Annotated in this window: 108 protein-coding genes and 4 tRNA genes (2 of these 112 only partly in view); 48 read left to right on the forward strand and 64 right to left on the reverse strand. The window is 57.4% G+C overall.

Annotation, left to right across the window (positions count from 1 at the left end; genetic code table 11):
• Positions 1–354: the end of a hypothetical protein gene (locus tag ACR0B5_RS04085; protein WP_480538569.1), read on the forward strand. It extends 870 nt beyond the left edge of the window; only the last 354 of its 1224 coding nucleotides appear in the window; its start codon lies off the left edge, out of view; its stop codon occupies positions 352–354.
• A 1-nt stretch (position 355) separates the two neighbouring features.
• Here the strand turns inward: ACR0B5_RS04085 and ACR0B5_RS04090 are convergent, their stop codons facing one another.
• Positions 356–1036: a Crp/Fnr family transcriptional regulator gene (locus tag ACR0B5_RS04090; protein ID WP_170373655.1), complete on the reverse strand. Its 681-nt coding sequence runs from the start codon at positions 1034–1036 to the stop codon at positions 356–358.
• 198 nt (positions 1037–1234) lie between these two features.
• Here ACR0B5_RS04090 and ACR0B5_RS04095 point away from each other — a divergent pair, with 198 nt between their 5' ends.
• The 3 genes from ACR0B5_RS04095 (at position 1235) to cls (ending at position 5330) form a co-directional block, all read left to right on the forward strand.
• Positions 1235–2845, forward strand: a complete 1611-nt coding sequence (locus tag ACR0B5_RS04095; protein ID WP_247748279.1) for an arylsulfatase — start codon at positions 1235–1237, stop codon at positions 2843–2845.
• 73 nt (positions 2846–2918) lie between these two features.
• Positions 2919–3893, forward strand: a complete 975-nt coding sequence (locus ACR0B5_RS04100) for an HAD family hydrolase (protein ID WP_480538571.1) — start codon at positions 2919–2921, stop codon at positions 3891–3893.
• Positions 3894–3917: 24 nt separating this feature from the next.
• Positions 3918–5330 (forward strand): cardiolipin synthase, encoded by a 1413-nt coding sequence (cls, locus tag ACR0B5_RS04105; protein WP_480538573.1) that lies wholly within the window; start codon positions 3918–3920, stop codon positions 5328–5330.
• On the opposite strand, the gene ACR0B5_RS04110 is transcribed toward cls, so the two are convergent.
• Positions 5327–5761 (reverse strand): potassium channel family protein, encoded by a 435-nt coding sequence (locus ACR0B5_RS04110; RefSeq protein ID WP_170373652.1) that lies wholly within the window; start codon positions 5759–5761, stop codon positions 5327–5329. The two genes, cls and ACR0B5_RS04110, sit on opposite strands and share 4 nt — an antisense overlap.
• Positions 5762–5920: 159 nt before the next feature.
• Between ACR0B5_RS04110 and ACR0B5_RS04115 the strand changes: the two genes are divergently transcribed.
• From ACR0B5_RS04115 to ACR0B5_RS04125, 3 genes are read left to right on the forward strand one after another with little or no spacing between them, the layout of a single operon-like run.
• Positions 5921–6568 carry an ABC transporter ATP-binding protein gene (locus tag ACR0B5_RS04115; protein ID WP_480538574.1) on the forward strand — a complete coding sequence of 216 codons (648 nt, stop codon included), beginning with the start codon at positions 5921–5923 and terminating at the stop codon, positions 6566–6568.
• Positions 6565–8970 (forward strand): FtsX-like permease family protein, encoded by a 2406-nt coding sequence (locus tag ACR0B5_RS04120; RefSeq protein ID WP_480538576.1) that lies wholly within the window; start codon positions 6565–6567, stop codon positions 8968–8970. Before ACR0B5_RS04115 ends, ACR0B5_RS04120 begins: the two co-directional genes overlap by 4 nt.
• The gene (locus tag ACR0B5_RS04125; protein WP_480538578.1) at positions 8960–10000 is read left to right on the forward strand and encodes a lipocalin-like domain-containing protein; all 1041 of its coding nucleotides are present in this window, start codon (positions 8960–8962) and stop codon (positions 9998–10000) included. The genes ACR0B5_RS04120 and ACR0B5_RS04125 overlap by 11 nt, the downstream gene beginning before the upstream one ends.
• 1 nt (position 10001) lies before the next feature.
• Here ACR0B5_RS04125 and ACR0B5_RS04130 read toward each other — a convergent pair whose 3' ends face one another.
• The 3 genes from ACR0B5_RS04130 to ACR0B5_RS04140 form a co-directional block, all read right to left on the reverse strand.
• Entirely contained in the window at positions 10002–10433 is a 432-nt protein-coding gene (locus ACR0B5_RS04130; protein WP_480538580.1) for a universal stress protein, read from the reverse strand.
• Positions 10430–13042 (reverse strand): TRAP transporter permease, encoded by a 2613-nt coding sequence (locus ACR0B5_RS04135; RefSeq protein WP_170548871.1) that lies wholly within the window; start codon positions 13040–13042, stop codon positions 10430–10432. The genes ACR0B5_RS04130 and ACR0B5_RS04135 overlap by 4 nt, the downstream gene beginning before the upstream one ends.
• A 102-nt stretch (positions 13043–13144) precedes the next feature.
• Positions 13145–14113, reverse strand: coding sequence for a TAXI family TRAP transporter solute-binding subunit (locus ACR0B5_RS04140; RefSeq protein WP_170373646.1), 969 nt, complete (start codon positions 14111–14113; stop codon positions 13145–13147).
• A 1178-nt stretch (positions 14114–15291) separates the two neighbouring features.
• Between ACR0B5_RS04140 and ACR0B5_RS04145 the strand changes: the two genes are divergently transcribed.
• Positions 15292–16005: a tyrosine-type recombinase/integrase gene (locus ACR0B5_RS04145; protein ID WP_480538582.1), complete on the forward strand. Its 714-nt coding sequence runs from the start codon at positions 15292–15294 to the stop codon at positions 16003–16005.
• A 218-nt stretch (positions 16006–16223) separates the two neighbouring features.
• On the opposite strand, the gene ACR0B5_RS04150 is transcribed toward ACR0B5_RS04145, so the two are convergent.
• Both ACR0B5_RS04150 and ACR0B5_RS04155 read right to left on the reverse strand, forming a co-directional pair.
• Positions 16224–17342, reverse strand: a complete 1119-nt coding sequence (locus ACR0B5_RS04150) for a phosphatase PAP2 family protein (protein ID WP_480538584.1) — start codon at positions 17340–17342, stop codon at positions 16224–16226.
• Positions 17343–17383: 41 nt separating this feature from the next.
• Positions 17384–19153, reverse strand: coding sequence for an adenylate/guanylate cyclase domain-containing protein (locus ACR0B5_RS04155; RefSeq protein WP_480538586.1), 1770 nt, complete (start codon positions 19151–19153; stop codon positions 17384–17386).
• A 109-nt stretch (positions 19154–19262) separates the two neighbouring features.
• On the opposite strand from ACR0B5_RS04155, the gene ACR0B5_RS04160 reads away from it, so the two are divergent.
• Positions 19263–20741, forward strand: coding sequence for a S8/S53 family peptidase (locus ACR0B5_RS04160; protein WP_480538589.1), 1479 nt, complete (start codon positions 19263–19265; stop codon positions 20739–20741).
• Positions 20742–21157: 416 nt separating this feature from the next.
• Here ACR0B5_RS04160 and ACR0B5_RS04165 read toward each other — a convergent pair whose 3' ends face one another.
• From ACR0B5_RS04165 to ACR0B5_RS04180, 4 genes are all read right to left on the reverse strand, one after another.
• A complete protein-coding gene (locus tag ACR0B5_RS04165; RefSeq protein ID WP_480538740.1) occupies positions 21158–21379 on the reverse strand; it encodes a cupin domain-containing protein in 222 nt (73 codons plus the stop codon).
• Between the two features lie 315 nt (positions 21380–21694).
• On the reverse strand, positions 21695–22063 hold the full coding sequence (locus ACR0B5_RS04170) for a thermonuclease family protein (RefSeq protein WP_480538591.1): 369 nt from the start codon (positions 22061–22063) through the stop codon (positions 21695–21697).
• Between the two features lie 45 nt (positions 22064–22108).
• Positions 22109–22651 carry a COG3904 family protein gene (locus tag ACR0B5_RS04175; protein WP_480538593.1) on the reverse strand — a complete coding sequence of 181 codons (543 nt, stop codon included), beginning with the start codon at positions 22649–22651 and terminating at the stop codon, positions 22109–22111.
• 236 nt (positions 22652–22887) lie between these two features.
• The gene (locus ACR0B5_RS04180) at positions 22888–24168 is read right to left on the reverse strand and encodes a hypothetical protein (RefSeq protein WP_480538595.1); all 1281 of its coding nucleotides are present in this window, start codon (positions 24166–24168) and stop codon (positions 22888–22890) included.
• A gap of 392 nt (positions 24169–24560) precedes the next feature.
• On the opposite strand from ACR0B5_RS04180, the gene ACR0B5_RS04185 reads away from it, so the two are divergent.
• Both ACR0B5_RS04185 and ACR0B5_RS04190 read left to right on the forward strand, forming a co-directional pair.
• On the forward strand, positions 24561–25181 hold the full coding sequence (locus ACR0B5_RS04185; RefSeq protein WP_480538597.1) for a thermonuclease family protein: 621 nt from the start codon (positions 24561–24563) through the stop codon (positions 25179–25181).
• A gap of 230 nt (positions 25182–25411) precedes the next feature.
• Entirely contained in the window at positions 25412–25624 is a 213-nt protein-coding gene (locus ACR0B5_RS04190) for a hypothetical protein (RefSeq protein WP_480538599.1), read from the forward strand.
• Between the two features lie 85 nt (positions 25625–25709).
• Here ACR0B5_RS04190 and ACR0B5_RS04195 read toward each other — a convergent pair whose 3' ends face one another.
• The 3 genes from ACR0B5_RS04195 to ACR0B5_RS04205 form a co-directional block, all read right to left on the reverse strand.
• Entirely contained in the window at positions 25710–26246 is a 537-nt protein-coding gene (locus ACR0B5_RS04195; protein WP_480538742.1) for a tyrosine-type recombinase/integrase, read from the reverse strand.
• A complete protein-coding gene (locus ACR0B5_RS04200; protein ID WP_480538601.1) occupies positions 26198–26506 on the reverse strand; it encodes an Arm DNA-binding domain-containing protein in 309 nt (102 codons plus the stop codon). Before ACR0B5_RS04200 ends, ACR0B5_RS04195 begins: the two co-directional genes overlap by 49 nt.
• A 436-nt stretch (positions 26507–26942) precedes the next feature.
• Positions 26943–27028 (reverse strand) — tRNA-Leu (locus tag ACR0B5_RS04205).
• 145 nt (positions 27029–27173) lie between these two features.
• On the opposite strand from ACR0B5_RS04205, the gene ACR0B5_RS04210 reads away from it, so the two are divergent.
• The gene (locus tag ACR0B5_RS04210; protein ID WP_475216113.1) at positions 27174–27752 is read left to right on the forward strand and encodes a YqaA family protein; all 579 of its coding nucleotides are present in this window, start codon (positions 27174–27176) and stop codon (positions 27750–27752) included.
• A complete protein-coding gene (locus tag ACR0B5_RS04215) occupies positions 27749–28216 on the forward strand; it encodes a disulfide bond formation protein B (RefSeq protein ID WP_480538603.1) in 468 nt (155 codons plus the stop codon). Before ACR0B5_RS04210 ends, ACR0B5_RS04215 begins: the two co-directional genes overlap by 4 nt.
• Here the strand turns inward: ACR0B5_RS04215 and ACR0B5_RS04220 are convergent.
• Complete coding sequence (locus ACR0B5_RS04220) at positions 28213–28800, reverse strand: HNH endonuclease (RefSeq protein WP_170458136.1); 588 nt, start codon at positions 28798–28800, stop codon at positions 28213–28215. The two genes, ACR0B5_RS04215 and ACR0B5_RS04220, sit on opposite strands and share 4 nt — an antisense overlap.
• Before the next feature lie 213 nt (positions 28801–29013).
• On the opposite strand from ACR0B5_RS04220, the gene ACR0B5_RS04225 reads away from it, so the two are divergent.
• The gene (locus tag ACR0B5_RS04225; protein ID WP_480538606.1) at positions 29014–29619 is read left to right on the forward strand and encodes an rRNA large subunit pseudouridine synthase E; all 606 of its coding nucleotides are present in this window, start codon (positions 29014–29016) and stop codon (positions 29617–29619) included.
• A 32-nt stretch (positions 29620–29651) separates the two neighbouring features.
• On the forward strand, positions 29652–30077 hold the full coding sequence (locus ACR0B5_RS04230) for a VOC family protein (RefSeq protein WP_480538608.1): 426 nt from the start codon (positions 29652–29654) through the stop codon (positions 30075–30077).
• Between the two features lie 5 nt (positions 30078–30082).
• Here ACR0B5_RS04230 and ACR0B5_RS04235 read toward each other — a convergent pair whose 3' ends face one another.
• Genes ACR0B5_RS04235 through ACR0B5_RS04250 form a run of 4 tightly spaced genes read right to left on the reverse strand, consistent with a single transcriptional unit; the run spans position 30083 to position 32179 of the window.
• Positions 30083–30385, reverse strand: coding sequence for a putative quinol monooxygenase (locus ACR0B5_RS04235; protein WP_480538610.1), 303 nt, complete (start codon positions 30383–30385; stop codon positions 30083–30085).
• Positions 30379–30882, reverse strand: coding sequence for an N-acetyltransferase family protein (locus ACR0B5_RS04240; RefSeq protein ID WP_480538612.1), 504 nt, complete (start codon positions 30880–30882; stop codon positions 30379–30381). Before ACR0B5_RS04240 ends, ACR0B5_RS04235 begins: the two co-directional genes overlap by 7 nt.
• A 2-nt stretch (positions 30883–30884) precedes the next feature.
• Entirely contained in the window at positions 30885–31550 is a 666-nt protein-coding gene (locus ACR0B5_RS04245; protein WP_475216125.1) for an alpha/beta hydrolase, read from the reverse strand.
• A complete protein-coding gene (locus ACR0B5_RS04250; RefSeq protein ID WP_170641495.1) occupies positions 31547–32179 on the reverse strand; it encodes a DNA-3-methyladenine glycosylase 2 family protein in 633 nt (210 codons plus the stop codon). Before ACR0B5_RS04250 ends, ACR0B5_RS04245 begins: the two co-directional genes overlap by 4 nt.
• 97 nt (positions 32180–32276) lie before the next feature.
• On the opposite strand from ACR0B5_RS04250, the gene ACR0B5_RS04255 reads away from it, so the two are divergent.
• Positions 32277–33503, forward strand: a complete 1227-nt coding sequence (locus ACR0B5_RS04255) for an MFS transporter (protein WP_480538744.1) — start codon at positions 32277–32279, stop codon at positions 33501–33503.
• Here ACR0B5_RS04255 and ACR0B5_RS04260 read toward each other — a convergent pair whose 3' ends face one another.
• Genes ACR0B5_RS04260 through cysS form a run of 3 tightly spaced genes read right to left on the reverse strand, consistent with a single transcriptional unit; the run spans position 33504 to position 37366 of the window.
• The gene (locus ACR0B5_RS04260) at positions 33504–34286 is read right to left on the reverse strand and encodes a squalene/phytoene synthase family protein (RefSeq protein ID WP_480538615.1); all 783 of its coding nucleotides are present in this window, start codon (positions 34284–34286) and stop codon (positions 33504–33506) included.
• Positions 34283–35917 carry a citramalate synthase gene (cimA, locus tag ACR0B5_RS04265; protein WP_480538617.1) on the reverse strand — a complete coding sequence of 545 codons (1635 nt, stop codon included), beginning with the start codon at positions 35915–35917 and terminating at the stop codon, positions 34283–34285. Before cimA ends, ACR0B5_RS04260 begins: the two co-directional genes overlap by 4 nt.
• A gap of 57 nt (positions 35918–35974) precedes the next feature.
• Positions 35975–37366: a cysteine--tRNA ligase gene (cysS, locus tag ACR0B5_RS04270; protein WP_480538619.1), complete on the reverse strand. Its 1392-nt coding sequence runs from the start codon at positions 37364–37366 to the stop codon at positions 35975–35977.
• A 206-nt stretch (positions 37367–37572) separates the two neighbouring features.
• On the opposite strand from cysS, the gene ACR0B5_RS04275 reads away from it, so the two are divergent.
• Together ACR0B5_RS04275 and ACR0B5_RS04280 are read left to right on the forward strand one after the other, a co-directional pair.
• Positions 37573–37917 carry an MmcQ/YjbR family DNA-binding protein gene (locus ACR0B5_RS04275; RefSeq protein ID WP_170548904.1) on the forward strand — a complete coding sequence of 115 codons (345 nt, stop codon included), beginning with the start codon at positions 37573–37575 and terminating at the stop codon, positions 37915–37917.
• A gap of 57 nt (positions 37918–37974) precedes the next feature.
• Entirely contained in the window at positions 37975–39162 is a 1188-nt protein-coding gene (locus ACR0B5_RS04280) for a pyridoxal phosphate-dependent aminotransferase (RefSeq protein ID WP_480538621.1), read from the forward strand.
• Between the two features lie 6 nt (positions 39163–39168).
• Here the strand turns inward: ACR0B5_RS04280 and ACR0B5_RS04285 are convergent, their stop codons facing one another.
• The 7 genes from ACR0B5_RS04285 to purC form a co-directional block, all read right to left on the reverse strand.
• Positions 39169–39687 (reverse strand): outer membrane protein, encoded by a 519-nt coding sequence (locus tag ACR0B5_RS04285; protein ID WP_480538623.1) that lies wholly within the window; start codon positions 39685–39687, stop codon positions 39169–39171.
• A 256-nt stretch (positions 39688–39943) separates the two neighbouring features.
• Complete coding sequence (locus tag ACR0B5_RS04290; RefSeq protein ID WP_170373631.1) at positions 39944–41278, reverse strand: sigma-54-dependent transcriptional regulator; 1335 nt, start codon at positions 41276–41278, stop codon at positions 39944–39946.
• Positions 41279–41292: 14 nt separating this feature from the next.
• Complete coding sequence (locus tag ACR0B5_RS04295; protein ID WP_480538625.1) at positions 41293–43068, reverse strand: sensor histidine kinase; 1776 nt, start codon at positions 43066–43068, stop codon at positions 41293–41295.
• Positions 43069–43104: 36 nt separating this feature from the next.
• The gene (gene purQ / locus ACR0B5_RS04300; protein WP_480538627.1) at positions 43105–43773 is read right to left on the reverse strand and encodes a phosphoribosylformylglycinamidine synthase subunit PurQ; all 669 of its coding nucleotides are present in this window, start codon (positions 43771–43773) and stop codon (positions 43105–43107) included.
• Between the two features lie 11 nt (positions 43774–43784).
• Complete coding sequence (locus tag ACR0B5_RS04305) at positions 43785–44828, reverse strand: zinc-dependent alcohol dehydrogenase family protein (protein WP_480538629.1); 1044 nt, start codon at positions 44826–44828, stop codon at positions 43785–43787.
• A 4-nt stretch (positions 44829–44832) separates the two neighbouring features.
• The gene (gene purS / locus ACR0B5_RS04310; RefSeq protein WP_170374301.1) at positions 44833–45063 is read right to left on the reverse strand and encodes a phosphoribosylformylglycinamidine synthase subunit PurS; all 231 of its coding nucleotides are present in this window, start codon (positions 45061–45063) and stop codon (positions 44833–44835) included.
• A gap of 235 nt (positions 45064–45298) precedes the next feature.
• Positions 45299–46054 carry a phosphoribosylaminoimidazolesuccinocarboxamide synthase gene (gene purC, locus ACR0B5_RS04315; protein ID WP_170467720.1) on the reverse strand — a complete coding sequence of 252 codons (756 nt, stop codon included), beginning with the start codon at positions 46052–46054 and terminating at the stop codon, positions 45299–45301.
• 275 nt (positions 46055–46329) lie between these two features.
• Here purC and ACR0B5_RS04320 point away from each other — a divergent pair, with 275 nt between their 5' ends.
• Together ACR0B5_RS04320 and bmt are read left to right on the forward strand one after the other, a co-directional pair.
• Positions 46330–46647 (forward strand): DUF1476 domain-containing protein, encoded by a 318-nt coding sequence (locus tag ACR0B5_RS04320; RefSeq protein ID WP_170373627.1) that lies wholly within the window; start codon positions 46330–46332, stop codon positions 46645–46647.
• A gap of 121 nt (positions 46648–46768) precedes the next feature.
• Complete coding sequence (gene bmt, locus ACR0B5_RS04325) at positions 46769–47782, forward strand: betaine--homocysteine S-methyltransferase (protein ID WP_480538631.1); 1014 nt, start codon at positions 46769–46771, stop codon at positions 47780–47782.
• A gap of 1 nt (position 47783) precedes the next feature.
• On the opposite strand, the gene ACR0B5_RS04330 is transcribed toward bmt, so the two are convergent.
• The 10 genes from ACR0B5_RS04330 to ACR0B5_RS04375 form a co-directional block, all read right to left on the reverse strand.
• Positions 47784–48560: an enoyl-CoA hydratase-related protein gene (locus ACR0B5_RS04330; RefSeq protein WP_170373625.1), complete on the reverse strand. Its 777-nt coding sequence runs from the start codon at positions 48558–48560 to the stop codon at positions 47784–47786.
• A gap of 74 nt (positions 48561–48634) precedes the next feature.
• On the reverse strand, positions 48635–49090 hold the full coding sequence (locus tag ACR0B5_RS04335) for a cytochrome c-type biogenesis protein (protein ID WP_170548928.1): 456 nt from the start codon (positions 49088–49090) through the stop codon (positions 48635–48637).
• On the reverse strand, positions 49087–51051 hold the full coding sequence (locus tag ACR0B5_RS04340; RefSeq protein WP_480538633.1) for a heme lyase CcmF/NrfE family subunit: 1965 nt from the start codon (positions 51049–51051) through the stop codon (positions 49087–49089). Before ACR0B5_RS04340 ends, ACR0B5_RS04335 begins: the two co-directional genes overlap by 4 nt.
• A 75-nt stretch (positions 51052–51126) precedes the next feature.
• Positions 51127–51702 carry a holin family protein gene (locus ACR0B5_RS04345; protein WP_480538635.1) on the reverse strand — a complete coding sequence of 192 codons (576 nt, stop codon included), beginning with the start codon at positions 51700–51702 and terminating at the stop codon, positions 51127–51129.
• Complete coding sequence (locus ACR0B5_RS04350) at positions 51693–52304, reverse strand: holin-associated N-acetylmuramidase (RefSeq protein WP_480538637.1); 612 nt, start codon at positions 52302–52304, stop codon at positions 51693–51695. Before ACR0B5_RS04350 ends, ACR0B5_RS04345 begins: the two co-directional genes overlap by 10 nt.
• A 151-nt stretch (positions 52305–52455) precedes the next feature.
• Positions 52456–52902: a cytochrome c maturation protein CcmE gene (ccmE, locus tag ACR0B5_RS04355; RefSeq protein WP_170458116.1), complete on the reverse strand. Its 447-nt coding sequence runs from the start codon at positions 52900–52902 to the stop codon at positions 52456–52458.
• A gap of 7 nt (positions 52903–52909) precedes the next feature.
• Positions 52910–53938 carry an N-acetyl-gamma-glutamyl-phosphate reductase gene (gene argC / locus ACR0B5_RS04360; RefSeq protein ID WP_480538639.1) on the reverse strand — a complete coding sequence of 343 codons (1029 nt, stop codon included), beginning with the start codon at positions 53936–53938 and terminating at the stop codon, positions 52910–52912.
• Between the two features lie 94 nt (positions 53939–54032).
• Positions 54033–54842, reverse strand: a complete 810-nt coding sequence (locus ACR0B5_RS04365; RefSeq protein WP_480538641.1) for a glutamate racemase — start codon at positions 54840–54842, stop codon at positions 54033–54035.
• Between the two features lie 8 nt (positions 54843–54850).
• Entirely contained in the window at positions 54851–55729 is an 879-nt protein-coding gene (locus tag ACR0B5_RS04370) for a lysophospholipid acyltransferase family protein (protein WP_480538643.1), read from the reverse strand.
• Positions 55730–55809: 80 nt separating this feature from the next.
• On the reverse strand, positions 55810–59229 hold the full coding sequence (locus ACR0B5_RS04375; RefSeq protein WP_480538645.1) for an indolepyruvate ferredoxin oxidoreductase family protein: 3420 nt from the start codon (positions 59227–59229) through the stop codon (positions 55810–55812).
• 169 nt (positions 59230–59398) lie between these two features.
• Here ACR0B5_RS04375 and ACR0B5_RS04380 point away from each other — a divergent pair, with 169 nt between their 5' ends.
• The 6 genes from ACR0B5_RS04380 (at position 59399) to grxD (ending at position 67089) form a co-directional block, all read left to right on the forward strand.
• Positions 59399–60307 carry a LysR family transcriptional regulator gene (locus tag ACR0B5_RS04380; protein ID WP_170373615.1) on the forward strand — a complete coding sequence of 303 codons (909 nt, stop codon included), beginning with the start codon at positions 59399–59401 and terminating at the stop codon, positions 60305–60307.
• A 298-nt stretch (positions 60308–60605) separates the two neighbouring features.
• Positions 60606–62867 (forward strand): mechanosensitive ion channel family protein, encoded by a 2262-nt coding sequence (locus ACR0B5_RS04385; protein ID WP_480538647.1) that lies wholly within the window; start codon positions 60606–60608, stop codon positions 62865–62867.
• A 188-nt stretch (positions 62868–63055) separates the two neighbouring features.
• Complete coding sequence (gene purL / locus ACR0B5_RS04390; RefSeq protein WP_480538649.1) at positions 63056–65215, forward strand: phosphoribosylformylglycinamidine synthase subunit PurL; 2160 nt, start codon at positions 63056–63058, stop codon at positions 65213–65215.
• A gap of 41 nt (positions 65216–65256) precedes the next feature.
• Complete coding sequence (locus ACR0B5_RS04395; RefSeq protein ID WP_480538651.1) at positions 65257–66159, forward strand: hypothetical protein; 903 nt, start codon at positions 65257–65259, stop codon at positions 66157–66159.
• A gap of 82 nt (positions 66160–66241) precedes the next feature.
• A complete protein-coding gene (locus ACR0B5_RS04400; protein WP_170373612.1) occupies positions 66242–66478 on the forward strand; it encodes a BolA/IbaG family iron-sulfur metabolism protein in 237 nt (78 codons plus the stop codon).
• A 248-nt stretch (positions 66479–66726) separates the two neighbouring features.
• Positions 66727–67089 (forward strand): Grx4 family monothiol glutaredoxin, encoded by a 363-nt coding sequence (gene grxD, locus ACR0B5_RS04405; RefSeq protein WP_170536938.1) that lies wholly within the window; start codon positions 66727–66729, stop codon positions 67087–67089.
• 7 nt (positions 67090–67096) lie between these two features.
• On the opposite strand, the gene ACR0B5_RS04410 is transcribed toward grxD, so the two are convergent.
• The 3 genes from ACR0B5_RS04410 to ACR0B5_RS04420 are packed head-to-tail and all read right to left on the reverse strand — an operon-like array spanning position 67097 to position 68684.
• Positions 67097–67444, reverse strand: a complete 348-nt coding sequence (locus ACR0B5_RS04410; protein WP_170665195.1) for an MliC family protein — start codon at positions 67442–67444, stop codon at positions 67097–67099.
• On the reverse strand, positions 67441–67833 hold the full coding sequence (locus ACR0B5_RS04415; protein ID WP_170373609.1) for a cell division protein ZapA: 393 nt from the start codon (positions 67831–67833) through the stop codon (positions 67441–67443). The genes ACR0B5_RS04410 and ACR0B5_RS04415 overlap by 4 nt, the downstream gene beginning before the upstream one ends.
• Complete coding sequence (locus tag ACR0B5_RS04420; RefSeq protein ID WP_480538653.1) at positions 67833–68684, reverse strand: hypothetical protein; 852 nt, start codon at positions 68682–68684, stop codon at positions 67833–67835. The genes ACR0B5_RS04415 and ACR0B5_RS04420 overlap by 1 nt, the downstream gene beginning before the upstream one ends.
• 236 nt (positions 68685–68920) lie before the next feature.
• Here ACR0B5_RS04420 and tkt point away from each other — a divergent pair, with 236 nt between their 5' ends.
• The gene (tkt, locus tag ACR0B5_RS04425; protein ID WP_480538655.1) at positions 68921–70942 is read left to right on the forward strand and encodes a transketolase; all 2022 of its coding nucleotides are present in this window, start codon (positions 68921–68923) and stop codon (positions 70940–70942) included.
• 50 nt (positions 70943–70992) lie between these two features.
• Here the strand turns inward: tkt and ACR0B5_RS04430 are convergent, their stop codons facing one another.
• Positions 70993–71793 carry a thioesterase family protein gene (locus ACR0B5_RS04430; protein ID WP_480538657.1) on the reverse strand — a complete coding sequence of 267 codons (801 nt, stop codon included), beginning with the start codon at positions 71791–71793 and terminating at the stop codon, positions 70993–70995.
• 77 nt (positions 71794–71870) lie between these two features.
• Positions 71871–72842, reverse strand: a complete 972-nt coding sequence (locus tag ACR0B5_RS04435; protein ID WP_480538659.1) for a DUF808 domain-containing protein — start codon at positions 72840–72842, stop codon at positions 71871–71873.
• A gap of 181 nt (positions 72843–73023) precedes the next feature.
• On the opposite strand from ACR0B5_RS04435, the gene gap (ACR0B5_RS04440) reads away from it, so the two are divergent.
• The 3 genes from gap (ACR0B5_RS04440) (at position 73024) to gap (ACR0B5_RS04450) (ending at position 75327) form a co-directional block, all read left to right on the forward strand.
• Complete coding sequence (gap, locus tag ACR0B5_RS04440) at positions 73024–74025, forward strand: type I glyceraldehyde-3-phosphate dehydrogenase (RefSeq protein WP_480538661.1); 1002 nt, start codon at positions 73024–73026, stop codon at positions 74023–74025.
• Positions 74026–74096: 71 nt separating this feature from the next.
• The gene (locus ACR0B5_RS04445) at positions 74097–74240 is read left to right on the forward strand and encodes a hypothetical protein (protein ID WP_170458101.1); all 144 of its coding nucleotides are present in this window, start codon (positions 74097–74099) and stop codon (positions 74238–74240) included.
• Positions 74241–74322: 82 nt separating this feature from the next.
• On the forward strand, positions 74323–75327 hold the full coding sequence (gap, locus tag ACR0B5_RS04450; RefSeq protein WP_425082709.1) for a type I glyceraldehyde-3-phosphate dehydrogenase: 1005 nt from the start codon (positions 74323–74325) through the stop codon (positions 75325–75327).
• Here gap (ACR0B5_RS04450) and coaD read toward each other — a convergent pair.
• The 3 genes from coaD to ACR0B5_RS04465 all read right to left on the reverse strand — a co-directional run bounded on the left by coaD (position 75319) and on the right by ACR0B5_RS04465 (position 77292).
• Positions 75319–75810: a pantetheine-phosphate adenylyltransferase gene (gene coaD / locus ACR0B5_RS04455; protein ID WP_170548987.1), complete on the reverse strand. Its 492-nt coding sequence runs from the start codon at positions 75808–75810 to the stop codon at positions 75319–75321. The two genes, gap (ACR0B5_RS04450) and coaD, sit on opposite strands and share 9 nt — an antisense overlap.
• An 81-nt stretch (positions 75811–75891) precedes the next feature.
• A complete protein-coding gene (locus ACR0B5_RS04460) occupies positions 75892–76329 on the reverse strand; it encodes a CBS domain-containing protein (protein WP_480538664.1) in 438 nt (145 codons plus the stop codon).
• A 60-nt stretch (positions 76330–76389) separates the two neighbouring features.
• Positions 76390–77292: a LysR family transcriptional regulator gene (locus ACR0B5_RS04465; protein WP_480538667.1), complete on the reverse strand. Its 903-nt coding sequence runs from the start codon at positions 77290–77292 to the stop codon at positions 76390–76392.
• Between the two features lie 103 nt (positions 77293–77395).
• On the opposite strand from ACR0B5_RS04465, the gene ACR0B5_RS04470 reads away from it, so the two are divergent.
• The gene (locus tag ACR0B5_RS04470; protein ID WP_480538669.1) at positions 77396–78895 is read left to right on the forward strand and encodes a CoA-acylating methylmalonate-semialdehyde dehydrogenase; all 1500 of its coding nucleotides are present in this window, start codon (positions 77396–77398) and stop codon (positions 78893–78895) included.
• 202 nt (positions 78896–79097) lie between these two features.
• The gene (locus tag ACR0B5_RS04475; protein WP_480538671.1) at positions 79098–79682 is read left to right on the forward strand and encodes a L,D-transpeptidase; all 585 of its coding nucleotides are present in this window, start codon (positions 79098–79100) and stop codon (positions 79680–79682) included.
• Between the two features lie 71 nt (positions 79683–79753).
• Here the strand turns inward: ACR0B5_RS04475 and ACR0B5_RS04480 are convergent, their stop codons facing one another.
• A complete protein-coding gene (locus ACR0B5_RS04480) occupies positions 79754–80230 on the reverse strand; it encodes a fasciclin domain-containing protein (protein ID WP_170373597.1) in 477 nt (158 codons plus the stop codon).
• Between the two features lie 71 nt (positions 80231–80301).
• Positions 80302–81153 (reverse strand): class I SAM-dependent methyltransferase, encoded by an 852-nt coding sequence (locus ACR0B5_RS04485; protein WP_480538673.1) that lies wholly within the window; start codon positions 81151–81153, stop codon positions 80302–80304.
• 139 nt (positions 81154–81292) lie between these two features.
• On the opposite strand from ACR0B5_RS04485, the gene ACR0B5_RS04490 reads away from it, so the two are divergent.
• From ACR0B5_RS04490 to mmsB, 4 genes are all read left to right on the forward strand, one after another.
• The gene (locus ACR0B5_RS04490) at positions 81293–82408 is read left to right on the forward strand and encodes a carboxylate-amine ligase (RefSeq protein ID WP_480538675.1); all 1116 of its coding nucleotides are present in this window, start codon (positions 81293–81295) and stop codon (positions 82406–82408) included.
• Between the two features lie 106 nt (positions 82409–82514).
• Positions 82515–83657 carry an acyl-CoA dehydrogenase family protein gene (locus ACR0B5_RS04495; protein WP_480538677.1) on the forward strand — a complete coding sequence of 381 codons (1143 nt, stop codon included), beginning with the start codon at positions 82515–82517 and terminating at the stop codon, positions 83655–83657.
• 7 nt (positions 83658–83664) lie between these two features.
• Positions 83665–84705, forward strand: coding sequence for an enoyl-CoA hydratase/isomerase family protein (locus ACR0B5_RS04500; RefSeq protein WP_480538679.1), 1041 nt, complete (start codon positions 83665–83667; stop codon positions 84703–84705).
• A 3-nt stretch (positions 84706–84708) separates the two neighbouring features.
• Complete coding sequence (mmsB, locus tag ACR0B5_RS04505) at positions 84709–85581, forward strand: 3-hydroxyisobutyrate dehydrogenase (protein ID WP_480538681.1); 873 nt, start codon at positions 84709–84711, stop codon at positions 85579–85581.
• Positions 85582–85660: 79 nt separating this feature from the next.
• Here the strand turns inward: mmsB and uvrA are convergent, their stop codons facing one another.
• The 3 genes from uvrA to ACR0B5_RS04520 form a co-directional block, all read right to left on the reverse strand.
• Entirely contained in the window at positions 85661–88519 is a 2859-nt protein-coding gene (gene uvrA / locus ACR0B5_RS04510) for an excinuclease ABC subunit UvrA (RefSeq protein WP_480538683.1), read from the reverse strand.
• Positions 88520–88694: 175 nt separating this feature from the next.
• A tRNA-Asp gene (locus ACR0B5_RS04515) sits at positions 88695–88771 on the reverse strand.
• 45 nt (positions 88772–88816) lie between these two features.
• A tRNA-Asp gene (locus tag ACR0B5_RS04520) sits at positions 88817–88893 on the reverse strand.
• A gap of 288 nt (positions 88894–89181) precedes the next feature.
• Between ACR0B5_RS04520 and ACR0B5_RS04525 the strand changes: the two genes are divergently transcribed.
• From ACR0B5_RS04525 to ACR0B5_RS04535, 3 genes are all read left to right on the forward strand, one after another.
• On the forward strand, positions 89182–89901 hold the full coding sequence (locus ACR0B5_RS04525) for a porin (protein ID WP_480538685.1): 720 nt from the start codon (positions 89182–89184) through the stop codon (positions 89899–89901).
• Between the two features lie 89 nt (positions 89902–89990).
• Positions 89991–90065 (forward strand) — tRNA-Val (locus ACR0B5_RS04530).
• 89 nt (positions 90066–90154) lie between these two features.
• Complete coding sequence (locus ACR0B5_RS04535; RefSeq protein ID WP_480538687.1) at positions 90155–91741, forward strand: APC family permease; 1587 nt, start codon at positions 90155–90157, stop codon at positions 91739–91741.
• 41 nt (positions 91742–91782) lie between these two features.
• Here the strand turns inward: ACR0B5_RS04535 and lon are convergent, their stop codons facing one another.
• From lon to ACR0B5_RS04550, 3 genes are all read right to left on the reverse strand, one after another.
• Positions 91783–94191: an endopeptidase La gene (gene lon / locus ACR0B5_RS04540; RefSeq protein WP_480538689.1), complete on the reverse strand. Its 2409-nt coding sequence runs from the start codon at positions 94189–94191 to the stop codon at positions 91783–91785.
• Between the two features lie 203 nt (positions 94192–94394).
• Positions 94395–95525 carry a tRNA guanosine(34) transglycosylase Tgt gene (gene tgt, locus ACR0B5_RS04545; RefSeq protein WP_480538691.1) on the reverse strand — a complete coding sequence of 377 codons (1131 nt, stop codon included), beginning with the start codon at positions 95523–95525 and terminating at the stop codon, positions 94395–94397.
• Between the two features lie 63 nt (positions 95526–95588).
• On the reverse strand, positions 95589–96500 hold the full coding sequence (locus tag ACR0B5_RS04550) for a nucleoside hydrolase (protein WP_480538693.1): 912 nt from the start codon (positions 96498–96500) through the stop codon (positions 95589–95591).
• A 175-nt stretch (positions 96501–96675) separates the two neighbouring features.
• Between ACR0B5_RS04550 and ACR0B5_RS04555 the strand changes: the two genes are divergently transcribed.
• The 3 genes from ACR0B5_RS04555 to ACR0B5_RS04565 all read left to right on the forward strand — a co-directional run bounded on the left by ACR0B5_RS04555 (position 96676) and on the right by ACR0B5_RS04565 (position 98297).
• The gene (locus tag ACR0B5_RS04555) at positions 96676–97566 is read left to right on the forward strand and encodes an SPFH domain-containing protein (protein WP_170373587.1); all 891 of its coding nucleotides are present in this window, start codon (positions 96676–96678) and stop codon (positions 97564–97566) included.
• Positions 97566–97844: an NfeD family protein gene (locus ACR0B5_RS04560; RefSeq protein WP_419739682.1), complete on the forward strand. Its 279-nt coding sequence runs from the start codon at positions 97566–97568 to the stop codon at positions 97842–97844. Before ACR0B5_RS04555 ends, ACR0B5_RS04560 begins: the two co-directional genes overlap by 1 nt.
• Positions 97845–97934: 90 nt before the next feature.
• A complete protein-coding gene (locus ACR0B5_RS04565; protein WP_170458085.1) occupies positions 97935–98297 on the forward strand; it encodes an SUF system Fe-S cluster assembly protein in 363 nt (120 codons plus the stop codon).
• A gap of 211 nt (positions 98298–98508) precedes the next feature.
• On the opposite strand, the gene ACR0B5_RS04570 is transcribed toward ACR0B5_RS04565, so the two are convergent.
• Positions 98509–98847: a hypothetical protein gene (locus ACR0B5_RS04570; protein ID WP_480538696.1), complete on the reverse strand. Its 339-nt coding sequence runs from the start codon at positions 98845–98847 to the stop codon at positions 98509–98511.
• Between the two features lie 206 nt (positions 98848–99053).
• Here ACR0B5_RS04570 and ACR0B5_RS04575 point away from each other — a divergent pair, with 206 nt between their 5' ends.
• Positions 99054–99419: a HesB/IscA family protein gene (locus ACR0B5_RS04575; RefSeq protein WP_170467154.1), complete on the forward strand. Its 366-nt coding sequence runs from the start codon at positions 99054–99056 to the stop codon at positions 99417–99419.
• Here the strand turns inward: ACR0B5_RS04575 and ACR0B5_RS04580 are convergent.
• Positions 99416–100327 carry an isopenicillin N synthase family dioxygenase gene (locus ACR0B5_RS04580; protein WP_480538698.1) on the reverse strand — a complete coding sequence of 304 codons (912 nt, stop codon included), beginning with the start codon at positions 100325–100327 and terminating at the stop codon, positions 99416–99418. The two genes, ACR0B5_RS04575 and ACR0B5_RS04580, sit on opposite strands and share 4 nt — an antisense overlap.
• 127 nt (positions 100328–100454) lie before the next feature.
• Here ACR0B5_RS04580 and tpiA point away from each other — a divergent pair, with 127 nt between their 5' ends.
• The gene (gene tpiA / locus ACR0B5_RS04585) at positions 100455–101204 is read left to right on the forward strand and encodes a triose-phosphate isomerase (protein WP_170641976.1); all 750 of its coding nucleotides are present in this window, start codon (positions 100455–100457) and stop codon (positions 101202–101204) included.
• Positions 101205–101210: 6 nt separating this feature from the next.
• On the opposite strand, the gene ACR0B5_RS04590 is transcribed toward tpiA, so the two are convergent.
• The 7 genes from ACR0B5_RS04590 to ACR0B5_RS04620 all read right to left on the reverse strand — a co-directional run bounded on the left by ACR0B5_RS04590 (position 101211) and on the right by ACR0B5_RS04620 (position 108908).
• Positions 101211–101522: a DMT family transporter gene (locus ACR0B5_RS04590; protein WP_170373583.1), complete on the reverse strand. Its 312-nt coding sequence runs from the start codon at positions 101520–101522 to the stop codon at positions 101211–101213.
• A 154-nt stretch (positions 101523–101676) separates the two neighbouring features.
• Positions 101677–103053, reverse strand: coding sequence for a TRAP transporter large permease (locus tag ACR0B5_RS04595; RefSeq protein WP_170549035.1), 1377 nt, complete (start codon positions 103051–103053; stop codon positions 101677–101679).
• Positions 103053–103730, reverse strand: a complete 678-nt coding sequence (locus tag ACR0B5_RS04600) for a TRAP transporter small permease (RefSeq protein WP_170373581.1) — start codon at positions 103728–103730, stop codon at positions 103053–103055. Before ACR0B5_RS04600 ends, ACR0B5_RS04595 begins: the two co-directional genes overlap by 1 nt.
• A 115-nt stretch (positions 103731–103845) precedes the next feature.
• Positions 103846–104847 (reverse strand): DctP family TRAP transporter solute-binding subunit, encoded by a 1002-nt coding sequence (locus tag ACR0B5_RS04605; RefSeq protein ID WP_480538701.1) that lies wholly within the window; start codon positions 104845–104847, stop codon positions 103846–103848.
• A 355-nt stretch (positions 104848–105202) separates the two neighbouring features.
• Positions 105203–106432 (reverse strand): sigma-54-dependent transcriptional regulator, encoded by a 1230-nt coding sequence (locus ACR0B5_RS04610; protein ID WP_480538703.1) that lies wholly within the window; start codon positions 106430–106432, stop codon positions 105203–105205.
• A complete protein-coding gene (locus ACR0B5_RS04615) occupies positions 106429–108162 on the reverse strand; it encodes a sensor histidine kinase (protein ID WP_480538705.1) in 1734 nt (577 codons plus the stop codon). The genes ACR0B5_RS04610 and ACR0B5_RS04615 overlap by 4 nt, the downstream gene beginning before the upstream one ends.
• Before the next feature lie 266 nt (positions 108163–108428).
• Positions 108429–108908 carry an Lrp/AsnC family transcriptional regulator gene (locus ACR0B5_RS04620; protein WP_170638810.1) on the reverse strand — a complete coding sequence of 160 codons (480 nt, stop codon included), beginning with the start codon at positions 108906–108908 and terminating at the stop codon, positions 108429–108431.
• 141 nt (positions 108909–109049) lie between these two features.
• On the opposite strand from ACR0B5_RS04620, the gene cobA reads away from it, so the two are divergent.
• From cobA to ACR0B5_RS04640, 4 genes are all read left to right on the forward strand, one after another.
• A complete protein-coding gene (gene cobA, locus ACR0B5_RS04625) occupies positions 109050–109826 on the forward strand; it encodes a uroporphyrinogen-III C-methyltransferase (protein WP_480538707.1) in 777 nt (258 codons plus the stop codon).
• On the forward strand, positions 109826–110140 hold the full coding sequence (locus ACR0B5_RS04630; protein ID WP_480538709.1) for a DUF2849 domain-containing protein: 315 nt from the start codon (positions 109826–109828) through the stop codon (positions 110138–110140). Before cobA ends, ACR0B5_RS04630 begins: the two co-directional genes overlap by 1 nt.
• A 65-nt stretch (positions 110141–110205) precedes the next feature.
• Entirely contained in the window at positions 110206–111870 is a 1665-nt protein-coding gene (locus ACR0B5_RS04635) for a nitrite/sulfite reductase (RefSeq protein ID WP_480538711.1), read from the forward strand.
• Positions 111860–112005 carry the start of a phosphoadenylyl-sulfate reductase gene (locus tag ACR0B5_RS04640; RefSeq protein ID WP_480538713.1) on the forward strand. The gene runs 616 nt beyond the window's last position, so only the first 146 of its 762 coding nucleotides appear in the window; the start codon lies at positions 111860–111862; its stop codon lies off the right edge, out of view. The genes ACR0B5_RS04635 and ACR0B5_RS04640 overlap by 11 nt, the downstream gene beginning before the upstream one ends.

The following is a 112005-nucleotide window of genomic DNA, read 5'->3' on the forward strand; positions in this document are numbered from 1 at the left end:
GCCGTTCTCGCAATTGGTGCTTTGTGGCGTTTTCTTTCCCCACGCATCCGCGATTTGAGAGAGGCACGCCGTGGTCGGTATCTGGCGTCGCGGAGATATGCTGAAGACGCTTTGAAGGCCGCCGTACAAGCTCATGATTTAAATGCGACTTATACCGCGTTGGAGCTTTGGAGATCGCGTGGCGGGAACTCCAAAAATGCAAGAAAGCTGGAGGACTGCCTGACCCGTATCGGTGCTGCTCGTTACTCCGGTCGCGATCAATCGGAAGACTGGAGTTCCGCATTGCAAAGCCTAACGTCCCTGCGAGACGCGACAGCGCGCGACAAGGATGCTTTGCCTCCACTCAACCCCTAAATCAACTCTGGCAATTGGCAATCAGTTTGCTGCGGTCGATCAGGCGCAGGCGCCCGTAGCCAAGCTCGACCAAACCCAGATCCACCAGACGATGCAGGTTGCGATGCAAGGTGGGTTGAGAAACCGCAACCATCGCGGCCAGCTCCTCTTGCGATACGATGATCCATCCGTCGGCTTTCGCGGCTCCCTCGTCCAGATGCAACAGACGCAAAACGAGGCGTTTCTCAGTGCCCGTTACGGCCAGATTGGCCATGATGCGCAGAGAGGTCTTCATGTTCTCGCGCGTCAAGGCGTAGAAATCGCGTATGTATTCTGGGTTGTCTTGGACCAGCCTCTCGACCCGGGAGGTGGGAAAGAACAAGGCCCGCGTTTTTTGGGTCGCCATTACACTTATGAGGCGTCGCGCTTCGGCAAACAGCGCCAAATCTCCAACCCAAAATCCGCGCCCATCGCGATGCACGACAAATTCCTGCCCGTCATCGGCCGGGGCGGTGATCTGAACAGCGCCGCTGAGAACCGCGTGAATTCCATTTGCCTCATCGCCGTAGAGATAAAGCGTTTCCCCCGCATCAAAGGTTTTTCGCACGGCGCAGGTCATAAGATCGCTCTGAAATTTGTGGCCGCGCGCGCCAAACCAATCCGACTGGGTCAGCGTTCGGATATCCTCATCAACATCAAACATTAGTATCTTTCAAAGCGATCATATGATAAGTTTTCGATACGTTTCATAGCCTAATCTAGTTCTGTTCGATTCTCGGACCAATAGATAGTTTTTTGTCCGACAATCAACACCTTGCTCGCGGTCTTTTCCTTAAGTCGGCCGCTGCCATTAACGATAAAATTACCGGGCCATTAATTCCCGTTTACTGAGGAGTACTACATGTCACCTCCACGAATGATTGCTAACAATTGGCGCAGTGCGGTGCGCAGGGTCGCTGTTGCGACGGTTGCCGTTGCCCTTGCCCTGCCGGCTTGGGCGCAGGATCAAAAGCCCAATATTCTTGTGATATGGGGCGACGACATTGGTCAGTCGAATATCTCGGCCTACACGATGGGCCTGATGGGATATCAGACACCCAATATCGACCGCGTCGCCAAAGAAGGCATGATCTTCACCGACTATTACGGTGAGCAGTCCTGTACCGCGGGCCGGTCCTCCTACATCATGGGTCAGTCTGTGTTCCGGACCGGTCTGTCTAAGGTCGGGCTTCCCGGTGCTGATCTGGGAATGCAAGTCGAGGATCCGACCATTCCCGGCCTGCTCAAAGACCATGGCTATGTGACGGGTCAGTTCGGTAAGAACCATCTGGGTGACAAAGATGAACACCTGCCAACAAACCATGGTTTTGATGAGTTTTTTGGCAATCTTTACCACCTGAATGCCGAAGAAGAGCCTGAAAACGAAGACTATCCCGGCGATCGCGTGTTGGCCGATGGCCGTACCTTCCGCGAGGCGTATGGCCCGCGCGGTGTGATTAAATCCAAATCCGATGGCACGATCGAAGACACCGGCCCTCTGACCCGCAAGCGCATGGAAACCGTAGACGATGAGACCGTGGCGGCCGCCATCGATTTCATCACCCGAGCGCATGAGCAGGGTCAGCCCTTCTACGTCTGGTGGAACGGTACGCGTATGCACTTCCGGACCCACGTCAAAGACGAAATGCGCACTAAGGCCAACGAAATCTCGGGTCGTGTAGCCGATGAGTACACGGCAGGCATGATCGAACATGACATGCATGTCGGGCAACTGCTGGATTTGCTGGACGAGCTTGGCATCGCTGACAACACGATCGTTCACTACTCCACCGACAACGGTCCGCATATGAACACGTGGCCGGATGCCGCCGCAACGCCATTCTGGGGTGAGAAGAATACCAACTGGGAAGGCGGATGGCGTGTGCCCTCGATGGTGCGCTGGCCGGGCCAGATTGAGGCCGGTTCCGTCACCAACGAGATCGTTCACCATATGGACTGGCTGCCCACCTACCTTGCAGTTGCCGGCGATCCGGACATCAAGGAAAAGCTGAAAGCGGGCTATAGCTCGTCTGGTATGGGCCGTGACTACAAGGTGCATCTGGATGGCTACAACATCCTGCCCTTGCTGACCGGTGAGTCCACCGAAAGCCCCCGAAAAGAGATCTTCTACTTCTCGGATGATGGCGACCTGACGGCGCTTCGTTTTGAGGACTGGAAGCTGATCTTTCTGGAGCAGAAAGCATGGGCAACCTTGCGCGCCTGGATCGAACCCTGGACCGAGCTGCGCATCCCGTTGATCATCAACCTGCGCCGCGACCCGTATGAGCGCGCATACCGGACCTCGAACACCTACTATGACTGGCTGTTGGATCGGGCCTATTTCCTGGTTCCCGCCCAGCAATATGTCGGTACGTTCCTGAGCACGTTTGAGGAATTCCCACCGCGCCAGAAAGCGGCAAGCTTCAACCTAGATCAGGTTATGGAGAAGCTGACAACGCCGACCAACAACTAAAATTGGCGTTCAAATATACCGGGCCGCCCGTCATGGGGCGGCCCTTTTCCATTCCAAAACCACCGAGAATTTCATGAAACACGCTGTTCTAAGCGCTCTTTTGTCCGTCGCCCCTATTGCGCTGTTGGCGGACCCTCTGCCCAGTTGGACGCAAAGTGACTCGAAAGCCGCGATTGTAGAGTTTGTCGAGGCTGTGACTGACCCTGACGGCCCGGATTATGTCACCCCTGCAGAACGGATCGCAGTCTTTGACAATGACGGCACGCTTTGGGCGGAACAGCCTGTCTATTTCCAATTCATCTTTGCTATGGATCGGCTGGCCGAGTTGGCTGAGCAGGACCCAGGCATCCTGACCACTCCGACCTTGAAAGCCGCCGCTGAGGGTGATCTTGCGACCATCCTAAAAGGTGGTCACGACGCGTTGATCGAGGTCGTCAACGCCTCGCATTCCGGCGTCAGCGTCGAGGCGTTTCAGGCGGCGGTAGCCGACTGGCTTGCCACGACACAACACCCCGATACTGGTTTACCCTTTGATCAGATGACCTACCAACCAATGGTCGAGCTGCTGCGTTATCTGCGTGATGAGGGGTTCACGACGTACATTGTCTCAGGCGGCGGTCTTCATTTCATGCGCGTCTTTGCCGAACAGGCCTATGGCATCCCGCCTGAACAGATCCTCGGCACTTATGGCACCACCAGCTATGCGCAGATCGATGGTGTTCCAACCATCGTCAAGGAACCAGGCATCGCCTTTATCGACGACAAGGAGGGCAAGCCGATCAACATCGAACGCACGCTCGGCAAACGCCCCATTCTTGCAGGTGGTAACTCGGACGGCGATTTCGCCATGATGGAGTGGACAACGGCGGGTGATGGTCCGCGTCTTGGTGTTCTCGTCCACCACACGGATGCCGAACGGGAATGGGCTTATGACCGCGAAAGCGCAATTGGCCGTTTGGTTGACGGGCTGGATAAAGGCCCCGACATGGGCTGGGTCATTGTGGATATGGCGCAGGACTGGTCTCGCATCTACACTGGCGCCAACTAACCTGCGCCGGAGGCCCTCAACCCTATGTGGACATTGCTTGTTTCTGCCCTCGTTTTTTGTCTCTACGTGACAGCAGGCGTGTTCTCGCTACGCGCGGCACAAACTGCGCGTACCCCTCAGGGGGCGGTGGGCTGGGTGGTGTTTCTGATCTCGGCCCCCTTCTTTGCGGTGCCAATGTATCTGTTTCTGGGCCACCATCGCTTTCGCGGCTACCGCATCGCGAGGCAGGAAAGCGAGCGCGTCGTCGAAGGCATCAAGACCTTTGCCGACTATTCGAAACCCGATCCCTCGACCATGACACTCAACCCGCGCCCGTTCGAGGTTCTGGCTCACCTGCCCGTCTCACGCGGGAACGGGGCTGAGTTGCTGGTCGATGGGAAGGCCACGTTTGATTCGATTTTCAAGGCGATTGATGCCGCTAAAAACTACATCCTGATCCAGTTCTACATCGTCCGGGATGATACACTTGGGCAAGAGCTGCAGAAAAAGCTGATCGCCGCAGCCAAGCGCGGCGTACACGTTCGGTTCATGACAGATGCCGTCGGCAGCTACGGCCTTCCTCCCACATATCTCGAAACGATGCGCGAGGCTGGGATAGATGTAGCCGACCCCAAAGAACAACGTGGCCCGAACTTCCGGTTTCAGCTGAACTATCGCAATCACCGCAAAACGGTAATCATTGATGGCGAAACCGGATTCATCGGCGGCCACAATGTAGGGGTCGAGTATCTGGGCCAAAGCGAGCGTTTCGGCCATTGGCGAGATACCCACCTGAAAATGAACGGCCACATCGTGCGGCAGCTACAGCTGATTTTCTGCGAAGACTGGCACTGGGCGCGCGATGAGGATCTGATTGACCACCTTGATTGGGCAGGAAGCGAGGCCGAGCAGGACATGAATGCCCTTTTGGTGGCAACCGGGCCGGGAGATGACACTGAAACCGGCGCAATGCTGTTCTTTGCCGCCATCGCCGAGGCCAAGGAAAGGCTATGGATCGCCTCGCCTTATTTCGTGCCGGACATCGATATCATGACCGCCCTGCAGCACGCGGCCATGCGCGGGGTCGACGTTCGTATTCTGCTACCAGACGTGATCGACCACCGCCTGCCCTGGCTGGCCGCCTTCGCCTATTTCGATGAAATCCGAGACTGCGGCGTGCGGGTGTTCCGCTACACTGACGGGTTCATGCATCAAAAAGCGTTTGTGGTCGACGATGCCCTGGCTGCGGTTGGAACGACAAATCTGGACAACCGCTCATTCCGGCTGAATTTTGAGGCGATGGCGCTGTTCTTCGACCCACGCGCGGCGGAAGCCGTCAGTGAGATGCTCTCAGCCGATTTCGAGAACTGCTATGAGCTAACGCGATCCATGCCCCAGCAACCAGCCCATATCCGTTTTGGTGCCCCTCTGGCGCGGCTCTTTGCCCCTATTCTTTAAGAGAAAATTCGGTCCTGAAATACGCGCGTCATCATGGCAACCATGTAAGCGGTCGACAGGCCAAAGGCCAACAGCCCCGCCACAGAAGCGAAAGACCCGAAAATCCGAAGTGCCTCACCCAGAACAATGTCGCCGTAGCCCAGGGTCGTGAAGGTCACCAAGGAAAAGTAAATCGCGGTGTTCCAATCCGGCAGAACGTCGAGCAACACCCAGACGATCGCCCAAATCCAAACCTGAATGGTGTGGATCGCGACAATGAAAACGAGAGCCACCGCTATCGGCATCGCCGTGCCCATAAACACGCCTCTCTTTTCCAGATTGGTTTCCATCTTCATGATCACCACGGTACACCATGTCAAAAGCAGGATTTCGACCAGAAAACAAAGGCCCAGAAACGTGCTTCCCCAGACAATCTGATGTAGCAAGGTCATGTTTTTACGTCCTGAATCAAGCTGCGGTAAGGTCGTCTCAGCATGACCTTTGCGGCCCGCAAGCACAAGGGTACAGGCCGATGTCACGTATCAAGACCCAGTCGGCACTGGACAGCGGATCAAACAGTTGCACATCTAGGACAAAAAGCGAGGCGGATCATGCTGTTGTCGATTGAACATGTTCACAAGACCTATCCCGGTGGACGGCCTGTGCTGCAGGATGTCTCGCTGTCGCTGGACCACGGTCAAACCTTGGCGCTGACCGGTGAAAGCGGCAGCGGCAAATCCACCTTGCTGAATCTCTCGGCCGCGCTGGATCATTTCGACGCCGGAGAGATCACGTTGGACGGTATTGCTCTGTCGGGTCTGGATGATGCCGGGCGCGCCGGGCTACGACGGAAACACGTCTCGCTGGTGTTTCAGCAGTTCAACCTGATCCCATCGCTGACGGTCGCCCAGAACCTCTCCTTCCACGCGCGGCTGGCTGGGTGTCATGATCCAGACTGGGAGGCGCATCTGGCAGATCGCCTTGGCCTCAGCGATCTGCTGTCCCGCTTCCCTGAGCGACTGTCCGGCGGTCAGCAACAACGCGTCGCCATCGGGCGCGCGATGGCCGTGAGGCCGAAGCTGCTGCTCGCGGATGAGCCGACGGGCAATCTGGATGAAACCGCCAGTGCGGCCGTTCTGGATCTGATGCTGTCCCTCGTGACTGAGTCGGGTGCCGCGCTGCTGTTGGTAACCCATTCGCAAGATATCGCAGGCCAACTGGATCGCAGAGTTCATCTGGCAGGTGGGCGTATTCAATGACGGCTGCCATAATACAGGCGCTGACGTCTCATTGGCGGAGCCATTGGTTGCAGTTTGCTACACTGCTGATCGGGATCGCATTGGCAACCGGGCTTTGGTCGGCCGTTCAGGCGATCAACGCCGAGGCCCGCGCCAGCTACGCCCGTGCCAATGCGCAGCTTGCCCTCGGCCAGTTTGATGAGCTGCGCGACCCTTCCGGGGTGATACCGCTGAGCCGCTATGCCGACCTGCGCCGCGCTGGGTGGCAGGTCGCAGCGGTGCTCGAGGGGCCCTATCCCGTCCAAGGCCGAACGCTGCGCGTGTTAGGCGTCGACATGGTCGCCTATCCGGCCCTGCCTGCGATCACCGAAGCTGAAGCCGAAACGGATCCCGCAGATATCCTGACGGCACCGGGCCGCTTGCTGGCCTCAGCTGAGTTGGCCACCCTATTGCAGTCGCAAGACGATCTGCCGCCTGTCCTGATAACTACTGAGCTTCCACCCGATGTCATCCTGACCGACATTGGAGTCGCCGAAACCTTACTGGGCGCGCCCGGCCAGATCTCTCGCCTTGTGATTCTGCCGAACCAACCCCGATCGACCCCTCCACTGTCGGAAATCGCGCCCGAGTTGGAGCGGGTCAGCCACGCCTCACAAGTCGATACCGCGCAGCTGACCGACAGCTTCCACCTGAACCTGACCGCGTTTGGAATGCTGTCCTTTGCCGTGGGGCTGTTCATCGTGAACGGCACGGTTGGTCTGGCCTTTGCACAGCGTCGCGGCATGATCCGAACACTGCGCGCGCTTGGTGTCTCGATGCGTCGGCTGGTGTGGTTGATCCTGGCTGAACTTACCCTGCTGGCCCTGATCGGAGGCATCATCGGCCTGATCCTGGGATTCTTCCTCGCCGGAGCACTTTTACCAGATGTTGCCGCCACGTTGCGCGGCCTCTACGGCGCACCTGTTACCGGGCAATTGACCCTCCAACCCGCATGGGCGTTGGCCGGAATAGGAATGGCGCTCGGAGGCACTCTGATCGCTAGCGCACAAGCCCTTTGGCGCCTGTCACGAATGCCGTTATTGGCTGGCCCGGGCGTGCAGGCCTGGCGCGGCAGCGGGCAAGGCCAACGGCTGGCGGCCTACTGCGGCTTGGCGCTGCTTGTCTTCGGAGGCCTCGTCTACACCACGGTCGGAGGCCTCCTCGGCGGTTTCGCACTCTTGGCCGGTCTGTTGACCGGTGCAGCCTTGCTGTTACCGCTTTGCCTGTCCATTGCATTAAAACTTTGCGCCCGTCGCGCCCGCGGCCCGGTTGCGCAGTGGGTCTGGGTCGACATGCGTGCACAACTGCCCGGTCTGTCGCTCGCTCTGATGGCGCTGCTGCTGGCCTTGGCGGCGAATATCGGAGTGGCAACGATGGTCTCCAGCTTCCGCCTCACCTTTATCGGTTGGCTGGATCAACGACTTACGTCCGAGCTTTACCTGACCACAGAGAGCGACCAACAAGGGAGTGAGATTACCCAGTGGCTAGAGCCGCAAGTCACCGCAATCCTCCCCATCCGCAACGTGGAACTGGCGCATGAAACCGGGCCGTTGTTCCTGTATGGCGTGGTCGACGACCCGACCTACCGCCAGTATTGGCCATTGATTGCGCGCACCGATGATAGTTGGGATCGGGTCATGTCGGGTGATGCGGTGTTGATCAACGAACAGCTTGCGCGACGCGCCGACCTTTGGCCCGGTGACGTGCTGCGCTTTGGTCCGAACCACCAATTGCCGGTCGCGGGGGTTTACTCGGACTACGGGAACCCGACCGGACAGGCGATCGTTTCGATGGCGCAACTGGACCTGATCGCACCGGGACTAGAGGCGCGCCGGTTCGGCATTCGTCTCGACCCAAACCGCGCGACCGAGTTGGCGCAAACCCTGCGCGAGCGGTTCGATCTTGCGCCTCAGGCCGTCGTTCAACAGGCCGCGATGAAAGCCCAATCGCGCGCGATTTTTGAAAAGACCTTTGTTGTAACCTCGGCCCTCAATGTCCTAACGCTTGGGGTTGCCGGGTTTGCCATCCTCACCAGCCTCCTGACGCTCTGGACGCAGCGACTGCCCCAGATTGCTCCTGTTTGGGCGCTTGGGCTAGACCGCGCGCAATTGGCGCGGCTGGAGCTGTCGCGCAGTGCCATACTGGCCACGATGACGGCTTGCCTTGCGCTGCCGCTAGGACTGATCCTCGCCTGGGTGCTGCTGGCCGTAATCAATGTCGAGGCCTTCGGCTGGCGGCTGCCGATGTATGTCTTCCCATGGGACTGGCTGGTTCTCTTCCTGCTAACACTCGTTGCCGCGCTGGCCGCGGCCGCCCTGCCCGCCCTGCGTCTTCTGCGGCTGCCACCCGCTGAGTTGCTGAGAGTATTTGCCAATGAACGCTAAGGCCATTTTGATAGCCCTGCTGCTTCTACTCCCCTTTGGCGCGTTGGCCCAAGGCTACGCCGGGCTTGGCGGTTCTGCGGAAGGGTTCGAAGTCCCTCAGCGTGGTTACACGTTCGAATTCCCCGCAGATCACGGCCCTCATCCCGCGTATCGGATCGAATGGTGGTACCTGACGGCTAATCTGAAGGGCGACGATGGGCAGGACTATGGCATTCAATGGACCCTTTTCCGCTCGGCGTTGAAACCCTTTGAAACCGAAGGCTGGCAGAGCCCTCAGATCTGGATGGGTCATGCGGCCGTCACCACACCCGAACGCCACTTCTTTGCGGAACGCCTGTCGCGCGGTGGTGTTGGGCAGGCTGGTGTCGCGGCGCAACCGTTTGCGGCATGGATCGACGAATGGCGGATGAGTGGCCCGGACTTCGATACTCTATCCCTTACGGCCCATGGCGCGGATTTTGGCTATGACCTTGCGCTAAACGCCCAAGGGCCGTTGGTCTTTCATGGGGACGATGGCTATTCGGTAAAATCCGCCGACGGACAGGCAAGCTACTACTACTCGCAACCGTTCTACGCTGTGGAAGGCACATTGCACCTGCCGGACCGGGACGTCACGGTCACCGGTCAGGCGTGGTTGGATCGCGAGTGGTCCTCGCAACCGCTGGCCGAGGATCAGAGTGGATGGGATTGGTTCTCGCTCAGCTTTGACACTGGCGAGAAGCTGATGGGTTTTCGCCTGCGCGGCGATCGTCGGGACTATACGGCGGCCACTTGGATCAACTCAGATGGCACCACGCAGGCGTTGCCCGATGGCTCGGCCTCGTTCACGCCGCTTGAAACCGCACCGGTTGCCGGGCGAGACGTGCCGATACGCTGGAACGTCTCACTGCCGGATTATGACTTGGATGTTGAGGTCGCGGCCCTGATCCCCGATGCGTGGATGGGAGCGCGATTTGAGTACTGGGAAGGTCCGGTCACCGTCTCAGGCAGCCACGCCGGGCGCGGCTATCTGGAGATGACCGGATACTGATCTACCGCACAACGTAGACCGAGACGTTTGCGTGCCGCACCACACGGGCGGCATTCGGTCCCAGAAGATAGTCTTTCAGGTCCGGCTTGTGCGCACCGATAACGATCAGGTCCGACCCTGCACTTTCTGCTGTTTTCAGGATCTCTTGATAGGCTGTCCCGGTGGCGACGACATGTCGGACGGAGGCATTACGCTCAGCGCCCAACGTCGCCACGCACAATTCAGTCAATTCAACCTGCGCCTGGTCCAACGCCTTTTCGTGGTGGTCTGCCTCGAAGAACCCTGAGACCCAGCTTTCACCGTAGTCCGGGAGAACGGTCACCACATCCAGTTGCGCGCCGTCCATATTCGCCAGTGCGGCCGCTTTCTGTAATACAGGGCTGTCCAGATCACCATTGCTGATATCTACGGCGCAGAGAACCGATTGTGTCATGCCGCCACCTCTTCTTGTCTGGCGGCTCGGCCGCGTTGCAGGAAGGCGATCAAACCCAACAAGAGCATCGCCGGGATATAGATCAGCTGTTTCGGAGGCTGACCGGACGGCAGGCTGACCGAGCTCAGGCGCACCGCGTCATCGCCGTAATAGTCGAAAATGCCCAACTCATCCGCGACGGGCGAACCGAAAAGCGGCTCTTCGAGTTTGACCAATCCGTCCTCCTCCAACAGCAGCAGACCCATGGCATCAACGCGCGCTGCTCCGCCTTCTTCGTCGCCGACAGTCACGACAACGGTAGTGTCGGTCATCTCGAGCGTGTCGAAGTCAGGACCGCTGACAACAACGCGGACCTCGGTGCCCGGAGGGGTTTCTCCTATGGTCTCCACGAAGGCGGCTGGCTCGACCGAGCTAAAGGGTGGCGATATCCGGTCCATGAAGAAGTCTGGCCGGAACAGGGCAAAAGCCACCGCGATCAGGGCAACGCTTTCGTAGATGCGGTTGTGAGTCAGGAAATAACCCATGGTACCCGCCGTGAAGACCAAAATCGCAATCGTAGCGAATATGGCGACGGTGATCCCTTCGACCCATGTCACGTCGATCAGCAGCAGGTCTGTATTGAAGATGAACACAAACGGCAGCGCAACGGTCCGCAGGCTGTAGAAGAAGGCCGTGAAGCCAGTGCGGATCGCGTCACCACCGGACACAGCCGCAGCCGCAAAGCTTGCCAACCCGACCGGAGGCGTAACATCCGCCATGATCCCAAAGTAGAACACGAATAGATGCACGGCGATCAACGGCACGATCAGCCCGCTCTGCGCGCCCAATTCAACAACCACACCGGCCATCAAAGAGCTGACGACGATGTAGTTCGCTGTCGTCGGCAGGCCCATACCCAGGATCAGGCTAAGGATACCAACCATCACCAGCATCAGGATCAGGTTGCCGCCCGACAGGAACTCAACCAGATCGGCCATCACTTGGCCCACACCGGTCAGCGTCACGGTGCCCACGATCACACCCGCAGTGGCCGTGGCCAGTGCGATCCCGATCATGTTGCGCGCGCCGTCGATCAGGCCCTGCCAGAGGTCGGCAACACCGTCGATGAAACGGTTATAGACCTCGCTCTCGCCCCGGAAGATCGCCTTGAGCGGCTTCTGCGTCAGAAGGATCACGAACAGCAGCGCCGTTGCCCAGAAGGCGGACAGCCCCGGCGATTTCTGCTCGATCATCAAGAAGTAGACCAGCACGATGATCGGCAGCAGATAGTGCAGACCCGCCTTGTAGATGTCGGCGATGACCGGCAGCTCAACCTCTTTGGCGTTGGGATCATCCGGCTCAAGGTCGGGGACCTGCGCAGCCAGATACAGCAGCGCCACATAGACCGCACAGACGATCAGGCTCAGCACCATGCCAGCGGCGGTTGGCACCATGCTGGTGACCGCTTCGACCGGGTATTGCGAGCCGTAGCACAGACCAGCAAAGACGATGAAGAAGGACAGCATACCGACCACGGTCCGCGCGAGGTGAACCTCACGGTTGCCCAATGTCGGCATGTTCCGCTTAACGGCTTCCAGATGCACGATGTAGACCAGCGCGATATAAGAGATCGCCGCCGGCAGGAAGGCATGGGTAATGACCTCAACATAGGAAATGCCCACATATTCCACCATCAGGAAGGCTGCGGCCCCCATGACAGGTGGCATGATCTGGCCGTTCACGGATGAGGCGACCTCGACCGAGCCCGCTTGTTCACTAGAGAAGCCGACGCGTTTCATCAGCGGAATGGTGAAAGTACCGGTGGTCACAACGTTTGCAATCGACGAACCCGAGATCAGACCGGTCGCCGCCGAACCCACAACAGCCGCCTTGGCCGGGCCACCGCGCAGGTGGCCGAGGGCGCCGAAGGCCATCTTGATAAAGTAATTCCCTGCCCCGGCCTTATCGAGCAACGCTCCGAATAACACGAACAGGAAGACGAATTTCGTCGAGACTCCAAGCGCGATGCCGAACACGCCCTCGGACGTGATCCACATATGGCTCATAGCTTTTTTAAGACTCGCGCCTTTCCAGCGGATCACCTCAGGTACCCATTCGGACGAACCGAAGAAGACATAGGCTAAGAAGATCGTCGCAATAATCGCCATGGCCGGGCCTAGCGCACGACGCGCGGCCTCGAACAGTAGCAGCAACCCACCCAGCGCGACCCATTTATCGGTGTCGTCCGCCAGACCGCCCGCATTCACGATCTTGTCGTAGAAGAAATACCCATAGAGCGCCACAAACGCGCCCAGCAGGCCCATGATCCAGTCCTGCACGGGGATATAGTTCCGAGGGCTGGATTTCAGCGCTGGATAGGCCGCAAAAGCCAAGAACATCGCAAAGGCCAGGTGGATCTGGCGCGAGTTGTTGACTACGCTGCCGGGCAAAACAACGTTTGATACTGGCGAGGCCAAAACGACCTGAAACACCGACCAAAGCGCGGCGACAATTGCCAGAAAGATCCCGACACTACCGACCGGGTTACGACCGCCGGCATCGGAGGAGGCTACAAGCTCCTGAAGCTCTTCTTCGGATAGCGGTCGGTTGGATTGCGTGTCGGAACTCATATAAATGTCTCCCCGTCATGTGGCCTTTTTGGCCTTATTTTTGCCCGTTCAATCCGGGCTTGGGTTGCAGGGCGCCCTTGGGCACCCTGCTTCAGGTCTGGTTTACTGAACCCAGCCTTTTTCTTTGTAGTACTTTTCAGCACCCGGATGCAGCGGAGCCGAAAGACCGTCCGCGATCATCTCTTCAGGCTTCAGGTTTGCAAATGCAGGGTGCAGTTTTTTGAAGTCGTCGAAGTTCTCGAAGACCGAGCTGACAACTGCATATACAGCATCTTCCGACACATCTGCCGAAGTCACGAAGGTTGCGCCCACACCAAAGGTGGTGGTGTCACCGTCCGAGCCACGGTACATGCCACCCGGAATGGTCGCGGTACGGTAGTACGAGTTGCCGTCGATCAGGCCGTCAATCGCGTCGCCAGTGACGTTCACCAGAACGGAATCACATGCGGTGGTCGCTTCCTGGATCGAACCCGACGGGTGACCAACGGTGTAGATCATCGCGTCAATCTGGTTGTCGCACAGAGCTGCCGACTGCTCGGCCGCTTTCAGCTCGGATGCCAGTTCAAAGTCGTCCAGAGTCCAGCCCATGGCTTCCAGAACAACGTCCATAGTGCCGCGCTGACCGGAACCGGGGTTACCGATGTTAACGCGCTTGCCTTTGAGGTCTTCAAAGCTGGCGATGCCGGAGTCGGCACGGGCCACAACGGTGAAGGGCTCAGGGTGTACCGAGAATACAGCGCGCAGATTTTCGAAGGGGCCAGCCTCTTCGAATTTCGATGTGCCGTTATATGCGTGGTACTGCCAGTCGGACTGGGCCACACCAAACTCCAGCTCACCCTCGCGGATGGTGTTGATGTTGTAGACCGAGCCGCCGGTCGATTCGACCGAGCAACGTACGCCGTGCTCCTTGCGGCCTTTGTTGACCAGACGGCAGATCGCACCACCGGTGGGATAGTACACGCCGGTTACGCCACCTGTACCGATGGTGATGAACTCTTCCGCATAGGCGGCAGGTGCCATCATTGCAGCGGTCACAAACGCGCCGAGGCTAAGCTTGCTGCTGTTTTTCATTTAAGAACTCCCATTATTATGACTTGGGCGGGAAAAGGCTGACGCCTCCCTTTCGGGACCCGCATTGGGGATTGTGCCGATAGGTCAGATCAATCCGCATTGCAACAGGGCCAGCTGTATAGATTTTCCGATATCTCCCAACAGGTCCGAGGTTTCATTCAGATACGCTGAAAGTCAAGGCCAGCCCTTCAACAGAACGCTCCACGCATCAGATATGAGGTTGTTTTCAAATCTTTCCCCATCGCGCCGCAGTTTCTGAGCCATTGGACCCGCATCGCGGCAAAACGCATTTTTTTCAGAGGATCGCGGGTTAAATGCCCAATAAGTGTGCACATGCGTAGCAAGACATCACCTGAAAAAGAAAAAACAGAGAGCAGGTTCCCCTAACCCTCTGTTTTTACATTGGTACCCAAGGCCGGACTCGAACCGGCACGGTATCACTACCAGGGGATTTTGAATCCCAATCGTCGGGTAAACGACAAGTTTCTTGATTCTTAGAGGCTGTCTGTAACGCTATTGTTTTTTATAGGTTTTTCGCTCGGGAGCCCAGCGAGCCTTGATTCCACAGAAAGGATTATTTGCTACAATTGTAGTCATGATGTAGTCACGAAATGCCGAGAGAGACAAAATGAAGAAGGAATTTTGCAAGAAATAAACTGACCGGTCTGTTGCAGCACTTAAGCCCGCGACGCGGCCCTAACTGGTTTATGACACCGAAACAGGCCAGTTCGCGGTACGCGTGCTGCCGTCCGGCAAAAAGTCGTATGTTGTTTACATTCGTATGCCCGGCGCAAAGAATGCGTCCGTTAAAAAGATCGCTCAAGACGCCTCTCCCGAGGTGTGGAAACCACAAGCGGCACGGGAGCGTGCCCAGTAACTGCTAAACCAGATTGCCATGCGAGAAAATCCATTCAAAGATGGGAATACAGGCCTAACCTTTGAAGGGTCATATCTTGATTTTCTGAAGTGCAAGCTTGATAAAAAACGGGTCGAGCACTGCGACCTTGCAAAGCGGTCCCTGTGGCCTGAGTTGGCACGCCAACAGTTTAACGTCTAAAAAAGTTCGCAAAAGCCAACAAAGGTATTCTTCTCAATGAAGTCTCCGAGAAAGCGGTATTTGATTTCCTTGGCGCCTGGCATCGAAAGCTGAACATGGCGCAAGAAAGGCCCGTTCTGCCATGCGGCAACTGTTCAAGCACAATCGGGTTCAGCCGAACCCGGCTGATGCCTATCCTTCTTTTTCACCGCCCACTGAAGAAGTCGAGTTCATGGAAGAAGAAGCGCACTTCAACATGATTAACTACGCTGATCAACTAATTGAGAAGGAACCAATTAGAGGAACAGCACTGAAGTTTTTCGCCGCGACAGGCGTGAGGCCCTCAGAAGGCCTCAAGCTTGAGCGCCGAGATACAGGTGACAACAACTTCATCGACCGTCAACGCGACGAGATCGTCTTGCGGAACCACAAGACGCAGAGAGCGGTGAAAGCCCGCCGAGTCCCGCTATCAGAAAGTGTCTTGGCTTTTCTAGATGACATGGACGCCGCAGTAGCGGCTGCAACGTCCCACAAACTTCTGTTTCCAGATGTGAAGGTAGCTGGCAATGGCCCAAAGCACCTGTCGCTTAGGCAGACTAACGAAGCATTCAAGACTGGCTGGTACTCTGTGTGCGATGCGCTCAATCTACCGGAATACATGAAACGCGAAATTACCCAGAGACACTTCCGTCATACGTTTGGAACACGCGTCATCGACGAGGCGACTATGTCGCTCGAGATGCTCAAGAGCTACTTTGGTCATACCTCATTCTCTACAACTCAGAAGTACGTAGGTGCGGCGGAACAGATGAACAATCGTACAGCGGCAGCAATTGAAACATTTAGTTGGATCTAGCTAGGCGCGGGTTTTCGAAAAAAAACGGTATTCCATCAACGCTATGCCGGCGCAAACAAGATTTTGCCGACGGCCGCAAGTTAAACAAAATTGAAGCACAACTTCCTGTCAAACCTGCTGTGCTCCAATTGGCCAACAAACTTCGGGCAAGCTGGATAACGCTACTCGCTCTGAACCATTTCTTTAGAAAACACGTATGCTTGACCGATTTAGGATCGCTATTTAGGCCACTCATCCTGCGCTGCTTCAAGTAAAACTTTATACTCGGGCACTTTGTGAAGATGCCAAAAACCGAACGCAGCAAGGCGTCGCCCTGCTTCGCTGTCTGAAGGATAATGCACTCCCAGCACTTCCCTGTTCCGGGAAATTCGCCGTGCCATGTCCAACATTGGATCTCTAATAACCTTCTTTGCAGCGTCGTCTTTTTCGGAATACTCTGTCCTCATATTTTGCACGAACTTGAAACATGAAAGTACTAACGCAGCCATGTGCGCCTCAGTAGCATGAGCGCTCGGAAATGCAGCATGCCCAGGGTTTGGAATTGGCGGCATTAAGGCTGGTGCAAGCTGTGATGGCCTTGGTCTTTCTGCAACATTCTTGTAGTGCATAGCAAGAAACTGAGCCACACGCATCGCGCCGCCCAAGGCCAAAGTGGTATTTGGATGCGTTGTTCGGCTAAAAGGCAGTATTCCGCGAAAGAATACTCCAATCCCGTGACGCTGAGCTATCGCTTCATGTAAAGCACCCCCTCGATACTCAATTAGTGATACCAACTCAGTCAATTCATCTTTTAGTTTCCCAAAATTTCTTGCATCATAAGTGGTGTAGTCTTCATGATCCAAATCGGTCCATGGATCGAAATCATACTTCTCGTCAGGAAAGTTCACTTCCCAATCTAGGTTATCCCCTTTGGTTACCGATATCGGCCACTCTAGCCAACTGGATTCTGGTTTGCTCGGTGCCTTAGGAACATTCGTTCTTTTGGCTGTGAACCAAGCCAAAACTACTTCAGAATATTTTTCCGTCGACCAATGTGACTCAGTATATTCGCGACCGGTCACGAAATTGTATATTTCGTGCAATTGCGCGTAGTTCGTTGTTCCTCCATCATGTTTCCAAGCTTCAGGGTTGGTCGCAGGCCACAAGTCGCCCTGCCACCATTGCTTGTACTTGTCTAAATTCGGATCTACAGGTTCGCTGAAAGGAGAGATTCCAATCGGGCGAATTCCGTGACCCGGAGCAGCGCCTTTTCCAGAGCCCAATGCATCCAGCGCATCGAGTGCGTCCAGCGCGTCTAAGGCATCAAGGGCGTCAAGTCCGTCCGCTGTCCCAGTCATATTTATACCTCCTAAATTGAATTAATTTCTGTCATACCACCCTAAGCGGGAATACCTGCCATACCAAAGTGTTCAACGAGCTGATCTACTCGCCATTTTTCGCTAAAAATTGGTGGTCCATTTAAATAGCGAGAGAGCCGAAATTCTGGTTCTTTCATCATAAGCGTCTTTGCTGTTTTCTTTGCTGCTTCAATGTCACCTGATGCCGCTTTTGCAATCACTGCCACCTTTAACGTATTCGTATAAAATGGGTTTTCAGCCAAGCTACGGCGCGCCCAAACCGCAGATTTTTCGAACTGGCCATCGACGTACAGAGCCAAAGCTAAGAAAGAATAAAACTGAAACAACTGTTCGTCGAATGGAGACAAACGAAGAGCGGTATGAGCGGATTCAATAGCCTCGGTCGATTGGCCCAAAAAACAAAGGGTAACGGTTCTCAACGCGTGTACTATCGCACTATTCGGCCCAGCAGATATTGCTTGATCCAAATAGTGGATCGCGGTCTCATAATCCCTTTCGGTGTATGCAACGACATGGCCGTAGGTGGCGAGTGCCAATGCGTTCCGGCGGTTCAATCGCATGGCCTTTTGTGCCATCTCGAGAGCCAAGGCGTTGTCGTGTGCGGGATCATCCGACCAACCCTGACCAACCCTAATTGTATGCCAGCGCGCAATCCACGCATAGGGGTTTGCGAACTCCGGGTCTGAATGTATCGCCGCCTCTAAATTTGTTCGAGCAGTTTCAAAAACTGTCGGGTCGAAACTAGTAATTTTGCCTAAAGCGCGCAGCATGTTCTCGTATGCGGTGAAGTTGCTAGGCGGTTTTCTTAGTGCGCGTTCCAAGGTTACCCGCTTAACTTCCGGAGCGATAACTCCAACGAGTTTTTCTACAAACTTGTCTTGGACTTCGAACAAGTCTTCGATTTTGAAGACGGATTTGTCTGTTGAGAGCACTTCGCCGTTTGTTGCGTCGATTAACTTGGTTTCAGCTCTGAAAGCCACATGGGATTTTCTGATCGAACCTGAAACAATGTAGTCGACACCAAGTACCTCTCCAATCTCGCGTGGATCCAAATGCGAGTGCTGGCCTAACGCCTTGACGCTAGAGCTTGCGATCACCGTGAGTTCTTGGATCCCTCCTAGAGATACGATTATATCATCCGCCAGACCGCTTGAGAAAACAGCTTCTTCTTCGCTTGTATCAAACGGTAGAACCGCAATTGACGGAAATCGAGTTGCACGTTTGGACATAGCAAACAAGCGACCATCGATCTCCACATGATATGCATGAATATCCTGAGCAATGTTCTTAAGTCTTAGAGGGCCTGTGGGGTGGAGTAAGTGATCAAAGGCACCTGAAGTTTCCTTCTGGCATTGTTCGGAAAGGATGACACCACCCGCACGGGATTTGCTTTCAAGCCGGGCTGTGATGTTTACACAGTCCCCGGCTACATCATTGTCTGCATCCCGAATAACATCACCAAAGCCAAGTGCGATCCGAAGGGTTAAACTCTCACCATGACTTCGTGCACTTTTTTGCAAGTTAATTGCCCATTCTACTGCGCTACTTGCTTGCGGGAATGTCGCCAAAACACCGTCGCCAAGTGACTTTATACATTCGCCGCCATATTTTTGAATCAAAGGGATAATCAATTCTGTTCTGAGACGGTTCCACTTCTTGAACGTTGCTTCTTCATTGGTTCCCATTTGCTCTGAGAAGCCAACGACATCCAAGAACGCCACGGCACAGCGCTCGTATCGAAGTTCCGTCTGATTGGATGCAACAACTTCAAGTGGATTGCCGACCGCCATGACCCCTCACTGTTCAGCCGAGTTTTAATATCTCCAAAGGTACGAAGTTACATAGTTTTCGTGTACACTGAGGGCCTTATAGCACAATCGATTCCCGATTTCAGCCGACTTGAAAGGAATTAATGTGGAGAAACCTAAGTTTTATGTATTGAATTTTTCCGCAGAGAAGCTGGCAGCGGACCTCAAAGGAAGCTCGGGCGACAACATACGAGTTTTGTTCCCGAATGACGGAACCACGTTGCTGGACTACTTGACCGACGAGGCGAAAATCAATGTTTTGGCTGAATTCAAATCACTTGAAAATGTTGCTCGCGTTGCCGAAGAACCTGACGGTCTAGAAAGAATCCTTAGGTTTGCTGTGACTAAAAACCCCACTAGGTTCTATTCCTACGACCCAAATACTGGGTTCGAGGACTCCGGACGCCAAACTGGCGGAATTCTGCTTCAGCTCACAGAAAAACCAAAGCACATCGAAAAAAGTGTTTCACCAGCAGTCGATTTTCAGATCGACTTTGCAAGCGATGGCGCTCCGGCTCAGCAACACAGAGCTCCAGGTATCCATGGTGGAGCGACATTCCTTCGCAGAGCCGAAGCGCAAGGTTTAATGGGCTTTGACAACCAAAGTTTTAACAGAACGAACAAGGTTCATGTTTTTGTGCTTGATCAAGGTATGGACCCGAATTATGTGAACGCACTCGGTGGGCCCGGCACTTATGGTGGTTTAGTTTGGTTGAAGTATATACATATACCAGGACTTCCTACACCGACACCGCCGCCCCAGCTGGGAGAGTTGCCAAGAGAGCATAGGCATCGTTTTAAGAAGTGGCCAGCTTGGCACGCCCATATGATTGTTCGCAATATCCTTGCGATAGCTGGCGACAATCGAAATCTAAAACGAACTGAACAACCTATAAAGATTTATGATGTTCCAGTTATCCCAGATCGCGTGGGTAAAGTTTTGGATACGGCGCTTGGGATTGCTTGGCAAAATCTCGCGATTCATCTGGAGAAAGTGGCCATTGGACCAAATGACCGCGTCCTCGTGGTAAATGCTTGGGGTATTAAAAATCGGTTACGGGAAAGCCCACAGGGTGGTGTCAGTGAGAACGTGGGGCATGGACTAAATTGGACTATCCAGGAGTTCTTGAAATCAGAAAAAACAGCAGTGGTTTTTGCAGGCGGAAACAATGGCGCATTCACTCCGGACACTGAGGCCAGCCCGTATGATCGAGGCCCCGGTCGTAGTATTTGGTTCCCTAACTCCTTGGATGGGGTATTAAATGCAGGAGCTTGTGACTGTCTTGGAAAATGGATTGGATCTTCATCACAAGGGCCCGGTCAAGGACCAAAAGGAGCCGAACATCCGCTCTTTGTCACTCCTAGTTACTTCAGAGAAGACTTGGACGCACATATTGCGAATACAGGGAGTTCTGCAAGTTGTGGACTACTTGCGGGAGTCATTGCGCGAAGATGGCGCCAAAATAGTGCCCCGTTGCAAACAGGCAGTGCTATCAATGCAGCCAGAAAGTTCGGGCATGTAGGGCACAGTTCAAGACTGGGCAATGGCGTCACAACCGGCGGATTTTAAAAAAGCGAGGTTTGCCGGAGGAATACGTAAATGGACGATCCTGCTCGAACAAGGCAAGAGCCAAGAGCAGTAACTTCATCGCAGCCAGATCCATTCAACTATGTTGATCGGCATGTACCAACGGCCAAATGCTGCGCAAGCAATGATGCATCTGGCTCAAACCGATGGTTTCCTAACGCCAATGCTTCGCCTGCTTCGTGACCCTTATTTATCAACCTCAACTGATCTTTAAAGTACCGACCCAGTTTGAGCTCGATCAGAAAAAGAAGCAGAATCTTAGTAGGCAGAAGATACACTCGTTCAGAGCCTTGTTGCAGCGAAACAGCTTCTATTTTCTCATACCAGGTCGATCAAAATGTTCAGGTCAGGGTAATCATGCGGAACTGACGAAACACGAAATTATCGGATTTTGCCAGTCAGAACCCATTGGCTTTGTACCCCAATAAGACCTTCGTCACATCCTCGACAATGTGCCAGGTAAAACGGCTTCCATCCCTAACGAAAAGACTGTCTCCCTTTTCAAGCACACTGACCTGACCGCTCTGCATATCAATCAAACGACAGGTTCCGGATAAGATGGTCATCAATTCATCCCCTTGTTCCGTGCACTCAAACGAACCCTTTGTGCATTGCCAAATACCGGCACGGGTTGCATTCTAGGACCTCCAGCATCCACACGACCTGAAGCACGTGGGTGGCCTCGCTTGATTTGATAGTCACAAAGAGGGTTTTCGAAGGGCCAGTCATCTAGGTGCCCCACATCATCCTCGGGTTTGTATTCAAACATCTCTAAACCCAATCGTTCTCATGTCCTGCTCCGGATATCCAATGTAAGTTGTACTAGGTTGCGAACTTCGTCCTCGGTCAACAACGGTCGTGGTTGTCTGTGACAGTGGCGTTAAGGGCTTCGGCCATATGAGCGCTCCCCACGGCGCAATTGCACTTCACCGGCATTAGCCGGCCCGCTTTAGACGCGATTTTGCCGCCAAGGTCTTCAATTGCCTGTAGCGCCCACCCGAGTACCTCGCGCAATCCAGTGCATGTCCAGCCGCTATCACGGCCGCACCAATGTCTTCCCCGTCCGCATAACAAACACCGATCCGGCGATCATGCGTGCGCTCACTATTTAGTTTGCACTGTACGTCCTTGCCTCGAAAGAAATTCACCATCCAGCGTTTTGCGTCTTGACCAGAACGAATGCCAAGCTCGGGTGCATCCACGCCGTTCAAGCGCACGGGAGTACCATCGACAACAAACAATTGTGTCTGCTTCGCGTACTTGGAGACCGCCCCCAGTGGCAGTAGTAGCGAACAGCGCCGCATCAATGGTTAGCTTCTTGAACAAGGCAAAGTCCTCGGTGGCTGGTGTTAATCAACTATTTGGGTTGCTATGCGGGTATCCACGAGTTCTTCCTCGATAAGCGCATAGATTTCCTCGGGTGGAGTGTTCAGTGAGTACAACATGAGCGACGGGTCCACACCCATGTCGATCAGATGCTGCATCGTTTCTCCTTGCCCCTTCTGAATACCCTCTATTGCGAAGACGACAGGTACTAAGCGAGGCTGGTCGTAGTAGTGCTGATGCATACCCACAATGCCTCGAAGAGAGACGATGCGTTCCTCACCGCCTGCAAGAACGTAAGGACATGAGGATACGCACATCGAGCCAGCCAGAACGGCTGTAGAAAGTTCAGCACCCCTCACCTGCTTGCCAATGGACAGTGCCTCAGAAACCACTCCTCCCGGACTGTGTAGAGCCACAAGGTCGGGCTTCTCCTGCATGTCGGACAGGTACGAAGCGAAGCGGGCCGAGTCGTCCACCTCTATCTGGCCGCTAAGAAGAAGTATTCTCCCCATTCCTTCGACTTCCTGAACTGAAAAGTCCAATCGGTTTGGAAAAGCCTCTGGCACGGGTACGTCCAGAGGTCCGTCCTGCGGCACAAGTGACGGATCGCTACGATCAGTGCGATACTCTCGACGTTGATCGCCGGGGGATATCGGGCCAGTCGGAAGTTCAACACGCTCCTTGAACGGGCTGGGCATTACACCAAGTACGTCCGACGCTATCAGAACGCCCGCAATCGCGAGCTGAAGGATCAGTACGTAGCGCAGCCCAGAACGAGGATCGAGACGACTTAGTAAGTTCATCACGTTTCATCTTTTTGTGGAGTGGCGCGGTTGAGGATAGCTGCGTCGGCCACGCCCATTGTCGCCTCTACGTCCTTCATGGCATTCATTGCGGCTCTAAGGTCAGAAAGCGTCAGAGTATCCTCAATGCTCATGCCGTCCTTACCACTGCGGATTGCGGCTTGTGTGATAGCCAGCACAAACACCAACACGGCGGGCAACAAGTCGATGGCTATAGCTCCAGCCCAAGAAGGTACGAAGTTGTGGGCGTACTTGATCACCGCATCGGCGCTGGAAATCGGGTTATATGCCGTCTCGATGGGCGGCTCCATGTCCAACACCTCGTCAGCAGCGTTCTTGAGTGTCTTGCTGCGTTGGTCCAGCGCGTTCAAAACGGAGTTGATTGTGGACGATTGCGCGTCTCGTACGTCGGAACTGCGCCCATCAAGCTCTGGAAGTACGACCGAGGATGGCAGGTCCTCAGCAGCACGAGCAACAAGTGGTGCCACGCTGTACTGGTTGAGGCGCGAGATAACACCCGCCAGCTTCACGCTTTCCTCGGAAAACTGAACCGAACGGCGATCCACTGGACCGGGGGCTACAGTAAGCTCGCGCATCTTTGCGAGGATTTCGTTACCTTGTTGGAAGGCTTCCTCGATAGGTTCTTGCTGCGCCGCGATCTGCTCTTCAAGGTTTCGCAACTCCTCAGCTTTTTGTGTCAGCACACGAAACACTGCACCCCGACCGGCGGTTCCTGAGAGGTCTCCGGACTGCTCGAGTTCAGCCAGTTCTTCAAAACTCTGGCGGGCGCGTTCCACCTCGCGACCCAACGCTTGGCCACTGAGGGCTATGTCGTGGGCTTGCTCGAGAGCAGCTTGGTAGTCACGAACAGTGTTCTCCAAGTGTTGTTCGACTGCCGCCGAACCTGCGAGTGCGGCTGCGTTCAGCCAGCTAGACATGGCGATAATGGCGACAGAGCCAACAATCGTGGAGATTGTCAAACCAATGAAGCCACTAGCCGTACGCATTGAAGGCAGCAGACGGAGCATGTAGCTCCAAAAGACGAAGATGCCGACGGAGACCGCGATTGAGTACGCAACGGCTGCGAAGAAAGAAACCGCACCGTTATCCTCGAGCAATGAGGACACGCCGAGATAGGTGTAGATGCCAGACGCAATAGCTAGGACCCCCAAGGCTGCGGGGGTAAACGTGTCCAACCACGCGAGATGACCTTCTAGTTCCTTTGCGGTCCGAAATCCCTTTGCTTCCTCAGCCGTCAAGCGATCCTTGTTCTCAGTCATACTTCAACATGCTCCACACTCATCACGCGATAGTTCGTCACTTAATCATTTATTAAGACTTTTCACCCTGGGTGGCACATCTGGACGTTGCGAATGGATTGCTTGCGCAAAGCTGCCATTCCTATGTGAGTTTTCGCCAACTTGCACCACCAGCTCTAGAAGACGGGGAAAATATCAACCAACTGAAATTCCAGTTGCTATTCTGGGAGCGGCAATGAGTATAGATCAGAAGCCTCGTTGTCACACGCGTGAATTCGCTCAGCGGGGTAAATCCGTCACATCTCCCTGAGTGAATATGAGGTGCCCCTAGCATATCAACCCGAACGTGTGCTTGGTTCGATCTCGATCCAGTGCAAAAAATTTGATTGACCTAACTCTTGGAGACCTAGCGTATGGAAATCTTGATAGTTTTGGGTTTGGTTTTGGCTGTTGCTGTGTATTTGGCAATGCGCAGTAACAGGCCAGGCGATACAACTACTCCGCCGAGTCTGTCAGGTATGCATGAGAAACCTAGATTGACTACGAACCAACGGCAGCGCACATCGCAGTCAGAGCGTTTTGATCCAGACCATACGGTACCGAAACCCGACGTCACGATACTAGCGGGTTCAGCGTACGTTGTAGATGGCGATACACTAGTCATTAAAAAAACACAGGTTCGTCTGTTTGGCGTCGATGCTCCCGAGATGAACCATCCATATGGTAAGAAGGCGAAATGGGCGCTCGTTTCGCTTTGCAAGGGTCAAAAAATTAGGGCCGAAGTGACCGAGCAAGACACCCACGGACGGACTGTTGCAAAGTGCTACCTTGAGGATGGCCGTGATCTATCCGCTGAAATGGTCAAACTTGGTTTGGCGATAGACTGGCCAAAATTCTCCGGTGGACAGTACCGGTCTATGGAAATGCCCGACGCTCGAAAAAAGCTGTGGCTGGCAAATGCGCGGCAAAACGGACATATGGGGCTGTGGAAGCAATATGACGCGAAGCAGACCGCTCGGAAAATGAGCAACTGACTGATTTCAGAAACCACCGCCAATCCGGACTATCGTACATAATTTGAGCCGATAAAGATGTGCTTCGGCCCGGTGCAGAACATCATCAGGTTTTGCATTCGGGCAGATACGCTACCAGAACGAACGAGAGGAAGTCAGTGGCGTCAATGGAAAATCAGTTGGCGCTCTGTGATCCCGTGAAACATCAATCAACTGACCTAGTTTAGAAATAACTGGCCAGAGGTTGCGAAATGTTCAACGACGATGTCCTTGCAAAGTGCCCGGAATGCGGCTCTTCCGATAGCACAATTTCGAATGAAGATATCACTTGCAGTGCATGTGGTTTTAGCGAGTTGCTTGTGCTTGATGATCAGGCACTTGAAGGAATGCAAAACGACATGGCAAATGCATTGAATATGGCAAAAGCGCGAGACGTTTTGCAGCGATGGAGTTTCGCGGGTTAATCGTTTTCATCCAATAGCCGGTGCGGTGTCTGATGAACTCAACCGCATCCAGCCACCCATTTCCATTCGGTCGAGCACTTTTGACCTATACGGCACCCAATGATGGAGATATTGCAAAGCAACGCGAGTTCCTGGGACGGACGAACGTGTACGCCAAGACCAGAAGTGCAATTCTGAAGACGGGGTTGTTGGAATAGCCTTGAATAGAACGCATCAGGCCCCCAACGTCCTGCTTGTCGATCAGACCAGCGTGATGGCGTCGCCTAGGCGGCACTATTGCCCCCTTTAAGTCTCTAGCTTGATCCCTATCCGCTCGTCCGGTTGCGACTGCGTAACGGAATATCTGCCCAACTAGTGTGCGTAACCTAGAAGCGGTTTCGAAGTGTCCATTTGCTTCTTCTAGTCGGAGCATCGGGAGCAAATCTAAGGGCCGTAGGTCGCGGACTGGCGTTTCGCCAATTCCCGGCATCGTTTCTGAATCATAATTTCCATCTTTTTTGATAGTCTTAGGAGCCGCCCCTTGGAGGACTCTACGCTCTCGGTACTCAGAAGCGACCTCACGCCAGGTTTCCCCTAAAACAGGACGACCGGTCGACGCTGCCTTCTTTTTCGGACGGGGAATGGATCATTGCCTTGCTTTAATACAGCTTTTGCACGATCTCGTATCATGCGCGCCTGATTTAGACTTACCGTAGGATGAACACCAAGGACCTTAGAGTGCGGTCTTCCACTATGCCGGTATGCAAGCTTCCACGTCTTCACTCCATTGGGCGCCACTTCAATAAACAGGGCTCCAGAGTCCGACTTACGGTACCGCTTACCGGTGGGAAGCATTAAGCTAAAAGTCACGTCAGAAAGTGCCATTTGTTGCTCTTCCTCCATCCAGAACAAAAAGCTCTCGGTTTAAGCAACAAAAGAACAGCAATTACGCCGAATGTTTCTTCCCCGAGAAGAATCGAGGAATCAATAACTACACATCTATTTGATTTACCAAGAAATATTTTTCGTGAATTGGGAGTGGTGCCCGGGGGCGGAATCGAACCACCGACACGAGGATTTTCAATCCTATTTTGCAGTATGGTGCCTGGATGGGATGGGATACATCTTGTGCTTCCTGATATACCATCCAGCTACAAATAACAGAAAAAACTGTGTTGCTCCGACATTTCGAACAGATCCACAATCATTACATATGATAATAGAATCTGGGATAGACAGAGTACAATGTAGTCATACCGTAGTCACAAAGAGACAAAGACGACGAGAAAACAGTAGAATTTAAGGATGTTGAAACTGAATTTATCAATAATAATCAATGTGGTGCCCAAGGAGAGACTCGAACTCTCACGCCCGTGAAGGCGGGGGATTTTGAATCCCCTGCGTCTACCATTCCGCCACTTGGGCCACGGACATTGGATTAGCGCCCCTGACTGGGAAGGTCCAGAGGCAAAAACACACTGCCCCGTTGATTGTTGGCCGCGCGGCAGTTGACCCTTCCGCACGCCCGTGGTTTGCCTGTCACGACCTGAGACGCGACTGTGAGAGTGTGATGCTGCGATCCCTGTATGACTGGACCATTCGGCTGGCCGAGCACCCTCATGCCCTATGGGCGCTTGCCGTCGTGGCCTTTATCGAAAGCTCGTTCTTTCCGATTCCACCCGATGTCCTGATGATCCCGATGATTCTGGCGCGCCCTTCGAGGGCGTGGTTGATTGCAGGCGTGGCCTTGGTGGCCTCGGTCCTGGGCGGCATGCTGGGCTATGCGATTGGCGCCTTTGCCTATGAAAGCATCGGACAACCCATTCTCGAGTCAATGGGCAAGGCCGACGCGATGGAAGAGTTCAACACCCGCTTCAACGATTTCGGCTTCTGGGCCGTGCTGGCGGCCGGTGTGACCCCCTTCCCCTACAAGGTGATCACCATCATGTCCGGCTGGACCGGCATGCCGCTGGGTACCTTCATTGCGACCTCGATTCTGGCGCGTGCGTTGCGGTTCTTCCTTGTGGCAGGCCTGCTGTGGAAGTTCGGAGAGCCAATCCGGGATTTCATCGAAAAGCGCCTCGGGCTTATGTTCACCTTGTTCATCATCCTGCTGTTTGGTGGGTTTCTGGCGGTTAAATATCTATGACAAAACGATCAACTTACGTGATCCTGGCAGCCGGAGGGTCTGCGGCCCTGTTGTTGGGCGCATGGGGATTTCAGCATATTGGCGGTCTCGCCCCCTGCAAAATGTGCATCTGGCAACGCTATCCGCACGCCGTGGCTGTTGTGATCGGTGCTCTGGCCTTGGCATTGCCGAAACTCAACCCGCTGCCACTGATCGGAGCCTTGGCCGCGATGATCACGGCCGGAATTGGCTTCTTCCACGCGGGTGTCGAGCAAGGATGGTGGGAAGGCCCCTCAACCTGCACCTCGGGTGATATCGGAGGGTTGTCGGCAGAAGAACTTATGAACCAGATCATGGCCGCCCCGCTGGTGCGATGCGATGAGATTCCGTGGGAAATGTTTGGCCTGTCCATGGCCGGTTGGAACGCAGCCATTTCTGCGGTTCTGGTTCTGCTCTGGCTGGCCGCGTGGCGGGCGAAGGCTTAAGCCTCGTCCAGTTCCGCGTCCCAATAGAGGAAGTCGATCCAGCTGTCATGCAGGTGGTTCGGCGGGAATTTCCGTCCGATATTGCGCAAGGCTTCTGCATCGGGCTGACGCGGCGGTTTGCGCAGGTTCATTCCTGCCTGACGTAGCGATTTGGAGCCTTTGCGCAGATTGCATGGGCTGCATGCGGCAACCACGTTCTGCCAACTCGTTACCCCTCCGGCGGCGCGCGGGACCACGTGGTCAAAGGTCAGGTTGTCCCGGCTTCCGCAATACTGGCAGCGGAATTCATCCCTCAGAAATAAATTGAAGCGCGTGAAGGCCACGCGCTTTCTGGGTTTTACATAGTCTTTGAGGACAACCACCGACGGTATTCGGATCTCGGTACTCGGGCTGCGGACCACTTCATCATATTCAGCCACGATGTCGACCCTGTCCAACCAGGCCGCCTTGACCGCCTCCTGCCACGGCCACAGAGACAAGGGATAGTAGGACAAAGGGCGGTAATCGGCATTCAAAACCAAGGCCGGATGCTGTTTGAGCATACCCGGTTCTCTTACAAAATCGGTCCTGAAGTCTCCGTCCATCACAGAATCGCTCCTCGCTCTCAGCTGCCCGTTTGTCACACCAGAGCGGAGAGCACCCGCTCCGGCCTTAAGATAACTATATATCGTGTTAAAACTCTGACAAGCCCTGAGTTTCCACAATATGTCGCAGACTGGGTAAGCCGAATCCGTAACAGACAGATGACAGTTATCCACAGGTTGCACACAGCGTGTTTTGCAGGCTATGGCGGAGGTATGAGCTGGTTCATTCGATTCAACAAACCCTTTGACGTGCTGCCGCAGTTCACCGACCGCGCAAACGCCGAGTCGCCGCGTAGCACCCTGTCGGATTTCATCGACCTACCCGGCGTCTATCCCGCCGGTCGGCTGGACCGTGACAGCGAAGGGCTGATTCTGTTGACCGACAACGGCAAGCTGCAGGCGCAGATATCAGACCCGAAACACAAGATGGCCAAAACCTATTGGGTGCAAGTCGAGGGCGAGCCAGATATGGCGGCCCTCCAGGCCCTGCGCGATGGGGTCGAGTTGAAGGACGGCCTGACCCGCCCCGCCAAAGTACGCCAGATTGATGAGCCCGCAGACCTCTGGCCCCGTACGCCTCCGATCCGCGAACGCAAGACCGTGCCGGACAGTTGGATCGAGCTGACGATTCGCGAGGGCAAAAACCGACAGGTGCGCCGGATGACAGCGGCCGTTGGCCTGCCGACCCTGCGCCTGATCCGCTGTCGCATCGGAGACTGGACGCTTGAAGGGCTCAAGACGGGTCAGTGGGACAGCCTGCCGATGCCGCAGATACAGGCCACGGCTCAGCGCAAACGGGATCGACGCCCCCGACGGTGACAGACCACACGCGCCGGGCTAAACTGAACCGCATGAAGGTGACACCCGAGATACCGGCCCCCTCTGCCATCTTGGAAGCGGCGCTTTATGTCGATGATCTGGACGCCGCCGAGCGGTTCTACGGTGAGGTTCTGGGGCTGGAAAAGATACAGCGCATTGAGGACCGCCACGTGTTTTATCGGGTCGGAGCCTCTGTTCTGCTGATATTCAATCCTGAAAAGACCCAGCAGCCGCCGCTGAACCCGGAGCTGCCTGTCCCTACGCACGGCGCGCTTGGGCCGGGGCATGTGTGCTTGGTCCTGACGCGGGATGAGATGGCTGCAATGCGAAAGCATCTGCTGGATTGGAACATCCCCCTGGATGCTGAGTTCGATTGGCCAAACGGCGCGCGGTCCCTTTACGTGCGCGATCCTTCTGGCAACTCAGTCGAATTTGCCGAAGGGCACCTTTGGGTCTGAAACCGTCAGCGCAAGGGCTGCTTTTCTCCACCCACAACGCGATATATCTCGCTTGAGATCACACCGACTTCAGCCAATATGGCTTGGAACGCCGCCATATGCGGGGCCGCGAAATGCGCCTCCAACGACGCCTGATCCTGCCATTCTTCATAAACCCGGAAGAGGTTTGAATGGCCCAGTACCTGACTGAACTCATAGATCAGGCAGCCCGGCTCTTTCACTGTTTCTGCGACCATCACCTTTGCAGCCTCAGCTGCCTTGTCCACATGATCGGCCGAGACTTCGACGGTTCCAGTGACAATCAACATGCGCTGCCCTTTCCAAGATCAAAGCGTTTCGAAATTCGATTGACCGGCGTGCCATCCCGCAATGGGCGGCCATAGTCCACAGAATAGTCTACGAACCCCATTTTTTCGTAGTAGCCAAGGCCCGGCGAATTGTCCGCACGTATGGTAGCGTTGATCGCCTTGAACCCCACGGCCGCCGCAGTTTTCGAGGTTTCTTGAAACAACGCACGCCCTGCGCCGCGCAACGGAGGATCGCGCCGGGTAAAGGTGGCAATATCCGCGCAATCTTCGGGCAAGGCATCGTGAGTTCCCAACCACTGAAACCCGGCCACCGCGCCTTGGTCGTCCAATGCGACGTGGCAGCAAATCTTATCGGCCCCGGTTAGATAGCTCTGTGAAAACAACGCCTCTGAAAAGGGAATTTCATGCGCGGTCGTCCCGCCTGCGGCGATGATATCGTTGAGGATGCGGCAGGCGTCGGCCACATCCTCGGGCATCATGGGGCGAACCGCGATCATGCCTACAGGCTCAGCTTGTCGCGCATGAAGGCCAGCGCCACGCTCAGGCCGTCCGGCGCGATGCCGTGGCCGGTGCCTTTCATGACATGGGCGTAGATCTCTTTGAAATCCGCCGCTTGCAGGGCCTCGGCCGCCTCGGGCAGCGATTGCGGAGGCACCACGTCATCGGCATCCCCATGGACCAACAGGATGGGCATCCGGCTGACGGTTTCATCCGGCAACAAATCAGGTTCCAGCAAACGGCCCGAGAACGCGACGATCCCCGCTACCGGGTCCTCACGGCGCGGCGCGACATGCAGGCTCATCATCGTGCCCTGGCTGAATCCGAACAATACAACCTGCTCGGGAAGCACGTCTTCGTCCACCATCAGCGCGTCGAGGAAGGCGTTGAAGTCGTCGCTCGCCATCTCCATGCCGCGTCGGGATTCCTCTTCGGATGAGCCGTCGATCCACGGGATCGGGAACCACTGAAACCCATTTGGCATTCCGGGGATTTGTTCCGGCGCATCGGGGGCTACGAACAGCGTGTCGGGCAAATGCTCGCCCAATGGGTCGGCAAGGCCCAACAGATCGGCCCCGTTCGCCCCGTAGCCGTGTACGAACACCACGACCGAGCGTGTGTCGCCCGAAACCGGCTCTTTCCTGAGCGCGTTCAAAACCCGTGTCATCTGATCCCTTCTCTTTGCTTGGCCACCCGGTAATAGGCCCACAAAACCCGCGCCGCAACCGACCGCCAAGGCGACCATGCCTCGGCCATCTGCCGCAGCTCTTTGTCCGTTGGACGTTTGGGTAAGACGTAGAGAACCCGCGCCGCCTCTTGCAGGGCCAGATCACCCGGAGCAATCACATCGGCGCGGCCCAGCGAGAACATGGCGTAAATCTCGGCTGTCCAGACACCGATGCCGGACACCTCGGTCAGGGTCGAGATGACCTCTGCATCAGGCGCGTCGCGTAACGCCTTGTAATCAATACGGGCTTCGGCCAGAGCACGCGCATAGCGGATCTTCTGTCGGCTTAGCCCGACGGCCCGCAAATCCTCATCTGTCGCCCACATGATCTTGCGCGGGCCGGTCAATTTCGCGTCCTGCATCCGTTTCCAGATCGCATTGGCCGAGGCCACGCTGACCTGCTGACTGACGATTGCGCTCAACAACTGCGCAAAACCATCCGGTTTACGACGCAGAGGCAGCGGCCCCGTCTGTTCCATCGCATAGGCCATACGTGGACAAGATTGGGCCAGCCACTCGGCCCCTTCGGACACACAGGCGTTGGTTTCGATGATGCGTCCGACGGACATGTACGCTCCGGTGTTCTTTGTCACTTGCACGTTAGGGCGCTTTGCCGCGTATGCAACCCGCTTGTGCAAGCCGCAGATCGCCGATACGCATGGCGTCATGACTGTGATTTCAGAGACTCCGAACGACTATCAAGCCAAGCGCAACGTTGCAGTCCTTGTGGCAGCGCAAGCTGTTCTGGGCGCGCAGATGCCAATGATGTTCATTGTCGGAGGGCTGGCCGGGCAATCGCTGGCCACAAACGCCTGCCTTGCGACGCTGCCCATATCGCTGATCGTTCTTGGATCGATGCTGGCGGCCACGCCTATCTCTGCGATCATGCAACGCTGGGGCCGTCGCGCCGGGTTTCTGGTCGGAACAACCGCCGGTGCGCTTGGCGGTTTGATCGGAGCATATGGTCTGTATCTGGGCTCTTTCCCGGTTTTCCTGATCGGCAGCCTGTTGACCGGAATCTACATGAGCGCGCACGGGTTCTACCGTTTTGCGGCGGCTGACACAGCATCGGACGCGTTCCGGCCCAAAGCGATTTCCTATGTGATGGCGGGCGGGTTGGCGGCTGCCATTATTGGCCCGCAGATCGTCAAGCTGACCTCAACGGCCTATGTCATTCCGTTCCTGGGCACCTATCTGGCTGTGATCGGCATCAATGTCATCGGCTCGGCACTGTTCTTCTTTCTGGACATCCCCACACCTCCGCGCACGAGCGAAGACAGCCCCAAAGGCCGGTCGCGTATCGAGATGTTGAAGACACCTCGGATCGCCGTCGCCATCATTTGCGCCATGGTGTCCTACGCGCTGATGAACCTCGTGATGACCTCGACCCCTCTGGCTGTGGTCGGGTGCGGATACACGGCCAATGATGCCGCAGATGTAGTGACCGGCCACGTACTGGCCATGTACATCCCCAGCTTTTTCACCGGCCACCTGATCGCCCGTTTCGGCGTTGAAAAGATCGTAGCGCTCGGCCTTGCCATTCTCGGCGCCGCAGGCGTTGTCGCCCTTCAAGGGGTGGAGCTTGGCAACTTTTTCGTCGCTCTGATCCTGCTTGGGATCGGCTGGAACTTCGGCTTCATTGGCGCGACTTCGATGCTGGCCGATTCTCATGACGTTAGCGAGCGTGGCCGGATGCAGGGCATGAACGACCTTCTGGTGTTTGGCGGCGTGACCTTTGCCTCACTGGCCTCGGGCGGGTTGATGAACTGTTCGGGTGGATCCCCGGTCGAGGGATGGACGGCTGTGAACCTTGCCATGGTTCCCCTGCTCACATTGGCCGGAGGCGCACTTTTGTGGCTGGTCATGCGCCCGGCCGAGCCGGACACCGCCTGATCACCAGCGGCTCGTGCTAGCCGTCCACATCAGAGATAACCTGCGCCCGATTTCCCCCTGCGCAAGATCCTCGCGCGCGACTCGCGCGGGATTGGCCAGAACCTTCCGCAAAACCCACTCGGCCTGCCATCCGGCATATAGAGCCGGGCGAGCGGCGCTGGATACCTCAGATCGCCTGCTGCGCGCCGATTTCAACCGCCTCAGCGCAGTGTCCGCCAACGCGCGTACTCCGTCTTCAGTGCCGTCAAGCAAGGGAATCCGCCCTCGGGTCTCCAGTTCCGGAATGGCCCGAAACCAGTTTGCGACGCCGACTGCGTAGCCGAAATCGCGTAAAACGCCCTCATCCGCAGCCCCGAGGGATTGGGCCGCGACCAGCAATAGCGTGCCCGCGCTTTGGTCGATGTAATTCTCGAAATGCGCGGTATCTTCAAACGGATCTCGATAGATATCCCACCGCCTGACATCCACATATTCATCCAGCAAACCGGCCAGATGTGGCGACAACACCCTGGACAGAGGGGTCACCACCTCATGCCGCCGCACCTGTTGCCCTTCGGAAATCTCCTGCAGCGCATCGCGCCACCATTGCAGGCGCATTTCGGCAATCATCGTCTCTTGCGTAACCCACGGTGCGCGCGCGATTTCGGCATTCAGCGCATAGATCGGAAACAGAACGGCCCGCGCTTCGACGGGGGACGCCATGGTGGCAAGAAACCGGTCCGGATCGGCCTTTTGTACAAGGGCCGCGCAAGCCTTTACGTCGTCGTCAAAGACGGCAGTCACTCGGCCGCCGCTTTCCGATGCCCACTATCGCGGACTAGTTTCCACTGGATCGCCTCCAGCAGCGCCTCGAACGAGGCGTCAACTATGTTGGCACTTACACCTACGGTCGACCAATGCCGCCCCTGCCCGTCTTCGCTGTCGATGATGACGCGCGTGACTGCCTCGGTCCCGCCTTGGGTGATCCGCACCTTGAAATCGACCAGACGCATATCCGACAGCACCTGCGAATACTGCCCCAGGTCCTTTGCCAGCGCCTTGGAGAGCGCGTTCACCGGCCCTCGGTCGCTGCCTTGATCATCCACCGATTCACTGACCGAGAGCTTCTTTTCACCGTCCACTTTCACCACAACCACGGCCTCGGACAGGCTGACCATTTTGTTGTATTTGTTCTTGCGGCGTTCAACGGTGACCTTGTAGCGCTTGACCTCAAAGAACTCGGGCATCTGCCCCAGCTCATCACGCGCCAGCAGTTCGAAACTCGCCTGAGCGGTATCGTAGGAATACCCCTCAGCCTCGCGCTGTTTGATCCGATCGAGAATACGGCCAAGGGCGGGATCGCCCTTTTCAACCATCAGGCCAGCGTCGTTCAGCCGTTTGCGCAGGTTCGATTGCCCGGCCTGGTTCGACATCGGAATGATCCGCGTGTTCCCTACCGTCGCCGGGTCGATATGTTCGTAGGTCGATGGGTCCTTGAGAATCGCACTCGCATGAAGCCCCGCCTTGTGCGCAAAAGCCGAGGCCCCTACGTAAGCCGCTTGCTTGCTCGGCACCCGGTTCAGGATATCGTCCAACATCCTGCTCACCCGCGTCAAACCGGCCAGCGCGTTCGGGTTCACACCGATCTCGAACCCCGAGGCATAGGGTTCCTTCAACAGCAATGTCGGGATCAGAGCGGTCAGGTTGGCATTGCCACATCGCTCTCCCAAACCGTTCAGAGTGCCCTGAATCTGGCGCGCGCCCGCATCGACAGCCGCCAGTGAACACGCCACCGCGTTTTCTGTGTCGTTGTGAGTGTGAATACCCAGTCGATCCCCTGGCAGGCCTGCGGCGACCAACTCGGACACAATGCGCCCGACCTCGGATGGCAAAGCACCACCATTCGTATCACACAACACTACCCAACGCGCTCCCGCGTCCAAAGCGGCCCGGCAGACCTCGGTCGCATAGGCCGGGTTGTCCTTGTAGCCGTCAAAGAAATGCTCGGCATCGAACAGCGCCTCACGCCCCTGCGCCACAAGATGCGCGACAGAGGCGCGGACGTTCTCGAGATTCTCCTCCAGCGAAATGCCAAGCGCGTGGGTCACGTGGTAGTCATGAGACTTACCCACCAAACAGACAGCCTGCGTCCCGGCATTCATAACGGCGGCCAGCACATCGTCATTCTCGGCTGACCGCCCAGAGCGTTTGGTCATCCCAAAGGCCGTCAACCGGGCAGAGGTCTTCGGAGCGACCTCGAAAAACGCGCTGTCCGTGGGGTTCGCACCGGGCCAACCACCTTCGATATAGTCCACCCCCAGCGTGTCCAAAGCTTGCGCGATCTGAGCTTTCTCCGCCGTCGAGAACTGCACACCCTGCGTCTGCTGCCCGTCACGCAGGGTCGTGTCATAGAGATAGAGGCGTTCCTTGGTCATGGCTTGCTCCCGCTGGCCCAGAGTAGTCGATCTTTCCACGTGGCGCGCGGATTTCCTTCAAACATCTTCCAGTTTCGACGCATCAAATCCCGCAGCCGGAACCAGTTCAACGCCTTCTTTGCTCATGCGCACTTCCAGACCTGCGGCGACGAAAGCGGATTTCAAACGGTCCACTTCTGAGAAGTCCTTGCTTTGCATCGCTTCAGCCCGCGCCTCTGCCAATCTGGCAGCGAAAGTGCTCAGATCCACTGCTTCGGCCCAAGCGCCCATATCGTTGCCCAAAAGCCCGAGAACTTGTGCGCTGGCCAGCAGAGCCGCCGTATCTCCATCCGCAGCCAAACGGTGCAGTTCCGCGATGGCACCCGCAGTGTTCAGGTCGTCCGCCAGCGCCTCGATGACCGAGGGGGCCGCGGTGGCGGCGGGCTCGATGCCCGCTGTCAGCGCCCGCCACTTGCGCAACGTCGCCTCGGCTTCACGTGCCTTCTTCTCGGTCCAGTCCATCGGTTTGCGATAATGAGTCTGCAGGAAAACAAAGCGGATCACCTCACCCGGCACGCCCTGTTCCAGCAAGTCATGCACAGTGAAGAAATTGCCCAGCGATTTGGACATCTTCTTGCCTTCGACCTGCAGCATCTCGTTATGCAACCAGACGCGCGCAAACTCGCCCTCTGGATGGGCGCAGCAGCTTTGGGCGATCTCATTCTCATGATGCGGGAACATCAGATCATTGCCACCGCCGTGAATGTCAAAGCTCGCGCCCAGCAACTCATAACTCATGGCCGAGCATTCGATATGCCAACCCGGACGGCCCCGACCCCAAGGCGAGTTCCACCCCGGCAGCTCATCGGTCGAAGGCTTCCACAGCACAAAATCCATTGGGTTCTTTTTGTATGGCGCAACCTCAACCCGCGCGCCGGCAATCATGTCATCGACCGACCGACCGGAGAGCTTACCGTACCCCGATTTCCAGCTATCGACAGCAAACAGCACATGGCCTTCAGCGGCATAAGCATGACCCTTAGCGATCAGCCCTTCGATCATTTCGATCATCTGCGCGATATACTCGGTCGCGCGCGGCATCGCGTTCGGCTCCAACGCCCCAAGCGCGCCCATGTCATGCAGATACCAGCCGATGGTTTCGTCCGAGCGTTCCTGCACCAAATGCTCCAAGGACCCCTCGGCCCCAGCCTGTTTACGGGTCAGAGCTGTAGCGTTGATCTTGTCATCCACGTCGGTGAAATTACGAACATAAGTGACCTGATCCGCACCGTAGACATGGCGCAGCAACCGGTACAGGACATCGAAAACCACCACGGGCCGAGCATTTCCCAGATGGGCCCGGTCATAGACAGTGGGCCCGCAGACATACATCCGCACGTTGTCGGAATCGATCGGAACGAAGTCTTCCTTCATCCGCGTCCGTGTATTGTGCAGCTTGATTGTCGTCATCACTCGGGCTCCTAAAGCTTGCGCGTTGGCGCGGGCTTAGCAACTTGTCTCAGGGATGAAAACGAAAGAAACCGGCCCGCGTGAGAATTCAGCAGGTAATGCAGCAAATAATGGTGCAGATCATCCGGTTCATTTGCTCGGCATATCATGCGTCATGCGCCAAGCCAAGGCTTGAGTTCGCGCGTCTTCTCCAGCACTCTGCGCGCATGAGCAGGGATTTCGTCAACTCAATCTGCCGCGACCTGCCGGGGGCCGAATGGTCGGACCCCTGGGGCGGCGGGCATGATGCGTGGAAGGTCGGCGATAAGATGTTCGCCTGTATCGGGACCGCAAATGATGGCGTTTCGGTCAAAACACCCGATATCGAAACCGCGCAGATGCTGATCGATGCGGGTGTCGGTGTGAAAGCCCCATATTTCCACCGCAGCTGGGTTCGCCTGCCTTTTGACGCGGATGAGGACGAAATGCGGTATCGCCTTGCCGCCTCTTACGATCTGGTGCGCGCATCGCTCACGAAAAAGGTTCAGGCCACACTTCCTGCGCGAAGCTGATTGACAATCCCTTAGCGCTCTGTCCCTGTCGCCACAAAGACAAACCGAGACAAGACCATGAAACTGTCAGATCGCATCACGCAGATCACCGGAGGCGGCAGCGACGGGTGGGATGTGTTCTATCGCGCGCGTCGCATGGTCGCCGAAGGCCACGCCGTGACGCAGCTGACAATTGGCGAACATGACATCGGCACCGATACCTCGATCCTGGATGCGATGAACCGATCGGCCTGCGACGGCCACACCGGTTATGCCATGGTGCCGGGCACCGATCTGCTGCGCGACACGGTCGCCGCACGGGTTCAGACCCGGACCGGAGTATCAACCACCCGAAACAATGTCCTGATCACTCCGGGTGGACAGGCAGGGTTGTTTGCGGCTCATACGGCTGTGTGCAACCCCGGCGATGTCGGGCTGTTCCTTGACCCCTACTATGCCACCTATCCCGGCACCATTCGTGGAGCCGGAGCTGTGGCTCGGGCGGTTCAGACCACGGCTGAGGATGCGTTTCAACCTCGCGCAGAACAGATCGAGGCCAAGGCCGATGGCGCGGTGTCATTGCTGATCAACACACCGAACAACCCGACCGGAGTGGTTTACTCGCCCGAAACGCTGCAAGCCATTGCCGAGCTGTGCCTGAGGCGCGACCTGTGGCTGATCTCGGATGAGGTTTACGACACACAGATATGGAATGGCGCGCATCTGTCTCCGCGTGCCCTGCCCGGTATGGCCGATCGCACTCTGGTCGTCGGGTCCATGTCGAAATCCCATGCCATGACCGGATCACGTTGCGGCTGGATCATTGGCCCGGAAGAGGTCATCAGCCACCTCATCAATCTCGCCACCCACACCACTTATGGCGTTCCGGGCTTCATTCAGGATGCCGCGAGCTTTGCCCTAAGCGTGGGCATAACGCTCGAAGATGAAATTGCAGCCCCCTTCCGTCGTCGCCGGGCCCGCGCGCTAGAGGTGCTGGCCGAACAGAATACCATCGGCCTCGTCCCCGCGGATGGTGCGATGTACCTAATGTTGGATATCCGTGCGACCGGTCTGACCGGTGAGCGGTTTGCAAATGCCCTTCTCGATAAACACGCGATTGCCGTCATGCCCGGAGAGAGCTTCGGTACAGCCGCTGCAGGACACGTCCGCGTTGCCATGACTGTCGATGACGATCGCTTCGAAACGGCTCTGAGGACGATCTGTGAGTTCGCGTCCGAGATGGCAGGTCAACAAGCTGCCGAGTGAGGGTGCTTAGAACCGGAACGTCGTGCGCAGGTTGAAGATATTCGTGTCCAACCCACCGCCCGAGCGGGTGACATCGTCAAAATCCTGCCGCAACGCTTCGCCACTGATCACGAAGTTGTCGCCGATGGGATAGGCAATGCCGATTCCATAAACCGCCGCTGTGTCGTTTTCTTCCGAGGTTTCAACACGCGCAGCGCCGACCACGACATAACCCATTGCCGCGCCAAAATCATAGCCGCCGCGAAACTTCAGCCGGGTTATACTGTCGACGCTGCCCTGATCCTGACCAAGGTTGAGAGAAAGCCGGTTATACTCCAGTTCACCGCCCAGAACGAAGGCACCGAAATCGCGGTCATACCCGACATGAGGTCCGAAAACGGTATCGTTGCCACTAGCGCCACCAGGCCCGTCCGCATCCGCATAGCCAAAGCTGAACCCCGCATAGGCCCCCGTCCAGTCCTCGGCCGAGGCCGGACCAGTCATCGCCATAGTCGCAGCGACAATGAGGGCCGAGAGGGGCTTCATATACGTCTCCAAATCAGGCGCATCGCCGGTTTTTTGCGGACCAAACACCCGCGTATCTTGAGTGTTTAACCTAGGAACGCCACTACCAAATTCAAATCTGCATCAACGATAAGTGAATGCAGTATAACAGATTTCCCCTATAACGGGTTAAAATCTCTTTAAGATACGTTCAAAAACCAAGCGCGAGCCTTTTCACCATAAAAAACGCCCCGACCACCCGTGTGATCGGAGCGTTGAATAAGTGCCAGCGTGGTTCTCAAAGATAGTCAGACCGCTGCAGTCCGTATTTCGCCATCTTCTCGTTCAGCGTTCGGCGCGGCAGGCAAAGCTCATCCATCACCGACGCGATCGAGCCCTTGTGGCGGCGCATGGTGTTGTCGATCAGCATCCGCTCGAACGCTTCTACATATTCCTTCAGCGGCTTGCCCTCGGTGGTCATGACCGGCTGCATTTCCTCGTGATCGGACATCAGCAAGGACGCAATCGTCCCGGAACCACGCCGGGATTGCAGCACCGCGCGTTCGGCGATGTTGATCAACTGTCGCACATTGCCCGGCCACGGCGCCTGCAACAGCTGCGCCGCTTCCTGCGCGCTGACTTGCGGGGCGTCACAGCCATATTCCTCGGCGAACTGCTCGCTGAGGCGGGTGAACAGCGTCAGGATATCTTCACCGCGCTGTCGCAGCGGCGGCATGGTGATACGAAGCGCGGCCAGGCGGTAGAACAGGTCCGGGCGCAGCACGTCCTCGGAGGTTTTGCCGGCTTCTTGCAGGTTCGAGATCGCAACGATCCGCGTTTCCGCAGGGGTGCCCTGCTCGTTCATCACGCTTAGCAAGCGGGCCTGCAAGGTGTCGCTCAACGCCTCAACATCTTCCAGAACCAGAGTCCCGCCACGCGCCTCTTCAATCGCGGGAAGCTGCGCATCCTCGGGCATCATCGGGCCGAACAGGCGTTTGGACAGCACTTCTTCTTCAAGCGCCGCGCAGGACACCAGAACGAATTTCTTGCCCGCGCGGCTGCCCACCGCGTGCAGAGCATGTGCGACAAGCGTCTTTCCGGTACCCGTCTCTCCGTCGATCAGCACATGGCCGTCCGCCTGCCCCAGATCCAGGATATCTTCACGCAGACGCTCCATCACCGGGCTTGCGCCGATCAGTTTGTTCATGATCTGCGTACCACCCGATAGCTCGCGCCGCAGGGCGCGATTGTCCAGCGTCAGACGCCGCGCGTTGCTGGCGCGTTTGGCCAGTTCCGACATGCGGTCCGGGTTGAAGGGTTTTTCGAGGAAATCAAACGCGCCAACGCGCATCGCCTCAACCGCCATCGGCACATCGCCGTGGCCGGTGATCATGATAACGGGCAGCGTGCTATCCGCACCCATCAGTTTTTTCAGCAATTGAATGCCGTCCATACCCGGCATCTTGATATCCGAGATCACGATCCCCGGATAATCCGGACCCAGAACCTTGAGCGCGTCTTCGGCGCTGGCAAAGGTTTCGGTGTCATATCCCGACAGTGCCAGCCATTGGCTGATCGACTGGCGCATGTCCTGTTCGTCATCGACAATGGCGATTTTCATGGCCTGTGCCATAGTATTCCCTCGTGTTATTCAGCGGCCTGGAGGCCGTCGCTTCCCAGTGGCAGTTGCATCTCGAAGACCGCGCCACCCTTCTGGCCGTTGCGTGCGGTTAGCCGTCCGCCATGGTCGTTCACGATCCCTGACGAGATAGCAAGCCCCAGCCCGACCCCGTCACCTGGCTGCTTGGTGGTGTAGAAGGGCTCAAACAGGCTTTCGATATCCTTGATACCATACCCGTTGTCGCGCACGGTCAGCACCGCCATATCGCCTGCCGCCAGGATGATCTCAACATCCGGCTCTGCTACAGATTTGGTGGCGTCCAGCGCGTTGCGCAAGAGGTTGACCATCACCTGCTCGATCCGCATCCGGTCCCCCATAACAATGACAGGGTCTTCGGGCAGGATCTGAGTGATCTTCACATGGCGCTGCCGCAGCTGAGGCTCCATCATCGACAGCGACGAGGCCAGCGCTTCGCCAAGGTTTACTGGCGAAAACGCATCCGCCCCCTTACGCGCGTAAGACTTCAGCTGCCGGGTAATAGCGCCCATCCGTTCGATCAGACCATCAATGCGACCAAAGCTGGCAAGGGCCTCTTCCGGTCGGTTTCTGCGCAGCAGCAAACGCGCCCCGGCAAGGTAGGTTTTCATTGCAGCCAGAGGTTGATTAAGCTCGTGACTTACCGCCGCCGACATCTCACCCAAGGCCGCCAGTTTCGAGCTTTGCGCAAGCGTCTGTTCCGCCAAATCCAACGTCTTTTCAACCCGTTCGCGCTCAGCGATTTCCCGCTGTAGCCTTGCGTTCAATGCGCGAAGCTCTGCCGACTCGCGCTGGAACAGAACCACGCGCGAAGCGGCGCGGCGACTGAGCAGATAGAACGCCGCCGCCAGGAGAATCGCAAAGCCCATGATTTCCAGCGCCAGCACGCTGTTCACCTTTTCACGGATCGAGTCGTAAGTGGTGAATGAGGCCATCTGCCAACCGCGGAACGGAATGCGAGTCTCAAGCCGTATGACGGCCTCACCTTCCAGATAGCCATCCGGCGGCAACGCAGACCAATCGGCCGTCGCCCGCAGCGCGCGCTGGATCGCACTTTCCGGCGTCTGCCGCAGCATGGCCGAGCTTTCGTCCAGCCCACGCCATTGCGGCTCGGTCGACAGGATAATGTTGCCGGTGCTGTCTCGCACCAGCACGGCATCAGAAATCCCGGCCCAGGCGCGTTCGAATTTCTGTAGGTCGACCTCAACCACGATCACGCCGAGGATTTCGGAATTCGCCTCAATCCTGCGGGAGTAAATAAAGCTGTAGTCGCCGGTTTCGCGCGGGCTGACCGTGAAAATCGTCGCGTTCGAGCGGATTGCGTCCACAAAATAGGGCGCATTGCGATGCCCTTCGAGCAAGCGGTTTCGGTCAGTGGCTGCCACCGTCACCCCATCCCCGTCCATCAGCATCAATGACGCGGCCCCGATCTCTTCAACGAAAGAGATCAGACGCTGGCTGGACAAGAGGTAGTCACTGGATTGCAGTGCCGAGATTAGCGTCGGGTCCCGCGACAGAAGCTGCGGCACAATCGCGTTGCGTCGCAATTCGCTGAGGAGGTTGCCGGAATACAGGGCAAGGCGCAGTTCAGCACGGTTGCGCGTCGACTCGGTGAACCGGTCGGTCAGCAACCGGTTCGTCACCCAGATCGTCGCAACGGCGGTCAGAAGGACCAGAATAACAGCCACACGCAGCCGCCACCCCAACGGGGCGCCGCGAAATGGACGGATCATCTTGTCCTTGATTGAGTGAAGGCTTGAACTCATTCCCGAAAGTTACGCGGGCAGAGCGGCGACCTCAAGTCACGCCGGGGTCAGAACGCCGGACAATGCGCGGAACAATGCCGTCCCGTCGGTGCCGCCATGCCCCTCATCCGCTGCACGTTCGGGGTGTGGCATCATGCCAAGAACGCGGCGGTTTTCCGAGAGGATGCCCGCGATATCCCCAACCGAGCCGTTTGGATTCTCGGTATAGGTGAACGCGATCCGGTCCTGATCCTTCAGCGCGGACAAGGTTGCATCATCGGCAAAATAGTTGCCGTCATGGTGGGCAATCGGAATGCCGATCACGTCGCCTGCATTGTAGCCCTGCGTAAAGGCGCTGTCGCTGGTTTCAACCTTCAGGCCGACCGTTTTGCAGATGTATTTCAGACCGGCATTGCGCAGCAGCGCGCCGGGCAGAATTCCGGTTTCCGTCAGGATCTGGAACCCGTTACAGATGCCAACGGCATAGCCGCCCCGCTCGGTATGATCGACCACAGCCTTGCAGATCGGCGATTGCGCCGCGATGGCCCCACAGCGCAGGTAGTCGCCATAAGAGAAGCCACCGGGAACGCCGACGATGTCGACCCCCTCGGGCAGCGCGGCATCCTTGTGCCAGACCATGTCAACGGCGAAGCCGGCCTGTTCAAAGGCTACGGCAAGGTCCCGGTCGCAGTTTGATCCGGGGAATACGATGACGGCTGCGCGCATGGCGAACCCTCCTAGCAAGTAAAATCAGTGACAACCGCCACACCCGGAGGCGCAGGAGCGTCGAAAGCGGCAAGTTCTTCACTCACCTGGTTCAGAGATACGTGTCGTGTCACGAGCGGGCTGAGATCAAGATCCGACCCCGTGATCAACGACAGAAGCGATGGATAGCGCCAACTAGGCATCCCTCGTGTTCCATATACAGACAGCTGACCGGAATAGAGCACATCCATCGGCAGCGTCATAGCAGCATGATCGCCCGCAGGCATGCCGATTTGAACCATGCGGCCCAGTTTGCGCAGGGACCGCATCGACGCCACGGTCGTGGCTTCAATCCCCAGCGCCTCAATCGCCACATGGGCACCACCGCCAGTGATCTCTTTCACCGCATCGGGCGCATCGCATGTTGCCGCGTTTACAACCGCATCCGCGCCCAGAGATTTGGCATAGTTCAGCTTGTCGTCTGAAATATCGACGACAACCACCCGTGCGCCAAGCGCCTTGCCCAACAACAGGGTCGAGACGCCTACTCCGCCGCCGCCGAACACGACCAGCCATTCGCCGCCCTGCAGCTGAGCGCGACCAACCAGCGCCTGCCACGCGGTCGTAACCCGACATCCCAGCGCCGCCGCGATCTCGGGCGCGAGTGTCTCGGGCAGTTCCGTCAGATTGGCATCCGCATGCGCAACCGCAATATACTCGGCGAACGCACCGTCACAGGTAAACCCCGGCACGACCTGGTCGGCGCAGGTGGTTTGATTGCCTTGGGCACAGTCCTGGCAATGACCACAGGCTAGAATGAAAGGCGCAATCACCCGATCACCGACTTTCCAACGGCGGACGCGGCTGCCCACCGCAACAACCTCGCCGCAATATTCATGGCCGGGTGTCATCGGGAGGATCACATCCGGGTCCGACCCCGACCACGCATGCCAATCTGACCGGCAGACGCCGCAGGCCAACACTCGGACGACAACGCCATCCTCGGCCGGTTCAGGGTCGGGAATGGTGGTCAGCTCCAGCGGCTGGCGATAAGTGATCAGACGCGCTGCCCGCATCCAATCAGACCAGTTCGATCTCGTAGCGTTCGATGACGGTGTTGGCCAACAGCTTTTCGCACATCTCGGTCACGTCCGCCTCGGTCGCGCCTTCGGCGAGTTCCAGATCAATGACCTTGCCCTGGCGCACACCTTCTACCTGATCAAAGCCCATGGCGCCCAATGCGTGGCGGACTGCCTCACCCTGAGGGTCCAGCACCCCATTCTTGAGCATCACATGCACCCGTGCCTTCATCTTCGTAACTCCACCTGAGGGCCACGATCGCAGGCCCATTTCGTTGCGCGGGGGATAGCGCGGTTGTGCCTTTGGGACAACCCTGTTTGAAGCGAAGATTGAAAAGCTACCAGAGGGTGTGCCTCAAATCGGGCCGCGCGGGTGTTTCGGGTCGAAAGGAATACCCTGCCCTCAAAAGAAAAGCGCCGCCCAATCGGAGGCGGCGCTTTCCAATTTTGTCAGGCAGACGCCGAGATCAGTTGATCAGCGTCGGTTTGGTCACGTTGCTTTGCGGCAGAACACCCAAGCGGCGCGCGACCTCGGAATAGGCGTCGGTCAGGTTGCCCAGATCGCGGCGGAAAACATCCTTATCCAGCTTCTGGCCGGTTTCGATATCCCACAGGCGGCAGCTGTCGGGGCTGATCTCATCAGCCACGATCAGACGCTGGTAATCACCGTCGAATACGCGGCCGATCTCGATTTTGAAATCGACCAGTCGAATGCCCACGGCCAGCATAACACCGCTCATGAAGTCATTCACGCGCAGTGCGAGGCTGAGGATATCGTCCATGTCCTGCTGACTGGCCCAGCCAAAGGCCGCAATATGTTCCTCGGTGACCAGAGGATCACCCAGAGAGTCGTCCTTGTAGCAGTATTCGACAATCGGACGCGGCAGCTGCGTGCCCTCTGCAATGCCCAGACGTTTGGACATCGTACCCGCTGCATAGTTGCGCACGATCACTTCCAGAGGGACGATCTCGCAATTCCGCACCAGCTGCTCGCGCATGTTCAGGCGGCGGATGAAGTGGTTTGGAACACCGATCTGGGTCAGGCCGTTCATGAAGAACTCGGACAGGCGGTTGTTCAGAACGCCTTTGCCGTCGATCACGTCTTTCTTTTCCGCGTTGAACGCGGTTGCGTCATCCTTGAAGTACTGCACGATTGTGCCCGGCTCGGGGCCTTCATACAGAATCTTGGCTTTGCCTTCGTAGATTTTCTTGCGACGCGCCATCGGGGCCCCTTCCATATCGGCAATACGCGCAGATCGCGCGGCTGCGGCCCTCATAGAGCAGCCCGCCCCAACCCGCAAGTTGTCTGGTTGCTTTCCATCAGACCATGCGCTTTCGAAAGGTTCCTCATAGGTATTGCGCACCCTCAGAACCTGTCCACATGTCCCGCGTGCAGCAACACAGCGCATTTGGTCGCGCAAAGCCCATTTTCGCTATACATTCCGAAATTCGTTTCTTATCTAGATGAGGAATGTCCACGCTATGAGGTCCCAATACAATGACCACGTTCGACGAACGCGAAAACGCCTTTGAAGCCAAGTTTGCCCATGACGAAGAAATGCAGTTCAAGGCACAGGCCCGCTGCAACAAATTGCTGGGCCTTTGGGCGGCGGCAAAGTTGGGGAAAACCGGCTCTGACGCGGACGACTACGCCAAAACTGTCGTGATCGCCGATATGGAAGAGGCAGGCCACGAGGATGTCGTGCGCAAGGTCTCTGCCGATCTGGGCGGTCTATCCTCGGATGACGAAATCCGCGCAAAAATGGCCGAGCTTCTGCCCGAAGCCAAAGCTCAGGTCATGAGCGAGACCGACTAAGCCACCGGTCACCTCATGATCTTCATGAGTAATATGAATTTGATTTGACGCCCCGGTCATGAGACACGGGGCGTCTCATATTCATACTGGCGCTTTGCGCCAAACACGTCGGACCAAGCCCATGACAAACGCGTTGACTCAGCTTCTAGAGACCAAAGAGGCCATTCTGGCCGATGGTGCGACCGGAACCAATCTGTTCAACATGGGTCTACAATCCGGCGATGCGCCTGAGCTTTGGAATGTGGATGCGCCAGATAAGATCCGCGCGCTTTATCAAGGCTCGGTCGATGCGGGCAGCGATCTGTTTCTAACCAACACCTTCGGTGGCACCTCGGCCCGGCTCAAGTTGCATGATGCGCAGAACCGCGTTGGTGAGCTAAACCGCATTGGCGCTGAACTCGGGCGTGAGGTCGCAGACAAATCCGGACGCACCATCGTGGTTGCCGGCTCGGTTGGTCCAACCGGTGAGATCATGGAGCCAGTCGGAAGCCTTTCGCATTCCGAGGCGGTCGAGATGTTCCACGAACAGGCCGAGGCCCTCAAAGAGGGCGGCGTCGATGTTCTGTGGGTCGAGACGATCAGCGCCCCCGAGGAATTCCGCGCCGCGGCCGAGGCCTTCGCGCTGGCCGGTATGCCCTGGTGCGGCACCATGAGCTTTGACACTGCCGGGCGCACCATGATGGGCGTCACTTCGGCGGATCTGGCCCTTTTGGTGGAAACGCTGCCAAACCCTCCGATTGCGTTTGGCGCGAATTGCGGTACCGGAGCGTCGGACATCCTGCGCACCGTACTTGGGTTCACCGCCCAAGGGACCGAGCGGCCTTTAATCTCAAAAGGCAATGCCGGGATTCCGAAATATGTCGACGGCCACATCCACTATGACGGTACGCCCGAGCTGATGGCCGACTATGCCGTGATGGCCCGTGATGCAGGTGCAAAGATCATCGGTGGTTGCTGTGGCACCATGCCCGCACATCTTGAGAAAATGCGCGCCGCTCTGGACAGCACAGAACGTGGCGCGCGCCCGACGCTTGATCAGATCACGGATGCGCTTGGGCCGTTCTCGTCCGCCTCGGATGGTACCGGCGACGATGCCGCGCCCGAGCGGCGCACCCGACGCCGCCGCCGCGCCTGAGTTAGCGCCCCTCGAATTTCGGGGGGCGTTTTTCCATGAAGGCCACCACGCCTTCGGCGAAGTCGCGTGAGCGTCCACATTCACCTTGTAAATGCGCCTCGGTCGCCAATTGCTGTGGCAAGGTCTTTTCGTAGGTACCGCGGAGCGCCTGTTTGATCGCGCCATAGGCCGCCGTCGGACCTTGGGCCAAATGTGCGGCCCGGCTGCGCCAATGGGCATCAAACGCATCATCGGCGACCGCTTCCCAGATCAGGCCCCAATCATCGGCCTGACGCGCGGTGATCTTGTCAGCAAACAACGCGGCCCCCATGGCCTTGGCCAGCCCCATCTGACGCGGCATGAACCATGTGCCACCAGCATCTGGCAGTAAGCCGATGCGGGAAAAGGCCTGCAGGAAATAGGCGCTCTCGGTCGCGATCACCACATCTGCACAGAGCGCAAGGTTGGCCCCTGCCCCGGCTGCCGGTCCATTGACGGCGGCAATGGTAGGTACCGGGCTGTCATGGATGGTCTCGAGCATCGGCTCGTATTCATCGCGCAGCGAGCGTTCCAGGTCGATCTTTCCGGTTGAGGACGCATCACCAAGATCCTGACCGGAACAAAAGGCCGGTCCGGCCCCGGTCAACACGATGCACCGCGCATTTCGAGCCGCATGCTTCATCGCATGGGTGATCTCAGCCCGCATCTGCGTGGTCAGCGCGTTCATCTTGTCAGGGCGGTTCAGCGTCAGCACCGCCAGCCCGTCCGTGATGTCCAGCAGGATCGTTTCGTAGTCCATTAAAGCTCTCCCTCGCGCTTGTGCGTGAGCGGACACTGCCGCATTCACAGGCCGAGGAAAAGCGGAACCACGCGTCAGTCCTTCAGAATTTGGCGCAGGCGTTCTTTTTCGGCGTCGCTCAGCCCGTCGCTTTCACCCAACGCTTGCGCCTTGGCCCGGTTGCGCAGAAAGACCAAGCCAACACCGGCGGCAATAAGCAACATGATTGGCCCGGCCAGCCACAGCATTAAGTTCGAACCTGTAACCGTCGGCTTAAGCAGCACATATTCACCATAGCGGTCGACGATAAAGGCAATCGCCTCTTCATCCGTATCCCCGGCCACGAGCCTTTCACGCACCAGCAAGCGCAAGTCGCGCGCCAGATCGGCGTTGCTTTCGTCGATGCTCTCGTTTCGACAGACCAGACAGCGCAACCCGGTGCTAAGGTCGCGGGCACGTTGTTCCAGCACCGGATCGTCAAGCACCTCGTCCGGTTGCACAGCAAATCCCGGTGCCGCCAAAAGCATAAAGATCAGGATCAGGCGTTTCATTCTGCGGGTACTCCGGCAGAGGGGGCTTTGCGCGCGCCAGCGGCCACCCGGAATCGACGATCGCAGAGGCTGAGGACACCGCCCAACGCCATCATGAGGCATCCGGCCCAAATCCAGTTGGCGAAGGGCTTGATATAGGTCCGCAAGACCCAGCCCCCATTCGCCTGCTGATCCCCAATCACCACATAGAGATCGCGCATGACCCGGTAGTCAATAGCGGCCTCGGTGGTGGGCATACGAGCGACCGGATAGTCACGTTTTTCGGGATGCAGCGTCCCGATCATGCGCCCGTTGGTCTCCACCTTCACATCCGCCATGGTCGAAAAGTAATTCGGCCCTTGCACGCGATTGACATCCTCAAGCGTTAGAGTGAATTGACCAACCTCAAAAGGCTGACCCGGCTGGGCGACGCGGATATCCTCAACCTCCCACGCGGTCAGACCGGCGATGGCGAAGATAGTGACGCCCAGTCCCGTATGGGCAACCGCCTTGCCCCAATCGGCCCCTGGCAGGCGGAACAGGCGTTTCAGACTGCCGTTGCGTCCTGTCCGGCTCCATAAATCAAGAACGGTGCCGAAGGTGATCCATGCGCCCAGAAACAGACCAATTGGGCCCAAGGCACTGCGTCCCGTCTGCATCGCCCAGACCAGCACGCCAAGGGCGACGGCCAGCACAAACGCATAGCGCAGCGACCATGCTGTTTTGCCCAGTTTGCCGCGCTTCCACGGCAACATCGCGCCAACCGGTAGAACCAGCCCCAACAGCACCATGAATGGCGTGAAGGCCGCGTTAAAGAACGGAGGTCCGACCGAGAGCTTCCGGTCAAACATCATCTCGGCCACCATCGGCCACATGGTACCGACGAATACAACAAAACAACTAACAGCCAGCAGCACGTTGTTCACGACCAGCGCACTTTCGCGGCTGACCATACCAAAAACGCCCTTCGCCTCCATCGCCTGCGCCCGCGCCGCAAACAGCGTCAGCGCGCCGCCGATAAAGAACACAAGGATCAACAGAATGAACACGCCCCGCTCTGGATCTGTTGCGAAGGCATGAACCGAGGTCAGAAGCCCCGAGCGCACAATGAATGTCCCGATCAACGAGAACCCGAAGGCAATGATCGCCAGCAGGATTGTCCAGCTCTTCAGCGCCTCGCGCTTCTCTACGACAATGGCCGAGTGCAATAGCGCCGCCGCCAGCAGCCATGGCATGAACGAGGCATTCTCGACCGGATCCCAGAACCAGAAGCCACCCCAGCCAAGCTCATAATAGGCCCACCACGACCCCAAAGCGATCCCGATGGTCAGAAACACCCAAGCGGCAAGCGTCCACGGCCGTACCCACCGGCCCCAGGCCGCATCAATACGGCCCTCGATCAACGCGGCCACGGCAAAGCTGAACGCCATGCTCAGGCCGACATAGCCCAGATACAAAAACGGTGGGTGGAACGCCAAGCCCGGGTCTTGCAGCAGCGGGTTCAGGTCTCGCCCATCGAACGGAGCGATCGCCAGACGATCGAACGGGTTCGAGGTAAACAGGATAAAGGCAAAAAACGCCACGGCCACAGCCGACTGCACAGCCAACACCCGCGCTTTCAGCGTCGGCGGCAGGCCAGCGCCAAAAAACGCGGCCATTGCGCCGAACAGGGTCACAATCAGCACCCACAACAGCATCGAGCCTTCGTGGTTCCCCCATGTCCCACTGATCTTGTAGATCATCGGTTTCGCGGAATGGCTGTTCTCAACCACGATCCGTAGCGAAAAATCAGACGTGGTGAACGCCCAAACCAGCGCTCCGAAGGAGAACGCCGTCAGAAGGAATTGTGAGATTGCCGCCGGTTCCGCAAACGCCATCCATCCAGCCCAGCGTTTCGATGCCCCGATCAGGGGCATCACGCTTTGCACGATAGCGACGAAGAAGGCGAGGATTAGCGCGAAGTGACCTAACTCTGTAACCATAGGGCAGGATATATGCCGGAGGCACGGCAATCGCCAACCACTTTCGTTTGATTTCGGGGCACATAGTGTCGCAACTCAGCCCCGTTCGCTTCGCCAATCCTCTAACGCCGGGTTCGCATCGGCCAGCAGGCTCTCTTGCGCCAAGCGCGCATCCGACCCCGTATCTGCCACACCGGGTCGGTCGCTGCGCATATTTCCAAGCGCATCAAGGTTGGCCAAAACTGTCGGAGTCCGTGCCATCACGGCCGAGATCTCGCGCTGCAAGTCCTGCGATTTCGCCTGATGCCGCGCCCCGAAATAAAACGAGACAATCACACCCAGCAACCACCACAAAGGCTCGGGCACGAGCGCGATCCCCTGCATTCGTGCCGAAAACCAGATCGGATCGATCATGGCGGCAGCGAACAGACCCAGTGTTCCCAGCGCCAAGGCCGGACGCGGAAGCCGGTTCAACCCGTCCATAAACCGGTCGAACATGCCTTTGGGCGGCCTCTGAAACTCAGCCCCGAACTGTGTCATGGCCTGAGTTTGCGCCACCATCCGGCGCTGGGCGCCCGCATCGGCGTTCTCCCGAAAAACCTCTGCGGTTTCGCGTACCACGTTGCGCCCTCCGCCGAACAAGAACCCCAAAACGCCCGAGATCAATCCCATGCCGCAACCCTTCTTCGAAACGCTTCATCGCTCAGGTGGTAGCGATCAGACAGAAACTCCTCCGCCCGTCTGATCCAACCACCTTTCCCGCCTGCGCGGGTGCGCGCATACTTTCGCGACGCGGGACGCCGATCTGCCAGCCGAAAGTAATAGTTCCGCCGCGCCACCCCATAAGCGTCCCGCAACTGAATCGGGTTCGGGCGCGACGCGTCCTGACTTGCGCCTATGGTCTGAGAGCCGATAACCCCGTCTACTACAACGTTAAAACCCATCTTCACCAACAGCGATTGCAAAATGCGCACTGCCTGCGCGCCCGCATTTACATACATGTCGAACACGCTAGCCTGCAGCGCCTCGGGCAAAGACGCGATCCGCGGTTTCTCAAAATAATGCTGCACAAAGATATCAACCGCCTGCGCGCGGCTGAGCACCCGCACATCGGCGGCATCAACCACCCCATCCCGCGTCAAATCCAACCCCAAACGCTGCATCGTGTGAGTGGTCACACCGAAATTGGTGGCGCCACCCGGGTCATCCGGATCTTCCACAAACCCGCCTTCCCGCTGCACAATCTCTTCGGCAATCTGTCGAACCGTCTGCATCACGACCCCCACCTACATCAGTCGAGGGCACGATCCTGCAAACTCCTTAACAATCCCAAACGAAACAGAGCGCCGCCTGCCACCCGCACGCAACGCCCCTGCTTCTTCTGTTCAAAAATACCTCCGCCGGAGGCACGCAGCGCAGCTGCGTTCAGCTTTCGCCAGGATCTTTGTAAACGCCCTGTTCTTTCAAGGCGTCCATGACCTCTTTCGGCATATAGGTCTCATCATGTTTGGCAAGTATTTCAGTCGCTTCAAACACACCGTTGACGTAGCGACCCGTCCCGACCATTCCTTCGTTTTCCGAGAAGAGATCCGGCAGAACCCCTGTAAAAGCCACGGGAACACTTTCTCCGCCATCGGTCACGACAAAGCGCACCGTTTCACCCTGCCCCCGCACGATCGAGCCCTCTTCGACCAGACCACCAATGCGAAACACCTCGGTGGGCGATGGTGGTTCAGCGATCACCTGGCTGGGCGAGCGGAAGAAGTTGATGCCATCGCGCATCGCATACCCAATCAACGCCGTCGACACCGCCAGCGCCGCTACGGCCACCAGAATGATCTGAACTCGACGACGTTTCTTGAGCGTTTTCATACCGTCCTCACGGGAACAAGGGGGCCATCATCAGCCCTCGGGTTTCATCCTCACCTAACATCAGGTTGGCATTCTGCAAGGCCTGCCCGCTGCTACCTTTTGTCAGGTTATCCAAAGCGGCGATCACAATCGCGCGCCGTTCAATCCGGTCCGCAACAACACCGATATGGCAGAAATTCGATCCCCGCACATGGTGGGTCGACGGCGCCTCATCCATCGGCAGCATCTCAATAAAAGGCTCTTCAGCATAGGCTTTTGCCAGCGTTTCGTACACGCTCTGCGGGTCGCCCTTCACGTAGGAGGTTGCCAGAATACCCCGGTTCGCTGGGATCAGGTGCGGCGTGAATTGGATATGCACCGTGCGCCCGGCCAGTTTTGAAAACTCCTGATCGAACTCTCCCAAATGGCGATGCGTACCACCTATGGCATAGGCATTCGCGCCTTCGCTCAGCTCGGCATGCAGCAGGTTTTCTTTCAACGACCGGCCAGCGCCCGACACGGCGCATTTCAGATCGAGGATGATGTCGTCCAGATCAATAACCCCAGCCGAAATCAGCGGCCGCAGCACATATTGTCCGGTCGCCGCGTTGCAGCCCGTACCCGCCACCAGTCGTGCGGTCCGGATGTCGTCACGATAGAACTCGGTCAGGCCATAAACGGCCTCTTCCTGTTGCTCCAACGCGCTATGCGGATTGCCGTACCACTTTTCGTACTCATCGGCGTCCTGCAGCCGGAAATCGGCAGAAAGGTCGATGATTTTCAGGGTCTTCGGCAGGTCCCGGATCACTTCCTGACTGGTTTTATGCGGCAAGGCGCAGAAACACAGGTCGATCCGGGAAAAGTCGATCTCAGAAATCTTGCACAGATCGGGCAAGTCCATATGGCGTAAATGCGGGAAGACCTGAGCCATCGACAGACCCGCCTTACGTTCCGCCGCCAGCGCAACGATCTCCATGTTCGGGTGCTCGGCGATCAGCCGCACCAGTTCAGCGCCAGTATAGCCTGAGGCGCCCAGAATTGCGATTTTATGGGTCATGTCAGACCTCTTCTTTGCATGTGTCACATATCATGACCGCCACTGTGACGGTCTTGGATTTAGAAAATCGGAAGGGTGGCGTCCTTGACCTAAATCAGGCCGCCTCAAACGAGATTTGTCGTCGGAGGAATTGCGTGGCCCGATCACTGACAAAACCGGGCTTGCCGGTGGTCAGATAGCCACCTTCCCCTTCACCCAGCATGGTCGGGTGGCGTTGCAGATAGTCGGCCAGGCTTTCAGCCACCAGATCGCCCTGGCTGAACACCTGAACATCTGCGCCCAGAGCGGCCTGAAACGTCTCAGCCATCAAGGGGTAGTGCGTGCATCCCAAGATGGCCGCCTGAGGTTCGGGCATCTTGCGCTTCAACGCATCCACATGGCTGCGCACCAATGCTTCGGCCAGAATCAAATCACCGTCTTCAATGGCATCGACCACGCCGCCACAGGCCTGCGCCTCGACATCCACACCAATCGCGCGGAACGCCAGTTCCCGCTGGAAGGCGCGGCTGGAGACAGTGGCGGGCGTTGCAAACAAGGCCACATGCTTGACGGCCACTTCGCGCGGCGGAGAGTTATCGCCCCATTGCCGCTCGGTCAGCGCCTCGATCAGAGGGACAAAGACGCCCAGAACCCGTTTGTCCTCGGGCACGCCCTCCTCCTGCATCCGACGCAGGGCAGCCGCGCTGGCGGTATTGCAGGCCAGAATCACCAGATTGCAGCCGCGATCCCACAGGTCGAAAACCGCCTTGCGGGTTAGCTGATAGATATCCTCGGCATCGCGCACGCCATACGGCGCATGCGCACTGTCCGCGTAATACAGGAAATCCACGTCGGGCAGCCGTTGCTGCGCGGCGTTCAGGACGGTCAGACCGCCCAAACCGGAATCAAAGATACCTACTGCCATTAGCCCCTTCAGGCGCGATGCCGTTCCTCAAATTCATAGCCGTAGTCATATGACTTCAGCGGTGTCGGAGACAGCTCATACGTGGCTTTGCGCAGGAAATCCATCATCTTGCGCGTATCCTTGCTGAGTGGGTCCAGAACATCACGGGTAATCGGTTCGCCGATCACCACTCTCACAGGTGTATCGACGCGTTTCTTGAACTCCTTGATCAGCAATCCCATCCGCAGGGTGTTGTGCAAATGGCTGGCGATCTGGAACAAACGAGACGTGTGGCCGTCAAAGAAAACCGGCACCACTGTGGCATGGGATTTGGCGACCATCCGAGCGGTGAATCCGCGCCAGCCGGGATCCATCGGGTGGTCGAACGGCGTGAGAGCCGTGCTGACGGTTCCACCCGGAAAAATCCCGATCGCGCCACCATCGCCAAGATAGTTCAACGCGGTTTTGCGGGTTTCAAGGTTCAGCTTCATTGCCTCTTTCGTCTCATCAAAAGAGATCGGCAGGATGATGCGGTTCAGATCTTCTGCCTTACGGAACACGCGATGGGCCAGAATCCGAAAATCGCCGCGCGTTTCAGACAGGATATGCCCCATCATCAATCCGTCCAGAATGCCGTAAGGGTGATTGGCAATAAGGATCAGAGGGCCGTCCTTCGGGATATTCGACAGCGCCCCGCCCACAACATCTAGCGTCAAACCGTAGCGTTCGACCATGACATCCCAGAAATCGCGCCCCTTGGCGACATCTTGTTCGTACCCGTCCGCACGCTTGATCAGGCGCATGCGGCCTGTGGTGTTTTCCATCAGCTTGATGACCATCCGACCGCCCTTGGTTTCGGCGGAATGGGCATAAGAAATGTCTCGAACGACATGACGGCGCGAGGGCATCTGAGGACTCCGGAACTAACTGCCTGCATTATACGTTAAGCGGAGATTTTGCCTAGCGAAGGTGACAGGTTTGTGACGCCTCATTCCGCCGCAGCACGCATCTCGGGACCACCGCTGCGGATCGTCGCCAGCAGCTCCTCGCGACGCTTGGCAGCCTTGGCTTCGTTTTGCATCAAAACTGGGCCGAAACCGCGGATATCCAGTGGCAAACGGGCCAATGCAACAATCGCCTCCTGCGTGTCTTCCGTTGCCAGAGGCAGTACCTCTTTCATATCCTGTTCGTACTGTTTGATCAGCGCGCGTTCCATCCGCCGCTCGGCCGAGTAGCCGAAGATATCCAAAGGCGTGCCGCGCAAACTCTTCAACTTGACCAACAGTTTAAGAGGCCCAAGCATCCATTCCCCAAAGGCACGCTTGCGCGGTCTGCCATTGCTACCCTCCCCACCAAAAATCGGCGGGGCCAGATGGAAAGTCATGTTGAAATCGCCGTCGAACTCGGCAGCAGCCTTTTCCCGGCTGGTGAGCAACAGGCGCGCGACTTCGTATTCATCTTTGTACGACAACAGCTTGTGATAGCCTTTTGCCACTGCCTCGCGCAGCGTTTCATTTGCTATACCGTCCACCAGCTTGCGGTAGCGTTTCGCCAATCGGGCCGACTGGTAGTCGGTCAGGTGCTGCGCCCTGAAGTCGATCATTTGGTCCAGGGTCTTTGGCATTTCCGAGACCGAAGGAGCCAACATTGCCTGCGCCTCCTCCGGGTGCAGAACCGCCCAGCGACCCACGTCAAAGGCCCGCTTGTTGCGCTCGACTGCGGTTCCGTTCAGCTCAATCGCGGTCATTATCGCCTCGTGACTGACAGGCAGGGTACCGCACTGCCATGCCGCGCCAAAGACCATCATGTTGGAGTAGATCGAATCGCCCATCACGATCTTGGCCAGATCGGTCGCATCGAACAGGCTGACTCCGTCCTTGAGTCGCGCCTGCAGCGCCAGCTCCAACTGGTCGCCCGGAATACGGAATTCTGTATCGCGGGTAAAATCGCCGGTCACCGTGTTGTGGCTGTTGACCACCGCCCCGGTCTGTCCGGCCCGTGTCAGGCCCAGAGTTTTTGCCCCGGCTGAAACCACGAGGTCTCCGCCGATCAGCGCATTCGCCTCGCCGGTTGCGACGCGAATGGCGCTAATATCTTCCGGTCTGTTCGCCAGACGGCAATGGATGTGCACCGCGCCGCCTTTTTGGGCGAGGCCGGCCATCTCCATCATACCCGCGCCTTTGCCGTCAATCTGTGCCGCTTGCGCCAGAATCGCCCCGAGGGTCACGACGCCTGTGCCGCCAATCCCAGTGATGACCACGTTATGCGTACCGTTGATCTGTGGCAGATCGGGCATGGGCAGATCGGGCAGATCAAGTTGTTTGGTCGCCTCTTTCCGGATCTTTGCCCCTTCCAGAGTGATAAAAGACGGACAGAACCCGTTCAGGCACGAGAAATCCTTGTTGCAGCTGGATTGATCAATCGCGCGTTTGCGGCCCAGTTCGGTCTCCTTGGGCACGATCGAGACACAGTTAGACTGCACCCCGCAATCGCCGCAACCTTCGCAAATATCGGTATTGATGAAGACGCGCTTGTCAGGGTCCGGGAACTCGCCACGCTTGCGGCGACGGCGCTTCTCGGCCGCGCAGGTCTGGACATAGACGATGACCGAGACGCCTTCGATCTCGCGGAACCGATCCTGCACTTTGATCAACTCGGCACGTTCAAAGCTTTCCACACCCGAAGGCAGAGCTGCAAGGTTCACGTCTTCCTTCTCATCATAGACCAGCGCAACATGCTGCACGCCCATGGCTTTGACCTCGGCCACGATCCTTTCAGCCGTCAAATCGCCTTCGTTCCCCTGCCCGCCAGTCATGGCAACCGCATCGTTGAACAGGATTTTGAAGGTGATGTTTGTGCCCGCCGACAGCGCCGCGCGTATCGCCTGCACGCCCGAGTGGTTATACGTCCCGTCGCCTAGGTTCTGGAACACGTGTTTGGTGGTCGAGAACGGCGCCTCGCCAATCCAGTTCGCGCCTTCGCCGCCCATCTGGGTGAAACCGGTGGTCTCGCGGTCCATCCACTGCACCATGTAGTGGCACCCGATACCTGCATAGGCGCGGCTGCCCTCGGGCACTTTGGTTGAACTGTTATGCGGGCAGCCCGAGCAGAAATACGGCAAACGCGTCGCGATTTCTTGTGCGTTGTCCGCACGCCGCGCCTCTGACAGTTTGGCGAGGCCTGCGCGGACGCCATCCGTTTCGCGTTCTTCTTCGATCAGGATGCCACCCAGCTTTTCGGCAATCATGATCGGGTCCAATGCGCCGCGTGTAGGAAACAGCTCCTCACGATGCAGCGTACCCGCGCCACCTTTGTACCAACCATAAACCCGGCGACCCCGCCGGTCGTCAAAGATCGCCTCCTTGACCTGAACCTCGATCAGCTTGCGCTTTTCCTCAACGATTACAATCAGGTCCAGACCTTCTGCCCAATCATGGAATCCAGCCATATCCAGCGGGAACGTCTGCCCGATCTTGTAAGTCGTGATGCCCAGCCGTTCTGCTTCGGCCTCATCTATGTTCAACAACGACAGCGCATGGGTCAGGTCCAGCCAGTTCTTGCCTGCCGCAACGAAGCCGATCTTGGCCCCCGGCTTGCCCCAGACACGTTTGTCCAGCTTGTTGGCATGCGAGAACGTCTCGGCCGCGAAACGCTTGTAGTCGATCACGCGGGCCTCTTGCAGATGCGGCGTATCGCCAAGACGGATGTTCAACCCACCTTCGGGCATGTCGAATTCGGGGATCACGACGCCCATCCGGTCGGGCCTGCCATCGACGACCGAGGTCACCTCGATCGTGTCCTTCATCGTTTTCAGACCAACCCAGACACCCGCGAACCGGCTAAGCGCAAAGCCGTAGATGCCGTAGTCCAAAATCTCCTGCACGCCTGCGGGGCTGACCACCGGCATATACATATCGACCAGAGACCATTCCGATTGGTGCAACACGGTGGAGCTTTCACCCGTGTGGTCATCACCCATCGCCATCAATACACCGCCATGATGCGCGGTGCCCGCCATATTGGCGTGGCGCATCACATCGCCAGACCGGTCGACCCCAGGCCCTTTTCCGTACCAAAGACCAAACACGCCGTCATACCGGCCATCGCCGCGGAGGCCCGCCTGCTGGCTGCCCCAAAGCGCAGTGGCGGCCAGATCCTCGTTCAAGCCGTATTGAAAGGTCACATCGCTTTCGGCTAGGTAGCGCTGGGCGCGCATCATCTGCTGATCCACTGCACCCAGAGGTGAGCCGCGATAACCCGTCACTAGCCCAGCGGTGTTCAGCCCAGCTTGTTGATCGCGGGCTTTTTGCATCAGCATCAAGCGCACAAGCGCTTGCGTCCCGTTCAACAGAACGGGTGATTTCTCAAGATCGAAGCGGTCGTTCAGCGTTATGTGTGGCTGACTCATCAGACGTCTCCCCTCGTCAGATCAGTGTGCTTTATATTCACGCATTTTAGGTCATAAATATTGACCTGTATAGCCATTATCCCCTGAATCCCAAGGATTTCATGGTTTGATTGTGGAACTTGTTACCTATTTCATATAGGGCTTCACGAGGATAACGAAAGTTGCGGCGATGGATTGGGACAAGCTTAGAATATTTCACGCGGTGGCCGATGCTGGCAGCCTGACCCATGCAGGGGACAGGCTCAATTTATCTCAATCCGCCGTGAGCCGTCAGATCCGCGCGCTTGAAGAATCGCTCGACGCAACCCTTTTCCACCGCCACGCCCGCGGCCTAATTCTGACCGAACAGGGTGAGCTGCTGTTTGATGCGACCTCGGCCATGTCTAAACGTCTTGACGCCGCCGCGGCGCGCATCCGCGACAGTGAAGAGGAAGTGTTCGGCGTCCTGCGCGTGACCACCACGTTCGGCTTCGGTACCCTGTGGCTGGCCCCACGCTTACCTAAACTCTACGAACAGTACCCCGATCTGAACATCGATCTGATGCTGGAAGAGCGTGTTCTGGACCTACCCATGCGTGAGGCCGATGTTGCCATCCGGATGAAAGAGCCCAGCCAGGCCGATCTGATCCGCAAACGCCTGATGACCGTCCAGATGAAGCTCTATGCCACGCAGGAGTATCTGGAATCCCATGGCGGGATGCTGAAATCGCTCGAAGAGATCAAGGAACACCGTCTGATCAGCCAGACCCCTTCTGCCCCGCAGGTGGGTGCAAGCGCGGCGATGGTGCGCCATCTGATGACCTTCAATCCGGGGTCCCTGCTGACAGTGAACAATTATTTCGGCGTGCTTCAGGGCGTGCTGCACAATTTGGGAATAGGCGTCCTGCCCGACTACGTGACACAGGACTTCCCACACCTCGTTCCGATCCTGTCGGAAATCGAAAACGCGGACGTTCCCGTATACCTCGCTTATCCGGAAGAATTACGCCATTCCAAACGGGTCGGAGCATTCCGCGACTTCGTTCAGGACGAGATCATCGCGCAACGCAAGCAACTGAAAATGATGGGTAAACTCTAGCTATGCACTCGCAGCATAGCAGCAATGCTGAACGATCAGATTAAAACTTCTTGAACGTTCACAAACCGACCCCTAAATGAGCACTCGAAGGCGGTGATGCTGAAACGCTCATCATCTTCATACCTCCCTGTTGGACTATGGCCGAGCTTAGTGCTCGGCCTTTTTTTTGGCTTCTCCCGGATTCATTTTTTAGTTTTGCCCAAACTCACCGTCCAGAGCGATGAAATTTCTGGGAAAATCTCCGACACCTGCCTATGATCCGAAAAAACGTTTAAAATTCGTGTTCGAGGACAGAACCATGATAAGCCCCCTCCGCCTTCTGGCGGCGATTTGTTCACTATTTTTACTGGTCGGACCCCTTTATGCCCAAGTTGCGGGCACGTCGACCTCCAGTGCGCCTGCCCCTGTTAGCATTCCCGAAGACCTGACGCCTGAGCAGGTTGATGACTTGGTTGCACGGATGTCGGATGATCAGGTCCGCTCTATCCTGTTAGAGCGTCTGGACGCAGTGGCCGAGAAAAACGCAGCCGCTGCAGAGGATCGCGAGGATCCGATTACCGAGTTAAATGAAGTCTGGAGCGAAATGGTCGCCTCGTGGACGCATGTCATAACGACCGTCCCCAATCTCTTCAGCGCGCAAGCCACCGCCATCAAGAACTTTGCGACCACGTTCACTTCATATGGTGCGTTGGTTCTGATGGGGCTGATTGCAAGTGTTCTGGTTGTGGGCTTCATCGCCGAAAAACTGTTCGAGATTCTGACCCGCCGCTGGCATGTCCAGACCGAGGCCGAAGCCGAAGGCGATCTCTGGGGCGCTGCCCGCTATCTTTTCGGTCGTTTCTGTCGGGAAATCGCGGGGCTTGTAGTTTTTTACGTGGTTATCCGCGCGGTTGGGCGTGGCCTGCTGACGCCCGAGCAAATCACCTATGCCGGGCCGTTTGTGTTCTACCTGATCTGGATACCACGGCTGGGTGCCGCCGCCTCGCGCTTTGTACTGGCGCCGAACAAACCCCATTACCGTCTGGTAAATATCGACGATCACTGGGCCAAATACCTGCATCGAAACCTGATCGGGTTGCTGATCCTGATCGGTTTCACCCTGTTCCTGCTGCACTTCAATAGCCTAAACGGCATCACCGGGGATGATACGCGTATCGGATTCTGGCTGAACGCAGGCATTCACATCTATATCGGCTTGATCGCATGGAAAGCGCGCGAAGGTCTGTCGCAGATGATGCTGGGAACTGACCCGGACCACACCAAGTTTGACGAGGAAGTGGCACATTATTACCCCTACTTCGCCATTGCGGTCTCGGCTGCGACTTGGCTTCTGGTCGAGTTTCTGGTGGCGCAGCGTAACCCGGCATCGCTGGCTCTGCTGGTTCAGGGGGCGCATTTCACCACCATGTTCTGGCTGTTGATCGCCCCGGCGCTCGACACTCTTATCCGAGGACTTGTCCGTCATCTGCAACCTCCGATGCAGGGCGAAGGTTCGGTGGCCGAACGCGCCTACAAATCAACCAAACGCAGCTACATCCGTATCGGTCGGGTTCTGGCCGGTATTCTGGTCATCCTGATGATCGCCAATGCATGGGATCTTGATCTGCAGGAAATCGCTGGTGGAGACGCGGACTCAGGCAGCAAACTGGTGCAGTTCTTCATCATCATCGCCGTCGGCTACATCCTGAATGAGGTCGTCTCGCTCTGGATCAACCGCCGACTGGCAAAAGAGATGACGGCCGCGCAAAGCCCGGACGAAGAAGCTGGCGAAGGCGGCGGTGCTGGTGGCTCGCGTCTTGCAACGGTTTTGCCGCTGCTACGAGTAACGGCTCAGGTGGCGATTGCCGTGATCTTCGTTTTGCTGGCCTTGGGCGCCCTTGGGCTGGACATTACACCGCTTTTGGCTGGTGCCGGTATCCTGGGTCTGGCCATCGGTTTCGGTGCGCAAAAGCTGGTATCCGACATCGTGGGCGGGATTTTCTTCCTGATCGACGATGCCTTTCGCGTGGGCGAGTATGTCGATGTGGGCGGCACCACCGGGACAGTCGAGAAGATCTCAATCCGATCCATGCAACTGCGCCACCATCGCGGTCCGGTGCACACCATTCCTTATGGTGAGATTCAGAAACTGACCAATTACAGCCGCGACTGGGTCATCATGAAGCTGAAGTTTACCGTGCCGTTCGACACCGATCCCAACAAGGTGAAGAAGATCTTCAAGAAGATCGGCGCTGAGATGATGGAGGACGAGACCCACAAGGATGGCTTCCTGCAGCCCTTCAAGTCTCAGGGTGTGTTCGACTTTGACGATGTCGGCATGATCATCCGGGGCAAGTTCATGGCCAAACCCGGCAAGCAGTTCACCTTGCGCAAAGAGATCTTCAACCGCGTCAAAGCGGCCTTCAAAGAAAACGGCATCGACTTCGCCCGTCGCGAAGTGCGCGTTGCCATCCCCGGTCTGGATGACGCTGAACACCTGAGTGAAGACCAGAAAGCAGCGGTCGGCGCCGCCGCTGGAGCGGTCGCGCAGCAAGCGCAGCAACAAGACCAACAGAAGTAAACTCACCCGGCACGCGGCTGTCTCTGTCGCGTGCCGGTACCTCATTTGAGGACCTGCCCGATCTGCGCAAATTGCACATTTGTCCGGTTTGCAACAGGACAACGCTTAGAAAGCGCCTTTTCTCTTCCCCCCGGCGGCCCCTTCCCCTAAAAGGCGCCAAACATTGCCATCTCGGGGACCGAAACAGGATGCAAGAGCCAGCCATCACACCTGATCTGATTGCCGCCCACGGGTTGAAGCCCGAGGAATACGACATGATCCTCGAGATCATCGGGCGTGAGCCGACATTCACCGAGCTTGGCATTTTCTCGGCCATGTGGAACGAGCATTGCTCGTACAAATCCTCCAAGAAATGGCTGCGTACCCTGCCAACCTCGGGCCCTCAGGTTATTTGCGGACCGGGTGAGAACGCGGGTGTTGTCGATATCGGCGACGGGCAAGCTGTTGTCTTCAAAATGGAAAGCCACAACCACCCGTCTTACATCGAACCCTATCAGGGTGCGGCAACCGGCGTTGGCGGCATTCTGCGCGACGTCTTCACCATGGGCGCGCGCCCGATCGCCTCGATGAACGCCCTGTCCTTCGGCGAACCGGGCCATCACAAGACCCGCCAACTGGTCAACGGCGTGGTCGAAGGTATCGGCGGCTATGGTAACTGCTTCGGCGTACCCTGCGTCGGCGGCGAAGTCCGTTTCCATCCAGCCTACAATGGCAACTGCCTTGTGAACGCCTTTGCAGCAGGTTTGGCTGATAGCGACAAAATCTTCTACTCGGCGGCGTCTGGCGTCGGAATGCCCGTCGTGTACCTCGGTGCCAAAACTGGACGTGACGGTGTTGGCGGTGCGACCATGGCCTCGGCCGAGTTCGACGATACCATCGAAGAGAAACGTCCCACCGTTCAGGTCGGCGACCCCTTTACTGAAAAGCGCCTTATGGAGGCGACGCTGGAGCTGATGAAAACCGGCGCCGTGATCTCTATCCAGGATATGGGCGCGGCGGGCTTGACCTGCTCGGCCGTTGAGATGGGCGACAAAGGTGGTCTAGGTGTTCGTCTGGACCTCGAAAACGTGCCGCAGCGCGAAGAGAACATGACAGCTTATGAGATGATGCTGTCGGAATCTCAGGAACGGATGCTGATGGTTCTCAAACCCGAGCTTGAGGCCGAAGCCCGCGCCGTATTCGAAAAGTGGGACCTAGACTTTGCCATCGTCGGCGAAACCATCGCCGAAGACCGTTTCCTGATCATGCACAATGGCGAGGTGAAGGCTGATCTGGTCCTGTCGAAACTCTCCTCGACCGCGCCGGAATATGACCGCCCATGGGTCGCGACGCCTGAGGCTGAGGAACTAGCCGACGTTCCGCAAATCGACCCGATTGATGGTCTGCGCGCCCTGCTCTCTTCGCCCAACTACGCGGGCAAGCAGTGGGTGTATGAGCAGTATGACACCATGGTTATGGCCGACAGCGCCCGCACCCCGGGTCTGGGTGCCGGTATGGTGCGTGTTCACGGCACCGACAAGGTACTGGCTTTCACCTCGGACGTGACGCCGCGCTATGTCCGCGCCAACCCGGTCGAAGGCGGCAAACAAGCGGTGGCCGAAGCATATCGCAACCTGACCGCTGTCGGGGCCAAACCACTGGCCACAACCGACAACCTGAACTTCGGCAACCCCGAAAAGCCCGAGATCATGGGTCAGTTCGTGGGCGCCATCCAAGGCATCGGAGCTGCCGTTGGCGCGCTGGACGTACCCATCGTGTCCGGCAACGTCTCGCTCTACAATGAAACCGACGGTCAGGCGATCCTGCCGACCCCGACCATTGGTGCCGTTGGCCTGCTCAACCACACGGATGAGATTATCGGAAACGAGGTGCGCGAAGGTCACGTGGCCCTCGTGATCGGGGAAACCAAAGGCCATCTGGGCCAATCCGCCCTTCTGGCCGAGGTGTTCAACCGCGAAGAAGGCGATGCGCCCCACGTGGATCTTGAGGCCGAGAAGCGCAACGGCGACTTCATTCGCGCCAACCGCGAGATGATCAAGGCCTGCACCGACCTGAGCGACGGCGGCCTCGCACTTGCCGCGTTTGAACTGGCCGACGCAGCTGGCGTTGGCGTTCACCTCGACGATGCCTCGACCGAGGTACTGTTCGGCGAAGATCAGGCCCGATATCTGGTGGCCTGCAACTTTGATCAGGCCGAAGCACTTATGATTGCCGCAGGTCAGGCTGGCGTTCCCCTGACCTCGGTTGGTCGCTTTACGGGCGAGACTGTCAAGATCGGTTCAAGCGAAGCTCCGCTTGCGGATCTTGCGCATGCCTATCGAACCGGATTGGAAGCAGTTGTCGCTTAGTCAGCACTGAGGCAGGCACGAGATTTCGAGCAGAGCATAAAATGACGTCACCTCTTATTTTCTGCCACTATGGGAATGCTCCGTACCTGAAGTTCACCTTTCGTTGCGCGCGACGGACCAACCCCGACAGGGGTCTGGTTCTATTGGGGGATGATAGCAATCGGAAAACCGCCCTTGATGAGGGATGGGATCATTTTGACTATCGAGAGTTCAGATCGGAAAGTCAGGACGAATTTGACCAGGTATATTCTCCGATACAAGGCAAGGCGTTCCGGGAAAAGCACAATATACGAGGCGGCAAAGACTGGCTGAAGTTCGTTTTCGAACGCTGGTATCACGTCGAAGGTTTCGCGAAAACACACTCTTATGACAGGTTCTGGCATTTCGACAGTGACACGATGGTGCTGCGTAATCTGGACGAATACGAGGCCCCTTTGCAGCCTTATGACTACACGACTCATTGCAACGCAACTTGCCTCAACGGGTATGTGAAAACGGACCTTCTTACCCAATATAACGATCACACCATTTCCTTGTTCAAGGACGCAGAATTTCTTGAACAACAACAGCGCGAGTTTGACGAACATCACCCTGAATTTGCCTTCTCGGAAATGCGAGCGTTCCAAGAATTCATATCGAACTCCGAAGCCAAAGGCCTGCACTTGATGGAATTCTCCGAAGATGAGGTCTTCGATGATGTGTTGAGACAAGCTCAGGGCTTTGAGACAGCGTACTATAACAAAGACATGTTCGTTAAAGACATTCGCCTCAAAAACGGGCGCATTGTTGGAACACGCGACGGCCGAGACGTCGCCTTTGTGACGTTGAACATGAGCTGGTTGCCAATTCTGGCCTATCGCTGGGTTTTTCGCGCCTTGAACGGATCAGAAACGCCATTGGCGAAACCGCTCAGCTCCAAGATTCGACGAAAATACGGTTTCTGAAGAAGCCTATCTTGCCTTGTGTTCTTGCACGTCGCCCGACAGAGTTCTACATCTTGGGAAAGACCTTCAGGAGTAAGCCTACATGCCGATGAGCGCCCACGAGATTGAAACCCTGCTGCGCGAGAGCTTTCCCAACGCGGAAATTCAGGTTGGCGGCAGCGATGGCGTTCACATGTCCGCCATGGTCGTGGACGAGAGCTTTCGCGGCAAGAACCGCGTCCAACAACAACGCGCTGTCTATGCAGCCCTGAAAGGCAAGATGGACGGCCCGGACGGTGACCTGCACGCGCTGGCGCTGACCACCAAAGTGCCGGAGTAGAATGGAACATGCGATTGTAATCTCAATTGCGGTTTCCGTCTTTGTTTTGCTCATCGCGCTCTTGGCGCGAAACAACTCAAAGACTAGACGCAAGACAAGGCTAGGATCGCCACCCGGACAGAAAAAAACCTCCTACATTCCTCCTATCAAACACATGACGGTGCAATCAGCTCGGCAGAGACCCATATCTCCAAGGATACGCAAGATTACGCCAAAGCTATGATGCCGAAGAGCAAAGGAAACGCGAAATGACCGATGTGAAAACTCAGATCGACGAAACCGTCAAAGCCAATGACGTGGTGCTGTATATGAAAGGAACCAAGGAGATGCCTCAGTGCGGTTTCTCATCCCGTGTGGCAGGTGTGCTGAACTACATGGGCGTCGAGTATGCCGATGTGAATGTTTTGGCCGACGAAGCAGTCCGTCAGGGCATCAAGGACTATTCGGACTGGCCGACCGTACCGCAGCTCTATGTCAAAGGCGAGTTTGTCGGTGGTTGCGATATCATCACTGAAATGACCCTGTCGGGTGAATTAGACACGTTGTTTGACGAAAACGGTGTCGGCTACAACAAGGACGCAGCCGACAAAATCCGTGAGGCCAACGCCTGACCCGGCCTTAACGGCTGGAGCAATCTTGAAAAATGATCTGCTCACTGGCGGCGTTTGTCGCCAGGAAGCTCACCGTGGCATTCCACCCTTTTGAACGCAGGATATAGGTTCCGTTCGTATCCACAGATTCGTACCGAATGCCCGAACCGCTCTCGACCTGACGCATCGCGACCAGAGAATTGTCGACCATCGTTGCCGCGGCCCCCGAGCCGTCCGATGCGTTGAAATAGGTCACTGGCAGCGGAATACCGTTTTCGCAGTTGAACGTCACCGTCAGTATGTCGATCTCGGCCATTGCCTTGGACGCACATACAAGGGCCACGGCCCCGCAGATCAAGCCGCATGCTCGTTTCATTTTGCTTTTTCCTCGATATCTGATGCCAGGGCTTCGGCCCGTGCAGCCAATTCGGCCAGTGTATCCGTAACCGAAGGCGGCACGACAGCGACTTCGATCCGTTCGGGTTCAGGTGCAGGCGCGCTGCGTAGCGTTTGAAGCTCAGCCTCGGTTTCCGCCAGTTTCGCCTCAAGCGCTTTGACCTTGTCGTCAGTCGCAGCGGTCTTATCCGCCAGCATCAGACCGGCCATCAACAACATGCGGGATTCAGGCATACGCCCGATCTGATCCGACAGCACCTGCGCTTCGTCATCCAGCATTTTCGCGGCGGCCTGCAGAAAGCTTTCTTCGCCGTCCTGACAGGACACATCAAACCCGCGCCCGCCAATATGAATGGTCACTTCGGGCATTACTCAACCTCACCTTCTGCCAGTTTCGCCTGCGATAGCAGAGGCTCAAGGCGAGCCAGAACGGCCCGAGCCTCAGCCGCATCGGTCGCCTGCGCTGCGCGTGTTGCTTCCAACTCCGCCACTGTGGCCTGATTCAACAGCTCTGCATCCTGAACCCCCTCTTGCGCCGCAGCGCGTAGGGCATCGACCGAGTTGCGGAGTTGTTCATTCGCCTGCCGCATTCTCTGCAGGTCGTCATCCAGACGTGACATGGCAGCCCCGTGGCTGGCACGTTCGGCCCTCAACATCTCCAGCTCCGCGTTCAGCTCGGCCACCCGTTCGCTATCGGCCAATTCGGCCCGCAAACGGCTGTTTTCGGCCTCGATGGCACCGGCTTGCAAAATAGCAGCCCTCATCTCTTCGATCTCGGCCCTCAGAGCAGCAGGGTCTTCCGCACCTTCCAGATCGGCCCGCAATTGCGCGTTCTCGGCTTTCAGAGCGTCCAGTTCCTCGGTGTTTTCCAGTGCCGCCTTGGCCTCGGCCAGTTCGGCCCGCGCAGCCTCGACCGCTGAAAGCTTGGTCGCAGCTTCGGCCAACTCAGCCCGCAGCGCGTCGACATCGGCCGTAGGCTCTGGAGCAGCACGCAGCGCCTCCATATCGGCGCGCATACCGTCAACTTCCTGCTCGTGGCGTTCCTTCAACGAAGTCAGGCGCTCTTGCAGCTGTGCGTTGGCAACACGTTCATCGTCCAGCGCCGCTTGCAACCCTTCATCTGCATCGCCCGCCGGCGCGCTTTGCAGGGCTGTCACGCCCGTGCCAATACGCTCCATCGCGGCAAGAATGCGTTGCTGTAACTCTTCAATCTGGCTCATGCCCCTGTCACCTCTTAACCAAGGTTCATTCTGTTGCCGGACCATCCGAATCAAGAATCGGTCCCGCTTGGCCCCAGTCTAGCGGAATGTGATGGAAAATACCCACTGTTTGGTTTCAAAGGCTTGTACAGCTCTCTTCAAGCGGTGCGACCTTGTTTCGCCCGGTTCTGCTTGCACTTTGACGGCTGAATGCTATTGAGCGCGCAAACTGCTTCAAACCCAAAGGAACAACGCCCGTGGACCTGACTGCGCTGCGCAATGCAAACCCCGAACACTGGGACAAAGCTGCGGCCATCCGCACCCTGACCCTTGACGCCGTCGCCGCCGCCAATTCCGGCCATTCCGGTATGCCGATGGGCATGGCTGATGTTGCGACCGTCCTGTTCGAAAAGCACCTGAAATTCGACGCCTCGGCCCCGAACTGGCCGGACCGCGACCGGTTCATTCTGTCGGCGGGCCACGGATCGATGCTGATCTATTCGCTGCTTTATCTCACCGGCCACGCGGATGTAACGCTGGAAGAGATCAAGAACTTCCGTCAGCTGGGTGCGAAAACTGCGGGTCACCCGGAGAATTTCCTAGTCGACGGGATTGAAACCACCACCGGCCCGCTGGGTCAGGGCATCTCGAACGCTGTGGGTTTTGCCATGGCCGAGGAAATCCAGCGCGCGCATTACGGCAAGAAGATCGTTGATCACTATACCTATGTGATCGCCGGCGATGGCTGCCTGATGGAAGGCGTCAGCCAAGAAGCGATAACTCTGGCCGGCCGCCATGAGCTGGGCAAACTGATCGTTTTCTGGGACGACAACAACATCACCATCGACGGCACCGTGGATATCGCCGACCGCACCGATCAGGTGCGCCGTTTTTCAGCCTCTGGCTGGCACGTGATCGAGATCGACGGCCATGATCCGAAAGCCATCGACGCGGCGATCACGCAGGCGAAGAAGTCGAAGAAACCTTCGATGATTGCCTGCAAAAGCCACATCGCTCTGGGTCACGCCGCACAGGATACCTCGAAAGGGCATGGCGCACTGACGGATCAGGAGCAGCTGAAGGCCGCCAAAGAAGGCTATGGCTGGCCGCATGACGCATTCGAGATCCCTGCCAACGTGAAATCGGCTTGGGAAGCCATCGGTGCCCGTGGCGCCGCCGAACGAGCGGAATGGGAAGAGCGTTTTGCGCAAATCTCGGAACGCAAACAGGCCGAGTTCAACCGAGCCTATGCTTTCGAGGCCCCCAAGAAACTGGCCGGTGCGATCCGTTCGTTCAAGAAACAGATGTCGGAAGATCAGCCCAAGCTGGCCACCCGCGCCTCGTCCGAAAAGGTTCTGAACGTTGTGAACCCGATCATGACCGAGACCGTGGGCGGCTCGGCTGACCTGACCGGTTCGAACAACACCAAATCGGCTGATATGGGTGTGTTCCTGCCGGAAAACCGCAAGGGTCGCTACATCCACTACGGTATCCGTGAGCACGGCATGGCCGCTGCGATGAACGGTATGGCGCTACACGGTGGCATCCGCCCCTATGGCGGTACCTTCATGGCCTTCACCGACTATGCCCGCCCGTCCATGCGTCTGGCCGCGCTGATGAAAATCCCGTCGGTCTTCGTGATGACCCATGACTCGATCGGTCTGGGCGAAGATGGTCCGACCCACCAGCCGGTCGAGCATCTGGCAATCAGCCGCGCGACGCCGAACACCTATGTGTTCCGCCCCGCCGACACCGTCGAGACCGCTGAATCTTGGGAACTGGCGCTGACCTTCAAGGACAGCCCCTCGGTCCTGTCGCTGACCCGTCAGGGCGTGCCAACCGTGCGCAAGGATCATAAAGCCAAGAACTTGACCGCGCAGGGTGCTTACGTTCTGGCCGAAGCCGAGAGCAAGCGTCAGGCGATCCTGATCGCTACGGGCTCTGAGGTTTCCTTGGCAATGGAAGCCAAAGCGATGCTTGAAGCCGAAGGCATCGGTACCCGCGTCGTCTCCATGCCGTGTATGGAGCTGTTCGCTGAACAAGACGAAGCCTACCGCAAGCGCGTTCTGCCCGCCGGAGCGGTTCGCGTCGGCATCGAAGCCGCTGTTCGCGCCGGTGGTTGGGATCGCTGGCTGCTGGGTGAACGTGGTCGCGAAGCCAAGGCAGGTTTCATCGGCATGTCGAGCTTTGGTGCCTCTGCTCCAGCTGGTGATCTGTATAAGCATTTCGGCATTACCGCCGAAGCGACCGTAGCCAAGGTCAAGGAACTTCTGGGCTAATCCAGCCTGCCACAAAATGAAAAGCCCCGGTCCACGCCGGGGCTTTTTTCTTAGACAAAGATGATCACAGACTGCATTCCATCCACGATCAAATCGCCTTCTGTGTTCCAAACGCGCATGACCTGCGAACTATAACCATCGCGGCCTGCGGTCAGTTGGTGCTCCAGTAAGAACCAACCGTCGCGTGTTTGAATATCCTCGGACAACACGTTGAAAATCCAGTTCATTGACGAATTTGGTCCGGGTTTCTTTAGCGTGGGGTAGATAGCTGGCGGTGGCAGGTCAGCGATTGCAATCAAGCCCTCCGTCCTGTTCCACATCCGAGGATCGTTGTGTCGGGCCCAAAGGCGCAGATACCCGCGATCTGCCCCCATGAAAGGCAATTCACCCTCGACCTTTCTGACGTCAAAGTTTGTAAGGAAAGGTATCGGCGGTCGCGGCAAATCTGGAGGGAAATAATACTCCGTCATCTCGGGCGCATCTGCGGGCTTCGCCGGGCAATCGAACGCGACATGGCTGTCTTGCGCGCGGCCAAAGGAAAATGTCGCTTGCGCCGCAACACTGCCACCGATTTCGGCACGAGCGCTGATGGTCTTCACATTGCGCCCCTCGCGCAAGATTTCCGTTTTGACTAGCGGCGGATCACTGATCGGCGCCGTGAAATTGACCAGAGCTGATCTGAGGGGCGGTAAATCTTTGTGCCGAATGTAAACCGTTGACAGCATTAGGGCCGACGAAAACCCACCGAATGTTGTGCGGCCTTGCTTCCAGTTCTGCGGCACCGGGTAGCTGAGGCAATCGTCTTGCGCCTCAGCGGCGCTGAGGACATCGAACAGGGATGGCTCGGACATGGGAATTCCACTTAGCTATTGGCACGTCGAGGATAATCTGACCGCAGGGGGAGGCCAGCAGGACCTAACGTCACCGCCTAGTGGTCTTTTGATGAACCTGAAAACGCCCCCATCACGGGCCCGATGACTTTGGTTGCCAGAGGGATCAAGACCATCCCCCAGGCCAGACCAAAGATGCCGTCCATCGTCGCCTTGGCGATCCACTCCGCCGCGGTCTCCCATTGGGCCGAGACCGAATGACCAACCGCATAAGCCCAGTCATGGATATGATGCCCAAGCCAGCCAAAGCCCAGAACCTCCATCCCGTGGATGACGATTGATCCGCCCACCCACAGCATGGCCGCCGTTCCGACGATCGACAGGGTTTTCATCACCGTGGGCATGGCCTTGACCAATCCGCGCCCCAACCCTCGACCCACCGGCGTCGGAGCGTTTCCGGCCAGATACAACCCGACATCGTCCATCTTAACGATCAAGGCGACCGAGCCATAGACGGCCACCGTCACCCCAAGCCCGACAACGGCCAAAGTCGCCGCCTGCATCCACACATTCGGAGCCTCAATCGCGGCCAGCGCAATGGTCATGATCTCAGCTGAAAGGATGAAATCCGTTTTGATTGCGCCCTTGACCTTCTGTTCTTCAAGATGGCCCGGATCACGTACATCCATGTCCTTCTCGATGGCGTGGCTACCATGCGGGAACAGAACATGGAAAATTTTCTCGGCCCCTTCAAAACACAGATATGACCCACCCAGCATCAGCAAAGGTGTGATCAGCCACGGCGCAAAATTCGCAAGCAACAAGGCGACTGGTAGTAGCAGAATGAGTTTGTTGAAAACCGACCCACGGGCAATGCGCCAAATGATCGGCAACTCACGCGCGGGCGCGAAGCCCTGTACATATTTCGGCGTAACTGCAGCGTCGTCGATAATCACCCCGGCCGTTTTGGCCCCCGCCTTGCCTGCGGCTGCCACTACATCATCCACCGAGGCCGCAGCCACCTTGGCGATCCCCGCCACATCATCCAAAAGGGCCAACAGTCCGCTCATCGGGTGTCCTTTCCTGTCACCTGCCGCAAACGGACCCTACCCGATCCAACAGCTAGCGCAAGCGTTAGCGCAATCTGCCCAGGTTTGCGCTAACACCTTAAAATTATGCCGCTTTTGCCCTTTTGAGATTCCGGTTTCAAGGCTATATGGCCTCAAACGCAAGCGCATTTGGAGACGTCACATGACCATCAAGGTCGGTATCAATGGTTTTGGCCGCATTGGCCGCTGTACCCTGTCGCACATTGCCGCCTCAGGCCGCAACGACATCGAAGTGATCAAAGTCAACGCCACTGGCCCGCTCGAAACATCGGCGCATCTGCTGAAATATGACAGCATTCACGGCCGTTTCCCGCGCGCAGTATCGATCGAAGGCGACACCATGGATCTGGGCCGAGGCCCGATGCAGATGTTCTCGACCTACGACATGAACGAACTGGATTGGGAAGGCTGCGACGTTGTTCTGGAATGCACCGGCAAGTTCAATGACGGCACGAAGGCAAAAACCCACTTGGATCGCGGCGCGCGAAAGGTTCTGTTGTCGGCCCCCGGAAAGAATGTCGACAAGACCATCGTGTTCGGCGTGAACCACAACACCCTGACCGCGAATGACAACATGGTCTCGAACGGTTCCTGCACCACCAACTGCCTTGCTCCGCTTGCCAAGGTTCTGGACGAAGGTGTTGGCATCGAACACGGTATCATGACCACCATCCACGCCTATACCGGCGACCAGCCGACACTGGACCGTCGCCACAGCGACCTGTACCGCGCTCGCGCGGCGGCGATGTCGATGATCCCGACCTCGACCGGTGCAGCTGCTGCCTTGGGCGAGGTTCTGCCCAATTTGAAAGGCCGTCTGGACGGCTCGGCGATCCGCGTCCCTACTCCGAATGTTTCGGCCGTTGACCTGAGCTTCCGCGCTTCGCGCGATGTGACCGTCGAAGAGGTCAACTCAATCGTTGAAGAGGCCGCAAAAGGCCCGATGCAGCGCGTCCTGGGCTATGAGCCCGCGCCGCTGGTCTCGACCGATTTCAACCATACCGAGGAAAGCTCGATCTTCGCACCGGATCAGACCCGTGTGGTCGACAACCGCATGGTCCGCGTTTTGGCGTGGTATGACAACGAATGGGGCTTCTCGGTTCGTATGGCCGATGTCGCCGTTGCCATGGGGCGCCTTAACTGATTTCCCCATGATCGCTTGAACAGCTTCGCCCGCTCAGGTTATCTGGGCGGGCGTTTTTGTTCGGGGCCCTCATGACAAATCAAATCGCCATCTGGCTGGCGCTGCTGATCCTTGGCGCAATCATGCTGGACTATGCCCTGTTCGGGACCGAGCATTTTCTGTTCCTCGGCAAGAAACTTTACGACTTTCTCGACTGGCTCGCCTTCTGGCGCTGAGCAAGGTTTTACTTGACTTTCTCGCCGATCTCGCTTTGTTAGCGCTAACTCATTTCGAGCAGAGACTCTGACGGAGCAGGACATGACACTTAAACTGGCCATTAACGGATTTGGACGTATCGGGCGCGGCGTTTTGCGCGCGGTTATGGAGTCGGGACGGACCGATGTGGAAATCGTTGCCATCAACGATCTGGCCAAGCCGGAAATGAACGCCCATCTGTTCGAATTTGACAGCGTTCATGGCCGCTACTCAAAGCCCGTCACGCTGTCTGAGGCCGGTCTCGACGTCGGCGCGGGTCCGATCCGACTGACCAGCGAACGCGATCCCGAAGCGTTGGACTGGTCAGATGTCGATGTCGTACTGGAATGCACTGGCGTATTCCGGACCCGGGAAGCGGCTGAGCGTCACCTGAAGAACGGCTCCAAGAAGGTTCTGATCTCCGCTCCGGCCCGTGGAGATGGCGGCGTCAAGACGATCGTATTCGGGGTCAACGATTCCGAACTGACCGCCGAGGACACGATCGTTTCGAATGCCTCATGCACCACCAACTGCCTGTCGCCTGTTGCTGCGGCGCTGGATGCCGGATTGGGGATCGTGCATGGCAACATGACCACCGTTCACGCCTATACCGCAAGCCAGCCAGTGCATGACACCGCGGGCAAAGACCCCTACCTGTCGCGCGCGGCGGCTCTGTCGATGATCCCTACAACCACTGGTGCTGCCGCTGCTGTTGGTTTGGTTCTACCTCAGCTGGCGGGCAAACTGACCGGTCAGGCGATCCGCGTACCGACCCCGAATGTCTCGGTGGTTGATCTGGTGGCCGAAGTCTCTCGCCCAACGACCGAGGACGAGGTCAACGCCCTGTTTGTTGAGGCCGCTGCCAAAATCCCTGGCGTGCTGGCCGCAGAAAATCGACCGCTGATCTCGATCGATTTCAACCACGATGCCCATAGCTCGACCGTGTCGCTGGCGGAGACCAAGGTCACGGATGGCACGCTGGTGCGCGTGCTGGCATGGTATGACAACGAATGGGGTTTCTCGAACCGGATGCTGGACACAGCCGCCGCGATGGGCGCGTTATCCTAACCGCTCTTTAAGGGCCACATTCACGCGGGGCGTGACGAATTTCGACACGTCCCCGCCTAATCGCGCGATCTCTTTCACCAGTTTCGAAGCAATGGCCTGATGCCGCGCTTCGGCCATCAGGAACACGGTCTCGATGGAATCGTCCAGAGCCCGGTTCATGCCAACCATCTGGAATTCATACTCAAAATCAGCAACGGCCCGCAGCCCACGCACGATAACCTGCGCGCCCACATCCCGCGCGCAGTCGATCAGCAGGTTCTCGAACGGATGCGCCACGATCTGGGTCCCCGTCTGTTCTGACAGATGCGCGCATTCCGCCTCGATCATGGCAACGCGCTCTTCCAACGAGAACAACGGCCCCTTGTCGCGGTTGATGGCCACGCCGATCACCAACTTGTCTACCAGCGCCGAGGCCCGACGGATGATGTCGATATGCCCCAAGGTGATCGGGTCAAAAGTTCCGGGATAAAGGCCAACCCGCATCACGCTCTCCTGCGTTCAAAAACTGGGCGATAGCAAACACAATCATGCTGCAGGTGCAAGAGGGCGTTATGCCCTGCCCCCTCAATGCCCCATGATCATGCCCTGCAGGGCGTCTTTTTCCATTGCAAGCTCGGTCAGTTGCGCCTTGACCACGTCCCCGAGGGTGACGATGCCGGCAAGCCTGCCATCCTCGACAATCGGCATGTGGCGGAACCGGCCTTCGGTCATGCGTGCCAGAATATCTTCGACCGATTCCTGTCGTGTCGCAGTGATCAGGTCCTTGGTCATATAGCTATCGACCGATTGGTTCAGGCACCCGCTGCCGCTGGCCGCCAGTTCTCGGACGATGTCGCGTTCGGACAGTATACCGATGGCCGTGCTGCCTCCGTCCTCTGAGACAACAACTGTACCGATGCGTCTTTCCGCCAGTATCTTCGCCGCCTCGGACACAGTCGCGGATGGAGCGACGGTCACCACCTCATCGGTGGCTTTGGATGTCAGAATGGCTTGAACGAGCATAAAAAAACCTCCGGCAATAACGTACTGTTTTCCAAAGCGTTGCCGGAATGGTCATGTGTGTCAAGTTCCGGCTTCCGCCTCAAGCCGTGCAACTTCGTCGCGAATCCCACGGGTCAATGCCTGCGCAAAGCGGTTGAGGCGTTCGTTTCGCTGATCGCCCTGATGTCGAACCAGATGAAAGCTGCGGGTCAGACTGACCTGATCAGTCAGCAACTTGCGCAGGTTCGGATGAAACGGAAGCGTGAAGTCATGCGCAACGCAGATCCCCGCCCCGAGTGCCGCCTGACGCAGCTGAACCGGTACCGAGTTCGACGCAAGCGCCACCCGGTCGATCCCCAAATCATTGAGGTAGTCCAGCTCGCGATCAAATATCATATCAGGGATATAGCCGATCAAACGGTGGGCTTTGAGATCCTCGACCGTCTGGATCGGGGCGTGTCGGTCCAGATAGTCCTGTGCCGCAACCAGATGCAGTTTGTAGTCGCTGACCTTTTGCACCAGCAGTTTGCCTGCGGTCGGAGAGCTGACCGTGACAGCCATATCCGCCTCACGCCGCGACAGATTGATGATCCTCGGCAGCGCCAGTATCTGAATATCCAGATCCGGATTGGCATCGCTGATCTTCGCGCAGACCTGAGGCAGCAGGTAGTTCGCCGAACCATCCGGAGCGCCGATCCGAATTTGACCACTCAGCGACTCGGTCGACCCTACCACCGCGCCAGCGGCGGCGCGCATCGCCTCTTCGGCTTGAAGGCCATGATCCAGCAGGCGTTCCCCGGCGGTCGTCAGAATGTAACCCTGCTGCGACTTGGTGAACAGCTGCGCGTCCAGGCTGCCCTCTAACCGGGCGATCCTTCGGCCAACCGTAGCGGGGTCGATCTTGAGGATGCGCCCCGCCGACGACAGGCTTTCCTCACGCGCGACGGCAAGAAAAACGCGCATGTCATCCCAATTTGGCGTCATCCTACCCCTCTTGCATTTTTGCAAAGCTCTTTTGAGACATTGCCTCTGTTCAGGTTATTTCTGCAAGCCTATTCTGCGCGCAAACATATCGGAGGAGTTTGCAATGCAAGATCTGACTCATTTCATCAATGGCGAGAACGTGGCCGGAACTTCAGGCCGGTTCGATGACGTTTTCAACCCGGCAACGGGTGAAGTTCAGTACAAATGCCCAATGGCCAGCGCGGCCGAAACCACCGCCGCGATCGAGGCCGCCGCGGCCGCGCAACCCGCATGGGGCGCAACCAACCCGCAAAAACGCGCGCGCGTCATGATGGCGATGGTTGGCCTTATGAACCGCGACATGGACAAACTGGCCGAAGCGCTGAGCCGTGAGCATGGCAAGACCATCCCTGACGCCAAGGGCGACCTGCAGCGCGGACTGGAAGTGATCGAATACTGCATCGGCGCACCGCAAATGCTGAAGGGTGAGTTCACCGACAGCGCAGGCCCCGGTATCGACATGTACTCGATGCGCCAGCCTCTGGGTGTTGTCGGTTCGATCATGCCGTTCAACTTCCCGGCGATGATGCCTCTGTGGCACGTTGGCCCGGCGCTGGCCTGCGGCAACGCCGTTGTTCTGAAACCTTCCGAGCGTGACCCCTCGGTTCCGCTGATGCTTGCCGAGTTGTTCCTCGAGGCAGGCCTGCCCAAGGGCGTCTTCCAGGTCGTCAATGGCGACAAAGAGGCCGTGGACACCATCCTCGACAGTGAAATCATTCAGGGCGTCAGCTTTGTCGGCTCGACCCCGATCGCGCAATACATCTACAGCCGCGCGACGGCCAATGGCAAACGCGCGCAGTGTTTCGGCGGCGCCAAGAACCACATGATCGTCATGCCCGACGCGGATCTGGACCAAGCTGCAGACGCGCTGGTCGGTGCGGGCTTTGGCGCGGCGGGCGAACGCTGCATGGCGATCTCGGTCGCCGTTCCTGTGGGTGAAGAAACCGCGGACCGTCTGATCGAGAAACTGATCCCGCGCGTCGAAAAGCTGAAAGTCGGTCCCTACACCGCCGGAGACGACGTGGACATGGGCCCCGTTGTGACCGGAGCTGCAAAAGAGCGCATTCTAGGCCTGATCAACTCGGGCGTTGAGCAAGGCGCGAAGCTGGTCGTCGACAACCGCGATTTTAGCCTGCAGGGCTATGAGGACGGTTTCTTTGTCGGCCCGCACCTGTTCGACCACGTGACGCCTGACATGGATATCTACAAGCAGGAAATCTTCGGCCCGGTCCTGTCGACAGTTCGCGCAGGCTCCTACGAAGAGGCAATCGGCTTGGCGATGGACCATGAATACGGCAACGGCACCGCGATCTTCACGCGCGATGGCGACACTGCACGTGACTTCGCCAGCCGGATCAACATCGGCATGGTTGGCATCAACGTCCCGATCCCGGTTCCGCTGGCCTACCACACCTTTGGCGGCTGGAAGAAATCCATGTTCGGTGACCTGAACCAGCACGGCCCGGACAGCTTCAAATTCTACACTCGCACCAAGACTGTCACGGCCCGCTGGCCGTCGGGCATCAAGGAAGGTGGCGAGTTCAACTTCAAAGCGATGGACTGATCCAAAGCCAAATCTGTTCAAACCCGGCCGCTCTGGCCGGGTTTTTCGTTGGCGAGGTTCCGCCAGAAACCTCCAAAACCCGGAATCTCACGATAAATTCAAGCTGTAGAGGCTGGCCATTTGCGAGCCTGGCAAATATTTTCGGCGCAACTATATATTCGAGCAGATTGAACCTCCGGAGGTCGCCTTGTCCAAATCCAATATGACCCGCCGTTCGGCCCTTTTGGGGGCTGCATCCGTTCTGGCCACTCCGGCCCTTGTCCGCGCGCAAAGTTCCGATGCGTTCCCGGAAACCGAAGATGCGATCAGCACGCAACTGCCGGTACGCCGAAATGTCTCGTCCTTCTCGCAGCAGAACTGGCAAGACCATTTTGATCAGCTGGGTGCGGGCTGCCTGCTGGCCGACATCACCAGCCGCGCGGTTCACTATTGGGGACCGGACGGGACGTATAAGCTGTACCCCAGTTCGGTTCCGATGAGTGAAGAGCTGACCAGGCGCGGTTACACCAAGGTTGTTCGCAAGGCCGAAAACCCGACATGGACGCCAACCGCCTCGATGCGGGAACGTGATCCGTCTCTGCCCGTTCGGATGGAGGGTGGTGACCCCGGCAACCCGCTGGGAACGCGCGCGATGTATCTGGGCTGGCCAGCTTATCTGGTCCATGGAACCCACGACACCCGCAAGATCGGACGGCAGAGTTCCTCGGGCTGTATCGGCCTTTACAACCAACATGTCGAAGAGCTGTACCCTCTGGTCCAAATCGGCACGCAGGTACGTTTGGTCTGAGGTCTAAAACTCAGAAACAGCAAAGCCCCGGCCATCAGGACCGGGGCTTTTTGTTTAGCGGGGCGCCAAGGTTATTCGGGCAGAATAACCTCATCGACCACATGGATAACGCCATTGCTGGCTTCGATGTCGGCCTGCACCACATCAGCGCCATTCACGCGGACGCCATTTTTTGCGTTGACGCTCAGACGATCGCCCTGAACGGTCAGAACCTTCGCGCGCTTGCCAGCGATATCACCCGACATCACTTTGGCAGGTACAACGTGGTAGGTCAGAATCTCAACCAGTTTGTCCTTGTTTTCCGGCAGCAGCAGGCTTTCCACCGTGCCTTCGGGCAGAGCAGCAAACGCCTCATCCGTGGGTGCAAAAACGGTGAACGGGCCGTTGCCCTTCAGAGTGTCGACCAGACCGGCGGCCTGAACGGCTGCGACCAGTGTGGTGAACGATCCCGCAGATACGGCGGTGTCAACGATGTCAGCAGCCTGAGCCTTGATCGGCATGGCAAGTGCAACGGCGGCGGCAGCGCCCATCAGTGTGCGACGAAACATGGCTGTCTTCTCCTCTCCAGCTTGTTATGGAAAGGGGTACGGCGCATGTTTCACACCGGATCACTTTAGGATCACTGTTCTTTGATCTGAACCCAGATACTCTGCGCCCGGCCATCGTTCAGAAACGGTAGCGCCTCACACGCATCAGGGCGGTCCTGTTGTAGGTAGTAACCCGGCCAAAGCATTGAAAATGCGCCAGATTGCAGCAGAGCGTGCAAAATGTACTGCTCACCCCAACCTGGACAGTCATAGAAAAAACGCTTGGGATATTCGTAAGGTAAAAAAACATCATGCACGTGAATGACAACGCCCGGTTTCAGCGTCGGAATGATGCGGCAGAAGAGATGCGCGACGTCATTGCTCATCCTAACAACATGGCTGGAATCGATGAACAGAACGTCCCCGGCCTCAAGCTGTTCGAACAGAGCCGGATCTACCTCCTCCAGCCGTTTTTGTTCGAACGCATCGACCACATGAGCGATATCCGCCCGCGGGTACGGGTCGATGGCTGTGATCTGCGTGTCCAACCCTCCGTCAAGGATGGCTTGCCGCGTCACGCGAGTTGAGTTGCCGCAACCGACCTCGATCACGCGTTTTGGTTTGAACCTGCGGATCATCAGATAAAGCGCATCGGCGTCAGGGCTGTCATAATAGCCATTGCCCAACCGATATCCTGTCTGGTTCCGAACCGGGTCCTTCAATGCCTCCAGCGCATCCTTGTGCTGGCCGTATTCGGCGATCAGCTGCGCGATGTCAAAATTTTCCATCCCCGGTGACAGCGCGTACGCGGGGCGCTCCAGCCCGCCTGCCCGCTCGAACGCTTCCAACCGGGCGCGTTCGTCCTGTTCGGTCACCTTGTCGACCAGCTTCACCCCTAGCTCATCAAGGGCTGCGTTGATCTGCGGGAATTTTCTGGGTTTCACGAGGCCAGCTCCGTTATCGCATTGCTGCCCGTTCCTTAGCGCTGCTTGCGGTCGCTCCGCAAGCGGCGCAGCGGCAAACCCTTGGCAAAACGTTGATTTACGTATTCACTGATTGCATTGGAAAATGGCAGGTAGGCCCATGCAACAAGATTTCACGATCGGCATTGAAGAAGAATATCTGCTGGTCGACCGCGACAGCCTGCATCTGGCCGAAGCTCCCGCCGCATTGATGGAGGCCTGCCAGGCCGATTTCGAAGGGCAGGTCAGCCCTGAATTCCTGCAGTGTCAGATCGAAGTTGGTACCCGTCCACACACGACCGTCAAAAGCGCGCGCGAAGATCTCAGGCGTCTGCGCTCTTGTGTTTCAAAGCGGGCCGCCGAGTATAACCTCAGCCCGATCGCCGTGTCCTGCCATCCGTTTGCCGATTGGAAAAAACAGCACCACACACGGAAAGAGCGTTACGACGCGCTGCAACACGCTTTGGGCGGCGTTGCACGGCGGATGCTGATTTGCGGGATGCATGTGCATGTGGGGGTCGAGGACCCGGCCCTACGCGCAGACCTGATGCCGCAACTCAGTTACTTCCTACCCCATCTGCTGGCGCTTTCGGCGTCCTCCCCGTTCTGGAATGGCGAGGATACGGGGCTTTCCTCCTATCGCCTGACCGTGTTCGACAATCTACCGCGTACGGGATTGCCGCCGGTCTACAACAGTTGGAGCGAATACGAACGCACAACCGGCGTCCTGGTCGAACTGGGCGTGATCGAAGACACCTCGAAAATATGGTGGGATCTGCGCCCCTCACATCGGTTCCCGACGCTGGAAACCCGGATTATGGACGTCCAGCCGCGGCTTGAGCACACCTTATCGCTGGCCGCCCTCGTGCAGGCGCTGACCCGTATGCTGTGTCGCCTCAAGGCCCGCAATCTGCGCTGGCGACAGTATGACCGCTTCCTGATCGGTGAAAACCGCTGGCGCGCGCAACGCTATGGGGTCGGCGAAGGGCTGATTGATTTTGGGGATCGGTCGATCAAGCCCATGGCCGAGCTGATCGGCGAACTCATGGGGATGCTGGCCGAAGATGCCGAGGCGTTGGGGACCATGACCGAACTGGCCCGCCTGCGTCAGATCGCCGAGACAGGCACCTCGGCAACCCGCCAACGGCGCGTCCAGGCCGAAGCTGTCGCGAAGGGCGAAGACCCTGGCCAAGCCGTTGTCCGCCATCTGATCGAAGAGTTTCACGCGGACCTCTAGCGAACCTTGTTATCAAACAGCTCTCAGGATTGCTCATCCTGAAATAGTTCTGTAACGATTGCGAAATAAACAATCGTTCAATTCTTTGCCTGTGGGAGGGTGCGCAATGGATTTCGGGCTGACCGAGGAACAAACAGCCATTTTCGATATGGCCTATGGATTTGGGCAGGACAACATCGCCCCATTCGCCCGCCAGTGGGAGGCCGAAGGCACAATCCCCAAAGAGCTTTGGCCCTGTATCGGAGAGCTTGGCTTTGGCGCGCTCTACGTCTCGGAAGACAGCGGCGGGGCCGACCTCAGCCGTCTCGACGCAACCCTCGTGTTCGAGGCGCTGTCCATGGCCTGCCCCTCGGTCGCGGCGTTCCTGTCGATCCACAATATGTGCGCCAAGATGCTGGACAGTTTCGCCAGTGATGAGCTGAAATCACGGGTCATGCCCGATGTGCTGAGCCTGAATACAGTGCTGAGCTATTGCCTGACCGAACCCGGCTCCGGCTCGGACGCCGCCGCGTTGAAGACGCGGGCTGAGCGCACGAACGAGGGCTACACGCTGAACGGCACCAAGGCCTTTATCTCGGGCGGCGGGTACTCGGATGCTTATGTCTGCATGGTCCGCACGGGCGCGGAAGGTCCAAAAGGAATCTCAACCGTCTATGTCGAAGACGGCACGCCGGGTCTGAGCTTTGGAGCGCTGGAACAGAAAATGGGCTGGAAAAGCCAACCCACAGCACAGGTCCAGTTCGACGATTGCAACATTCCTGCAGGCAATCTGGTCGGCACTGAAGGGGACGGTTTCAAATACGCCATGATGGGCCTTGATGGAGGACGTCTGAACATCGCCTCCTGCTCCCTAGGCGCAGCGCAGGCTGGGTTGGACATGACCCTGCAATATATGTCGGAACGGAAGGCATTCGGGCAATCCATCGACCAGTTCCAGGCTCTGCAATTCCGTCTGGCCGATATGGAGATCGAATTGCAGGCCGCGCGCACCTTCCTGCGGCAGGCTGCCTGGAAACTGGATCAAGGCGCGCCGGATGCGTCGAAATTCTGCGCTATGGCCAAGAAATTCGTGACCGAGACCGGCTCAAATGTTGTGGATCAATGTCTGCAACTGCATGGCGGTTATGGCTATCTTGCCGATTATGGCATCGAAAAACTTGTGCGCGACCTGCGGGTGCATCAGATACTCGAAGGCACAAACGAAATCATGCGCGTGATCGTGGCGCGCCACCTGCTGGCCGGAACCTGAGGGGATCATGCCTGACATCGACATACGCACGACCGGTCGCGCCGGGCGCATCACCCTGACCCGCCCAAAGGCGCTAAACGCCCTGAGCTATGAGATGTGCTTGGCCATCGACACCGCCCTGCGCAACTGGCGTGAGGACGACGAGGTCGACCTGATCATCCTCGACGCCGAGGGCGACAAAGCCTTTTGCGCGGGCGGCGACATTGCCAAACTGTATGAAACCGGACTCGCAGGGGATTTCTCACACGGGCAAACCTTCTGGCGCGATGAATACCGCCTGAATGCGCTGATCTTCGCGTACCCCAAACCCATCATCAGCTTTCTGCAGGGCTTCACCATGGGCGGCGGTGTCGGCATCGGCTGCCACGGAACCCATCGCGTGGTCGGAGAGACCTCGAAAATCTCGATGCCGGAATGCGCGATCGGGCTGGTTCCGGATGTCGGCGGCTCGTTGATGTTGGCATTGGCGCCTGGGCGGCTTGGCGAATATCTAGGCCTCACAGCATTCCGGATGGGACCAGCGGATGCCATCTACGCCGGTTTCGCCGATCACTTCATCCCTCAAGCCACCTGGCCGGACCTTATCGAATTGCTTGAGGCGTCGGGCAATGCCGAACTGGTCACCGATCACGCCCAACCCGCGCCCGGCGGGAAATTGCAGCAGATGCAACCCGAGATCGACCAGTATTTTGCAGGCGAGACACTTGAGGATATCCTCATCAGCCTTCGCTCAGAAGATACTGATTTCCCATTGAAAGCGCTGGAAATGATGGGCCAGCATGCCCCGCTCTCTATGGCCTGCACGGTTGAGATGATCCACCGCCTGCGCGGCCCGTCCCTGACCATGCATCGTGCATTGGATATGGAGTATCGTTTCACCTACCGCGCGCAGGAACACGGAGATCTCATCGAAGGTATTCGCGCGCTGATCATAGATAGGGATCGTAGCCCAAGCTGGCAGTACCCGGATATGAAAGTACCCGCTGTTGCGGTGTCGAAAATGCTGCAACCGCTTGGCGCGAATGCACTGACTTTTCAGGAGGATTAAGAGATGCAAATCGGTTTTATCGGCTTGGGCAATATGGGCGCGCCGATGGCGGCCAACCTTGCGAAGGCCGGGCATCAGGTGACCGGTTTTGACACGGCGGGTGTAAGCGTTGATGGAGTGACGCAAGCGCAATCCGCAACAGAGGCCGTCTCGGGCGCCGATGCCGTCATCACCATGCTGCCGAACGGCGACATCCTGCGCGCGGTCGCCAACCAGATCATCCCGACCATGCAACAGGGCGCGGTGTTGATAGACTGTTCGACTGTCGACGTGGACAGTGCCCGAGCCGTGGCAGAGCAAGCCATCGCCGCGCATCTTCTGTCCGTGGACGCGCCGGTCTCCGGCGGAATCGGAGGGGCCTCGGCCGGCACCCTGACCTTCATGGCTGGCGGAACATCCGACGCCTTTGCCAAGGCCGCTCCCCTGTTTGACATCATGGGGCAAAAAGCCGTGCATTGCGGGGAGGCCGGTGCTGGACAGGCAGCAAAAATCTGCAACAACATGATCCTCGGCGTCACCATGATCGCAACCTGCGAAGCCTTCGCGCTCGCCGACAAACTGGGCCTGGATCGGCAAAAGATGTTCGATGTGGTCAGCACGTCCTCCGGCTATAGCTGGACCATGAACGCCTATTGCCCCGCCCCCGGAGTCGGCCCCACCAGCCCTGCGGATAATGACTATCAGCCGGGCTTCGCCGCCGAATTGATGTTGAAGGACCTGCGCCTCAGCCAGCAAGCTGCCGAAAGCGCCGATGCCGACACCCCGATGGGCCAAGCCGCAACTGCGCTCTATCAGCAGTTCGTTGAAGCCGAAGGCGGTTTGGGCCAGGATTTCTCAGCCATGCTGCCCAGATTTGAAAAACGCAGCCGAGAATAAGGCACAAGGATCCTTCATTCATCTGGCTAAAAAAATCCCGGAGCGCGAGGCAGAGCCTCGCAAAAAACCGTGTCGCAGCCTATTCAGCCGCGACACGGGTGCCTGAAAGCATCGGCTTGAGGTAACGCCCGGTGTGGCTCCGCTCGACCTCGGCCACCTCTTCCGGTGTCCCAGTCGCCACGATCTCACCACCGCCGTCGCCACCTTCCGGGCCGATATCAATGATGTGGTCTGCGGTTTTCACAACGTCCAAATTGTGTTCGATCACAACAACCGTGTTCCCTTGGTCAACCAGTTCATGCAGCACTTCCAAGAGCTTACGTACGTCTTCGAAATGCAGACCCGTGGTCGGCTCGTCCAGAATATACAGCGTCCGCCCGGTTGAGCGTTTCGAAAGCTCCTTCGACAATTTGACCCGCTGCGCCTCACCTCCGGACAGCGTGGTCGCCTGCTGGCCCACCTTGATATAGCCCAGCCCAACCCGCGCCAGAGCATCCATCTTATCGCGGATCGAGGGCACGGCCTTAAAGAACTCCTGCGCGTCTTCGACCGTCATATCAAGCACATCGGCGATGGACTTGCCTTTGAATTTGATCTCCAGCGTCTCTCGATTGTACCGCGCGCCTTTGCAGGTCTCGCAAGTGACGTACACATCGGGTAGGAAGTGCATCTCGATCTTGATGACACCGTCGCCCTGACACGCCTCACATCGACCGCCCTTGACGTTGAAACTGAACCGTCCCGGCTTATAGCCGCGCGCTTTGGCCTCAGGCAATCCCGCGAACCAGTCACGGATCGGCGTGAACGCACCCGTGTAAGTCGCTGGATTCGAGCGCGGAGTCCGACCGATGGGGCGTTGGTCGATGTCGATGACCTTGTCCAGATGCTCCAACCCTTTGATCGTTTCGCACGGCGCAGGCGTCTGGCGCGCGCCGTTCAACCGCATCGAGGCGGTTTTGAACAGCGTCTCAATCGTCAGCGTCGACTTGCCCCCACCCGACACGCCGGTCACACAGACGAATTTTCCCAAAGGGAACTCGGCCGTCACGTTCTTGAGGTTGTTGCCCGTCGCTTTCACCACGGTCAGCTTTTTCTTGTTGCCCTTGCGCCGCTCCGCAGGCACCGCAATCTCTCGCGTACCAGCCAGATATTGCCCGGTGACCGAGGCCGCATCGGCCGTAATTTCGGCCGGCGTTCCCTTGCTGACGACCTGCCCACCGTGGACACCCGCTCCGGGGCCGATGTCGAACACGTAGTCGGCCTCACGTATGGCCTCTTCATCGTGTTCGACGACGATCACCGTATTGCCCTGATCTCGCAGGTTTTTCAGAGTACCTAGCAGGCGGTCATTGTCCCGTTGGTGCAAGCCGATTGACGGCTCGTCAAGAACATAGAGAACGCCAGTCAGACCCGATCCGATCTGGCTGGCAAGCCGGATACGCTGGCTTTCACCACCGGATAAAGTTCCACTTGAACGTGACAGCGTAAGGTATTCCAATCCCACGTTATTCAGGAATCCGAGACGTTCACGAATCTCTTTCAGAATCGCACGCGCGATCTCGTTTTTTTGAACGCTTAGATGGTTCGGCGCGTCCTCGACCCAGGCCAGAGCCTCGCGGATCGACATCTCGACCACTTGCCCCACATGCAGGCCTGCGATCTTTACGGCCAAGGCTTCGGCACGCAGGCGGTAGCCTTCGCAGGTGCCGCACGGACGGTTGTTTTGGTAGCGCTCGAACTCTTCCCGAATCCAGGCGCTGTCGGTCTCGCGGTAACGGCGCTCCATATTCGGAATGACGCCCTCGAAGTTGCGCGTCACCTGATAGACACGCCCACCTTCATCATAGCGGAATTGGATTTCCTCATCCCCAGAGCCGCGCAGAAACACCTGTTGCACCTTCTTGGGCAGGTCTTTCCACGGCGTGTTCTTGTCAAACTCATAGTGGCGCGCGATGGCTTCGATGGTTTGCAGGAAATAGGGAGACTTTCCCTTTCGCCACGGCGCCAGGGCCCCGTCATACAGCTTCAGTGTCTGGTCCGGCACCACAAGGCGCTCGTCAAAGAACAGCTCAACCCCCAGCCCATCACAATCCGGGCAGGCCCCGAACGGGGCGTTGAATGAAAAGAGGCGCGGTTCGATTTCGGGAATCGTAAAGCCGCTGACTGGGCAGGCAAAGTTTTCACTGAACGTAATCCGTTCAGGATCCCCTTCGCGCGGAGCTGTTTCAAGAATTGCGATGCCATCAGCCAAATCCAGAGCGGTGCGCAGGCTGTCGGCCAGACGCGTCTCCATCCCTTCGCGCACGACGAGACGATCCACAACCACATCGATATCGTGGCGGAATTTCTTGTCCAGTTTTGGCGGTTCGTCCAGTTCGTAGAACTCACCATCCACCTTGACGCGCTGGAAGCCCTGTTTGCGCAGTTCCAGAAACTCTTTCTTATATTCGCCCTTCCGGTCGCGCACGATGGGGGCCAGCAGGTAACCGCGCGTCCCCTCTTCCATCGTCATGATCCGGTCGACCATGTCTTGTACTTGCTGCGCTTCGATCGGCAGACCAGTCGCAGGGCTATAGGGCGTGCCCGCACGAGCAAACAGCAATCGCAGGTAGTCATAGATCTCGGTCACAGTTCCAACGGTCGAGCGCGGGTTCTTGGACGTGGTCTTCTGTTCGATCGAAATCGCTGGAGACAGCCCGCTGATATGGTCCACATCCGGTTTTTCCATCATATCGAGGAATTGCCGCGCATAGGCCGAGAGGCTTTCGACATAGCGGCGCTGACCCTCGGCATAGATCGTGTCGAAGGCCAACGAGGATTTACCCGAGCCAGACAGCCCGGTGATCACCACCAGCTGGTCTCGCGGGATATCCACGTCGATGCTCTTGAGGTTATGCTCGCGCGCGCCGCGCACCTCGATATTCTTCAGCTCAGCCATTCTGGCCCCCAACAAACACGTCCCTCAGAGATAGGCGAGCGGCGCTGAGTCTCCAACAGAAAAGTTAGAACAAACTGTGAACGCACCGATTATTGCCGACAGATACTGACATCAGCCCGAAACAACGCCGGCCTCGTGCCAAGATCCTATGTTTTTCGAAACAATCGAGGGAAAATGGCGCGGTTGACGGGGCTCGAACCCGCGACCCCCGGCGTGACAGGCCGGTACTCTAACCAACTGAGCTACAACCGCGCATCTATTTTCGTGGCCTTTAAACTGGACCAAGTCTGGCAGCGATGGCGCGGTTGACGGGGCTCGAACCCGCGACCCCCGGCGTGACAGGCCGGTACTCTAACCAACTGAGCTACAACCGCCCGCTGCCCGTTCGTTGCTGAACGTTGGGGTGTATTATGGCTACGCTCGGGCATCGTCAAGCGGCGTTTTGAAGTTTTTTGCCTGAAGCCTGATTTTTGTTTGCAGCCGTTCCTCGGCCATCCTTCGGGGGTCAGCCCGTGGGACCGCGCGTTTGTGCCCCACCTGCAACAGCATATTGAAATCGCGCCGACCCCTACTCATCCTTAACGATAAAAACTAACCAGACACTCATGCGCTTTAGTCTCATTTTGACCCGCGCCAACAAAAACACAAATCGGAGCAGCAACATGAAAAAAATCATTGCTACCAGTGCATTGACCAGCCTTCTACTGACCGGCGCGGCATATGCCGTCGAGGTGACCGGCGGATATGTGGATCTGGGTTATTCTACCTTCACAGACAGCGATCTTGGCGATGTTTACAACCTCAACGGCGCGGGCGAGCTGGCGTTTTCCCGTGCGTTCAGCCTGCAGCTGGATGCTGGCGCTTACCGGTTCGAGGATGAGGACTTTGACGGCACAAGCGTCACCTTGCACGCCAATCTGCATACACAAAACGCCTCATTCGGTGCTTTCTATGGGCAGGACCATATCGAAGACGAGACGTTTCAATTCTACGGTGTTGAGGCCGGTTTCGGCGCAGGCCCCGCGCAGATCGAAGGGTACCTGGGCTTTCAAGATCTGAAAGAATTCTCTGACGCAGATGGCGTGATCCTGGGCTTTTCGGCCGGAGGGGCCGTTAATGATAAATGGACTGTGATCGGTAAATACGACTACCTGAACGACATTGAAGGTGCTTTAGACGTCAGCGCATTTTCGATTGGCGCGACCTATAATGTTGGCACCAACGCACAGGTCTACGGCGAATTCGGCGCGGCCCACCTATCTATCGGCAGCGGCAGCAGCACCGAACCCTTCCTTGGCGCAGGTGTCCGTATCAATTTGGGCAACGAGCGCGGCACAACCTTCGGTCGCCGTGGCGTTCTGGACAAGCTGCCCGGCCTCTAAGAACATCAGACCCCGGTTTGCATACTGGCCGGGGTCCCGCCCTATAAGTCTTGCAGCCGGGAATGAGCTGCGATAAGACGCCGGGCAATGGGTGATTAGCTCAGTGGTAGAGCGCTTCGTTCACATCGAAGATGTCAGGAGTTCAAATCTCTTATCACCCACCACCTCCAATTTTTTCATCTCCAGACAACGCTTGTCAGGTCAGAAGCCGCCTGCGTATCCTTGATATACGCAGTGTAAAGGGTTGACGCGGATGGCCAAATTGAAGCGTGACATTGGTCTACTGGGTCTGACCTTCATTTCCGTTGGCGGCATTATAGGCTCTGGATGGTTGTTCGGCCCGCTCTTGGCTGTGCAACACGCAGGACCAGCTGCGGTTCTGTCCTGGATCATCGGCGCGGTGGCCATGTTTGTTCTGGCCATCACCTTCGCTGAAATCTCGGCCATGCTGCCTATCCCGGGCGGCATCGCTCGGGTTCCCCAATTCTCGCATGGCAACATCGTCGCGATGGCAATGGGTTGGACAGCTTGGATCGGCTACAACACCACTGCGCCCATCGAGGTTGAGGCGATGTTGAAGTACTTAGCCCCCTACGCGCCGTGGTTGCACACTTCCGAGAGCGGAGATCTGACGAGCGCAGGTGTGCTGGTTGCACTGTCCTTCATGCTGCTATTCGTTGTCGTCAACGCCTTGGGCGTGAAATTCTTCACGCGTGTCAACGCCACACTAACTTGGGCGAAAATAGCGATCCCGGTCATTCTCTCAGCACTCTTGATCGCAAGCAGGTTTGAGTTTCAGAACTTCAAACAACCCGACGGGTTCGCCCCATACGGTCTGCAAGGCATCATGGCTGCAGTATCAACCGGAGGCGTGATCTTTTCATTCATCGGATTTCGCCACATCGTCGATATGGCGGGCGAGGTCCGCAACCCGAAATTCGCAATCCCAGCCGCGTTGGTCCTTTCAATCGTGATGTGTGCGGCCATCTATCTAGCTCTACAGATCGCATTCATCGGCGCCCTTGATCCAACTTCCCTTGCACAAGGCTGGTCCAGTCTCAGCTTCGGCGGTGAAGGGCCGTTGGATGCCGTGATTATGTCTGTCGGCCTTGTCTGGTTCCTAAGCGTATTGAATGTCGGCTCAGTCATAGGGCCATTCGGCAATGGGCTTGTTGCAACGGGTTCGAATGCTCGGATCGCCATGGCCCTATCAAAGAACGGTTTTCTTCCTCAACGCATAATGCGCTTGTCTTCGTTCGGAGTACCCCTTTGGGCGCTTGCATTGAATTTCGGGATCGGAGTTTTGTTCCTGCTTACTGTCCCGTTTACCACGGTCATCGCATTGAACGGGGCGGCCATTGTTTTGTCCTTCGCCGTAGGACCGATCGCTGTCGTATGCCTCAGAAAGCTAATGCCAGATCACCCACGCTCAATCCGAATCCCCGCTGTCCGTTTCGTAGGCGCTCTGGCCTTCGCCATCGCGACACTGATCGTTTATTGGAGCGGATGGGACACAGTCTGGCGTTTAGGCATCGCGCTGATCATCGGCATGATGTTGTTGCTGATCCGCTTTCACAATCGTCTGGACGAAATGGATGTAGTCGAAGCGCGTTGGCTGATGCCCTATTTCGTCGGCATCGGTGTGATCTCAATATTTGGCCAATTCGGAGAGGGTGCTCTAAAATTCATCCCGTTCGGCTGGGATATTCTAGTCTGCATTCTGTTCTCGACGGGGATATTCACGATCGCAGTCCGGTCGTCCTTGGCAGACGAAAAATTTCAGAAATACATCGAAGAAGAGGAGATTTTAGACCCGAAACAACCTGTTATCGGGCTATAGACAAAAAAGGCGGGGACCTGCCCCGCCTTTTTCGGTTTGTCTTAGTGCGCCGTTGCAGACGGCCCAGAGCTTTCAGCCGCTTTCGCTGCCGCAGCCGCCGCCTCTTCTGCGGCTTCGTCCCATTCGATGGGCTCGGGCTCTTCCACCAGCGCCTGTTTCAGCACTTCCGAGACGTGTTTGACCGGGATGATCTCCAACCCTTCTTTCACATTGTCCGGAATGTCGGCCAGATCCTTTTCATTCTCTTCTGGGATCAGAACCGTCTTGATGCCACCGCGCAGAGCCGCCAGCAGTTTTTCCTTCAAACCACCGATCGGCATCGCGTTCCCGCGCAGCGAGACCTCGCCTGTCATTGCGATGTCCTTGCGTACCGGAATGCCGGTCAGGACCGAGACTATCGAAGTCACCATTGCCAAACCAGCCGACGGGCCATCCTTGGGCGTCGCGCCATCCGGCACGTGGACGTGGATATCGATCTTGTCGAACTGCGGTGGCTTCACCCCGATCTGAGGCGAAATCGACCGCACATAGGACGAGGCCGCGTCGATGGATTCCTTCATCACATCGCCCAGCTTACCGGTAGTCTTCATCCGCCCCTTGCCGGGCAGTTTCAGCGCCTCGATATGTAGCAGGTCTCCACCAACCGACGTCCACGCCAGACCGGTCACGACACCAACCTGATCGTCCTGCTCGGCTAGCCCATAGCGGAACTTCGGCACGCCCAAGAAATCATCAAGATTCTCAGGCGTCACGGTGACCGAGTCGGCCTCTTTCTTGATGATCTTGGTCAGCGACTTCCGCGCCACTTTGGCGATTTCACGTTCGAGGTTCCGCACGCCCGCCTCGCGCGTGTAGGTGCGGATGATCGACTGCAGCGCCTCATCGGTCAGTTCAAATTCCTTGGCTTTTAGGCCATGGTTTTTGACCTGCTTGCTGATCAGGTGCTGCTTGGCGATCTCGGATTTTTCCTCTTCGGTATAACCGGCCAGCGGAATGATCTCCATCCGGTCCAGCAGAGGCCCAGGCATGTTGTAGCTGTTCGACGTGGTCAGGAACATCACGTTGGACAGGTCATATTCGACCTCAAGGTAGTGATCCATGAACGTGCTGTTCTGTTCCGGGTCCAATACTTCCAACATTGCCGAGGCCGGATCACCACGGAAATCCTGCCCCATCTTGTCGATCTCATCGAGCAAGATCAGCGGGTTCGTGGTTTTCGCCTTTTTCAGCGCCTGAATGATCTTACCGGGCATCGAGCCGATGTAAGTCCGGCGGTGACCCCGAATTTCAGATTCGTCGCGCACACCACCCAGCGAGATGCGAATGAACTCGCGCCCCGTGGCCTTGGCAACGGACTTACCCAGCGAGGTTTTACCCACACCCGGAGGGCCAACAAGGCACAGGATCGGGCCTTTCAGCTTTTTCGAACGCTGCTGAACCGCCAGATACTCAACAATCCGCTCTTTGACCTTCTCAAGCCCATAATGATCGGCGTCCAGAATGTCCTGCGCGCGGCCCAGATCCTTTTTGACGCGGGATTTGGTGCCCCACGGCAGCGACAGGATCCAGTCCAGATAGTTGCGCACGACGGTGGCCTCAGCCGACATCGGGCTCATGTTGCGCAGCTTCTTCAGCTCGCCTTCGGCCTTTTCGCGCGCCTCTTTCGACAGCTTGGTCTCGTTGATCTTCTCTTCCAGCTCGGCGACTTCGTTCGAGCCGTCCTCGCCATCGCCAAGCTCTTTCTGAATGGCCTTCATCTGCTCATTCAGATAATACTCGCGCTGCGTCTTCTCCATCTGGGATTTGACGCGAGTCTTGATCTTTTTCTCGACCTGCAGAACCGACATTTCGCCCTGCATCAGGCCATAGACCTTCTCAAGCCGCTCGCTGACCGAGAGCGTTTCAAGCAGTTCCTGCTTTTGCTCGACCTCAATGCCCAAGTGACCCGACACGAGGTCAGCCAGCTTGGCAGGCTCGGTGGTCTCACCCACGGCAGCCAAAGCCTCCTCGGGGATGTTCTTACGAACCTTGGCATAGCGCTCAAACTCATCCGCGACCGTGCGCAGCAGCGCTTCGGTTGTGGTCACATCGCCGGGGATTTCGGTCAGATACTCGGCACGGGCTTCGAAAAACTGATCGTTTTCAAGGAATTCCGTAATCTGCACACGCGCCTGCCCTTCGACCAGCACCTTGACAGTGCCATCGGGCAATTTCAGCAGTTGCAGGACATTGGCCAGAACGCCGGCCTGATAGATACCATCCACATCCGGATCATCGACACTCGGGTCGATCTGGCTGGACAACAGAATTTGCTTATCATCCTGCATAACCTCTTCCAGCGCGCGGACCGATTTGTCTCGGCCCACGAAGAGCGGCACGATCATGTGTGGGAACACCACAATATCGCGCAGCGGCAGGACGGGGTATGAGGAATTCAGAGGCTCATGCATGCTCTATCCTTATCATTGGCAAGACGGCTCTGGTCCCTGCTTGAGGCAACCGCTGGCCGTCTCCTGTCTTGGATGGTTTAAGGTGGGGCTGTTACCGCCCTATTTCAACCTCACCACCGTGTCTCAATGCGCAGCATGACCAAAGGTTCTGCGGACCGCAAGGCGCGCCGGGAAGATATCCACCGAAATTGTGCCGGTGCCTGCTAAATCGGCTCAATATCGCCCTGCGCGCGTTGCGCATGGAAATTGGCCTGCCAGGCCTCAAACGTTCCTGCCGCAATCGCGTCGCGCATACCCTGCATGATTTCCTGGAAGTAATGCAGGTTGTGCCAGGTCAACAACATGCCCGAGATCATCTCGTTCGAACGGAACACGTGGTGCAGATAGGCGCGCGAGTAGTTCGAACAGGCCGGGCATGTGCATTCTTCATCCAACGGGCGTGGATCATCCGCATGGCGCGCGTTCTTGATGTTCACCACGCCGTGTCGCGTGAACACCTGACCGGTGCGCCCAGATCGAGACGGCAAAACACAATCCATCATGTCCACACCGCGCGCCACAGCGCCCACGATATCATCCGGTTTCCCGACGCCCATCAGGTAGCGCGGCTTGTCGGTGGGCAGGAAATCGGGGGCAAAATCGAGGCAGTCAAACATCGCCTCCTGCCCCTCACCCACGGCCAGACCACCGATAGCGTAGCCTTCGAACCCGATCGCTTTCAACGCCTCGGCGCTTTCTTCGCGCAGGTCTTGCTCCAGCCCGCCTTGCATAATCCCGAACAGCGCGTGGCCGGGGCGATCCCCGAACGCATCGCGCGACCGCTGTGCCCATCGCATCGACAGCTGCATCGACTCGGCAATGCGCTTCCGGTCCGCAGGCAGTGAGGGGCATTCATCGAAACACATCACGATGTCCGACCCCAGCAGGCGCTGAATTTCCATCGACCGTTCCGGCGTCAGCTCATGCTTGGAGCCGTCGATATGGGATTTGAAGGTCACGCCCTTTTCGGTCAGTTTGCGCAACCCTGCCAGAGACATGACCTGAAAACCGCCTGAGTCGGTCAGGATAGGACGTTCCCAATTCATGAACTTATGCAGCCCGCCCAAACGGTCGATCCGTTCGGCCGTGGGGCGCAGCATCAAATGGTACGTATTGCACAGCAGGATATCGGCCCCGGTCGCACGTACGCTTTCCGGCATCATCGCCTTGACCGTCGCTGCGGTGCCAACCGGCATGAAGGCAGGGGTTCGAACCTCACCACGCGGCGTGTTGATCACGCCTGTGCGGGCTTTGCCGTCGGTTGCTTTGAGGTCAAAGGAAAACTGCTGGGTCATGTCATCATCTCGGATCGCGGAACCGGGCAGGCTTTGCCCGATCCGCCGGGTCTTTGCAACCCGTCACGGCAGAGAGGCCACGCGGGCCGTAAACAGATCAACAACCCCTGCCCCGTCAACGTCCCGGCAGACCCAAACCGGGGGCCGCCGCTCATCCGGCACTGTGGCTCCGATTGCCTCGCCTTCGGTTGCCACCTTCAATCCGGTCTGAACGGAATCGAACATATGATCATGGGTACATGCGATGACGGCGGTCGAGTCGTGCAGGCCGCAGCCCTCCAACCCTCCGATCTCTTTGTAGAACTTCAGATAGAACCGAGAGATATCGCGCAGAAATGCCCCCATGTCCGGCGACCTCAGGGCCAAATCCTCAAAATCCGCGCTCCTGTAGAGTGTTTTCAGCGTTACATCCAAACCGACCAGAACAGTCTCAGGCGGTGCTGAAAACACCGCGTCGGCTGCTTGGACATCGTGGTAGATATTCGCTTCGGCATGTTCCGTGATGTTGCCGGGGCAATAGACTGCGCCGCCCATGATCACAAGACGTTTGAGGTTCGAGGCGAATTCGGGATCCAAAGCCATGGCATCCGCGATATTGGTCAACGGGCCGACCGCACACACGACAAGCTCACCCGGATGTTGACGGGCCATGTCGACCAGAAAAGCGGCCGCACTTAGGTCGTGGTTCTGCCCGATCTCAGGGACTTCAGTCAGATCACCAAACCCTTCGGGTCCGTGCACATGCTCGGATGGGCTATGGCCGACCTCCCCATGAGCGAAGGGGGCACCCTGCGCCACAGGGACAGCTAGTCCAAGTTTATCAACCAGATAGCGCGCGTTGCGGCTGGATTGATGGACATGGGTGTTTCCGAAAACGGTAGTTAGCCCGATCAGGTCAATCTCGGGTGCGGCCGCAGCGTAGGCAATCGCCATTGCATCATCGATGCCGGGGTCTGTGTCGATTATCAGTTTCATCCTCACCCGATAGCGCAAGCATTCACAGATGCAAAGCGGTCACTGTCGCTTGTTTCGGTAGTCAGTTTCAAGCATTCCGGATTTGCAACCACCCCGGTTCCCGCCATACCAGAGTTGAATTCGGGCGACTCAATCCCCAAATGTATACTACAGTACACAATAAAAGAGGACAGTTATGACAGAAGAGCAGATCATCGGATTGCTTTCGTCGAATATCATTTACCTGTTGGCCGCCATTCTGGTGGTGGTCGTCATTTTCAAAGGTATCAAAATCGTTCCCCAATCTGAGAAGTATGTGGTGGAGCGGTTCGGGCGCCTGCACTCAGTCCTTGGGCCGGGGATCAACTTTATCGTTCCGTTTCTGGATGTTGCACGTCACAAGATATCCATTCTTGAGCGCCAGCTGCCAAACGCAACGCAGGACGCGATTACCAAGGATAACGTGCTGGTGCAGATCGACACCTCGGTCTTCTATCGCATTCTCGAGCCGGAAAAGACCGTCTATCGTATCCGCGATGTAGACGGCGCGATTGCGACCACAGTCGCGGGTATCGTGCGGGCTGAAATTGGTAAAATGGACCTGGATGAGGTCCAATCGAACCGCGCGCAGTTGATTGCTCAAATTCAGGCCAGCGTAGAAACCGCTGTCGACGACTGGGGTATCGAAGTGACCCGGGCCGAGATTCTGGATGTGAACCTCGATCAGGCCACTCGCGATGCAATGCTGCAGCAGTTGAACGCTGAACGCGCGCGTCGCGCTCAGGTCACTGAGGCTGAAGGTCAGAAACGCGCGGTTGAGCTGCAGGCGGACGCAGAGCTCTATGCGGCCGAGCAAACCGCAAAGGCCCGCCGTATTGAGGCCGAAGCCGAAGCCTACGCAACCGGCGTTGTTGCCAAGGCCATTCAGGACAACGGCATCGAGGCCGCGCAATACCAGGTCGCTCTGAAACAGGTGGAATCTCTGAACGCTCTGGGCAATGGTACTGGTAAGCAAACGATTGTCGTGCCGGCCAATGCGCTCGAGGCCTTTGGTGATGCGTTCAAAATGCTCAAAGGGGTTAAATGATGGCAGACCCGTTTTGGATGACGTGGTGGATCTGGATGGCGGGTGCTCTGGCGCTCGGCATTCTGGAGATCGTCCTGCCCGGGTTCATCTTTCTCGGATTCGCCATCGGGGCGGCTGGCACCGGCCTGCTGCTTCTGATCCCGGGTCTTACGCCCTCTCTGCCGGTTCTGATGCTAATCTTCGCGGTTCTGTCGCTGGTCGCATGGCTGGCCCTGCGTAAGACCTTCGCGCACCCGCATGGGCAGGTGAAAACCTTTGAGCGAGATATCAACGACTAAGCACCGGCAGCGCCCAAGAGTCACTGCACGACTGGACGCTGCCAGACCTGTTCCCTATATAAACACTCAGGCAACTGACCCGAGGCAAAGATGACTCACCCGAGTGAACAGTTAGAAGGCACACCCTTGATTGCGCCATCGAGCATAGAACACCCCCTGTATGATCAGGTGGTCGAAGCATGCCGGACGGTCTTTGACCCGGAAATCCCGGTTAATATCTACGACCTTGGCCTGATCTATACGATCGACATCAAGGACGACAACGCCGTCAAGGTGATCATGACTCTGACCGCCCCGGGCTGCCCCGTCGCCGGAGATATGCCGGGCTGGATCATGGAAGCCATCGAACCCGTTGCTGGCGTGAAAGAAGTTGACGTCGAATTGACCTGGGAACCGCCCTGGGGCATGGAGATGATGTCAGACGAAGCGCGGCTTGAACTGGGCTTTATGTAGCATCAGCATCCAGGTAAGCCTTTGTCACAAAAGGTTAACCCCTCTGTTACCAAAGTGTAGAGCTACTGTCACAGTACTGCGGGACACATGCGGCGCACGTGTTTGCACTCCCAAACGCTCTTGCACATGGGCCTGACTGGAAGACACCGCCCCCCATGGTATCGGCCCCGAAATTGGACCGCCCTTGCCCGAGGGCGGTCTTTTCTAGGCCCTAACTTACCCCGCACTTGGCCTTGATTTCATCCGATCGCGCATCGAGCTGCTTGATGTAGTCACCGGACAGCATCTTCAATCGCTTGTTCTCGGTCCCCGTCACCAAACCCAGCAATGCGCCTGCAGGAGTGATAGCGGCAACGCTTTCCAATTGCTTGTCCTCAGCATGTTTCTTCTCAGCTGCAATCGCGCGCAGATCACCTTCTGCTGTTGTGCAATTGATGGGATGTCGTTTCAAAGTTTCCTCGGCAAAAGCGGGAACTGAGAAAGCCACAAGAGCCGCGCAAGCCAAGAAAGCCCCCAAACTTACCTTCACTTTACCTTTTAACCTGTTCATTTTATTTAAATCTCCTCAGAAAGATCTCTGATCTCAAGCGCGTGGCTGTGATCACCCATAAACAGGCTATGCCTATCCTCAATGCGAAAGCAACACGGACACGGCTGTGCTTTCAGTATCAAATTTCAATTTCTAGGGGCGCTCTGACTTGAGCCTACTGAAAGACGACCCTAAATTACATCTATCGCGCGACGACGGAGACTCAGATGTTCGGCATCCCCGGCAAACAAGCCGTGACCATGACGCCCAAAGCGGCAGAGCAGATCACCCGCCTGATGAAATCCGGCGGCCATGCCGGTCTGCGCATCGGCGTGAAAAAAGGTGGCTGCGCCGGTATGGAATATACCATGGACTACGTCGATGAAGCCGATCCCCATGACGAAGTTGTGGAGCAAGACGGCGCGCGCGTAATGATTGCTCCAATGGCGCAGATGTTCCTGTTCGGTACCGAAATCGACTACGAGGTTTCGCTGCTGGAATCCGGGTTCAAGTTCAAAAACCCCAATGTTGTCGACGCCTGCGGCTGCGGCGAATCCATCAAGTTCGACGAAACCCTCGCCCAGCAATCCTAACTGGCGTTCAAGTGCACGTAGGTCTCGTTGTAGCGCCGTGTCAGGTGCTCTCCGGCGGTGTTCACCTGATCTGACGTCGGAGGCGCCACATTCGTGTGGTAGGACGGGTTGAAGAACAGCGGGACCGAGATCCTCTCATTCGTGCCGCCAACTACACGATGCTCGGTCGCTTTGACGCGACCGGCGGTCCAGAACTCCAACATCTCACCAAAGTTGATGATGAATACGCCCGGCTCGGCCTCGACCTTTTCCCAGCTGCCATCGGGCATCCGCACCTCAAGCCCCGCAGTACCGTCGGTCGCCAAAAGGGTCACGCAGCCATAGTCGGTATGCGCGCCGATGCCGAAATCCTTCTCTCCGGCCCAATCAGGACGCTGCGGATAGTAGTTCCCACGTAGCAACGCCATGGGCGTGTCAAACGCGTCGTCAAAACTGTCCGAGCCGCGCCCCAGAGCGACCGCAATTGCGCGTAGAACGCGCATCGCGACATCGCAGGCGTCGGTGTAATAGGACTGAACAGCCTCCCGGAACCCATCGGGCTTCGCAGGCCAAAGGTTAGGGGCATAGACGCTTAGATTCTCAGCGCGGTATGGGTTTTCCAGCGGCAACTCAAAACCGCAATCGAACACTTCCTTGAAATCGGGATTTGCGTTTGGATCGACCTGTTCGGATTTCGGCGCGCCCCAACCCCGGTTCGAGCCAGTTGACGCCATATCGACCGACTTCTTCGCCTGCACAGGCAAATGGAAAAAGGCGCGGTAGGCCTCGATGACGTCCTGAACCCGCTCAGCGCCAAGCCCGGTGTTGCCGACGGTCAGAAACCCCACTTGCCCGACGGCCCGCAGCAATCTGGCAAGCTCATCAATGTCCTGATTGTCCAATTTTTCAAGGTTGAGTTTGTCGATCATGGCGCCCTCGGATTCGCTGCGCGGACCCTGCCTTTCCAACACCGGAACTGCAACCGGAATTGTAAGGCCGGACCAAGGGTGATATCGCATGGAAAAACCTAAAGATAGCGACAAGGGAGACGCGGAGATGCGGCGCAAACTGGCGGCTGGAAACTGGAAAATGAACGGAACCAGCGCGGCGCTGAGCGAGTTGGACGCGCTCGCCGCGAAGCACCCCTCGCCCAGCGTCGATGTGCTGATCTGTCCGCCTGCAACGCTGTTGCACCGGGCCGCGGAACGCACCCAAGGCACGGGCGTTGCCGTCGGTGGACAGGATTGCCACTCCGCACCCTCGGGCGCGCATACCGGCGATACCAGCGCCGAGATGCTGAAAGACGCCGGAGCTACGGCCGTGATCCTGGGCCATTCCGAACGGCGCGAGGACCATGGCGAGCAGAACGAAGATGTGCGCGCCAAGGCCAACGCCGTGATGGAGGCTGGCCTCCAGGCGATCATCTGCGTCGGCGAAAGCCTTGAGCAGCGCGAGGCCGCCAACACGCTGGACATCATCGGAGGTCAGATGTCGGGGTCGATCCCGGACCGCTCTACCGGTGAGAACCTGATTGTCGCCTATGAGCCGATCTGGGCCATCGGCACCGGCAAGGTACCGACTTTGGACGAGATCGGCGAGGTCCATGACTTCATCCGCGCCCGGCTTGAGCGTCGCTTTGGCGAGGGAGTCGGGCGCTCGGTGCGTCTGCTCTATGGTGGTTCGGTCAAACCTTCCAACGCGGCCGAGATTTTCGGCGTGTCCAATGTGGATGGCGCGTTGGTCGGTGGGGCAAGCCTGAAAGCAGCCGATTTCTCGGGCATCGTTGAAGCACTGGAAACCGCCTGAGGACCCTCAGGCCAGTTTCATCGTGATTAGGCCCGCGACAATCAGAACCGCTGCGCATATACGCGTGGCGGTCACGGCTTCACCCAGAAACATGATGCCAACAAGAAACGCGCCCACCGCGCCAATTCCCGTCCAGATCACATAGGCCGTTCCCAGAGGCAGGGTCCGCATCGCAAGCGCCAGCAACGCGAAGGACCCGATCATCGACACGCCCATCACAGCCGTGGGCCACAGCCGCGTGAAACCGGCCGATTGCTTCATGGCAACGGCCCAAACAATTTCCAGTAGGCCGGCAAGTAGAAGAAAAATCCAGGACATCAAGGACCCCTTTCGGATATTCGGGTCGTCCCGAATGATCACCCTTTGTGGGGAGGTCGTCCTCTGACGCTATAGCTAAGCATTCGCGACCCATCTTCAAGGCACGAAAAAACCGGGCGAGAAAACTCGCCCGGTTCGCACTCGATAGCCATTTTTAGTTCGTTATGATTTCAGGCCCCATGAAGGTGTTAGGCAGGAAGGTCGATATCCACGGGATGTATGTCACCATGATCAGGAAGACGAACAGCACGGCCAGGAACGGCAACGCGGCCTTCACAACACCCATCATCGGCATCCCTGCGACACCCGAGGTCACGAACAGGTTCAGCCCGACCGGAGGTGTGATCATCCCGATCTCCATGTTGACGACCATGATGATGCCCAGATGGATCGGATCGATGCCTAGCTCAATCGCGATTGGGAACACCAAAGGCGCCACGATCACCAGCAGGCCCGAGGGTTCCATGAACTGACCACCGATCAGCAAGATCACGTTCACCACGATCAGGAAAGTCACCGGCCCCAGCCCCGCGGACAGCATGGCGCTGGCGATGTGCTGCGGCACCTGCTCATCCGTCAGCACATGCTTGAGGATCAGCGCGTTTGCGATCACGAACAACAGAGTGACGGTCAGTTTGCCGGCCTCGAACAGCGTGTGCTTGGTATCGGGGTGGAAGAAAGCCGTGAGCAACGCATAGGGCTTTTTCAGCAGCGACAGGTTCTGCGTACCTTCCTCGGTGCTGAGCGGACCCATATCCTTGTAGACAAAGCTCGCGATAAAGAAGGCATAGACAGCAGCCACCGCAGCAGCCTCAGTCGGGGTGAATATGCCCCCGTAGATACCGCCGAGGATGATAACGATCAGGAACAGGCCCCAACCGGCCTCGCGGGCGGAGACAAAGATCTCACCCCAGCCTTTCCAATCGCCCTTGGGCAGGTTCTTGACCTTGGCCATGACGTAGATGGTGATCATCAGCATCAAACCAGCCATCAGGCCAGGGATGACCCCCGCAAGGAACATACGCCCGACCGAGACCTCAACGGCGGCCGCGTAGACAACCATCACAATCGAAGGCGGGATCAGGATACCCAGCGTACCGGCATTACAGATCACACCAGCGGCGAACTCCTTGGAATAGCCCACCTGACGCATTCCCGCGATGACAATCGAGCCGATGGCCACAACAGTCGCAGGGGACGACCCCGAAAGCGCTGCGAACAACATACAGGCAAACACGCCCGCAATCGCCAGACCGCCCGGAAGGTGCCCCACACAGGCAATCGAGAAACGGATGATCCGCCGCGCGACACCTCCGGTCGTCATGAAGGACGACGCGAGGATGAAGAACGGGATCGCCAAGAGTGTAAAGTGCCCCTCGAACGCCTCAAACAGCGTGCCTGCAACCGAAGCCAGTGAGCTGTCGGAATAGATCAGCAGGAACAGGGTCGAGCTGAGGCCAAGTGCCACCGCAATCGGAACCCCGATCAGTAGCAGGCCGATGACCATGGAAAATAGAAGTACAACGTCCATTAGTCATGTTCTCCTTGCTGCGCACGAACCTCTTCGATCTCGTCCTCGACCTCGTGGCTGGCGACCAGACGATCCGCCTCACCACGCCAGATCTGCACAGCGACCTGTGCAAAGCGGATCACCAGCAGCAACATCGACAGCGGTAGGATGAAGTAAGGAACAACTTTGGGCAGCTTTTCGTAATATTCGCCGTAGTTGATCAAGTCCTCGAGAAAGCGGAAAGGCGCGATCATCGGGATATCGTCAACCTCGTAAAAGCTCTGGCTGCGCGCGTCGAAGTTCAGACCCGTGGGAAACCAGCGTCCCGAGGTTGGCGGCAGATCCGCGAAGACAGCCCAATAGTCATATGACCCCTTCAGCAACAGCAGCGAAAACGCCAGACAACAGGCCACCGAGATCAGCGCTAGAATCCGACGCGGCGCAGGGGCCAGCATGTTCAGGATCGCATCTACACCCAGATGGGCGTGTTTCTTGACGGCGTAGGACGCCCCCAAAAGCACCAGCCATCCAAACAGGAAGACCGTCAGCTCAAGCGCCCACAGGATATTCGAGTTGAAGAAGAACCGCGCGATCACGTTGGCAAAGGTCACGGCCGTCATCAGGCCAAGTAGCACCGCGATCAGGGTTTCTTCGATATGGTCGACCAGCCCAGCCGGGCCGGATTTCGCACCAGACATCTATCTGTCCCCACATTTTTTATGATGATGAGAGTGTTGGGGCGGGCCTTTGTTTGGCCCGCCCGGCCTGCGCGCAGATTACTCCCCAGTCCCCAGCGCGCGGCCTGAACCGGGATCAGAACCCAGCGTTAATGGCCTGAGCGGCGTCGATCTTGTCCTGACCTACGTCATCCGCGAACTGGTCCCAAACCGGCTTCATTGTGTCGACCCAGGCCTGACGCTGTTCGGGCGTCAGCTGACGAATGATGCCACCCGCTTCGGTGATCGAGGCTTTGGCAGCTTCGTTCACGGCAAAGGCTTCTTTGTTACGGGTCTCGGTGACCTCAGCCAGAATGGTCAGGAATTGATCACGCACTTCGGGGTCGAGGCTGTCCAGCCAGTCCACCGAGGTCACGACCAGATAGTCGATGATGCCATGGTTGGTCTCGGTGATGCCGTCCTGCACCTCAAAGAACTTCTTGCCATAGATGTTGGACCAGGTGTTCTCCTGCCCGTCGACAACACCCTGTTGCAGCGCACCATAGACTTCAGAGAACGCCATCTTCTGCGGGCTGCCACCGATAGCTTCCATTTGCGCAACCAGCACGTCCGAGGACTGTACGCGGAACTTCAGACCATCTGCATCAGCCGGTGTTTCCAGCGGCTTGTTCGCCGACATCTGCTTCATGCCATTGTGCCAGAACGCCAGCCCCTGCAAACCGCGACGCTGCATGCTGTCCTTCATTGCCTGACCGGCATCCGAGGCCTGGAAGGCATCCACTGCGTCAATGTTCTTGAACATGAACGGCAGGTCGAAGAGGCGGAACTGCTTGGTGAACTTTTCGAACTTGGACAGCGAGGGTGCGGCCAGCTGGACGTCGCCCTGAAGCATCGCCTCAAGAACCTTGTCATCATTGTAGAGCGTCGAGTTCGGATAGACCTCTACACACATAACGCCCTGCATCTCGTCATTGACGCGCTGTTCCAGCAGCGAGGCAGCGATGCCCTTCGGATGCTTGTCGGTGTTCGTCACATGCGCGAACTTCACAACGATCTCACCGTCGTCACACGCAGCCATGCCCGCCGTCGCCGTTACCGTTAAAGCCAGCGCTTTAGCTGCTGTTGTTAGGAATTTCATCTGTTTTCCTCCCAGACTTCCTCGAAATGTCTCATCGGCCCCATCTCGGCACCGTATGAACGGCAGTGAAACGGCTGCTTCACGACGAAACAACAATTTGTAACAGAGTTTGGGATTTCAGTTTTTTTCGTTTTAAAACAGTAAATTAAAACCTCACTTTAAAACACTAATTTTGACCATGATCGCGCATGTGCGAAATCCCGCACATCCCTCTATCACGCTGTGCGAAATCCCGCACAGTTTTTCGAATCACCCCCGAATCGCTCTGACACCACCCGCAGTACGCCTTGGCGGACTGCTCGGCCCAACGGCTTTAACCGAATGCAAATGCGGGCAAAGCTGGCGGGAGTACCCCCTATCGCCGGTAGTCCTCGGGCCGAATCTGATAGCGCGCCAGTTTGTCGTAGAACGTCTTGCGCGGCAGCTTCAGCGCCTTCGCCGCGTCCGAGGCCTTTCCGTTGTGCCGCCCCAACGCAGCGATCAGCAACGAACGCTCTACCCGTGCCATCTGCTCGTTCAAGCCCAGATCCGTCGACTCGGTAACCTCCTCGGGCATCCCTAAAACAAACCGCATGGCCGACGACATCAAAGAGCGCGCATTGCCCGGCCAATCGCTGGCCATCAACGCTGCAAGATGCTCAGGTGACACGTCCGGCTCAGCGATCCCCGCCTGCTCGGCGGCCTGGGCAACATAGTGACGAAAGAGGGTCGGGATATCCTCGGGGCGCTCCGCCAGAGACGGTATGCGCACCCGCATCACATCCAAACGGTAGTAGAGATCGGCGTTGAATCGGCCCTCGGCAGAGATCGCAGACAGGTCCGAGGTCGTGCCCGCAATAATCCGCGCCCCTGCACCGCGCTCAATCACGTCCAGCGCTTCATACTGAGTCGATTGCGGCATGGCCGATATCTCGTCCAGAAACAGGGACCCGCCCTTTGCATCTTCGCAGGCTTGGGTGAAGTCCTGAACACTCAACCCAGCCGCCGCGCGTTTGACGAAAGGTCCCTGCCCAACGGGCGACATCAGATGCACGACCTCGGCGACTTTGGAAATCCCGCTGCCCGCCGGGCCGGTGACCAGCACCTCGGCGCCCGTCGGAGCAACACTGCGCACCCGCTCACGCAAGGTCTCGGCCTGAGGAGAGAGGCCGAACAAAAGCCGCGCCGCAGGGTCTCCGCGTTCCAGCTCTGATTTAAGCGCGCGTTGTTGGATGATATGCGCTCGGGCATCAAACGCCCGGTCCAGCACCGCCAGAAGGTCCGCCGCAGCACAGGGTTTCTCCAAAAAGTCGAACGCCCCCAGCCCCATGGCCTGAACCGCCATCGGAATGTCACCCTCACCCGTCAGCAAAATCACCGGCAACTCCGGGTCGATCTCTTGTGCGTAACTAAGCAGATGAAAGCCATCCCGCCCGGGCATCCGGATATCTGACAGGATTACACCCGGGAAATCAGATCGAATGTGGTCTTTGGCCGCCACAAAAGATCCCGCCGCAATCGGTTGATACTCCGCCAGTTCGAGGGTCTGGGCCAATGCCTCACGCACAGCAGCGTCGTCGTCCACCAGCAAAACGACCCGAGTCATGCCGCCTTTTCCTTCTCACAAGGCTCCAACTCGACCGTGAACTCTGCCCCTTCTTCCGTGTTGATCCCACGGATGTTGCCCCCGAAGCTCTGGACCAGACCGTAGGAGATCGAAAGCCCAAGCCCCATTCCTTCTGAAGAGCCAACGGCCTTGGTGGAATAAAATGGCTCGAACAGCTTTTCCGTGTTCTCGATCCCCGGCCCGATGTCCCGCACGGTAACTAAAAGCCTTTCGCCGGGATGAATCTCGATCTGAATACGGCGGTCTTCCTGCTGGCTCATTGCATCGGCTGCGTTGTTGATCAGGTTCACAAAAACTTGCACTAAACGGACCTCGCCACCCCAGGCAAAGACAGGATGTTCGGGCGCGGTCCAGTCCAGCGAGACATTTTCGGAACGAAGCCGAGCCTCGGTCAACTCAACAGCAGCGTTCAGAACCTGCACCAGATCCACGCGCCCCATCGGTTCGCTTTCATTGCGAGCAAATGCGCGCAGGTTCTTGATGATCCGCGCCATGCGCGTCGCCATCTGGGAAATTCGACCCAGATTTTCTGCGGCTTTCTCGGATTTACCCCGCTCCATAAAGGCTGAGCCATTGTCGGCAAACTGCTGGATCGCCATCAAAGGCTGGTTCAATTCATGGCTGATCCCAGCGGACATCTGTCCCAAAGCGCTCAGCTTACCAGCCTGAACAAGATCGGCTTGCGCGCGTTTTAGGGCGGCTTCGGCCTCCTGCCGCTCTGTAATCTCGCGGCGCAGCGCAGCGTTTGCTTTCGTCAGATCTTTGGTGCGTTTTGCCACACGGGTCTCCAGCACTGCGTTTGCCTCTGTCAGCGTACGCCGCCGTTCGGTCGCCAGAAATAACAACGCGCCAAAAGCCAAACAGAGGGCTGCGACTGTCGCGGCCTGCAAACCCGCCAGTCGCCGGGCCGGAGCAACATCCATCAAGACCTCACCAGTCATGCCGATGACCGGCAATTCCTTGACAAGATGCAAAGCTCTGCGCGGCAGATATGGACTCCAATCCAGCGTCCAGAGTTCATACGGCCCCAAGCTCCACGCCTGAAAAGAAACCGTCTCACCATCCGGAGGGGTCAAGCCAATCTCTGCGCCCACGCGTTGCCAAAACAGCAACTCCAGCCGGTTCGAGATAAAGACCACGCCGGAGTAGTCGACAAAGAACACCGCTTCGGTGCTGCCACGCCAAGTTTGTTCGATATCCTCAACGTCAGCAATCACGATCAAAGCCCCGATCACCGCTCCGCTCTCATCGAAATCGGGTGCGGCATAGGTGAAAATCCGATTGCCGGGCCCCGGCAAGATACCATGTGCGCTTCCCAGCGCGCCTTGCATGGCGCGTGTGAAGGCCGGATTGTTTCGGACCGAGCCTGTGACTCCTTCATGTGCAGAGGCCAGAACCGTCCCTGACCGGTCGGCATAAAGAACATCGACTGCCGCCGTTTTATCCGCGACCTCCAACAGCAAAGCCTGCGCGGTGGCCCGACCGGATAGCGTATTGAGATCTTCAAGCACAGGGTGGCTGGCCATCAGCACCGCAAGTTCCTGATAGACCTGCAATTGCGTGGTCAAGCGATCCGCCGCCAGATCCAGATCCGCCTCGGCCTTTTCGCTGAGTTGAAATACAGCCTGCCGGTAGCCATAGGACCATACAGCCGAAGACAAAACTCCGACCATCAATAGAAATCCGGCAATGACCAAAATGCGCTGCATGTCCTACGGTCTTGCATTGGCGGCGCTTTATGGCAAGTCTGCACGACTTCCAAAAAGCTTAGTGCCAGACTGAAACCCGCCCTAAAGACGAAATAAATCAGCCTCCCGGCGGGCGAAAAAGTCAGGAAAACCGCGCCAACAAGCGATGCCTCCGGCGGAGATGTTTAGGGCCAGATGAAGCATGGGATCCTTCATTCATTTGGCTAAAAATACCTCGGGGGAGTCGCCCCTTCAGGGGCGGCGGGGGCAGCGCCCCCGATCTCGTGTTAGCCATCGACCAAAGCGTTGAGAGGCAGCATCGTGGTCGACTTGATCTCCTCCATAGACAAAAGGGCGGTCACATTGTGAACACGTACCTCTGAGATCAGTTGTTGGTAGAACTGATCATAAGCGCGGGCATTCTTGACCCTCACTTTCAGGATGTAGTCGATGTCCCCTGCCAGCCGATGGGCTTCTTGGACTTCAGGTTGATCACGTAGGGCCTTCAAGAATTTGCGCTGCCATTCTGCCTCATGCTCAGAGGTCCGGATCAAGACAAAGAACGTGGCCTCAAAACCAAGAGCTTCGGCATCAAGCAAAACGGTCTGCTGACCGATGATGCCGGCCCCCTTCAACTTGCGGATTCGATTCCACACAGGCGTCTTGGAACTGCCGACCTGCGCCGCTATTTCGTCCAGAGATTGGCTGGCATCGCGCTGCAGCTCAGCCAGAATTTTCCGATCTGTGTCATCTATTCGCACCGACATTCCAATTTTCCTTGCGTTTCGAAACCAGCGTTCCAAAATTCAAACCCATGAGAACGCATGTTCTTATTTGACGCGACATATGGCGCGATACCGGGAATATTTCCTATATATCAGGACAAGTCAAACCAACTGGAACAGAAGATGACGCAGTCGGAGTCACAAAAGAATCTGGGACACGTCGATTTTGTCGGCGCAGGACCCGGTGATCCGGATTTGCTCACGCTCAAGGCCGTCAAGGCCTTTGAGCGGGCCGATGTCGTGCTGCATGATCGCCTGATCAGCGCAGAGGTTCTGAAACTGGCTGGTCAGTCCGCCATTCTGGTCGATGTTGGCAAGGCCGGTTTCGGGCCTTCGTGGAAACAGGAAGACATCGACGCGCTGCTTGTTTCTCACGCCCTTAAAGGCCAACGTATTGTGCGTTTGAAATCGGGCGACCCGACTGTGTTCGGGCGTCTGGATGAAGAAATTGAGGCGGTCGCGGCAGCAGGTATCTCGTGGCAGATCGTGCCGGGTATCACTGCGGCCTCTGCCGCCGTGGCCGGGATCGGTCAAAGCCTGACGCGTCGTGGTCGCAACTCCTCGGTTCGGTTTCTGACCGGCCACGATATGAAGGGGTTCGCGGATCACGACTGGGCGGCCCTTGCACGCGAGGGATCGGTTGCGGCGGTCTATATGGGCAAGAAGTCAGCACGCTTCATTCAGGGGCGCCTGATCATGCACGGTGCCGACCGCCAGACGCCTGTGACGCTGATCGAGAACGCCTCGCGCCCTGACCAACGCATTCTGGAAACCAATCTGGACCGTTTACCCAAGGATCTGGCTGCTGCCGAGATGAACGGCCCAGCCCTCATGTTTTATGGTCTCGCTCCGCGCCAAGCGGCCCTGGCCCTGACTGAATTCAAAAAGGAACATGCCTGATGGCCCGCGCTTTTACCCCCAAAGTTGTCACTGCCAACGATCTGCTCGAAGGTGACGTGATCTATCAAACCGAAGATGACCGCTGGTCGCGTGAACTGTCCGAGGCCGAGCTGATCACCGATGAGGCCCATGCGCAGGTCCGTTTGCTGGACGCCGCCCGTCAGGCGAACAAGATCGTCGGCGCCTATCTGGCCGATGCCGTGGCTGGTGAAAACGGCCCCGAACCCACCCATTTCCGAGAGGTGTTCCGCCGCACCGGACCCTCGAACTATGCCCATGGCAAGCAGGAAACACAGTCGCAGCCCCGGGCCTGACCTCCGGCCCCTTTCTCCCCATTAAGGCCCCAAGGTTTCGGGGCTGCATTTAAGGACAGCTACACATGTATCGCTACTCCGAGTTTGACACAGCATTCCTGGCCGAGCGCAACCGTCAGTTCCGCGCACAGGTCGAACGCCGCATCGACGGCTCGCTGACTGAAGATGAGTTCAAGCCGCTGCGCCTGATGAACGGCCTCTATCTGCAACTGCACGCCTATATGCTGCGGGTTGCTATTCCCTACGGCACGCTCTCCAGCGCGCAGATGCGCCAACTGGCCCTGCTGGCCGAGAAGTGGGACAAGGGCTATGGCCATTTCACCACCCGCCAGAACATCCAGTACAACTGGCCGAAACTGAAAGACGTGCCGGACATGCTGGACGCGCTGGCCGAGGTTGGCATGCACGCCATCCAGACCTCGGGCAACACCATCCGTAACGTGACCGCCGACCATTTCGCCGGTGCCGCCGCGGATGAGGTCGCCGACCCGCGCCCCTATGCTGAACTGCTGCGCCAGTGGTCGACCGACCACCCGGAATTTCAGTTCATGCCGCGTAAGTTCAAGATCGCCATCACCGGGTCCGAGAACGACCGGGCCGTGATCAAGGCTCACGATATCGGTCTTCAGCTGGTCGAGCGTGACGGCGTTCTGGGCGCCCGCGTGATCATAGGCGGTGGTCTGGGCCGTACGCCCATGATCGGCAAGGAACTCTCCGAGTTCGTCGCCTTTGACGACCTGTTGGCTTACCTCGAAGCCACTGTTTCCGTGTGGAACCAAATCGGTCGCCGTGACAACAAGTATAAGGCACGCATCAAGATCACCGTGCACGAGCATGGCATCGACGCCATCCGTGCCAAGGTCAACGAACGCTTCCTGAAGGTTCGCCCACAGTTCAAGGGTGCCGACATGGCCCTACTGGAAGAGATCAAGGGCCATTTTGCGGCTCCTGCCTTCCGCGAAGGTTCGGTAGCGTCCTTTGAGTCGACCTACACCAATGATCCGGTCTTCCGGTCGTGGGTCGACACCAACATCGCACCTCATAAAAACGCGGACCACGCGATCGTCACGATCTCGATCAAGAAGCACGGAAAAACGCCGGGCGATGCGACCGCCGAGCAGATGCGCGTCATGGCCGATTTGGCCGAAGAACTCGCCTATGACGAGCTGCGCATCAGCCATGAGCAGAACGTGATCCTACCGCATGTCCACAAATCGGACCTGCCTACGATCCACGCGAAGCTGAAAGAGCACGAGTTGGCCACCGCCAATATCGGTCTGATCAGCGACATCATCGCCTGCCCCGGCATGGACTATTGTGCACTGGCCACGGCTCGCTCGATCCCGGTTGCGGAACAGATTGCGACCCGCTTTGACGAGTTGAAGCTGGAGCATGATATCGGCCACCTGAAGATCAAGATCTCGGGCTGCATCAACGCTTGTGGTCACCACCATGTCGGCCATATCGGCATTCTGGGTCTGGATCGCGCCGGCGTCGAGAACTACCAGATTACGCTGGGTGGTGACGGCACCGAGACCGCGGCCATTGGTGACCGCACGGGTCCGGGCTTTGCCTATGATGAGATCGTTCCGGCCGTCGAGCGCATCGTGCAGGCCTATCTGAACCAGCGGGAGAGCGCTGAAGAAACCTTCCTGGAAACCTACCGCCGCGTCGGTATGGCGCCCTTCAAGGCTGCACTCTACCCCGAGGCACAGGCCAATGCCGCTTGACCTGATCCAGACGGAACTGGGTAAAGACCGCGCTGAACTGACCGAAAAGGTCAACGCGCTGAACGCCCGGTTCCGCCATCACTCGGCGCATGACGTCATGCACGGGGCGATTGAGGAAATCGACGATCTGGCCCT

It is taken from the genome of Ruegeria sp. AG1 (genome assembly GCF_056541705.1).

Excerpts from the sequence above, each read along its gene's own strand:
- ACR0B5_RS04090 (WP_170373655.1), bottom strand. The coding sequence starts at position 1,036 with ATGTTTGATGTTGATGAGGATATCCGAACGCTGACCCAGTCGGATTGG.
- ACR0B5_RS04095 (WP_247748279.1), top strand. The coding sequence starts at position 1,235 with ATGTCACCTCCACGAATGATTGCTAACAATTGGCGCAGTGCGGTGCGC.
- ACR0B5_RS04100 (WP_480538571.1), top strand. The coding sequence starts at position 2,919 with ATGAAACACGCTGTTCTAAGCGCTCTTTTGTCCGTCGCCCCTATTGCG.
- cls (WP_480538573.1), top strand. The coding sequence starts at position 3,918 with ATGTGGACATTGCTTGTTTCTGCCCTCGTTTTTTGTCTCTACGTGACA.
- ACR0B5_RS04110 (WP_170373652.1), bottom strand. The coding sequence starts at position 5,761 with ATGACCTTGCTACATCAGATTGTCTGGGGAAGCACGTTTCTGGGCCTT.
- ACR0B5_RS04115 (WP_480538574.1), top strand. The coding sequence starts at position 5,921 with ATGCTGTTGTCGATTGAACATGTTCACAAGACCTATCCCGGTGGACGG.
- ACR0B5_RS04120 (WP_480538576.1), top strand. The coding sequence starts at position 6,565 with ATGACGGCTGCCATAATACAGGCGCTGACGTCTCATTGGCGGAGCCAT.
- ACR0B5_RS04125 (WP_480538578.1), top strand. The coding sequence starts at position 8,960 with ATGAACGCTAAGGCCATTTTGATAGCCCTGCTGCTTCTACTCCCCTTT.
- ACR0B5_RS04130 (WP_480538580.1), bottom strand. The coding sequence starts at position 10,433 with ATGACACAATCGGTTCTCTGCGCCGTAGATATCAGCAATGGTGATCTG.
- ACR0B5_RS04135 (WP_170548871.1), bottom strand. The coding sequence starts at position 13,042 with ATGAGTTCCGACACGCAATCCAACCGACCGCTATCCGAAGAAGAGCTT.
- ACR0B5_RS04140 (WP_170373646.1), bottom strand. The coding sequence starts at position 14,113 with ATGAAAAACAGCAGCAAGCTTAGCCTCGGCGCGTTTGTGACCGCTGCA.
- ACR0B5_RS04145 (WP_480538582.1), top strand. The coding sequence starts at position 15,292 with ATGCGGCAACTGTTCAAGCACAATCGGGTTCAGCCGAACCCGGCTGAT.
- ACR0B5_RS04150 (WP_480538584.1), bottom strand. The coding sequence starts at position 17,342 with ATGACTGGGACAGCGGACGGACTTGACGCCCTTGATGCCTTAGACGCG.
- ACR0B5_RS04155 (WP_480538586.1), bottom strand. The coding sequence starts at position 19,153 with ATGGCGGTCGGCAATCCACTTGAAGTTGTTGCATCCAATCAGACGGAA.
- ACR0B5_RS04170 (WP_480538591.1), bottom strand. The coding sequence starts at position 22,063 with ATGCGGCGCTGTTCGCTACTACTGCCACTGGGGGCGGTCTCCAAGTAC.
- ACR0B5_RS04180 (WP_480538595.1), bottom strand. The coding sequence starts at position 24,168 with ATGACTGAGAACAAGGATCGCTTGACGGCTGAGGAAGCAAAGGGATTT.
- ACR0B5_RS04185 (WP_480538597.1), top strand. The coding sequence starts at position 24,561 with ATGGAAATCTTGATAGTTTTGGGTTTGGTTTTGGCTGTTGCTGTGTAT.
- ACR0B5_RS04190 (WP_480538599.1), top strand. The coding sequence starts at position 25,412 with ATGTTCAACGACGATGTCCTTGCAAAGTGCCCGGAATGCGGCTCTTCC.
- ACR0B5_RS04200 (WP_480538601.1), bottom strand. The coding sequence starts at position 26,506 with ATGGAGGAAGAGCAACAAATGGCACTTTCTGACGTGACTTTTAGCTTA.
- ACR0B5_RS04210 (WP_475216113.1), top strand. The coding sequence starts at position 27,174 with ATGCTGCGATCCCTGTATGACTGGACCATTCGGCTGGCCGAGCACCCT.
- ACR0B5_RS04215 (WP_480538603.1), top strand. The coding sequence starts at position 27,749 with ATGACAAAACGATCAACTTACGTGATCCTGGCAGCCGGAGGGTCTGCG.
- ACR0B5_RS04220 (WP_170458136.1), bottom strand. The coding sequence starts at position 28,800 with ATGGACGGAGACTTCAGGACCGATTTTGTAAGAGAACCGGGTATGCTC.
- ACR0B5_RS04225 (WP_480538606.1), top strand. The coding sequence starts at position 29,014 with ATGAGCTGGTTCATTCGATTCAACAAACCCTTTGACGTGCTGCCGCAG.
- ACR0B5_RS04230 (WP_480538608.1), top strand. The coding sequence starts at position 29,652 with ATGAAGGTGACACCCGAGATACCGGCCCCCTCTGCCATCTTGGAAGCG.
- ACR0B5_RS04235 (WP_480538610.1), bottom strand. The coding sequence starts at position 30,385 with ATGTTGATTGTCACTGGAACCGTCGAAGTCTCGGCCGATCATGTGGAC.
- ACR0B5_RS04240 (WP_480538612.1), bottom strand. The coding sequence starts at position 30,882 with ATGATCGCGGTTCGCCCCATGATGCCCGAGGATGTGGCCGACGCCTGC.
- ACR0B5_RS04245 (WP_475216125.1), bottom strand. The coding sequence starts at position 31,550 with ATGACACGGGTTTTGAACGCGCTCAGGAAAGAGCCGGTTTCGGGCGAC.
- ACR0B5_RS04250 (WP_170641495.1), bottom strand. The coding sequence starts at position 32,179 with ATGTCCGTCGGACGCATCATCGAAACCAACGCCTGTGTGTCCGAAGGG.
- ACR0B5_RS04255 (WP_480538744.1), top strand. The coding sequence starts at position 32,277 with ATGACTGTGATTTCAGAGACTCCGAACGACTATCAAGCCAAGCGCAAC.
- cimA (WP_480538617.1), bottom strand. The coding sequence starts at position 35,917 with ATGACCAAGGAACGCCTCTATCTCTATGACACGACCCTGCGTGACGGG.
- cysS (WP_480538619.1), bottom strand. The coding sequence starts at position 37,366 with ATGACGACAATCAAGCTGCACAATACACGGACGCGGATGAAGGAAGAC.
- ACR0B5_RS04275 (WP_170548904.1), top strand. The coding sequence starts at position 37,573 with ATGAGCAGGGATTTCGTCAACTCAATCTGCCGCGACCTGCCGGGGGCC.
- ACR0B5_RS04280 (WP_480538621.1), top strand. The coding sequence starts at position 37,975 with ATGAAACTGTCAGATCGCATCACGCAGATCACCGGAGGCGGCAGCGAC.
- ACR0B5_RS04285 (WP_480538623.1), bottom strand. The coding sequence starts at position 39,687 with ATGAAGCCCCTCTCGGCCCTCATTGTCGCTGCGACTATGGCGATGACT.
- ACR0B5_RS04290 (WP_170373631.1), bottom strand. The coding sequence starts at position 41,278 with ATGGCACAGGCCATGAAAATCGCCATTGTCGATGACGAACAGGACATG.
- ACR0B5_RS04295 (WP_480538625.1), bottom strand. The coding sequence starts at position 43,068 with ATGAGTTCAAGCCTTCACTCAATCAAGGACAAGATGATCCGTCCATTT.
- purQ (WP_480538627.1), bottom strand. The coding sequence starts at position 43,773 with ATGCGCGCAGCCGTCATCGTATTCCCCGGATCAAACTGCGACCGGGAC.
- ACR0B5_RS04305 (WP_480538629.1), bottom strand. The coding sequence starts at position 44,828 with ATGCGGGCAGCGCGTCTGATCACTTATCGCCAGCCGCTGGAGCTGACC.
- purS (WP_170374301.1), bottom strand. The coding sequence starts at position 45,063 with ATGAAGGCACGGGTGCATGTGATGCTCAAGAATGGGGTGCTGGACCCT.
- purC (WP_170467720.1), bottom strand. The coding sequence starts at position 46,054 with ATGGCGCGTCGCAAGAAAATCTACGAAGGCAAAGCCAAGATTCTGTAT.
- ACR0B5_RS04320 (WP_170373627.1), top strand. The coding sequence starts at position 46,330 with ATGACCACGTTCGACGAACGCGAAAACGCCTTTGAAGCCAAGTTTGCC.
- bmt (WP_480538631.1), top strand. The coding sequence starts at position 46,769 with ATGACAAACGCGTTGACTCAGCTTCTAGAGACCAAAGAGGCCATTCTG.
- ACR0B5_RS04330 (WP_170373625.1), bottom strand. The coding sequence starts at position 48,560 with ATGGACTACGAAACGATCCTGCTGGACATCACGGACGGGCTGGCGGTG.
- ACR0B5_RS04335 (WP_170548928.1), bottom strand. The coding sequence starts at position 49,090 with ATGAAACGCCTGATCCTGATCTTTATGCTTTTGGCGGCACCGGGATTT.
- ACR0B5_RS04340 (WP_480538633.1), bottom strand. The coding sequence starts at position 51,051 with ATGGTTACAGAGTTAGGTCACTTCGCGCTAATCCTCGCCTTCTTCGTC.
- ACR0B5_RS04345 (WP_480538635.1), bottom strand. The coding sequence starts at position 51,702 with ATGGGATTGATCTCGGGCGTTTTGGGGTTCTTGTTCGGCGGAGGGCGC.
- ACR0B5_RS04350 (WP_480538637.1), bottom strand. The coding sequence starts at position 52,304 with ATGCAGACGGTTCGACAGATTGCCGAAGAGATTGTGCAGCGGGAAGGC.
- ccmE (WP_170458116.1), bottom strand. The coding sequence starts at position 52,902 with ATGAAAACGCTCAAGAAACGTCGTCGAGTTCAGATCATTCTGGTGGCC.
- argC (WP_480538639.1), bottom strand. The coding sequence starts at position 53,938 with ATGACCCATAAAATCGCAATTCTGGGCGCCTCAGGCTATACTGGCGCT.
- ACR0B5_RS04365 (WP_480538641.1), bottom strand. The coding sequence starts at position 54,842 with ATGGCAGTAGGTATCTTTGATTCCGGTTTGGGCGGTCTGACCGTCCTG.
- ACR0B5_RS04370 (WP_480538643.1), bottom strand. The coding sequence starts at position 55,729 with ATGCCCTCGCGCCGTCATGTCGTTCGAGACATTTCTTATGCCCATTCC.
- ACR0B5_RS04375 (WP_480538645.1), bottom strand. The coding sequence starts at position 59,229 with ATGAGTCAGCCACACATAACGCTGAACGACCGCTTCGATCTTGAGAAA.
- ACR0B5_RS04380 (WP_170373615.1), top strand. The coding sequence starts at position 59,399 with ATGGATTGGGACAAGCTTAGAATATTTCACGCGGTGGCCGATGCTGGC.
- ACR0B5_RS04385 (WP_480538647.1), top strand. The coding sequence starts at position 60,606 with ATGATAAGCCCCCTCCGCCTTCTGGCGGCGATTTGTTCACTATTTTTA.
- purL (WP_480538649.1), top strand. The coding sequence starts at position 63,056 with ATGCAAGAGCCAGCCATCACACCTGATCTGATTGCCGCCCACGGGTTG.
- ACR0B5_RS04395 (WP_480538651.1), top strand. The coding sequence starts at position 65,257 with ATGACGTCACCTCTTATTTTCTGCCACTATGGGAATGCTCCGTACCTG.
- ACR0B5_RS04400 (WP_170373612.1), top strand. The coding sequence starts at position 66,242 with ATGCCGATGAGCGCCCACGAGATTGAAACCCTGCTGCGCGAGAGCTTT.
- grxD (WP_170536938.1), top strand. The coding sequence starts at position 66,727 with ATGACCGATGTGAAAACTCAGATCGACGAAACCGTCAAAGCCAATGAC.
- ACR0B5_RS04410 (WP_170665195.1), bottom strand. The coding sequence starts at position 67,444 with ATGAAACGAGCATGCGGCTTGATCTGCGGGGCCGTGGCCCTTGTATGT.
- ACR0B5_RS04415 (WP_170373609.1), bottom strand. The coding sequence starts at position 67,833 with ATGCCCGAAGTGACCATTCATATTGGCGGGCGCGGGTTTGATGTGTCC.
- ACR0B5_RS04420 (WP_480538653.1), bottom strand. The coding sequence starts at position 68,684 with ATGAGCCAGATTGAAGAGTTACAGCAACGCATTCTTGCCGCGATGGAG.
- ACR0B5_RS04430 (WP_480538657.1), bottom strand. The coding sequence starts at position 71,793 with ATGTCCGAGCCATCCCTGTTCGATGTCCTCAGCGCCGCTGAGGCGCAA.
- ACR0B5_RS04435 (WP_480538659.1), bottom strand. The coding sequence starts at position 72,842 with ATGAGCGGACTGTTGGCCCTTTTGGATGATGTGGCGGGGATCGCCAAG.
- gap (WP_480538661.1), top strand. The coding sequence starts at position 73,024 with ATGACCATCAAGGTCGGTATCAATGGTTTTGGCCGCATTGGCCGCTGT.
- ACR0B5_RS04445 (WP_170458101.1), top strand. The coding sequence starts at position 74,097 with ATGACAAATCAAATCGCCATCTGGCTGGCGCTGCTGATCCTTGGCGCA.
- gap (WP_425082709.1), top strand. The coding sequence starts at position 74,323 with ATGACACTTAAACTGGCCATTAACGGATTTGGACGTATCGGGCGCGGC.
- coaD (WP_170548987.1), bottom strand. The coding sequence starts at position 75,810 with ATGCGGGTTGGCCTTTATCCCGGAACTTTTGACCCGATCACCTTGGGG.
- ACR0B5_RS04460 (WP_480538664.1), bottom strand. The coding sequence starts at position 76,329 with ATGCTCGTTCAAGCCATTCTGACATCCAAAGCCACCGATGAGGTGGTG.
- ACR0B5_RS04465 (WP_480538667.1), bottom strand. The coding sequence starts at position 77,292 with ATGACGCCAAATTGGGATGACATGCGCGTTTTTCTTGCCGTCGCGCGT.
- ACR0B5_RS04470 (WP_480538669.1), top strand. The coding sequence starts at position 77,396 with ATGCAAGATCTGACTCATTTCATCAATGGCGAGAACGTGGCCGGAACT.
- ACR0B5_RS04475 (WP_480538671.1), top strand. The coding sequence starts at position 79,098 with ATGACCCGCCGTTCGGCCCTTTTGGGGGCTGCATCCGTTCTGGCCACT.
- ACR0B5_RS04480 (WP_170373597.1), bottom strand. The coding sequence starts at position 80,230 with ATGTTTCGTCGCACACTGATGGGCGCTGCCGCCGCCGTTGCACTTGCC.
- ACR0B5_RS04490 (WP_480538675.1), top strand. The coding sequence starts at position 81,293 with ATGCAACAAGATTTCACGATCGGCATTGAAGAAGAATATCTGCTGGTC.
- ACR0B5_RS04495 (WP_480538677.1), top strand. The coding sequence starts at position 82,515 with ATGGATTTCGGGCTGACCGAGGAACAAACAGCCATTTTCGATATGGCC.
- ACR0B5_RS04500 (WP_480538679.1), top strand. The coding sequence starts at position 83,665 with ATGCCTGACATCGACATACGCACGACCGGTCGCGCCGGGCGCATCACC.
- mmsB (WP_480538681.1), top strand. The coding sequence starts at position 84,709 with ATGCAAATCGGTTTTATCGGCTTGGGCAATATGGGCGCGCCGATGGCG.
- uvrA (WP_480538683.1), bottom strand. The coding sequence starts at position 88,519 with ATGGCTGAGCTGAAGAATATCGAGGTGCGCGGCGCGCGCGAGCATAAC.
- ACR0B5_RS04525 (WP_480538685.1), top strand. The coding sequence starts at position 89,182 with ATGAAAAAAATCATTGCTACCAGTGCATTGACCAGCCTTCTACTGACC.
- ACR0B5_RS04535 (WP_480538687.1), top strand. The coding sequence starts at position 90,155 with ATGGCCAAATTGAAGCGTGACATTGGTCTACTGGGTCTGACCTTCATT.
- lon (WP_480538689.1), bottom strand. The coding sequence starts at position 94,191 with ATGCATGAGCCTCTGAATTCCTCATACCCCGTCCTGCCGCTGCGCGAT.
- tgt (WP_480538691.1), bottom strand. The coding sequence starts at position 95,525 with ATGACCCAGCAGTTTTCCTTTGACCTCAAAGCAACCGACGGCAAAGCC.
- ACR0B5_RS04550 (WP_480538693.1), bottom strand. The coding sequence starts at position 96,500 with ATGAAACTGATAATCGACACAGACCCCGGCATCGATGATGCAATGGCG.
- ACR0B5_RS04555 (WP_170373587.1), top strand. The coding sequence starts at position 96,676 with ATGACAGAAGAGCAGATCATCGGATTGCTTTCGTCGAATATCATTTAC.
- ACR0B5_RS04560 (WP_419739682.1), top strand. The coding sequence starts at position 97,566 with ATGGCAGACCCGTTTTGGATGACGTGGTGGATCTGGATGGCGGGTGCT.
- ACR0B5_RS04565 (WP_170458085.1), top strand. The coding sequence starts at position 97,935 with ATGACTCACCCGAGTGAACAGTTAGAAGGCACACCCTTGATTGCGCCA.
- ACR0B5_RS04570 (WP_480538696.1), bottom strand. The coding sequence starts at position 98,847 with ATGAACAGGTTAAAAGGTAAAGTGAAGGTAAGTTTGGGGGCTTTCTTG.
- ACR0B5_RS04575 (WP_170467154.1), top strand. The coding sequence starts at position 99,054 with ATGTTCGGCATCCCCGGCAAACAAGCCGTGACCATGACGCCCAAAGCG.
- ACR0B5_RS04580 (WP_480538698.1), bottom strand. The coding sequence starts at position 100,327 with ATGATCGACAAACTCAACCTTGAAAAATTGGACAATCAGGACATTGAT.
- tpiA (WP_170641976.1), top strand. The coding sequence starts at position 100,455 with ATGCGGCGCAAACTGGCGGCTGGAAACTGGAAAATGAACGGAACCAGC.
- ACR0B5_RS04590 (WP_170373583.1), bottom strand. The coding sequence starts at position 101,522 with ATGTCCTGGATTTTTCTTCTACTTGCCGGCCTACTGGAAATTGTTTGG.
- ACR0B5_RS04595 (WP_170549035.1), bottom strand. The coding sequence starts at position 103,053 with ATGGACGTTGTACTTCTATTTTCCATGGTCATCGGCCTGCTACTGATC.
- ACR0B5_RS04600 (WP_170373581.1), bottom strand. The coding sequence starts at position 103,730 with ATGTCTGGTGCGAAATCCGGCCCGGCTGGGCTGGTCGACCATATCGAA.
- ACR0B5_RS04605 (WP_480538701.1), bottom strand. The coding sequence starts at position 104,847 with ATGAAATTCCTAACAACAGCAGCTAAAGCGCTGGCTTTAACGGTAACG.
- ACR0B5_RS04610 (WP_480538703.1), bottom strand. The coding sequence starts at position 106,432 with ATGACTCGGGTCGTTTTGCTGGTGGACGACGACGCTGCTGTGCGTGAG.
- ACR0B5_RS04615 (WP_480538705.1), bottom strand. The coding sequence starts at position 108,162 with ATGCAGCGCATTTTGGTCATTGCCGGATTTCTATTGATGGTCGGAGTT.
- ACR0B5_RS04620 (WP_170638810.1), bottom strand. The coding sequence starts at position 108,908 with ATGTCGGTGCGAATAGATGACACAGATCGGAAAATTCTGGCTGAGCTG.
- cobA (WP_480538707.1), top strand. The coding sequence starts at position 109,050 with ATGACGCAGTCGGAGTCACAAAAGAATCTGGGACACGTCGATTTTGTC.
- ACR0B5_RS04630 (WP_480538709.1), top strand. The coding sequence starts at position 109,826 with ATGGCCCGCGCTTTTACCCCCAAAGTTGTCACTGCCAACGATCTGCTC.
- ACR0B5_RS04635 (WP_480538711.1), top strand. The coding sequence starts at position 110,206 with ATGTATCGCTACTCCGAGTTTGACACAGCATTCCTGGCCGAGCGCAAC.